The 95796-nt window shown below is 62.5% G+C and carries 68 protein-coding genes and 1 pseudogene; 34 read left to right on the forward strand and 35 right to left on the reverse strand.

Annotated elements, in window-relative coordinates:
- From ACFCU0_RS02655 to ACFCU0_RS02670, 4 genes and pseudogenes are all read right to left on the reverse strand, one after another.
- Positions 1 to 740: pseudogene (locus tag ACFCU0_RS02655) on the reverse strand (M1 family metallopeptidase); the annotation flags it as partial.
- Between the two features lie 73 nt (positions 741 to 813).
- The gene (locus ACFCU0_RS02660; RefSeq protein ID WP_434972113.1) at positions 814 to 1350 is read right to left on the reverse strand and encodes a hypothetical protein; all 537 of its coding nucleotides are present in this window, start codon (positions 1348 to 1350) and stop codon (positions 814 to 816) included.
- Between the two features lie 102 nt (positions 1351 to 1452).
- Positions 1453 to 2103 carry a hypothetical protein gene (locus ACFCU0_RS02665; RefSeq protein ID WP_434972114.1) on the reverse strand — a complete coding sequence of 217 codons (651 nt, stop codon included), beginning with the start codon at positions 2101 to 2103 and terminating at the stop codon, positions 1453 to 1455.
- 127 nt (positions 2104 to 2230) lie between these two features.
- Complete coding sequence (locus ACFCU0_RS02670; protein ID WP_434972115.1) at positions 2231 to 3913, reverse strand: S41 family peptidase; 1683 nt, start codon at positions 3911 to 3913, stop codon at positions 2231 to 2233.
- Positions 3914 to 4464: 551 nt separating this feature from the next.
- On the opposite strand from ACFCU0_RS02670, the gene ACFCU0_RS02675 reads away from it, so the two are divergent.
- Positions 4465 to 5091, forward strand: a complete 627-nt coding sequence (locus ACFCU0_RS02675) for a hypothetical protein (RefSeq protein WP_434972116.1) — start codon at positions 4465 to 4467, stop codon at positions 5089 to 5091.
- Between the two features lie 103 nt (positions 5092 to 5194).
- Positions 5195 to 6397 carry a phosphopentomutase gene (locus ACFCU0_RS02680; protein WP_434972117.1) on the forward strand — a complete coding sequence of 401 codons (1203 nt, stop codon included), beginning with the start codon at positions 5195 to 5197 and terminating at the stop codon, positions 6395 to 6397.
- 41 nt (positions 6398 to 6438) lie between these two features.
- Here ACFCU0_RS02680 and ACFCU0_RS02685 read toward each other — a convergent pair whose 3' ends face one another.
- From ACFCU0_RS02685 to folP, 3 genes are all read right to left on the reverse strand, one after another.
- The gene (locus ACFCU0_RS02685) at positions 6439 to 7116 is read right to left on the reverse strand and encodes a protein-L-isoaspartate(D-aspartate) O-methyltransferase (RefSeq protein ID WP_434972118.1); all 678 of its coding nucleotides are present in this window, start codon (positions 7114 to 7116) and stop codon (positions 6439 to 6441) included.
- 60 nt (positions 7117 to 7176) lie between these two features.
- Complete coding sequence (gene cdaA / locus ACFCU0_RS02690) at positions 7177 to 7986, reverse strand: diadenylate cyclase CdaA (RefSeq protein ID WP_434972119.1); 810 nt, start codon at positions 7984 to 7986, stop codon at positions 7177 to 7179.
- Between the two features lie 146 nt (positions 7987 to 8132).
- On the reverse strand, positions 8133 to 9029 hold the full coding sequence (folP, locus tag ACFCU0_RS02695) for a dihydropteroate synthase (protein WP_434972120.1): 897 nt from the start codon (positions 9027 to 9029) through the stop codon (positions 8133 to 8135).
- A 626-nt stretch (positions 9030 to 9655) separates the two neighbouring features.
- On the opposite strand from folP, the gene ACFCU0_RS02700 reads away from it, so the two are divergent.
- Positions 9656 to 11197 (forward strand): GH3 auxin-responsive promoter family protein, encoded by a 1542-nt coding sequence (locus tag ACFCU0_RS02700; protein ID WP_434972121.1) that lies wholly within the window; start codon positions 9656 to 9658, stop codon positions 11195 to 11197.
- A gap of 426 nt (positions 11198 to 11623) precedes the next feature.
- Complete coding sequence (locus ACFCU0_RS02705; RefSeq protein WP_434972122.1) at positions 11624 to 12463, forward strand: sigma-70 family RNA polymerase sigma factor; 840 nt, start codon at positions 11624 to 11626, stop codon at positions 12461 to 12463.
- Positions 12464 to 12664: 201 nt separating this feature from the next.
- On the opposite strand, the gene ACFCU0_RS02710 is transcribed toward ACFCU0_RS02705, so the two are convergent.
- A complete protein-coding gene (locus tag ACFCU0_RS02710) occupies positions 12665 to 13387 on the reverse strand; it encodes a tetratricopeptide repeat protein (RefSeq protein ID WP_434972123.1) in 723 nt (240 codons plus the stop codon).
- Between the two features lie 154 nt (positions 13388 to 13541).
- Between ACFCU0_RS02710 and ACFCU0_RS02715 the strand changes: the two genes are divergently transcribed.
- Positions 13542 to 14291 carry an HlyD family efflux transporter periplasmic adaptor subunit gene (locus ACFCU0_RS02715; RefSeq protein WP_434972124.1) on the forward strand — a complete coding sequence of 250 codons (750 nt, stop codon included), beginning with the start codon at positions 13542 to 13544 and terminating at the stop codon, positions 14289 to 14291.
- A gap of 46 nt (positions 14292 to 14337) precedes the next feature.
- Here the strand turns inward: ACFCU0_RS02715 and ACFCU0_RS02720 are convergent, their stop codons facing one another.
- Positions 14338 to 15783 carry an ATP-binding protein gene (locus tag ACFCU0_RS02720; protein WP_434972125.1) on the reverse strand — a complete coding sequence of 482 codons (1446 nt, stop codon included), beginning with the start codon at positions 15781 to 15783 and terminating at the stop codon, positions 14338 to 14340.
- 358 nt (positions 15784 to 16141) lie between these two features.
- Between ACFCU0_RS02720 and ACFCU0_RS02725 the strand changes: the two genes are divergently transcribed.
- The 4 genes from ACFCU0_RS02725 to ACFCU0_RS02740 all read left to right on the forward strand — a co-directional run bounded on the left by ACFCU0_RS02725 (position 16142) and on the right by ACFCU0_RS02740 (position 21123).
- The gene (locus ACFCU0_RS02725) at positions 16142 to 17545 is read left to right on the forward strand and encodes a cystathionine beta-synthase (protein ID WP_434972126.1); all 1404 of its coding nucleotides are present in this window, start codon (positions 16142 to 16144) and stop codon (positions 17543 to 17545) included.
- Positions 17546 to 17702: 157 nt separating this feature from the next.
- Positions 17703 to 18023 carry a DUF3467 domain-containing protein gene (locus tag ACFCU0_RS02730; RefSeq protein WP_434972127.1) on the forward strand — a complete coding sequence of 107 codons (321 nt, stop codon included), beginning with the start codon at positions 17703 to 17705 and terminating at the stop codon, positions 18021 to 18023.
- A gap of 152 nt (positions 18024 to 18175) precedes the next feature.
- Complete coding sequence (locus tag ACFCU0_RS02735; RefSeq protein WP_434972128.1) at positions 18176 to 20494, forward strand: M66 family metalloprotease; 2319 nt, start codon at positions 18176 to 18178, stop codon at positions 20492 to 20494.
- A 44-nt stretch (positions 20495 to 20538) separates the two neighbouring features.
- Complete coding sequence (locus ACFCU0_RS02740; protein ID WP_434972129.1) at positions 20539 to 21123, forward strand: hypothetical protein; 585 nt, start codon at positions 20539 to 20541, stop codon at positions 21121 to 21123.
- Positions 21124 to 21200: 77 nt separating this feature from the next.
- On the opposite strand, the gene ACFCU0_RS02745 is transcribed toward ACFCU0_RS02740, so the two are convergent.
- Positions 21201 to 22286 (reverse strand): LptF/LptG family permease, encoded by a 1086-nt coding sequence (locus ACFCU0_RS02745; RefSeq protein WP_434972130.1) that lies wholly within the window; start codon positions 22284 to 22286, stop codon positions 21201 to 21203.
- Positions 22287 to 22579: 293 nt separating this feature from the next.
- Here ACFCU0_RS02745 and sucC point away from each other — a divergent pair, with 293 nt between their 5' ends.
- Positions 22580 to 23758: an ADP-forming succinate--CoA ligase subunit beta gene (sucC, locus tag ACFCU0_RS02750; protein WP_434972131.1), complete on the forward strand. Its 1179-nt coding sequence runs from the start codon at positions 22580 to 22582 to the stop codon at positions 23756 to 23758.
- Positions 23759 to 23964: 206 nt separating this feature from the next.
- On the opposite strand, the gene ACFCU0_RS02755 is transcribed toward sucC, so the two are convergent.
- The 8 genes from ACFCU0_RS02755 to ACFCU0_RS02790 all read right to left on the reverse strand — a co-directional run bounded on the left by ACFCU0_RS02755 (position 23965) and on the right by ACFCU0_RS02790 (position 35566).
- A complete protein-coding gene (locus ACFCU0_RS02755; protein WP_434972132.1) occupies positions 23965 to 27060 on the reverse strand; it encodes a putative LPS assembly protein LptD in 3096 nt (1031 codons plus the stop codon).
- Positions 27061 to 27245: 185 nt separating this feature from the next.
- On the reverse strand, positions 27246 to 28220 hold the full coding sequence (locus ACFCU0_RS02760) for an ROK family protein (protein WP_434972133.1): 975 nt from the start codon (positions 28218 to 28220) through the stop codon (positions 27246 to 27248).
- 49 nt (positions 28221 to 28269) lie between these two features.
- Positions 28270 to 28569: an FtsB family cell division protein gene (locus ACFCU0_RS02765; protein ID WP_434972134.1), complete on the reverse strand. Its 300-nt coding sequence runs from the start codon at positions 28567 to 28569 to the stop codon at positions 28270 to 28272.
- A 65-nt stretch (positions 28570 to 28634) separates the two neighbouring features.
- The gene (gene eno, locus ACFCU0_RS02770) at positions 28635 to 29924 is read right to left on the reverse strand and encodes a phosphopyruvate hydratase (RefSeq protein ID WP_434972135.1); all 1290 of its coding nucleotides are present in this window, start codon (positions 29922 to 29924) and stop codon (positions 28635 to 28637) included.
- 316 nt (positions 29925 to 30240) lie between these two features.
- The gene (locus ACFCU0_RS02775; RefSeq protein ID WP_434972136.1) at positions 30241 to 31617 is read right to left on the reverse strand and encodes a tetratricopeptide repeat protein; all 1377 of its coding nucleotides are present in this window, start codon (positions 31615 to 31617) and stop codon (positions 30241 to 30243) included.
- An 86-nt stretch (positions 31618 to 31703) separates the two neighbouring features.
- Entirely contained in the window at positions 31704 to 33053 is a 1350-nt protein-coding gene (locus ACFCU0_RS02780; RefSeq protein ID WP_434972137.1) for a hypothetical protein, read from the reverse strand.
- Positions 33054 to 33137: 84 nt separating this feature from the next.
- On the reverse strand, positions 33138 to 34430 hold the full coding sequence (locus tag ACFCU0_RS02785) for a hypothetical protein (protein WP_434972138.1): 1293 nt from the start codon (positions 34428 to 34430) through the stop codon (positions 33138 to 33140).
- 368 nt (positions 34431 to 34798) lie between these two features.
- The gene (locus ACFCU0_RS02790; protein WP_434972139.1) at positions 34799 to 35566 is read right to left on the reverse strand and encodes a glycogen/starch synthase; all 768 of its coding nucleotides are present in this window, start codon (positions 35564 to 35566) and stop codon (positions 34799 to 34801) included.
- A 611-nt stretch (positions 35567 to 36177) separates the two neighbouring features.
- On the opposite strand from ACFCU0_RS02790, the gene ACFCU0_RS02795 reads away from it, so the two are divergent.
- On the forward strand, positions 36178 to 36645 hold the full coding sequence (locus ACFCU0_RS02795; RefSeq protein ID WP_434972140.1) for a thiol-disulfide oxidoreductase DCC family protein: 468 nt from the start codon (positions 36178 to 36180) through the stop codon (positions 36643 to 36645).
- Positions 36646 to 36694: 49 nt separating this feature from the next.
- Here the strand turns inward: ACFCU0_RS02795 and ACFCU0_RS02800 are convergent, their stop codons facing one another.
- On the reverse strand, positions 36695 to 40306 hold the full coding sequence (locus ACFCU0_RS02800; RefSeq protein ID WP_434972141.1) for a DUF4175 family protein: 3612 nt from the start codon (positions 40304 to 40306) through the stop codon (positions 36695 to 36697).
- A gap of 167 nt (positions 40307 to 40473) precedes the next feature.
- Between ACFCU0_RS02800 and ACFCU0_RS02805 the strand changes: the two genes are divergently transcribed.
- The 3 genes from ACFCU0_RS02805 to ACFCU0_RS02815 all read left to right on the forward strand — a co-directional run bounded on the left by ACFCU0_RS02805 (position 40474) and on the right by ACFCU0_RS02815 (position 42084).
- Positions 40474 to 40707: a hypothetical protein gene (locus ACFCU0_RS02805; protein WP_434972142.1), complete on the forward strand. Its 234-nt coding sequence runs from the start codon at positions 40474 to 40476 to the stop codon at positions 40705 to 40707.
- 189 nt (positions 40708 to 40896) lie between these two features.
- Positions 40897 to 41421, forward strand: a complete 525-nt coding sequence (locus tag ACFCU0_RS02810; protein ID WP_434972143.1) for a hypothetical protein — start codon at positions 40897 to 40899, stop codon at positions 41419 to 41421.
- Between the two features lie 210 nt (positions 41422 to 41631).
- The gene (locus ACFCU0_RS02815; protein ID WP_434972144.1) at positions 41632 to 42084 is read left to right on the forward strand and encodes a hypothetical protein; all 453 of its coding nucleotides are present in this window, start codon (positions 41632 to 41634) and stop codon (positions 42082 to 42084) included.
- Positions 42085 to 42577: 493 nt separating this feature from the next.
- Here ACFCU0_RS02815 and ACFCU0_RS02820 read toward each other — a convergent pair whose 3' ends face one another.
- The 3 genes from ACFCU0_RS02820 to pyrF form a co-directional block, all read right to left on the reverse strand.
- Entirely contained in the window at positions 42578 to 42892 is a 315-nt protein-coding gene (locus ACFCU0_RS02820; protein ID WP_434972145.1) for a putative quinol monooxygenase, read from the reverse strand.
- Between the two features lie 171 nt (positions 42893 to 43063).
- Complete coding sequence (locus tag ACFCU0_RS02825) at positions 43064 to 44509, reverse strand: DUF2851 family protein (protein WP_434972146.1); 1446 nt, start codon at positions 44507 to 44509, stop codon at positions 43064 to 43066.
- A 138-nt stretch (positions 44510 to 44647) separates the two neighbouring features.
- Positions 44648 to 45499 carry an orotidine-5'-phosphate decarboxylase gene (pyrF, locus tag ACFCU0_RS02830; protein ID WP_434972147.1) on the reverse strand — a complete coding sequence of 284 codons (852 nt, stop codon included), beginning with the start codon at positions 45497 to 45499 and terminating at the stop codon, positions 44648 to 44650.
- A 677-nt stretch (positions 45500 to 46176) separates the two neighbouring features.
- Between pyrF and ACFCU0_RS02835 the strand changes: the two genes are divergently transcribed.
- The 4 genes from ACFCU0_RS02835 to ACFCU0_RS02850 all read left to right on the forward strand — a co-directional run bounded on the left by ACFCU0_RS02835 (position 46177) and on the right by ACFCU0_RS02850 (position 54925).
- Positions 46177 to 48276 (forward strand): acyl-CoA dehydrogenase family protein, encoded by a 2100-nt coding sequence (locus ACFCU0_RS02835; protein ID WP_434972148.1) that lies wholly within the window; start codon positions 46177 to 46179, stop codon positions 48274 to 48276.
- 316 nt (positions 48277 to 48592) lie between these two features.
- Positions 48593 to 51538: a T9SS type A sorting domain-containing protein gene (locus ACFCU0_RS02840; RefSeq protein ID WP_434972149.1), complete on the forward strand. Its 2946-nt coding sequence runs from the start codon at positions 48593 to 48595 to the stop codon at positions 51536 to 51538.
- Between the two features lie 119 nt (positions 51539 to 51657).
- Positions 51658 to 51963: a hypothetical protein gene (locus ACFCU0_RS02845; protein WP_434972150.1), complete on the forward strand. Its 306-nt coding sequence runs from the start codon at positions 51658 to 51660 to the stop codon at positions 51961 to 51963.
- A gap of 187 nt (positions 51964 to 52150) precedes the next feature.
- A complete protein-coding gene (locus ACFCU0_RS02850) occupies positions 52151 to 54925 on the forward strand; it encodes a right-handed parallel beta-helix repeat-containing protein (protein WP_434972151.1) in 2775 nt (924 codons plus the stop codon).
- 103 nt (positions 54926 to 55028) lie between these two features.
- Here ACFCU0_RS02850 and serS read toward each other — a convergent pair whose 3' ends face one another.
- The 5 genes from serS to ACFCU0_RS02875 form a co-directional block, all read right to left on the reverse strand.
- On the reverse strand, positions 55029 to 56309 hold the full coding sequence (gene serS, locus ACFCU0_RS02855) for a serine--tRNA ligase (protein WP_434972152.1): 1281 nt from the start codon (positions 56307 to 56309) through the stop codon (positions 55029 to 55031).
- 126 nt (positions 56310 to 56435) lie between these two features.
- Entirely contained in the window at positions 56436 to 57362 is a 927-nt protein-coding gene (gene rfbD, locus ACFCU0_RS02860) for a dTDP-4-dehydrorhamnose reductase (protein WP_434972153.1), read from the reverse strand.
- Between the two features lie 84 nt (positions 57363 to 57446).
- A complete protein-coding gene (locus ACFCU0_RS02865) occupies positions 57447 to 57980 on the reverse strand; it encodes an RNA polymerase subunit sigma-54 (protein ID WP_434972154.1) in 534 nt (177 codons plus the stop codon).
- Positions 57980 to 58528, reverse strand: a complete 549-nt coding sequence (locus ACFCU0_RS02870; protein WP_434972155.1) for an acyl-CoA thioesterase — start codon at positions 58526 to 58528, stop codon at positions 57980 to 57982. Before ACFCU0_RS02870 ends, ACFCU0_RS02865 begins: the two co-directional genes overlap by 1 nt.
- A 102-nt stretch (positions 58529 to 58630) precedes the next feature.
- Positions 58631 to 59965, reverse strand: a complete 1335-nt coding sequence (locus tag ACFCU0_RS02875; RefSeq protein WP_434972156.1) for an asparagine synthetase B — start codon at positions 59963 to 59965, stop codon at positions 58631 to 58633.
- A 235-nt stretch (positions 59966 to 60200) separates the two neighbouring features.
- Between ACFCU0_RS02875 and ACFCU0_RS02880 the strand changes: the two genes are divergently transcribed.
- Positions 60201 to 61727: an amino acid--tRNA ligase-related protein gene (locus ACFCU0_RS02880; RefSeq protein WP_434972157.1), complete on the forward strand. Its 1527-nt coding sequence runs from the start codon at positions 60201 to 60203 to the stop codon at positions 61725 to 61727.
- Between the two features lie 411 nt (positions 61728 to 62138).
- Here the strand turns inward: ACFCU0_RS02880 and ACFCU0_RS02885 are convergent, their stop codons facing one another.
- On the reverse strand, positions 62139 to 63593 hold the full coding sequence (locus ACFCU0_RS02885) for an Ig-like domain-containing protein (RefSeq protein WP_434972158.1): 1455 nt from the start codon (positions 63591 to 63593) through the stop codon (positions 62139 to 62141).
- Positions 63594 to 63938: 345 nt separating this feature from the next.
- On the opposite strand from ACFCU0_RS02885, the gene ACFCU0_RS02890 reads away from it, so the two are divergent.
- Positions 63939 to 65153: a hypothetical protein gene (locus tag ACFCU0_RS02890; protein WP_434972159.1), complete on the forward strand. Its 1215-nt coding sequence runs from the start codon at positions 63939 to 63941 to the stop codon at positions 65151 to 65153.
- A 219-nt stretch (positions 65154 to 65372) separates the two neighbouring features.
- Positions 65373 to 66041: an SIMPL domain-containing protein gene (locus tag ACFCU0_RS02895; RefSeq protein WP_434972160.1), complete on the forward strand. Its 669-nt coding sequence runs from the start codon at positions 65373 to 65375 to the stop codon at positions 66039 to 66041.
- A 66-nt stretch (positions 66042 to 66107) separates the two neighbouring features.
- On the opposite strand, the gene ACFCU0_RS02900 is transcribed toward ACFCU0_RS02895, so the two are convergent.
- Positions 66108 to 66986 (reverse strand): alpha/beta hydrolase, encoded by an 879-nt coding sequence (locus ACFCU0_RS02900; RefSeq protein ID WP_434972161.1) that lies wholly within the window; start codon positions 66984 to 66986, stop codon positions 66108 to 66110.
- A 233-nt stretch (positions 66987 to 67219) separates the two neighbouring features.
- On the opposite strand from ACFCU0_RS02900, the gene ACFCU0_RS02905 reads away from it, so the two are divergent.
- From ACFCU0_RS02905 to ACFCU0_RS02930, 6 genes are all read left to right on the forward strand, one after another.
- The gene (locus ACFCU0_RS02905) at positions 67220 to 67885 is read left to right on the forward strand and encodes a nitroreductase family protein (protein ID WP_434972162.1); all 666 of its coding nucleotides are present in this window, start codon (positions 67220 to 67222) and stop codon (positions 67883 to 67885) included.
- A gap of 175 nt (positions 67886 to 68060) precedes the next feature.
- Complete coding sequence (locus tag ACFCU0_RS02910) at positions 68061 to 68642, forward strand: hypothetical protein (RefSeq protein WP_434972163.1); 582 nt, start codon at positions 68061 to 68063, stop codon at positions 68640 to 68642.
- 364 nt (positions 68643 to 69006) lie between these two features.
- Positions 69007 to 70974 carry a protein translocase subunit SecD gene (secD, locus tag ACFCU0_RS02915; RefSeq protein ID WP_434972164.1) on the forward strand — a complete coding sequence of 656 codons (1968 nt, stop codon included), beginning with the start codon at positions 69007 to 69009 and terminating at the stop codon, positions 70972 to 70974.
- A 146-nt stretch (positions 70975 to 71120) separates the two neighbouring features.
- Positions 71121 to 72032, forward strand: coding sequence for a protein translocase subunit SecF (gene secF / locus ACFCU0_RS02920; RefSeq protein WP_434972165.1), 912 nt, complete (start codon positions 71121 to 71123; stop codon positions 72030 to 72032).
- Positions 72033 to 72122: 90 nt separating this feature from the next.
- Positions 72123 to 73445, forward strand: a complete 1323-nt coding sequence (locus ACFCU0_RS02925; protein ID WP_434972166.1) for an adenylosuccinate synthase — start codon at positions 72123 to 72125, stop codon at positions 73443 to 73445.
- Between the two features lie 452 nt (positions 73446 to 73897).
- Positions 73898 to 75313: a sensor histidine kinase gene (locus ACFCU0_RS02930; RefSeq protein ID WP_434972167.1), complete on the forward strand. Its 1416-nt coding sequence runs from the start codon at positions 73898 to 73900 to the stop codon at positions 75311 to 75313.
- Positions 75314 to 75328: 15 nt separating this feature from the next.
- Here ACFCU0_RS02930 and ACFCU0_RS02935 read toward each other — a convergent pair whose 3' ends face one another.
- Both ACFCU0_RS02935 and ACFCU0_RS02940 read right to left on the reverse strand, forming a co-directional pair.
- Positions 75329 to 76579 (reverse strand): hypothetical protein, encoded by a 1251-nt coding sequence (locus ACFCU0_RS02935; RefSeq protein WP_434972168.1) that lies wholly within the window; start codon positions 76577 to 76579, stop codon positions 75329 to 75331.
- Between the two features lie 45 nt (positions 76580 to 76624).
- Entirely contained in the window at positions 76625 to 77482 is an 858-nt protein-coding gene (locus tag ACFCU0_RS02940; RefSeq protein WP_434972169.1) for an SAM hydrolase/SAM-dependent halogenase family protein, read from the reverse strand.
- A 314-nt stretch (positions 77483 to 77796) separates the two neighbouring features.
- Between ACFCU0_RS02940 and ACFCU0_RS02945 the strand changes: the two genes are divergently transcribed.
- Together ACFCU0_RS02945 and ACFCU0_RS02950 are read left to right on the forward strand one after the other, a co-directional pair.
- Complete coding sequence (locus ACFCU0_RS02945) at positions 77797 to 78465, forward strand: GbsR/MarR family transcriptional regulator (protein ID WP_434972170.1); 669 nt, start codon at positions 77797 to 77799, stop codon at positions 78463 to 78465.
- 62 nt (positions 78466 to 78527) lie between these two features.
- Positions 78528 to 78905 (forward strand): YraN family protein, encoded by a 378-nt coding sequence (locus tag ACFCU0_RS02950; protein WP_434972171.1) that lies wholly within the window; start codon positions 78528 to 78530, stop codon positions 78903 to 78905.
- A 115-nt stretch (positions 78906 to 79020) separates the two neighbouring features.
- Here the strand turns inward: ACFCU0_RS02950 and ACFCU0_RS02955 are convergent, their stop codons facing one another.
- The 3 genes from ACFCU0_RS02955 to ACFCU0_RS02965 all read right to left on the reverse strand — a co-directional run bounded on the left by ACFCU0_RS02955 (position 79021) and on the right by ACFCU0_RS02965 (position 82696).
- Complete coding sequence (locus ACFCU0_RS02955) at positions 79021 to 80037, reverse strand: methyltransferase domain-containing protein (RefSeq protein WP_434972172.1); 1017 nt, start codon at positions 80035 to 80037, stop codon at positions 79021 to 79023.
- Positions 80038 to 80163: 126 nt separating this feature from the next.
- Positions 80164 to 81423 (reverse strand): carboxypeptidase-like regulatory domain-containing protein, encoded by a 1260-nt coding sequence (locus ACFCU0_RS02960; RefSeq protein ID WP_434972173.1) that lies wholly within the window; start codon positions 81421 to 81423, stop codon positions 80164 to 80166.
- 88 nt (positions 81424 to 81511) lie between these two features.
- On the reverse strand, positions 81512 to 82696 hold the full coding sequence (locus tag ACFCU0_RS02965; RefSeq protein ID WP_434972174.1) for a carboxypeptidase-like regulatory domain-containing protein: 1185 nt from the start codon (positions 82694 to 82696) through the stop codon (positions 81512 to 81514).
- A 377-nt stretch (positions 82697 to 83073) separates the two neighbouring features.
- On the opposite strand from ACFCU0_RS02965, the gene ACFCU0_RS02970 reads away from it, so the two are divergent.
- From ACFCU0_RS02970 to ACFCU0_RS02980, 3 genes are all read left to right on the forward strand, one after another.
- Positions 83074 to 85452, forward strand: coding sequence for a peptidase domain-containing ABC transporter (locus ACFCU0_RS02970; RefSeq protein WP_434972175.1), 2379 nt, complete (start codon positions 83074 to 83076; stop codon positions 85450 to 85452).
- Positions 85453 to 85585: 133 nt separating this feature from the next.
- Complete coding sequence (locus tag ACFCU0_RS02975) at positions 85586 to 86926, forward strand: HlyD family secretion protein (RefSeq protein ID WP_434972176.1); 1341 nt, start codon at positions 85586 to 85588, stop codon at positions 86924 to 86926.
- A gap of 136 nt (positions 86927 to 87062) precedes the next feature.
- Complete coding sequence (locus ACFCU0_RS02980; RefSeq protein WP_434972177.1) at positions 87063 to 88565, forward strand: TolC family protein; 1503 nt, start codon at positions 87063 to 87065, stop codon at positions 88563 to 88565.
- Here ACFCU0_RS02980 and ACFCU0_RS02985 read toward each other — a convergent pair.
- Complete coding sequence (locus ACFCU0_RS02985; RefSeq protein ID WP_434972178.1) at positions 88540 to 90519, reverse strand: AMP-binding protein; 1980 nt, start codon at positions 90517 to 90519, stop codon at positions 88540 to 88542. The genes ACFCU0_RS02980 and ACFCU0_RS02985 overlap by 26 nt on opposite strands.
- A gap of 384 nt (positions 90520 to 90903) precedes the next feature.
- Here ACFCU0_RS02985 and ACFCU0_RS02990 point away from each other — a divergent pair, with 384 nt between their 5' ends.
- Positions 90904 to 93057 (forward strand): PAS domain-containing sensor histidine kinase, encoded by a 2154-nt coding sequence (locus ACFCU0_RS02990; protein WP_434972179.1) that lies wholly within the window; start codon positions 90904 to 90906, stop codon positions 93055 to 93057.
- A 393-nt stretch (positions 93058 to 93450) separates the two neighbouring features.
- Complete coding sequence (gene ftsH, locus ACFCU0_RS02995) at positions 93451 to 95409, forward strand: ATP-dependent zinc metalloprotease FtsH (protein ID WP_434972180.1); 1959 nt, start codon at positions 93451 to 93453, stop codon at positions 95407 to 95409.
- Positions 95410 to 95796 lie beyond the last annotated feature (387 nt).

A 95796-nucleotide genomic window follows, 5' to 3' on the forward strand; every position in this document is an offset into this window, starting at 1 on the left:
AGGAAGGGATCCGTCATCCAGCCGGTGACGTCATCGTAGACGGTCATCTGCGGGTACCAGTAGGCGATGAAGACGAGGTCGTCGCCGTCGTAGCCCATCCGCCCGCTCGCGCCGGCCTGCGGGATGGTAAAGCTGTATTCGATCTCGATCGTCACCGATTCGCCGGATGCAAGCGGATCCGTCGGGGCGATCAACAGGGTGGTGTTGCGAACGAGGTAGTGGGGGTCGTTGCCCTCTTGCCGCATGCCCTGTCCTTCCGACACCTCAGTGCCGTTGATGGCGACGCTGCGTAGCTGGATTCCGCCCGTAACCTCCGAAATCGTATTGCGCTCCACGCCTTCGGCATGCAGGTTCTGCGCAAGCTCAAAAAAGAGACGCGAGAGGGCGTCGGGAGAGTTATTTGTGTACTCGATGACGGCCGTCGCCTCGACGCGTTTTTCTTGCGGGAGAACCGTTGCGTCGAGGTCGTAGCGGACGTCCTGCGTCCAGTAGGCGTTGCCCGGTTCGCCCGTGCGCGTCCGGGTTCCGGCATCGACGGCGGGTGTAAACCCGTCCGCCGCGGTGAGCGGGTGCGGTAGCGGTCGGTCGGGTCGAGCGTCGACCTCAGAGGGAGCCGGTGGTGTTGGCGACGCCGCAGGGTCCTGCTGGGAGCGATCGGCCGCGTCCGGCATCGAAGCGCAGCCGGCGGTGAGGATCGTCGCGAGGAGAAGGATGGGCAGCCAGCGTAGACGGGCCGTCATAGACGCGAGACGAGTGGGTGCGTGGGGTGGCGGGTCGTGCGAGACCGGGACCGGCGATTCTCCGGCATGAGGCTTACAGTTCCGGGTAATCGATCAGGGGGGCGGGAAGATCCTCGTTCTCGCGGAGGACCGGCATGTTGGGCATGATCTGATAGGAGAGCACGTGCCAGGCCCCATCATCGTCGCGGCGAAGCAGAAGGAATTCGGAGAACGTCCCGAGGTCGTACTCGCCCTCGACGATGAACGTGATGAACGGACCTCCGTCGAATTGCTCCATGGACGGGCGAAACTGCGGGAACGGCTCGTCCCGGGATGCCGGGGCCTCGATGTACTGGCGTGCGCTGTCAAGCTCCGCGATGAATGCGTCTCGCGCCATGAGATCCGGCACCTTTCCGCGCAGACGGTCATACGCCTCTCCGAAAGCGTCGGCATCGATGAGGGAAAGAAAACTCTGGACCGTGTCGGCGGCAGCGGCCTTCGCTTCGTCCTGCTCGGCGGCGCTGTAGGCAGCCGAGGTCGTATCGGGAGCCTGCGCCGATGCGGCAGTTGGGCAAACAACGAGAGCGATCGTAACGGCCAGAATAAGGCCTGCGGAGCGGGGGCAATGCATAACGGACGTGGTAAGTCGGGGAGGGACAGTGGACGGCCTCCCCTACGAAGACATTGTCCAGAAGGTGCATTTCGACCGATCCCTGGCCTGCGTGTGCCGCTCTCAAGAAGCCGGCGGCGTCCGATGGAAGAGGACCGCCGTCAAGGCCGTTGCGAGGGGAAGCAGGAGGCCGTAGCCGGCGAGTGCGACGTTTTGAATCGGCATCCACCCGGTGAGGGGCCCGGCGCTACCGACCAGGCAGAGAAGGCCCCCGATTCGGTAGGACCAGCGCGCCCGGCGGGCCGCGGGCGAGCCCGTGCAGACGGTTGATAGGCAGATCATGGTGAGACCGATCAGCAGGTCCCACGCGACGTATTCGACGGCAAAGAGCTGCGAGGGCCAGACGAGGCGATCGTCTGCGATGGCGCCGGCACGCTGCATCTGCCGTACGGCTGTCAGCTGGACGAAGTGGACGGCGATCGTCAGAGTCGCTGCCGACCATCCCGCGCCCAGGGCGAGGAGTGCGTAGATGCGCTCTGGTGCGGCTGACCAGGCGTAGAACGCAGCTACGAGTCCGCCGAGGGCCAGGGCCGACCCGATCGTCAGTGCCTCCATGAAGGCGAGGTAGGGATCACCAATCGGATCGGTCGGGGAGGACTCGATCCATAGCCACAGCATGATGACTCCCATGTACACGATGCCGATGGCGGTCACCGCGCCCGCGCTGGCAAGACCGACTCGGCGTGCGGATGGTGTCCACGTTGGAAAGGCCACGAGTCCATCGGGATGATCGTTCGAATAAAAGCGTGTTCAAATAGAAGCGGCCGCCGGCACGGAGCCAGCAGCCGCTTGATGTTTGCAATGCCGAGACGCGGATTCTGCGTTGGAAGATCCAGCGTCGTCAGTTCTGGTTCGCAGAGGACGTCGTCGACGCGTGAAACTCCGACAACTGGTCGGCTCGATCCCAGAGCGTGAGCGCCTGCTGGAAGGTCGGATCGACCGAATTGAAGATCGGATACATGGCGCTGGAGCCGTACAGCTGTCGGGCAATATTGCCCTTCAGGTGCGTTCGCACGTACTCGCGGGCCTCATTCGCTTCGGATTGGGGAAAGACCGCTTCGGCACGGTTGACCGAATCCGGGTTCGCTGTCAACGACATTCCCTTGTCTTCAGCGAAGGTCCAGAATCTGTCGACGACGTCGTTGGGGACGGCGTAATTGGCAGCGAAGGCTTGCGGCTTCTCGCCCCAGGCTTCTCGGATGTCCGTCTCCCGCTCGGGGAACCAGTCGATAATGAACGCGAGCGTAAGACCCGATCCCGACACGAATCGTTCGATCGAGGACGTGTCCGGCTTCACGATGTAGTCCGGCAGGATCCCGCCGCCTCCGAAGACCGTCCGGCCGTGGTCTGTTTCGTAGGCCAGCGAGTCCGGGATGCTCTCCTTGTACTCGCTTGGGTTGAAGAGCGCTTTCTCGTACGAATTGAATTTCTGGTCGTAGTAGTCCTGCTTATTGCCGTCCTCATACGGCGTCTGGATGAGGCGACCGACCGGCGTATAGTAGCGGCCGACGGTCATCTGAAGCAGGCTGCCGTCATTCAACTCGAACTGCTTTTGTACGAGCGCCTTACCGAAGGTTCGCTCGCCGACCAGGAGGGCTCGGTCGTGGTCCTGAAGTGCGCCTGCCAGGATTTCGCTGGCGGAGGCCGATGCGCGGTTGATCAGCACGATCACCGGCTCCTCCTCGAACATGTCGCCGCTCGTGGCGCGGTACTGGTTGTTGATGCTCGGATCCCGTCCTTTCGTCTCGACGATCATCATGCCGCGGCTGAGCATTTCGTCCGCGATCTGGATGGCTGACTGCATCACGCCGCCAGGGTTGTTGCGGAGATCCAGGACGAGGCGCTCCATCCCCTGGCTGTTCAGGTCTTTGAGCTTCTCCATGAACTCCTCGTAGGTCGTCATCGCGAACCGGTCAATCTTGATGTAGCCGGTTCGGTCGTCGATCATGTACGAGCTGTTGATCGAGTAGAGCGGGATTTCCTCGCGACGAATCGTGTACTGGAACTGCTCGCCGACGCTCGGGCGGTAGAAGGTGACGTCCACTTCCGTTCCGACCGGTCCCTTCAGCCGTTTCTGAATTCCGGTGGAGGAGAGATCGATGGCGGAGGAGTCTTCGATTTCGACGATCCGATCGCCGGCCATCACCCCGACGCGCTCGCTCGGGCCGTCCGTGATCGGCTTCACGACGCGCGCGGTGTCATTCGTCACGTCGAACATGATACCGATCCCGCCGAAGGAGCCTTCGTAGCTCTGGCGCACTTCCGGTACTTCATCCGAGGGGATGTAGCTGGAATGGGGATCCAGCTTTTTCAACATCCCCGCGATGCCTTCCTCCGCCACGGCCTTCGACTCAACGGGGTCGACATACTGGCGATTGATGATCACGAACGCGCGCTCCAGCTTCTTCAACTGCTCGAAGGCGTCGCCGTCGGAGACGTAGGAGTTCAGCGACACGCCCAGCACGGCGCCAAGCAGGACGAGAGCAACGGCCGGGAGAATGTAATACCGGTGGATGCGCTTCATAAAATTGGAAGTGCGACCCCGGAGGGTCATTAATGGCGATAGCTTACGTCACGGTGGCCGGCCGGGCGGGACACCCGGCGTCGGTGATATGTGCAGACAGGTCCGACGACGCTACGCGTTCCGCCGTGAGCGTCATCCAACCGGGGTGACAGATGTCCACATCCACCATGTCACTGATATTTCAAACCCGACGGTTTGTTGCACGCTCCGTTCGGCGAATAGACAACGGGATTGGAACGTGACACGTCGGTTCCAACTCGTCGGATGCGGCGACGCCACCAGGTGGGAGCAACATGCCGGCTGTGCGAAGACGAGGCAATCGCGTGTCCGGTGGCACGGTGCCGGCGAAAAGCCACCCGCGCCAGTGCTGCGTTGATATCGCGTCGGACGCGTGGCTGGGTTCAGTCATTGGGGTGGGAGCGAACGATCCGACAACGGGCGGGGTACCATGCATCAAAGGCAATGCCACGAATGCGCTGATGTGTGGCCGGCCCTCGGTGCTTCGAGGGCTGGCGCGTGGCACCGCGTCTTTCGAACGACTCCCCGGAGCGATGCCCGCCGTAGCAGACGACACCGTCAAGCGATACTACTACATCTACGACAGCCGGGAGACGCGCACCGTGGTCGTCGACCGCACCACCGGGGAGGAATTCCTCTGGGAGGATGATCCGCGCGCTCCGCTGCTGGCGCATGTCGTCAGGAAGCGATCCGGCCGGGCGCTGCGGCACTTTGCCGTCTGGTGTGCCCAAGAGGTCACGCCTGAAGGAAGCGGTACCGGCGAGAGCAACCACCCTGCGCACGAGCTGACGTCGGCGACGCGACGACTGCTCCGCGTCGTTCGACACCGGCTGAACGAAGGGGACGGCGGGGCGTCGTTCGGTGATGTTCGGCGCGAGACCTCCGACGTCGTCGTTCGCGCCGCGACCATCGGGCTTGCTCAGATGGACCCGGAGGCGGCGCGGCTCCTGACCGTCCAGGCGTGCACCCATGCCTCCCCCCGGCGTGCTGCCCTCGATGCCGCGCACATGGCCGAGCGATACGCTGAGTTTGTTGCCTTTGCGGAGCGAGATGCGGGTGGTGGCACCGGCGACCGACCGGCTCCGGACGCTGCCGCGCGAGCCATGCGCCGCCGACAGATCGACGCGCTACTTGATGGCCTACTCCAGGACGGCGAGTAAATCGCAGCGGAACCCTTCGGTCGTTCGTCCCTACGCCCCGGGCCGTTTGCCGCAGGGGCATCCGGCGGCACCTTCTCGACCCACTCCTCCTCACCAGATCATTATGGCTCTTTTCGTCTCGATCGTGCTCGACGGCGTCGGGGTTGGCGCCCAGCCGGACGCTGCAGCGTACGGCGATGCCGGCAGCAATACCCTCGGACACGTCTGTGCCTCCGAACAGCCGGACCTACCGAACCTGGAGCGGTTGGGGCTCGGCAATCTGGCGCAGCTCGCGACGGTCTCGCCTGTCAGCGAGCCGAAGGCGTACGTGGGCCGCATGCGCGAGGTGTCTGCGGGGAAGGACAGCACGACCGGCCACTGGGAACTGGCCGGCCTGTGTCTCGACGAGCCGTTTCCGACGTATCCGGATGGATTCCCGGACGATGTGGTGACGGCGTTTCTGGACGCGACGGGGTGCTCCGGCGTTCTCGGAAATCGGGCCGCTTCCGGCACGCAGATCGTGCAGGAACTCGGCCTAAAGCATTGCCGGACCCGGAAGCCCATCATCTACACGTCGGCCGATAGTGTCTTTCAAATCGCGGCTCACAAGGACGTCATCCCGCTCGACGACCTCTACGAGATGTGCCGCATCGCGAGGGAAGAGGTGTGTATCGGGACGCATGCCGTGGGCCGGGTGATTGCGCGTCCGTTCGTCGGCTCGGACGGTGACTATACGCGCATCTCAGAAGAGCGGCGCGACTTTGCACGTCGGCCGCATTCGGCGCCTGTCCAGGATGTACTGCAGCACCACGGGGTGCGGACCGTCTCCGTCGGAAAGATCGCGGACCTGTTCGCCCGGACGGGGTTCGACACGTCCGTGAAGACAACCTCAAATGCCGACGGGATTCGCGCGACGATCGAGCAGATCAACGTCTACCGTGACGACCCGCAGCCGACGTTCATCTGGACGAATCTGATCGATTTCGACCAGGAGTACGGGCATCGGAATAACCCCGCTGGATTCGCCCGGGCGCTCGAGGCGTTCGACGCGGCTGTGCCCGACATCATCGCTGCGCTGCCGGGCGATGCGCATCTCGTGATCACGGCGGACCATGGGAACGATCCCACCACGAAGAGCACCGACCACAGCCGGGAGTTCGTGCCGCTTCTGTATCTGCGACCGGACCGCACCCCGGCGGCGAGCGCGTGGGATCTCGGGCTCCGCCCCTCGTTCAACGACCATGCGGCGACGATCGCGGACGTCCTCGACGTGTCGTTCGACACGAAGGGGGCCTCGTTCGCTGTGACCGAATCGGTCAGCGGGTAGACGGGAAAGAGTGAGCTGTCACGGGACGGCGGGCGTGGCGACTACGCCTTGTCCTCGTCGACGAGTGGCACGAAGCGAAAGGAGTGGAATTCTTCTCGCTCCAGGTCATGCGGCCCGGTTCCCGTCTTCCGGATGAGCGTCATGGTCTGTCCACCGGAGCTGCCCACCGGGATCACGAGGCGACCGGCGCGATGTGTATCGTCCGCTGCCCGTAGCTGTTCAATCAGCGCATCGGGAATCTCCGTAGCGCCGGCGGTGACGACGATTCCGTCGTAGGGGGCGAAGGACGGCCATCCCTTGGTGCCATCGCCGTGCTTTGTCGTGACACGATACCCGAGCTGGTCGAGCAGAGCGCGCGTTCGCTGCAGCAGGGGCTCATGCCGTTCGATGGAAAAGACACGCGCCCCGAGCTCGCACAGAACCGCCGCCTGGTACCCGCTGCCCGTCCCCACCTCGAGGATGCGGTCGTGTTCCCGCACCTCCAGAAGCTCGCTTTGATACGCCACTGTGAAAGGCTGCGAAATGGTCTGATTCAGACCGATCGGGAGCGCCTCGTCCGCGTACGCTCGCGGCTGCATGGCGTCTTCGACGAACAGGTGCCGGGGGACGGCATTAATCGCCTGCAGGACCCGCTCGTCGGCGATACCGCGTTGCCGAAGCTGATCGACCAGCTGCTGACGCTGGCGGCGAAACTTGCGTTCGTCGCGTGATTCAACCATGGAGACGGATTCGGTGGGTGGGGGCGAGGGGACAAGGGGCAGTGGGGGACGGCAGAATGGTCAGGCCGACACCCGCGTTCGGTTGCTGGCAGTGGCGGTGACGCCCGTCGACTTGACGGAGAGGGCGTTCGAAAGGTACGTGCTCAGCTCCTCGGGCGTAATGTTGGAAATGAGTGCGCCGTCGCGGGAGACGCTGATGTTGCCGGTCTCCTCGGAGACCACCACGACGAACGCATCCGTCTGCTCCGTGAGGCCGACGGCGGCCCGGTGGCGGAGGCCGAGCTGGGGGCTCAACTTCATGCTCGTGGACACCGGCAGGATGCAGCGTGCAGCCTCGATCCGGCGACCGCCGACGATCACGGCACCGTCATGCAGCGGGTTCTGTCCGTAAAAAATCGTGAGCAGGAGGTCGCGGGAGACGTCCGCACCCAGCGGTTCGCCCGTCTCAATGTAGCTTCGTAGACCCGTTGTTCGCTGAAACGCGATGAGCGCACCGGTCTGGGTAGAGGCCATCTGCTCCACCGCCGCGACGGTCTCGTGGACCACTTCGCTTTGGTCCGATGAGCTCACGAATCGGCGAACGATCGGGTTCTTTCCCAGGACCAGCAGGAGGCGACGAATCTCCGGCTGAAAGATGACAATGACCGCCAGCAGAAATACCTGATTGAAGTAGTTAAAGACCGTGCTCAGCACAGTCATGTCGAAAGCCAGCACCACGCCCTGGACGGCAAAGAGTGCAAGCAAGCCCACCGCAATTTGAACAGCGATGGTCCCCCGCATCAGCTGGTAGAGCTGATACAGGATGAACGCGACGAGTGCGATCTCGAACACGTCGCCAAACCCGATCCGGAGGATATCAAAAAGAGTCAAAAGCGGGGCTTGGGACCGTTCAAAAATAGAAGGCCGGTTATAGGTGTTGGACCGACAACCGGAAGTAGCGTTTCACGTGCCGTCGCGCTGCTCTTCAAAGGCACGACTGCAGGCGAATGATCATACGCCGCGCACGCCTCGCTCGGTCAGCTGTTAAGCGTCGCGTGCATGGCGTGGAGAAACTCGGCCGTGGGGCGGACGTCGTGGGTCCGGATGACGGTCGCGCCTCGAAGAAGTGCCACGGCCGTTGCGCCGAGCGTACCGTAGAGACGCTCGTCCGTCGGGACGGGCGACGAATCGGTACCCAGCAGCTTTCCGATGGCGGATTTCCGCGAGATCCCGGCGAGAACGGGATATCCAAGGTCCAGGAGGTGGTCGATTCGGTTCACCAGCCTCAGGTTCTCGGCGACGGATTTTCCGAACCCGAATCCAGGATCCGTCATGATGTAATCGACGCCAGCCTCCTTCGCTCGATCGATGGCCGTCCGCAACGTGTCGAACACGTCCGTTTCGAGATCCTCGTAGTCCGGTCGCTCCGTGAGGTGGCCGGGGGCGCCGGCCGAATGCATGAGGATGATTGGGGCCCCGTAGGTTGCCGCAACGTCGGCCATCTCCGGGAACTGGCGCAGGCCGGTAACATCGTTGATGATGTGGGCACCGGCATTGAGCGCGGCGTCCGCAACGGCCGGCTTGTAGGTGTCGATGGACAGAACTGCGTCGGGGAATCGCTCCGCGATGGCGCGAATCACCGGGACCACGCGGTCCATTTCCTCCTGTTCTCCGACGGGGTCCGCACCGGGACGGGTCGACTCGCCCCCGATGTCGATGATCGATGCGCCTTCCGAAAGCATCGCCGCCGTCCGCGACACCGCCGAGTCGACCGTTACAAACTGCCCGCCGTCGGAAAACGAATCCGGCGTCGTGTTCAGGATGCCCATGAGATGTGCCCCGCGGTCGGGGCCTCCAGGTCGCAGGTCGAGACGGTGACCGCGCGCGTCGATCACGAAACGCGTCGATGAATGGTCGTCCGGGGCGTGGCTCATGGCGTGGGGGCGGAGGGCGAGAAGGGACGGTCCAAGGCGGCAGCCCGGACGTCAGGATGCGGTCATCCGACTTACGGTGATGGATGCCCGGTGCCGGACGGTGGAAATCAGGTTCCTTGCGCCGTGGTGATCGCAGCGGCGTCGGATCGACGTGCACCTCGAACGAAGCACATGCCGGCGCATCATCATAATTCCGGATCGCGGTGAATCATGGTATCGGAATCGTGAGTACCGGAATCGTGACCGAGAGCGTTGCCCGGCAGGCGGTGGGATCGCGAACTTTTTAACCACGAAAGGATAAACAAGCGCGTGCTTCAACTCAGGGCATCGCAGCATTTTGGCTGAAAATTTTCGCGGATGGACTCTCCGAGTGCGTCTTTTTCGAAACGAGTCCGTTCTTCTTGCGCTTGATACAGTAGCAACTTCAATACAGTAGCGACGTCGAGTTCTCATACGCCGACCGATCCCGCCGAGTGCTTTGCTCGCCAGTGCTTTGGTAGCTATCGGCTCCCGTACCGATCGTGCCTGTACCTCCTTCCAGGCTGGCACGGGCAATGATTGCTCATAGCGGTCATGTATAAATTTAACTCGAGTCGTTTCGACGATTCTCACCTGCATCTCCATCAATGGACGACGTCCTCCGTTCCGCTCTTCGCCGTCTCGGCCCCTTGTCCCGGGTCGAATCGTTCAAACGAGAGCCGGTTGCCACGCAGCGCCGTTTGCTCCGTACCCTCCTCCGCACCGCCGCCGACACCGAATGGGGGCAGCGGTATGGCTTCCGCGAGATTTCGGAGGCCGAAGATGTTGTTTCCGCCTATCAGTCGCGCGTCCCGTTGCATGATTACGACGACATCCGGGAGGACGCCACCCGGGTTCGCCGTGGGGCCTCGGATGTGATGTGGCCGGGACGCATTTCCAACTTTGCCGTTTCCAGTGGCACGGTGAGTGACGGGAAAATCATTCCGGTGAGCGAGGAGATCATCAACAGCAACCGCGCTTTCAGTATGGGCGTCGGGTTTAACTACCTTGTGGACACGTTCAACGTGCAGCTTCTCCTCGGAAAGCATCTGACGCTTCCGGGGCGCATAGAGGAGGACGAGAACTTTCCCGGCACGCTGGTAGGAGAGATCAGCGGGCTCCTCGCCGAGAACGCGCCGGGATACTTCCGCGCCATCTTCCAGGCGGTGCCGAACGAGGTGTCCTTCATCCCGAACTGGGAGCAGAAACTTGAGAAGATTGCGGAGCGGACGTTCGATATGGACATTCGTCTGCTGGTCATGGCGCCGACCTGGGCGCTGGTGCTTTTCGACAAACTGATTGAGGTCTACAACCGGCGCACCGGTGCGTCGGCGTCGACAGTCGGCGAAGTCTGGCCGAATCTGCAGCTCTTCATCGGGGGTGGGGTCGCCCTTCGGTCCTACCGCGACCTGCTGGAAGCGCAGATCGGAATCGACATCGACTTTCTCGAGACCTACGGCGCCTCCGAAGGCTTTTTCTCCTTCCAGAACGAGCTGGACGATCCGTCCATGCTGCTACACCTGGACAACGGCGTCTTCTTCGAGTTCGTGCCTGCCGAGGAGCAGTACAGTGACAACCCGACACGGCTTACGATCGAAGACGTCGAGCCCGGTGTTCGCTACGCCCTGTATATCACCTCATGCAGCGGGCTCTGGAGCTACGACGTCGGTGACGTGATTCGCTTCACGAGCGTCGACCCCTACAAAATTCTTGTGGCGGGACGGACCAGCGAGATGCTAGATAAGTATGGAGAAGCGGTCTTCGGCGACGAGGCCCGGACGGCGATTCAGCATGCGTGCGATGAAACCGGAGCGCACGTTTCCCACTACCATGTCACCTCCCGGACGATCGAGGACGGAGACCTTCCGGGTCATCAGTGGTTGATCGAGTTTGACACCGAGCCGGCGGACCTCACCGCCTTCGAGGGCCTGCTCGACGCCCATTTACAGGACGTGAACCGCCACTACCAGATCCGCCGCGAGGCCCATGCGTTTGCCGGTCCGTCCGTGCATGTTCTTCCGGAAGGTGCGTTTTATCGCTGGCTCAAAGCCACGAAGGAAAACATCAGCGGACAGACGAAAGTGCCGCGGATGAGTGAAGAACGAGACGTGGCCGAGGAAATTTTAGACGTTCTCGGTATGAAACGTTGACTTTGGTCGGAGGATGAGCGAATATAATCCGTTTGGCCCGGAACAAGACGTTTCGCAACTCGTGGTCAGTCTGCGGTACACACAAAGGTAATTTACAGCCCTGTTACTGATTTGACGACCTGGCTATCCGGGTTGTTGATAACCGTCTCCGTCCGCGAGGCGGGCCGGCTCGCCACCGGTTCCAGTACCAGCGGGTCTGCGCGCATCCGCAAACGTCGGGACCGTGCAAGGCCTGGGGGAAGAGGAAGGACGCTCTTCCGCTGTACGCCACCCTGCTCGAACGGAGGTTGCCCCGTGCGTCCTGCACCGGATGGATGCAGTGGGCAGGCCTGGCCTTGATCTGTGTACCCGGTCGTGCGCAGCCCTCCCGCGCAGACCCCGTCCTTATCGCTTACGCTATCGTCACGACAGACCGACAGGAGCCATATGTACGTTCCGCGCGAGCAACGGATGCTGGACCAGTACCTCCAAGAGATTGGGAAAATCGATCTCCTTGAGCCGGAGGAAGAGGTCGACCTGGCCCGGCGCATCAAAGAAGGCGATGAAGAGGCGCTTCATAAGCTGTGTCGAGCCAACCTTCGTTTCGTCGTCTCCGTCGCGAAGAAGTACCAGGGACAGGGCCTTTCCCTTTCCGACCTGATCAACGAAGGTAACTACGGCCTCATCAAGGCCGCCAAGCGCTTCGACGAGACGCGCGGATTCAAATTTATCTCCTACGCCGTCTGGTGGATCCGCCAGGCGATCCTGCAGGCGCTCGCCGAGCAGAGCCGCGTCGTCCGTCTTCCGCTGAACCGGATCGGCACGATCTCCAAGATCCGGAAAGCCAGCGCCCGTCTCCAGCAGGAGCACGAGCGGAAGCCCAACATCGAAGAGCTCGCCGAAGAGCTCGAGATCGACGTCCGAAAGGTGCGCGAGGCCATGCAGCATACCTCCCGTCACCTCTCGATGGACGCCCCGTTCAACGAGGAGGACGACAACAGCCTGCTGGACGTCCTGCCGGATGAGGAGAGTGACAATCCGGATGATGAGATGATGGGCGAGTCGGTGAAAATCGACATTGAGCGCGCCCTGAGCATGTTGCACGATCGTGAGGCGGAAATCACGCGCCTCTACTTCGGGATCGGACGGGAGCACCCGCTCACCCTCGAAGAGATCGGCAAGCGGTTTGACCTCACCCGAGAGCGCGTTCGTCAGATTAAAGAGAAGGCGTTGCGCAAGCTTCGCCAGCGGCACCGGCGCGAAGATCTCCAGACACACATCGGATAACCCCGACCTGCCCCCCGACGCCCTGATCGAGATCGATACGATTGCGTATGTAGAGAAGCATCTCCCGGCGACGGCGCTCGCCCGTGCCGGGTACCGCGCCTGACCGGCGTACATACTGGTAGTTTTAGCGAAAAGGACGCCCTTCTCCGCGGATGGGCGTCCTTTTTCGTTTCCGCGCCCGGCCATCCGACGACCGCAACCTTACTCCGAGGGCTCGCGCCCTGCGTCTTCGAGTGCACGCAACTGCCAGATGGCCGACGAGTCGCCGTGGGTTGCAGCGCGTCGCAGCCAGACCATCGCAGAGTCCGGATCGCGAGCCGTTCCATATCCATCTTGATAGAGAAACGCGAGAAATGATTCGGCGGCTGCATGCTTCTGGTCTGCAGCCCGATGCGCCCACCGAAACGCCGGGCGATGAGCCCCGGCTTCGAACCGCGACATGGCCAGTCGGTACTGCGCCTCCGCCAGCCCGGCAGCGGCCGCCCGTCGCCAGTGGTCCAGCGCGGCCGTCGTGTCGCGTGTCACTCCGTACCCGCGGTAGTGCATCTCGCCAAGTGCAAGATCGGCGTCAGGATCGCCGGATCTCGCGGCCTCTGCGAGCGAGGGCGCCGCGGAAGCAAACCAGCGCCGGGCCGCTGCCGTATCCCGACCGACATAGCCGACGGGCGATCCGCCGGGGCCGGTGAACGTACCGGAACGGAGCACGGTGGCCAGCTCGTACATGGCGAACGGATGTCCGTCCCGCGCCGCCCGCCGGTACTCGAACAGCGATTCTTCGAACCGCTCCGCCGCGGCGTGTTGGCGCGCCCGTTCGTATGCCCGTTCCGGGTCGGTTTCCCCTCCGCATCCGACGAGGGCTACGAACCACAGGCCAAGCGCCAGACAGGCAGAAAGCACGGTGGAGTGGGAAGGGGCGGGCGTCATCAACAGGGAGGGAGACCGGGGAGAGCCGCTAAAGGAATCGAAAACGCCCGTCCCGTCCGGAGGATTCGGCCGTACGCATCTCGCACCAAACGCCAAGCGCCGCATGAGGGGGACGCATGATCGCAGTTCGTCGGGGTCTTCCCGCGAACAGTATTTGGAATTGCCGGACATTCCGGATACGGGAGAGGCGGGCACGCACTTCGTCACGCGGATCGTCGGAATCACGTTCGCAATCCTCGTGATACTGGCAATTGCCGCGGTGCTCGTCGGTCTCCTCGTGAAGGTCGATCTGACGGTAGAGGCCCAGGGTGTTCTCGAACCCATGGAGGTCCGATCCGTCAGGGCAACCGGGAGCGCGGATGTCGTGGACGTATCCGTCGCGACCGGGGACACCGTTGCAGAAGGGACGGTGCTGGTACAGCTCGACGGGAAGGACGGTCGCCGGTCCCTCCGTTCTCCTATGGGAGGGGTTATCCGCACGGCCAACGTCGAAGGGTTGATCGGCCGTCGCGTGCGTGCCGGAGACACACTGATCGAAGTGGCCGACGTGACCGCCTGGCGTGCCCGCCTCGCGGTCTCGGAGCGAACCGTTCAACGGGTGGAGGTCGGAGACTCCGTCCGCGTCGACGTTCTCCCGCTACGATCGGAGCGAAAGAAACTGCTTCCGGGAACCGTACGTCGGGTCGGCGTCACACCGGTCGATACGTCCACAGGGAACGTCCCCCGGGGCGCCTCGGGGGGTACGATGTATCAAGTGGACGTGCACCTCGACTCCACCGCGGTCCAAGCGGTTGGGCCGAGTCGTCTGCGAGACGGATACAGCGTGCAGGCGGACATCATCACACGCCGGGACCGCGCGTTGTCGATCGTGTGGAGCTACTTGAACGATGGTGGCGGCTCGTGAGCTCCTGTCGACGGTGACGTGTCGAAGCATGCGGCCATAGGCATCGCTACTGAACGAAGCGCTGGATGGTCGCCTGTAGTTCTTCCAGTTTAAAGGGCTTCGACAGGACGGCCTCGACTTCTTTTACGGCCTGATCCGTTTCCGTATACCCGGTCAGGAGGATGACGGGAAGGCCCGGTCGGCGGTCGTGCAGGACGCGGGCAAGCTCCGCTCCCGTCATCTCCGGCATCCCGAAATCGGTGAACACGATGTCATACGTGTTCTCCTCGATCAGTTCGAGCGCCTCGGCGCCGGAATCGGCGAGGTCCACGTCGTGCCCTTTGAGGGAGAGCAGCTGGGTCACGATCGACCGCACCATTTCTTCGTCGTCAACGACCAGTACCCGCGCGGCGTCGGCCCGGGTCTTCTCTTTCGGCTTCTTCTCGGGGAGCGATCCGCCGGACGGCGGAAAGGTAAGCCGAAACGTGGTTCCGTCCCCCGGCTCAGTGTCGACGTCGATCCGCCCTTCGTGCTCCTGCACGATGCCGTAGCTGGCGGCCAGGCCCATGCCGGTCCCTTTGTCGCCCTTCGTCGTGTAGAGCGGCTCGAAGATGTGGCGTTTCGTCTCTTCCGTCATCCCGATCCCGGTATCTTCCACCTCCACGCAGACATTGTCGGCGTCATCGGTGAACGACGCCACGCGGAGCGTTCCACCGTCCGGCATAGCCTGAACGGCGTTCAGGATCAGGTTGACGAACACCTCACGGAGTTCGGACGGGACGCCCTGGACGGGAGGTACGCCGTTTAGATGCTCCTCGATCGTGATCTCGATGCCCTGCCGGCGCGGCTCGTTGTGCCAGTACGGCTGAGTGAGCGTGATCGAGTCTTCCAGCAGCGTGGGGAGATCCAGCGTCTCGAAATGCGCCTGGGTGTCGCGGCGAATGTACCGCTGCAGCTTCTCGATGAGCGCCGCACCGTCCTCGGCCGCCTGTTCGATCGTCGACAGCGAGTCGCGAATAGAGTCGGCCGACAGCTCACTCGTCGCGCGCTCCTTCAGCAATTCGATGTGGCCGATGAGCCCGCTCAGAAGGTTGTTCAGGTCGTGCGCGACCCCCATGGTCATCCGCCCGAGGGCTTCCATTCGGTGTCGCTGCGTCTGGCTAATCATCCACGACGATGGCTCCGCCATGACCTCGCCGGACACCGTGACGGCCGCAATGGTCCCCTCATCCCCGTTCACTGGTTGTCCGTACACCGGAACGAAATGCAGCAGCACAGGCAGCGGCTCATCGCGCTCCGGGGTGGCGGCCGACACCACCTGGTTGGTCACGAGCGTCCCCGTCGCGGCTTCGAGGACCGCTGCGTTGGCAAGCTCCTCATCGCTGTCGGAGAGCTGCGCCCACGGGTCCTCCATCGTGCCAAGAACCGATTGCCACGCCGTATTGCAATGGGTCGCTTCGCCGGTGGGCGCGCACGTGGCAACGAGTAACTCGGTTTCGACAGTGGGAAGCATAGCATCCGGCAGGGGCTGAGGGAAGCGAACATGCGCTTCTTCAAAGCTACGACGCGTCGGCGAAAAATCAACCGAGTCCGGGCCCGCGACCGCCTTTTCGCAGGCGCAGATTCACACGGGCACCGAGGAGGGTTCACGCGTAATCCCCAGCCCCGCTTGTGATCGCGACATCGCGGTTTTGTATAATGCGACGTGACCGGTTCCCGTTGCGACGTCGCCCGAATCGAATGCGATGGTCGGGACCGGCAGAAACATTTGCGGCGGGTCGATGGTGCGCACAGCGTACACCTGATCGGCTAAATCGCCGGTCGACCCGCCTGCAACGGTCTTCTTCTCCGAACGGATTTCGATACGCACCATGTGGCACGATAACATTCTCGGCGCGATCGGCAACACGCCGCTCGTGCGCATCAATAACGTTGTGGGTGACCTCCCGTGCACCGTTCTGGGGAAAATGGAGTTCTTCAACCCGGGCGGCTCCGTGAAAGACCGGATCGGCGTGACCCTGATCGAACGGGCCGAACAGGAAGGCAAGATCGAACCCGGCGGAACGATTGTCGAAGGAACGAGCGGCAATACCGGCGCCGGTCTCGCCATCGCGGCGATCGCGAAGGGGTATAAGTGCATCTTTACCACGACGGACAAGCAGAGTCAAGAAAAGGTGGACGTCCTTCGTGCCCTCGGTGCCGAAGTGCTTGTGTGCCCGACGAACGTGGAGCCGGACGATCCGCGATCCTACTACTCCGTGGCGCGCCGGCTCGCAGAGGAAATCCCGAATTCCGTCTACCTGAATCAGTACGACAACAGCGCGAATCCGAAGGCCCACGTGGAAACGACCGGGCCGGAGTTGTGGAAACAGACGGAAGGCCGCATCACGCATTTCATCGCCGGGGCCGGGACCGGAGGTACGATCAGCGGCACCTCCCGCTATTTGAAGGAGCACAATGACGACGTGCAGGTGATCGGCGTCGATCCGATGGGCTCGGTCTTCCACAAGTACTTCCACGAGGGCGTCTTCGACGAGGACGAAATCTATCCTTACTTCACGGAGGGGGTCGGCGAAGACATTCTCCCCGAAAACATGGACTTCGACGCGGTCGACGATTTCGTGCAGGTTGACGACAAAACGTCGATGCAGATGACCCGTCGCCTTGCCCGGGAAGAGGGGCTTTTCATCGGTCAGTCGTGCGGCATGGCCATGGCCGGCGCGCTTCAGTGGCTGAACGATCATCGCGATGATCTTTCGGAAGACGATGTCGTCGTTGTTCTGCTCCCGGACTCCGGCTTCCGCTACCTCTCGAAGACGTACAACGACGAGTGGATGAAGAACCACGGGTTCCTCGAGTCGCGGCCCGAGGTAACCGCCGATCAGGTCGTGAGCGCCCGCAAAACGCCGCGAACGGTCATTTCGGCATCACCGGACGACACGATCGGCGCCGTTATTGAGCGCATGACGGAGCAGAGCATCTCGCAGGTGCCGGTGGTCGACGGTGACGACGTGGTCGGAAGCGTGACGGAGTCCCGGATTCTGAACCGCCTGGTGGAGAACCCGTCCGCACGCGACGAACCGGTCAGCACCATCATGGGCGAACCATTCCCCGTCGTTCCCGCCTCACTGCACCTTGATCACCTCACATCGTATCTGGAAGGGGATACCGGCGCGGTCCTGGTCGAGCGTGACGCCGGATACACGGTGGTCACCAAAAGCGATCTCATCAGCGCGCTCGCACGCATGGGGCGGAACGGCAACGGCGCCTCGTGACCCACATTTTGCCATATAGGCCGTGAGATTGCGCCGGTGCCGTTCATTCGGGCCGGCGCTTTTGCGTTGCCGTGACGGACTTTCGCAATTGGACGGGACGTTGGTTTCCTTCAAGCCGACATCACCGCAACTTTGGACCACTCGCCCACTCGTTCTGATGGAAGATTTTGGCGCTGCGCAGGACCCGCAGGAAATGAATATCGAGATCGATGAAGAGACGGCCGAAGGCACGTATGCGAATCTCGTTATGGTATCGCATACGCCCGAAGAGTTCGTCATCGACTTTATCCGCATGGTACCGGGCGTACCGAAGGCGAAGGTGAAACACCGCGTCCTCGTGACGCCCAGCCATGCCAAACGCATCCTCGCGGCGCTGGAGGAGAATGTCGAACGCTATGAGAACGCGCACGGCGAGATCGACCCACCGGACCGTCCCGATCGCCCGATGAACTTCGGCGGCGGCGTCGGAGAAGCCTGAGCGTGAACCGCTGGTCCCCGGAACCGGGGAACGAGATTTGCATGTTACCGTGGTGTGAACGTCAGATTTATCCGTTCACTCCGTAGTAGATCGCACCCCTTTTTCGAGCAGGCCGCGACGGTTGCTCGCCCTACCCCCAGCTTCGTGACAGGATGACTCGATCTAAGCAACGCGCCGGTGCCTCCGTGCGCCCGGTCTGGATAGCCGTTTTGATTCTCGGTCTTGTGACGCTCTGGAGCGGCTGCTCCGACGCTCTTCTCGCGCCCGAAGTAGAGGTCTCTCGGTTGGACCTGCAGCCGGTAGACTCGCTCGTCACGCAGGGCGACACCGTTCAGGTGAACGTGCTGGCGTACGGCGAGGACGGCAAACGTATCGACGACAAGCCGGGCTGGACGGCATCCTCCGTGGTGTACATCAGTGACAACTCGGAGGTGATGGCGATCGAGAACGGCGTGCCGGTGGCAGCCGGAGGTGGCGAGACCGTGCTCCGCGGCGCGCTGGGCGATCTTTCCGGATCGACGGCCATCCGCGTGAACCCGGCGGAACTGGACGTGACGGTCGACGCAGAGATCGTGCAGAGCGACGTCTCCTACGACGATTCGGGCAAGCTGGAGCCCTACACGCCGGCGACGGTGAGCGTCACGGTGAAGGCCGATCAGGAGAACTTTTTTCGGCCCCCGGTAGAGTTGCTGATCTACAACAGTGGGACGCTGGAGACGACGATCCGGCAGGAGGCTCCCGGACGCATTCGCACGGGTAGCGATGCAGACGATAGATCGAACCGGTGGGAGGTGGATCTACCGGGCGAGTACGTGCGGGAAGGGCTGGAGCTGGCTGTCCGACTCGACCCGGACGACAACCTGCCGGCAACGTCGTCGTCCGTCCTGTCGTTTCCGGCGGACGGCACCCGGCTGCCGGTCGACGTGCGGACGCTGCAGTTCGTCCAGGTGGAAGGCTTTCTCGTTACCCAGAGTACCCAGCGGCTCGACGGGTCGATTCCCCTGGTTGCAGAGCGTGACGGTTTACTTCGTGTTTTTCTCCGAGGCGACCCGGGAGCCAACGATGGGTCCTTCCGCCCGAGCGTGCGTGCCATCTTTTACGAAAATGGGTCCGTGATCGAGACGGTCGACATTTCGGGCACAGGCCCCATCCCGCCGTCGATCAACCGGGCCGACTTCGACGCCTCCTGGAATGGCGTCGTCCCTGGGTCGCTCCTCCGCCCCGGCGTCTCGGTGCAGCTCGTGGCCGTGCCGGAGCAGCCGGTCGCGCCCGGCGATCCGCGGATGTACCCGCGCGACGGCGACCCGGAAGCGCTGGATGTGGAGAACGTACCTCGGTTTGACATCACGCTTGTGCCCGTCGAGTACGAACCGACCGGCTCGCGCGGAAACGTGGATCCCTCGAATGCTGAACTCTTCCTCAGTGAGCTCCGACAGATGGCTCCGCTGAGCGATATCGACTGGGAGGTCCGCACACCGTTCATAACCAGCACCGCCCCGACGTCCCTCGCGAACTGGTCGTCGATCCTGTCCGACATCCGGGCGCTTCAACTCGATGACGGACGGGGACGCTACTTCTATGGCGTTCTCCCCGGGGATGTCACTCAGAACTACGGCGGCCTTGGGTACGTCCCGGGACGGGCCTCGATCGGGTACGACCGGCTTCCCTTCGGAATTGGAGTTCTTGCTCACGAACTGGGTCACAACTTCGGCCGCAGCCATAGCCCGTGCGGCAACCCCGGCAATCCGGACGCAAACTACCCGTACTCGCGGGCCGACATCGGCGTGCCCGGTTACAACGTTGAGACGGAAGAGTATTTCGCGTCCGGGACGCAGGACTTCATGAGTTACTGCAATCCGGTGTGGATCAGTGATTATTCGTACGAAGGAATTCTCGACTATCGTCGTGCGACGGAAGGCCGTCGTCTTCAGAAACAGGCGGCTGACGAAGTGCTGCTGATCCGCGGGACGCTCTCCCCGGACGCGGTCACGCTGGACGCGGCCTTCCCCATTACCGCCCGGCCCGTTCGTCCATCCGGATCGGGGCCGTACGTGCTGGAAGGACGCGATGCGCGTGGGCAGACGCTGTTTTCCACGCGCTTCGACGGGGAAACCATCTCACACCTGCCGGATGGTTACTCGAACTTTGTTTTTGCGCTGCCGACGCGTGAGATGGAGCTCAGCCGGCTCGCATCGCTACGTGTGAGTGGCAACGGCCACTCCGCCTCGCTACAGGCGACCGGCGCCGCCAAGTCCGCATCGGACCCGCAGGTATCGCTCACGCCGGACGGGTCGGGCACGCAACTGACCTGGGATGCCGACCGCTATCCTGAGGTTCTGGTTCGGGATGCCGCCAATGGTGACATCCTGACCTTCGGCCGCAGTGGACGTGCGTTCGTGCCGACGACGACGGTACTCGAGGTGACGTTCTCCGATGGCGTCTCCACCGTCCCCCGCCGCGTCCAACCGTAGATCGGTAGCGGCCCACCTTCCTTCCCCCGACGGATCGATTCTCTATGTCACAGCGACTTTTCTCTCCTGCGTTCTGGATTGTGCTACTCGCTCTGAGCGCCGGAGCGTGCTTCCCGGCTCAGGCGCAAGATGGACCCTTCTCCCTCGAATTGCAGACGGGCACCACCGTCGGGGCATATGAACAGGCCCGATCCGGACTCACCGTTCAACCGTCCCTCAGTCTTCGGCTCAATGCAGGATACGCGCTGGCGCAGCGATGGGGCGTGTACGCAGGCCTTGAGCGGAGTGCGTTCGGATGCGCGGGCGGCTTTTGCTCGGGCGGGGATGTCACGTTCACGACGTACGGCGGCGCCCTGGGACTGCAGTACGGCGATATCGGGGCGTCCGGAGCCTGGGCACGCCTGGGGGCGATCTACCAGCAGCTTGGCATCGACGCTCGCGACTACGCCTTCACCAGCGATGCGGGACTCGGCGCCGAGCTTGAAGGGGGCTACGCCTTTTCGGTGTCCCCCCGCGTCCGCATCGCGCCCGGAATTCGGTATGCCCGCTACAGCGTTGACGCCGACGACGGATCCACCAGCGCCGTCGTCGTTATCGCTACGACGGTCGGACTCCAGTATCTCTTCTAACGACGCTTCTCGATGGCAAGGCAACACAAAATGCCGGCTCCTTGGGGGCGGCATTTTGTGTTTGCGGGTGGGGCTTTCTACTTCCGGGTGCGCCAGAGGACGACCAGTGCTATGACCGCGAACGCGACGTGGGGAAGCCACGCGGCGACGGCGGGAGGCAGCGCCCCGGCGTACCCGAAGGGTTCGGCGAGCTTCTGGAGGGCGAGATACACGAACGCCGTGAAGAGCCCAATGGCGAAGCGGGTCGCCTGCCCCCCGCGCCGGCGAACGGCAGCAAGCGGGACACCGATCAGGACGACGATCAGGTTGGCAAACGGGTAGGCGTACTTCGAGTAGTAGGCGACGAGCGGTCGACCAAGGTGTCCGGCTCCGGATCGTCGAAGTGCGTCCAGGTAATCCGATGCCACCGGAATGGTCATGGCCTCGACATCGCGCTGCGTTCGAGCGAAGTCCCGCGGGTAGATCTGCAGGGTCGTGTCCGTACGGGTGGTGTCCTGTTCGCGAACCATCCCCGACGGGTCGAACCAGCGTCGCGTCACCGAATGGAGGGTCCAGGTCTCGGTCGAATCCGCCCAGATCATCCGCTCCGCGTCCACGCGGTACGCCAGGTGGTTCGACTCGTTGAAGCGCTGGATGGACACCCGATGGCCGGTATCGTCGCGCCGATCGTAGTAACCGACGCTCACGATCGTGTTGGGGCCGTTCTGCCGGTGCACCTCGCTCACGTCGACGGTGCTCGAATTCGGGTGCAGGTACTCGTTGTCATATTCGACAACCGTTTCGTTGGCTTTGGGCACGACCCAGCCGTTGAATCCGAACATGAGAACCGTGACGAGTAGGCCCACGCTTACGTACGGGACCATCAGGCGGTACAGCGATACGCCGGACGTCTGGAGCGCTGTCAGCTGCAGTTCCTGCGCCAGCTTCCCGGTGTGGTAGATGCACGACAGGAACAGGGCAAGGGGGGAGGTGAGCCGGACGATCTCCGGGATGTAGTTCGGATAGTAGACGAGAAAGACCTCTCGGACGGTGGCACCCCGATCCAGAAAGTCGTCGCTGTATTCGACCCAGTGGAGGACGATAAAAAAGACGATCAGTGCCCCGACGAAGAGGACGAAGCCTTTGATCAGGCGGGCAGCAATGTGGCGTTCAAACCGCGTCAAGAGAGTGGGCGCCGGTGAAGCAATCAGACGGGTGAGGCATTACGCAGGAGAGGCAGACGGGTTTTGCCTACGATGGGCCCGGCCCGATTGCCGCGACGTATGCGTCCACCGCAGGGAGACAGATATAGCCGGGGGGATGGGCCGCGGGTCAACCGGGTCCGTCAGACGGTCGCTTGGTGCTCGCGTGGAAACGATGGGAAGATTCCCGACTGGGCGCAGGCATGGTAGATTCTTTGTCGAGGGGCACATACTTTACTCGCCCGTTCCCTGATCACGCAACACGTCCCGCGTTCATGAAACTCCACGAATATCAAGCGAAAGACATTCTGAACGAGTACGGCGTGGCCGTCCAGCCCGGCGTCGTGGCCGAGTCGGTCGATGAAGCGGTCGCAGCTGCCAGGAACCTCGAGGAAGAGGGCGCCAGCATGTTCGTCGTGAAAGCCCAGATTCATGCGGGTGGTCGCGGGAAAGGAGGCGGTGTCAAGCTCGCCAAGTCGGTCGAAGAGGTCGAAGAGCACGCCTCCAACATTCTGGGGATGAACCTCAAGACTCACCAGACGGGTCCGGACGGACAGCTCGTCCGCAAAATTCTGGTTGTGGATGCCGTTGATATCGAGCAGGAATTCTACGTCGGCGTCACGCTTGACCGCGAGAAGAGCATGAACGTCATCATGGTCTCCAGCGAGGGCGGCGTGGAGATCGAAACGGTGGCCGAGGAAACGCCGGAGGCGATCCACAAGGCATGGATCGATCCGACGATCGGGCTCCGTCCGTTTCAGGCGCGGCGTCTCGCTTTCGCGCTCGGACTCGAGGGAGATGCCTTCAAGCAGGGCGTTCGGTTCATCATGGCGCTGTACACGGCATATGAGGAAACCGACAGCACGCTTGCGGAGATCAACCCGCTCGTTCTGACCGGCTCGGGCGACGTCATTGCGGTCGACGCGAAGATCAACATCGACGATAACGCGCTCTTCCGCCACGACGACATTGCGGATATGCGCGACATCCACGAAGAGGACCCGACCGAGGTTGAGGCCGGCGAGTACGGTCTCAGCTACATCAAGCTGGACGGAAACGTCGGATGTATGGTGAACGGCGCGGGTCTGGCCATGGCGACGATGGACATCATCAAGCTGGCAGGCGGCGAGCCGGCGAACTTCCTGGATGTCGGTGGCTCGGCCAGCGCGGAGACGGTTGAAGCCGGCTTCCGCATCATCCTCAAGGATGACAACGTGGAGGCTATTCTCGTCAACATCTTCGGCGGCATCGTCCGGTGCGACCGGGTCGCCCAGGGTGTAATCCAGGCGGCGAAGAACGTCGATATCACCGTTCCGCTGATCGTCCGCCTGCAGGGCACGAACGCGGAGGAAGGCAAAGAGCTGCTCGATGAGAGCGATATCGAAATTGAGTCGGCGGTTCTGCTGAAGGAAGCAGCGGACAAGGTCCAGTCGGCCATCGGCGTGGCGCAGTAGAAACGTACATTCGCAGCCGGGACAGTCGTCCGGTTGCCATGGATTAAGAAAGGCACCGTCCCGGGTCCGGGGCGGTGCGTTTTTTTTGTTTTCGATAGACCGTCGACAGGAAAGGAGAAGGAGGGCGGCGTGAGATGAGGTGCAGCGCCTCCACGGAGCCGCGCGGGACCGTCCGGCCCCCTTTGATCCCGGGCAAGGTGCCGTGGTTAGAAGCGTCCCGGCCCGCCGCCCGCGGCGCCTGCGGCCGACTGCCCGACGCGGGACCCGATGTCACGGAAGACGTTGCTATCGCCACCGCGGGGAATGTCGAGCCGGAGCAGGTTCGACAGCATGCCCTGGTTGACGGCCAGCCGGAAGCTGTAGTACTGCCGTCGGCCGATGGGCGACCAGCCGAGCGACAGGGACCAGCACCCCAGGTCGCGGCTGACGCTAAAGTTGGTCTGGCGCAATTTCGTCTCCACGAGGTCCAGGCTGCTGTCTACGGTGATTCGCCACTTCGGCGTTGCCGCAAATCCGCCACTGACGCGCATCGACGCTCGCCGGTCGTAATCGACGAACGGCTTGGAGAGGGAGTAGGTCAAATCCAGTTCCATATTCCAGTCCGTTTCGAACTGGGGATAACCCGTGTACGTCCGGTAGGCCGCGTACGGATCGCCGGACCGGCCGGTCGGCGTGCCGGCACGTGCTCCGGACTGGGGTCGGTTCCGGGCCATACTTCGGTTGGAGCCGCCCGACAGGCCGTCCGGCGTGAGCCGCATGCTCATGCTCAGCGTTAAGTCGGTGAAGCGAAGCGGCTTCCAGGGCGTACTGGCGGCCTCGTACTTGTCCACTACTTCGTACTGCGGCTCGGGAGACCCGGGGTTCGGGAGGCGAACGAACTCGTATGGACTCATGGTGAGTCTCGATTGAACGTTGACCAGGTCCGCGATCGTCGTCCGGGCATTGACCTGTACGTCAGCCAGATTCAGGCTATCGGCGGCGAAGTCGTAGGAGGTCGACACGTCCATGTCGAGAAACTTGACCCTGTTCTCGTCCCGTTCCCCCGTCGAGTCCACGCGCACGCGCTTCGTCTCGAACTCGTTGCCTGCACGGAATCCGAGCGACAACTGCTGATTCCCCTGGCCGACGACGCGTCCCGATCGGATGTTGTAGAGCTGCTCTCGGCCGTTGCGGTCAAGCACCGGTTCGCCATCCAGCCCCTCCAGGACGCGCGTTTGCCCCCAAAAGGGGTCGTTGAAGTTGGGTGTGTACGTCAGGCTCACGCTCGGACTGATGCGATGGAGAAGCCCCTCGAACGGTCCGGCTTTCACCGGAAAGATCCCGAACACCTCCGTACTCAGGTTTACACTCGTATTGAATCGGTGCTCGCTGTAAAAGCCCTGGACGTTGCGGGCGGCGTTAACCGTGTCAATCCGCGACTCGTCGACGTCGGGCGTTGACGGATCGTCATCCTCCACCTGTCGCTCGACCCGCTCCAGACGCTTCGTGTAGAGGTACCAGTTCGAGGTATAGCGGGCGTTGGGCGTGACATTCAGGTTGAATCGCGAGATCCGGTAGGATGCGCTGATCGGGATGCTGTGGGTCATCTCCGGGTCGAGGGGCGGCTCGTTGTTGCCGGTTGCCCGGCGATAGAGATCCGGGTTGAACAGGGCGTCATACCATTCTGCTTCTGCTGCGGTGGTATCCCCTTCCGCCAGCAGCTGCTCCTCCGATCGCGGCGTGAAGGAGTATCGGTTCTCGAACGAGAGGTCGTACTGCAGCGTCACCTTCTCGTACCACTGCGGGTCGTTTAGATTCTGCTCGTCCCGGAACGGTTTAAACTGCCCCTGGGTGAAATTTAACGAGGGCAGACCGACGGTTGCGGCGCCGGTCGAGAGCTGCTGATTCTGCTGGGCCGAAATCGAGAGGCTTCGATCGCCGCCGGGCCACTGCTTGCGATAGCGAACGGTCGAGTTGATCGTCTGGCGAACGGCATCGTTAACGTTGGTCGCGTTGTCCTGGAGGTAATCGCCCGAGGTGACGAGATTCACGTTCCCATTCAGGGAAGCGGTCGGGCTGAGGGTCTGCGAGTGCGACCAGCCGAGCCGGCCCTCCTGTCGACGCGTGGGGCTGGGGTCCTCCGGCTCCCCGATGCGCTCCCGCTGGTATTCGAGCCGAAGATTCCCGGAGTACCGATACCGTTTGGCGTATCGGAAGCGGGGCAGAATCTCAAAACTACCCTGAGACCAGATCCCGGCACGAAGCGTCAGGTCCACGTAGTCGTTCATGGCGAAATACCATCCCCAGTCGCGAAGGTAGAGTCCGCGCTCGTCCTGGCCGTACTGGGGTGGGAGGGGGCCGCTACGTCGTCCCTGCGTGTTGGGCAGAAAGCCGAACGGGAGCCATAGGGGCGTCGGCACCTCGAACAGATACATCTGGATGGGGCCGGTGTAGACCCATTCGCCGCGCACCTTCATTCGGTCCGACCGAAGGGAGTAGGACGGCGTTTCATCCGGTTCGCAGTCGCACGTCGTGTACGAACCGTCTTGCACGAACAGCGTGCTGTCCTCGTAGACCTTGACCGTCCGGCCGGTCACGAAACCACTGCGCTGCTGTGCCTGTGTCCGCGCGCTGACGACCCGTCCACGATTCGTGGCCAGGTTGAACGACAGTTCCGACCCGGTGAACGACTGTTCGTTGCCGCGTTGGAACGACGGGGGTTCCATGCGGAGACTGTCCGGGCGATCACGCTGCGGTTCCGGTCGGCCGATGACGTTGCCGATGCGCTGCCGCCGGACCGTCGCCGGCGGTGACGGAGGAGCCGCGGCCGTGTCCGGGCTGGCCTGTCGCCGACCGTAAGCTGTGACCTGATCCCGGTCAAAGTTCATCTCTACAACCCGGGCCTGCAGCGTCGCATCTTCGTACGTGATCTTGGAGTCCCCGTACAGTGTGCCGATGTCGCCGGTCTCCTCGTTGAAGGTGATGACGAGGGAGTCGCGGGAGGTAAGGGTGACCGGCTGGTTGACGCCGTCGCCCTGGCCGCTTCCGCCGGGACCACCTGTACCGGACGGCGGTGCGCCCGCCGGGCGGCCTGGACCACGACCGGACGTGTCAGCGCGGACCGCCTGACCGCCCGTTTCATCAGCCTGTTCGGTGCCTACCTGCGTCGTGTCGGCTCGTGTCGTGTCGACTCGTGTCGTGTCGGCCTGCGTGGTATCTGCCTGCACCGTATCGGCCGGAGCGCCGGTCTGAGCATGCGCCGCCGGTGCCGAGCACAGCCATACGGCGGCAGCAAGAACAGCAAGCAGTGAGCGGAGAACCATCAGGAACAGTGCGGATGCAGCGGAGAAAACCGGTTCGACGGAGATGGAGGGGGGACAGGTAGAACGCCCGTCGTGCATCATTTCGTATGCGGATCATCGCTTCACGCCACCGTGATCAACGGTTAGCAGCCGGAGCGAAACCGATCGGTCGGGCGGCGGGCGCGTGTGCGTCAGGCACCGGAGATTCAGTCACCGACGTGCGCGTCTTCCCCGGAAAAGATCATCTGTGCAGCGCCGAGCAGCCCCACTTCGTTCCCGCGATCCTCCTGTTCAATGCGGAGGCCGTCGCGGAGGGCGGTGGCGACGTAGCGCTGAAGGGACTCGCGTGCAGGCTCAAGGATGTAGTCCCCCGCGGCAGAGATGCCCCCGCCGACAACGATCACCCGGATGTCGAGGAGGTTGACGGCCGATCCGAGCGCGCACCCGAGTTTGTGACCGACCCAGGCGAAGATTTCCTGAGCGGCGTGATCGCCGTCCTCGGCTGCGTCGAAGAGCAGCTTCGGTGTGAGGTCGGCGAGATCTTCTCCCGCGAGGTCGTAGACGCGACTACCGGGGTGGTTGATGAGACGGTACCGCGCATGGCGGGTGAGGAAGTTCTGACCGGCGTAGGCTTCGATGGCACCTGCAACGCCGGAGTTTGCCACGGGACCCTCGTAGTCGATCGTCATGTGACCGATTTCTCCGGCGGCCCCGGTGCTTCCCCGGAACATGCGATTCTGGTAGATGATGGCTCCCCCGACGCCGGTACCGAGGGTAGCCATGACGAAAGAGTCGTGCGGTTGTCCGGCCCCGTGGTACGCCGATCCGAGGGCGGCAACGTTGGCGTCGTTCTCCACGATGACCGGCCGATCGCCCGCCACGTCGGAGAGGGCCTCCCGCAGGTTGACCCGCTCCCATCCGGGAAAATTCGGCGGTTGACTGACGGTGGTCCGTTCCCAGTTGATCGCACCGGGCGATCCGATGCCGATCCCCGCGACATCGCCGGGCGCGTCCTCGATGAGCGACCGCGCCGCATCGATCATTCGCCCCACAACCTGGTCGGGGCCTTCAGCGGCTTCGGTGGGATGCTGCGTGGACTGCACGACCCCCTCGTCTTCACTGACGAGGGCGGCTTTGAGGTTGGTTCCTCCGAGGTCGATGCCGACGGCGTAGGCGCTCATGCACGGGCGATGATGCGGGAGAAAGAGTATGCGTCGGGAATGCGAGTGCCTACTTGCGCTCGATGCGGTAGACGGTTTCACCCGGCCGAATCATGCCGTACTCTTCGCGGGCGATGCGCTCCACGGTTTCGTCCGAGAGCGGTTCTTCGAGTTGCTTTCGTAGGCGCTCGGTTTCCTGCATGAGCCTGGCGTTTTCCTGCGTCAGCCGCTCGTGTTCGGCATGCCATCGGTAGCGCTGCAGCAGGCTGTGGCTATCGAAAAACAGGATCCACAGCACGAGGAAGACGACGCCACCAACGATGAGCCAGCGGCGAAGGCTCGACAGCGATACGGGGAGGGAGCGTGCCATGGTGGTGCAGGGACTGCGGTAGAAGAGCCCGAAATCAGGGACGGGCCGGCGGCCGTGCCATAAAATCAGCGAGCCACGTGGAAGGCGTCAGTGCCGGGGTACCGCGCCGCAGCGCCCAGCTCTTCCTCGATGCGGAGAAGCTGGTTATACTTGGCCACGCGGTCGCTTCGGCTGGCGGAGCCGGTTTTAATCTGCCCTGTGCCTAGTGCTACGGCCAGGTCGGCAATCGTCGTGTCGGCGGTCTCTCCGGAGCGATGGCTGACCACGGCGGTGAAGTGGTGGTCATGCGCTCGTTCGATTGCTTCGATCGTCTCCGTCAGCGTGCCGATCTGGTTCGGCTTGATCAGAATGGAGTTCGCACATCCTTCGTCGATGCCGCGCTGCAGACGCGTCGTGTTGGTGACGAACAGGTCGTCCCCGACGAGTTGAACGCGGTCACCGACGGCCTCCGTGAGCTGGCGCCATCCGTCCCAGTCGTCCTCATCCATCGCGTCCTCGATGGACAGGATGGGGTAGCGGTCGACCCAGTCGGCCCAGTACTTCACCATGTCCTCGGCCGAGCGCGGGTTGTTCGGGTCGCTTTTCCAGAAAACGTACTGCCCGTCTTCGTACATCTCGGCCGTGGCCGGGTCCAGGGCGATGTAGATGTCTTCGCCTGCGGTGTATCCCGCCTCATCGATGGCTTCGAGAATGACTTCGACCGCCTCCTCGTTGGACCCGAGATTCGGAGCGAAGCCGCCCTCGTCGCCCACGGCGGTGCCGTAATTGCGCCCGTGGAGAACCGACTTGAGCGTGTGGAAGACTTCCGCCCCCATTCGGAGGGCCTCGGCGAACGTGGACCCGCCGACGGGAGCGATCATAAACTCTTGCATGTCCACGCTGTTGTCGGCGTGGCGTCCCCCGTTGATGATGTTCATGAGGGGGACGGGGAGGGTGCGTGCACCGGCGCCGCCGAGGTAACGGAAGAGCGGAAGGCCGACCGTTGCTGCGGCGGCTTTTGCGGCCGCCAGAGATACGCCCAGTGTGGCATTGGCGCCGAGGGCGGACTTGTTGTCTGTTCCGTCGATTTCGACCAGCTGTGCATCCAGGGCCATCTGGTTGAGCACCGAAATACCGGCGATTTCGGACGCGATCGTCGTGTTAACGTTGGCAACGGCGGTCAGAACGCCTTTCCCCATGTACCGGGCGTCGTCGCCATCCCGGAGTTCGACCGCTTCGTACGCCCCGGTAGAGGCCCCGCTCGGTACGGCGGCGCGACCGAGGACGCCTTCATCGGTCGTGACGTCTACTTCGACGGTCGGATTGCCGCGGCTGTCCAGAATTTGCCGTGCGGAGACGCGTTGGATCGAGGCCATGTGCGGAGCGGGGCTGACGGACGGAAGAGAATGGGTGAGTACAGCTCGTAAATACGGGATCGCCCTCTGAAAATACAAGGCGGCCGACCGCGGGTCACGCGCTGCGTCGGTGTTTTCGTCGAACGCTCGTTTTCTACCCGGCCTGGGGCCTGTTGCTGGGGATGTCGTTTAGCCTGCTGCTGCGTCCTGGGTCCGTTGGCCCGTGCGACGATACACCACGTCGATGAAACGCTGCATTCATCAAAAAAACCGGCAGACCCCGAAGGATCTGCCGGTTGGACCGGGACTTCTCCCGGTGAACCAAGGGTTCGATGCTCTATACCGGCTGCCGAACCGTGGTGGACTCGTTAATCCATGAGTAGCATCCGTAGTCGATCCGCACACTCTGGCCCACCTCCCACTCATCCACGTAGAAGATGTCCTCCTGCGTGGGCATGTAGCGGCGATACGTCTGGATGTTGTTATTGGCGGTCGAGGCCAGGTTCGAGTCAACCTGCCTGGCGCGCTCGTACATGTCGATCGCCAGCCAGTACACCGCCTTGTCCTTCCGCGTCATCTTGCTTCCGCCGCACTCTGAGACAGCAGCGACGTAGACATCGCCGATGGCCAGGTACGCGTTGCCGAAGTCCGATTTTGCGTTGATGGCCTCGCGGTAATAGCGACGGGCCTGGGCGAGGTCTCCCGTGCGACGCATCGCCGTTCCCATGTTGAAGTAGTCTTGGGCCGTGAGGTCGGCGCCCGCGTTCATCGCTTTCTCGTACGTTCCAAACGCGTCCGCGGGGCGTCCATCCTTCAACTGCATCTGCGCGATCGACCGGTACGTCTCGGCCGGCAGGTTGCCCGTTTGCAGGAGCTGCTCGGCAACCTTCGACGCTTCCTGAATGTAGCCTTCGTCCGTCAGGACGTCGAACAGCTTCTTCTGCGTTGCAGCGTCTCCCGGGTTCTGCTCAAGCTTCTTCTTCAGGAAGTCGATCTGGGCCTGCGGGTTCTTGCCGAAGATGTCTTCGCGGGCCGTGGAGAGGATTTTGGTGACATCTTCGTCGTCACCGCGTTTCGCCTGCACCTGATCCATGAAGGCAAGGGCTTCTTCCTGCTTGTTGGCCTCCGCGTAGCCCTGGATGACCTGGTTGATGAAGTATGGGTCGATGCGCTCCGGGGCGAGACTGAATGCCTTCTCGTAGTGATACGGTGCGGTTTTTAGCCCTTCAACGCCGTCCGGTACGATGTCGCCGTGAATTTGGAGGAAGCGACCCTTCTCGATCTCCCACTCGTATTTGTCGTAGGCGAGGCCGGCAGCTTCCATCTTCTCGGGCGCGGACCGCAGGATGGTCGCAGCCGTGTCGATGTAGGCACGCTGCTGGTTTTCGTCCTCCGCTCGCTCGGCCAGACCGGCATACAGTTCGACGGCCCGCTCGTAGTTGCGGTCGTCGTTCTTGGGAAAGCCGGGCGCATGATCCAGGATCCACCGAAGATCCGGACGCGCGTCGGCGAAGTTCTCGTTCTTCAGGTTCTCGTAGTAGAGGCTGTAGTGCATGGCTTTGTCCTGCTGACTCGGGCTGTTATCGCCCTGCGTCTGCGCCACAGCCGCGTTGGGTGTGAGCGCCGTCACGAGCAACGAGGCAAACAGCGCCGCGACAGCGGTTTGCAGGATCCTCACAGAAAACGAGGCCGGTTGAGTGGATTGGATGCTCATGTGTCTACTGTTATAAACAGTCGGCAACTGAATGTGTGTGCTTGGATGGACGCGCGAAGGTGAGCCTGGCGCACCCGCAAAGGGGACTATCGAAGTTTCGGCTTCTGGAACCAGCGCTCGCCAATGCTGATTGCGAGCGATCCGCCGTAAAATACGTCGCGGATGAGGTTGGACTGCGTTGCTCCTCGCGTTCCCACGTGAAACGTAAGGTCAACACGTGTGCCAGGCACTGCTGTGGGGAGGCTCAGTCCTCCTGTTGCTCCCATAACGTACACGTTCGTACCGGGATCCGATGTCGTATACTGTTGCTCCACATATGTACCGAGACGGTAACCGGTCCGGGCGAAGTAGCTTTGGAACCGGTCGTCCCCGGCAGGGATGAACTCCGAACCGGTGGACAGGCGCCAGCGGTCGTTCATCGTGCCTTCGCCGCCGATTGGGAAGCGCCCGAGGGAGGGGGCATCCGAGCCGAAGGTGGCGTCGAACGTGCTCCACGGCGCGTAGACGCCGTCTGCCACGAATTTCCAGCGTTCGCCCATATGATAGGCAACGCCGGCTTTGATCTCGTAGGGAATCGACAGGTCGCCCTTCGAGACGGCTACGGTGTCGGCGTCGAGGCTCTCATCGAGCGTCCGGACCCGATCGCCGCTCAGGTTGGCCGGCAGCGTCACGCTTGCGCCAATGCCCAGAATGTCGTTCTCCTGCAACACGTCGAAGAACGAAAATTGCGATCCCAGCGTGCTGGTGACGCCGCTGACGCGGGTCTGGACGGTGGACACGCTCGGGCTGAGCGTCGCCGCCGTAATATTGGGGAAGCGTGTCCGGATCGTGTTTTTCACGCTCCCGAAGATGACGTCCACGGTGGCGCCGACACGGACGTTGTTCGTGATTCGCCCGCCGAGCCCGCTCCGGAAGAGGTAGAGGCCGCCCCGTCCTTCGTATGCGGTTTCGTAGGACGCCTCGGTGACGTCTCCGACACCGATGTCGACGGTGCCCTGCCGAAAGACCTCGTAGTTGCTGGTGGAATACGGCTTCAGGGCGAGGCCGACGCCGAGGCGCGACGTGTAGATGGGGAAGCTAATCTGTAGCGCTTCGAGGGATCCCGCTCCGAGGACAGCCGACTCGCCGGAAGGAGACTGTGCGTTAACCACGTTGACGCGGATCGAGCCGGTTGCGCGGGTGAACACCTGGTCGGCCCAGAGCGCCGGATTCGCCGACGGGTTGTAGTTGGTCGTACGGAGCGCAAACGCACCCTGGCCGAGTGCCTCACTCTGCGGGGAGGAGAACGATTCCAGCATGCCGATGCCATAGCGGGAGTAGAAGCTGCCGTCGCCGGATGACTGCGCGGCGGCCGGTGCGGCCGTCAACGCCGCGAGCAGCACGGCGCAGACGAGCCGGGTCCAGCAGACAGAGTCGGAGGGAAGCGAAAGACGCATCGAGCGGTATCGGGAGTCGTGAGAAGACAGGTCGCGGTCGGCAGGCGGGGCAACCCGCCCGCGGCAGAGGGACGGAAGCGTGTGTTAGTTCTGCGGAACGACGGTCACCTGCAGGCGCGGTCGATTGTTTTCGTTGGTCGCGTCCGGTGTGGACAGTAGCAGGGGCGTGATCGTCGGCTCTCCTGCGTTGAGTTCCAGAACGTACTGGTCGAACAGAGGGGCTTCCTCCAGCAGTGTCCGTTCGACGATGCGGCGCATCGCGCTGTTCGGGGCGCCCAGGCCGGTACCGGTGAGGGACAGGTCGATCAGGCAGGAGGATTCGACGGTGGTCTGCAGGCCCAGGGAGCGGCACAGGCTGAGTTCGCCTGTGCTTGTTTCAGCGCGGAGGCTGTCGACGGCGCGCGCCCGGAGGAAGATGCCTTCCAGGGAGGGGCGGACGAAGTTCGCGGGTGTCGACTGCTCGAGCGCGGTGCTATCGATCGGAAGCACGAGTTCGGCTCGGTTGACCGGCACAAGCCCCAGTTCGTCGAAGGGGGGATCAGTGAAGTCGAAGTTGGTCACGAGATTTGTCCCCAGGCCGTCGAGCAGGAGTTCGGTGCCGTTGGGGGGAGCCGCCGCCGTGGTTCGCTCGATGTGCGTGAAGGACTTGGCGCCGTCGTACTCGAGCGTGTCCTGCACGTTGGCCGCGGGTTGAAAGGCGACCTGGAGGAAGCTGGACTCCCGGTCGAAGCCGGTGACCCGGTTGCCGGATTGCGTGGTCAAGACGAGGCCTTCGAAGAGGGCGTCGTAGCTGTCGCTGCCCGTACTGGTGGAGAAGAGGGTCGGTCCGTTGGCCGCGACCCAGCTGCTGGGAAGCGACACCGTCACCGTCGTGTCGGACGCGGCGACGTCGAAGGACGTGATGACGTCGCCGAACGTGATGCCGGACTCGTCAGCCGTCCAGTCTGACTGAATCTCCGTATCGGCTTCGCGAACGTCGATGGTTTGGACGCCGGAGGTGTCACCGTATCGGTACTCCGTCTGGAGGATGAGGTTGACACCGTCGATCGACTCGAAGTTGCCGACACCGTCAGGCTGGCGGAAATCGATGTGTCCGCGTGTTGCCACCGTGCCGACGAGCGGATCGTCGACCGTTCCGACGAGGATGCGATGACCGTTGGCCGGGATGCTGTCGGTACTGCTGGCGACGTGGCTGGTAACGTCTACCTCGGTAAAGGTATCGAACGTATCGGGGGAGGCTGTAACCGTCACCGGTTGGCCGCCCTCCAGCGAATCGGGCCCGATGCCAAGTCCCACGGTGGATGAGTCGTCACACGCGGAGAGGCTGAGAAGCAGTGCACCGCTGAAGAGGGCGGCGAGAAAACAACGATACGTCATGGGCAAGGCAGAATACACGGGTTCGTGCAAAGGACAATGGGGGCGGCCGCCTCTCATCCCGATCTGGGCAAGCCTTCCTGCATACAACGCGAGGTACGGACGGATTCGTATGTGCCGCGATCTGCTGTGCCGCAATCTGCGGCTATGCACGGGGGAAGGCGCATCCGCGCCCAGATCGTTCGGCAACGCGGTGAGGTGGGGCGGGGACCAGACGACCGTGCGCAGACACCCACCTCCGGGCGCAGGAGAAACAGGAACGGAGGGCCCAGACAGCCGAAAACCCCATCCGACGCGAGCGCCGATGGGGTTCGTCGGAACCACGCGTGTTAATGCGACCCGTTCGCGCGCGGTTTCACAGCGCTGAAAAGTTACGCAGGGACTTCACTCAGCATCTGCGTGTACAGATCGGCGAGCTGCTGGCCGCGATCTTCGTCCGTTTCGGTGAAGACGGAGGCTCCCTCCACGGCGCCCATGCTGGGCGGGTTGATGACGATGTCCGCAAAGCGCGTGGCCAGATCCGTGAGGGAGGCCGGCAGGTTGTCAACGTCAAGGCCGAGGGCGTCGGCGACGTCGTCGGTGACGGTGGCCTGTTCGTCAAGTTCGTCAGGCGTGAACACGACCTTCGTGTTCTCCAGCAGTTCCTGGTCGGCAAACTCTGTGGCGAGGAGGAGTGGCACGAGGCCGCTGATCCACCCGAATGCGTGAATGACCTCCGGCCCCCAGCGTAGCTTGCAGACGGTCTCGATCACGGCCCGGTTGAAGAAGGCAGCGCGGCGAGGATTGTCGTCGAACGCATCGCCGTCTTCGTCGCGATAGACGGCGTCGCGGCCGAAGTATTCTTCGTGGTCCATAAAGTAGACCTGCACCCGCGTATCGGGGATCGAAGCGACCTTCACCGTGACCTCGTCCTCCTCGTCCCCCATGGGAACGGGTGTACCTGACAGCCGGATCACTTCATGAAGGTTGTGCTTCCGCTCGCTGATTGTCCCGTAGCGAGGCATCATGAGCCGGGCGTCGTAATCGCCGACCTCCTGCAGGGCCTCCGGCAGGGAGCGCGTCAACCCGGAGATCTCGGTGATTTCGGTAAAGGGGGCAACCTCACCGGCGACAAACAGGATACGTGTGGAACGGGCCATACTGGCGTGGTTTGTTGTTGAGTAAACGTGCGCAGGGAAACGTCGGGGGCCGCGGCGAAGCGTGGGATGACGGGTAGAGCGGGCCGCGGAGGGGTCGTAGCGTCGGGAAGCGCTGACCGGTCGCATCGCAGCCCCGGGCCGAAGCAGGGAGCACGAGCGCGGTCGGATCGGATTCATCGACTTCGCCGTGACGGTGTACCGATCGACGGAAGACCGTGCGCGGAGAGAGACCGTGACACGCTGGATGCGGACGCACCGGAACCGGAACGAAGTATGAAAGAATGTAACGCTGACGGGCCTTAAATTCAATCTGTAGACGGCCTGCAGCGGCTCTATTGCGTCAATCTAAGACGAAAGCCGGCATGTAAAGCCTGGGTTCAGGTAGCTTTCAGGTTCGTTCTGGCTCCGCTCCATCGCGCGACCACAGGTTTCCGCAAGTTCGATAGGGTTCCGACACGTGCACACTCCCGACCGAGAGACAGGCACGTGACAGGACCGGGCGAGCCATCGCGGGGAAACTCGATCCAGCAACGGGAGGTTGGAGTTCCTCCGTCGGGCACGGCGTGCATGCCCAGACCCGTCCTCTACCTTCTTTCTTTCGATCACCGGTTATGGAGCTTGACGCTTCCACGCTCGAGATCAACGGCCATGCCTCCGACGGGCGCGTCGATCCTACCGTGCTAAAGAATCACGGTATCCTCCTCTTCGACGGCGTCTGCAACCTGTGCAATGGGTTCGTCAACTTCGTCATCGATAACGACAAAGCTGCCTATTTCCGGATGGCGGCGCTTCAATCGGACGAAGCCGCTCCGTACGTGGATGCGTTCGGGATCGATGCCGCCGCAATGGATAGTGTCGTTCTCATTGAAAACGGCCAGGTCTACCGGAAGTCGACCGCTGCTCTACGGGTTGCACTTCACCTGCCGGCGCCGTGGCCGCTCGCGATGGCGTTCCTGGCCGTTCCCCGCCCACTTCGCGACTACATCTATGACGTCGTTGCCACCAATCGATACCGGTGGTTCGGCCAACGCGACGCCTGCCGGATGCCTTCCCCGGACGTAGACAGGCATTTTCTGTAGGTGGGTGAGAACCGTTCGCCGGGAACGTCGGTCCAGCACACGATTCACGTCACGGGTTGTCCCGTCGCTCTTCCAGAAGCTCGAAATACCGTTTGATCAGTCGCTCGTAGTCCGGAGCGTAGCCACTATCGAGGGCACGGATTAAGTCTCGTCGTAGTTGCTCGATCTCGTCCTGTGGGGAGAGCTCGCCTGGGGACCGCCGCTCGTAGCCCTCCGGCTGTTGCCCTTCGCGGCGCTCGTCCTTGCCCTGTTGCCGCAGCGACCGTTGCGCGTTGAGAAGACGCGTCAGGATCTGCTTCTGTCGTTGCAGGGTCCGGTCGTTCTGGCGTCCTCGCTGAAGCTCTCGAATCGTTTCTTCCATCTGTTCAGCGATGCGGTCGAGGTCGCCGAGGACGTTGTCGCGCATGCCGCTCTCGCGCCCGAGGTCGTCCAGCTTTTTCTTGATCTCGGCCTGCTGCTGCGCCATCTGCTGCAGCCGCTTCTGCTGATCGACCGACAGGCGGTTCCCCTGCACGTCGTTCAGGAACTGTTGGACCTGGCGGTTCAGTTTCTGCTGCTGCCCTGACATCTGCTGCATCTGCTGGAGCATCTGCTGCATGGACTGCCCGCCACCTCCGCCCTGCGCATTCTGCATCTGCTTCAGAAGGTCGGCGAGCAGGAGCGCCAGCTCATTCAGGTGCGTCATCGCGGCTTTCTGCGTTCCGCTGGCCCGCGCGGCGTTCCGGTCGCTGAGCGCTTCCGTCGCGCTATTCATCGAACGGAGGGCCTCCCCGCTTTCCCTCTGCACGGTCCGCTTCATCTGGGGGATCTGCTGCGCGAGTTGCTGCAGAGAGTCGCTGACCGACAGCAAGCCGGACTTCAGTTGCTCCTGGTCCTGCGCATACGATCGGAGCGTCGGGCTGTCCGCGGACAGGTCGCGAACCGTAGAACGCAACGACTCCTGACGCTCCGACAGCCGCAGGGTGGCCTCGAGAGCTCCGTGGACGCCGGCAAGATTGATCTGCTGCTGTTGCCCGCTCATGCCCTGCTGCATCTGCTGCATATGACGAGACATCTGCTGCAGTTGCTGCTGCATCTTCTGCTGACCGGAACGGGCATTCTCCAGCTGGTTCTGGCGAAGCTGGCGGCTGTTCTGCTTCATCTGCTCGGGAAGCTGTTCCCGCTCCAGGCGCTGCTTCATCTGACGCATCTGCTCGTTCGGCGCCTGCGGGGACGACTTCATCTCGTCCCCGAGTTCCTGCATTTCATCCATGACCTCCTGCATACGCTCCCGCGCCCGATCCTGCTCGCGGGCCAGGTCTTCATTCGTGCCGCCGCTCGACTCTCCCGACTCGGCCGGATCGCTGTCGGACGGCCGCTCCCCCTCCGAATCCTCCTCCTGCGCCTGCTCGCCGCTTTCTGAGGCGTCCGTGTCCGATGCATCCGACTCCTGAGCATCGTGTTCATTTCCTTCTCCCCCCGTATCGCCCGATGATTCGGCGTCCGCTTTGTCCCCATCCGTATCCTCTGGTTCCTCGGAACGGTTTTGCTCCTCTTCAAGGCGTTCGGACGTTTTCTCGGCCAGCTGCTCCTCGGTTTTTCCGAGTTCGTCGAGACGCCGGGAGAGCTCCTCCATTTTTTGCGTTCGGCGCAACTGCTTGAAGAGCTCAAGCGTGCGGTCGAGGCGCTGCCGGTACTGCTCCTCGTTGAACTCGAAATCCTCCATTGCCTCCTGCATCTGGCGGAGGTCGAGATTCTGCATCGACTCCTGCATCTGCTTCAACGCATCCATCAATTCGGGCGAATTGATCTCCTCGATGACGCGCTGCAGTTCTTCGAACTTCTGGGACGTCTCGGGGCTCGTCAGATTCTCGTCCTGCATCTGGCGGGTCATGTCTTCAACCTGCTTTGCCAGATCGCTCACGCTCTTTTCGACGGACTCCTGCTGTTCGCGGAGGCGTTCGAGCTGTCGTCGGTCCTCCCAGCTCGCGTCCTGCTTGCGACGAACCTCATTACGAAGCTCGTCGAATCGTTCCTGCACGTCCTCGGCCTGGTCGCGCAGGTTGTCGAGATCCGACTCGGTCTTTTCCTGCTGCTCGTCCAGCGAACGGTATTTCTCCGCGATGGAGGCGAGGCGGAGCCGCTGGGTGGCGGTGCGACTGCTTTTTGCTCCGCCGAATGCGTCGTTGTCCCAGACCTGCGCGTAGTATTCGACCACGTCGCCGGGTACGAGGTCGAGTCCGGATTCCTGAGCCAGCAGCCAGTTATGGTCGACCACTTGATCAACCTGTCTCGGGTTGTCCAGCGGCAGGGGCATGGTCGAAAAGGACGTCTGGCCCTGTCCAAAGCGCTGCTCAGCGAGACGGTAGTGCAGCACGACCCGCGAAAAGCCAAAGTCGTCCCGGAGGCGGAGGCGAAGGGGAGCGACCAGATCCTCCTCGAGCTGGGCGTCAGGTTCTGGGGCGAGGAAGGCGACGGACGGCCGCGCATCCGGTCGCGCGGAGATCCGGTAGGAAATTGGGTCCCGGTTCTTTACGCCGGTAGCGCTGTAGAGTACCATCCGGTAGCGAGCATTCCCGGAGATCCGGAATGTGCCGCTCACGCTCTGTTCCTCGACAGCCAGAGCGGTGGTGGAGCCGTTGTCGAACACGACGGACGCGGAGTCGATGGCCGGACCGCCAACGTCGGCAGCGATCTGAACGGTGCTTCCGGGCAGTCCCGTGACATCCCCGATGTTGGGATCGAGCGATCGCGCCGGCAGTCCGGTGTAGCCGGGTGGCTGGACCTTCAGGCGGAGGCCGCGGACGAGCGGACGGGCTTCCACGTCTGCCCGGAACCACCCCGTCACGACGCGGCCGGAGACAACCCGGTAGTCGACGTCTTCTCGGACGCCGGGGACGGTGTGGCGGAAGATGCCGGCGGAATCAGCGCGAAGCACCACCGAGGAGGAGGGACCCTCGTCGGTCGGTCGAAGGTCCAAGCGTAGCTGCGCGGGCACATCCCCGGCGGCGCGAACCGAGATCGAGAGCGAATCACCGCGGACAAGGCGGACATCGCCGGGGTATACGTCCACGGTGAATGGCGCGGGACGCTGAAACGCGGTCCCGGGAGCGAGGAGACGCTCAGACGCGCCGAGGAAGGTGGATGGCGCGACCAGTAGGAACACCAGGACACCCACGATTGGCAGAGACGCCATCCGAGCGGCGCGGCGCGCTGGAGAAAAGTCCGCCGTCTGCTCAAAGGGCACGGGTTCGACGTCTTCGCCCAGGCGACGCACCGCCGCATCGACCATCGGCGCCGGTGCATCTGAAGCGCGGCCGGAGGCCAGTTGCAGGAGGTTGAGAAGGCGGTCCGACACATCTGGAAAGCGTTCCCCGATGCGGCGGGCGATGGCCTCCTCGGATGGGCCCGCCCAGAGGCCGAAAAGGATCGCAACCGGGCGAATGAGCAATGCTGCTGCTGCGCCAAGAACGATCACAGCGACGGTGCCGGATACGATTGTTCGCGGGCGCGTGTCGAGCCAGAGGCCGGCTTCGATGGCTGCCGCGACGAGCCACGCCAGAGCCGCCACCCCGACGACAATGCTTGCCGCCCAGGCCGTGCGAGCAAGCGTCATGCGCCGCAGCGTATCGTGCAGGCGGGAACGAAGTCGTTCAACGAGTCGAAGGGTTTGCTCGCTCATACGTACCGGAGCCGGGCCGCGGACGGAAAAGATCAGTTCACATGTCCGTCGTACTTTCTGCAGGGAAAGGGTGTTTCTCTCGCAAACCAGCGGATCGCATGAGCGTACGGTAAAGGTACACGTCGACCGGGTAATATCCGCACCTTCTCACTGAACGCCCCGAGATCATGCTGCTCGTAAATGTTGGCCCGCACACGATCAATGTTGAACAGGCGCTCGCCTTCGAAGATGACGGCGACACCGTCCGCATTATCTTCGCCGCGGATGGCAATGAGGACGGGCGCTATTGCATTGAACTGGAGGGGAAGCAGGCGGAGCGCATGCGCGCCTGGCTAGACCGCAACGCCGAGGGCGTTCGTGGCAATGAACGCGCCGGATTTCACATCGAAGGTGACGGGTGACCCGTGCGCCCGGAAATGCCCCGCGGCGGGTGGTGAAAAAGGACGTAAGAGTATCCCACCCCGTATGAATCAACGTGCGCGATCCGGTATACTATTTCCTACCGATAGTTTCTCGCGCGATCTCTCCTGCCGCAGGCTGCGGTCGCTGAGGACTCGACCTACTATTCCGACGCTGACGATTCGGACATCATGACCGCTCGATCTTTTCGCCTCGCACCCTTTCTGTTTCTCATTCTTGCCCTCACTGGGTGCCGCCTGTACGGTGGATACGGGACGGAAGCGGAGCTGCAGGAGCAGTTGTCCAACGTAACCAACGATTTTGCGGATAACCTGGCGCGGAGCGAAGCCGACCTACAGGTGCTTGAGCGGGCCGCCTCCAATCGCGCGGATCTGGAGCCGTTTGTGGAGCAGTTCCGCACGCTGATTGACGAGCACGAATCGCTTCTCGATCAGCACCGCTCCATAGCGGAGCGTCTGACAGATTCCGGCAATTACCGCGCCCTGCATCGGAATTACGGTGCGATCACGACAGAGCAGCGAATGATGCGGCAGCGCTACGACCGGACGATCCGCCAGATCCGTACGACGGTCAGTGGGGAATCCGCCGACGCGCAGCCGCTCCCGAACGAGAGCTTTTATTATGTCGAGCCGGTCGAATACCGCCGGATGGAGAACCGTCGCGAGGTCACGATGGAAGACGCGCTGAATCCGTAGGCGCGACGGCACCGTCTCATGGTCGCGTAGCGCCTCCAGTGCGGTCCACGAGCGGCTCTGGGGTGTCGGATCGCGTCATCGAATGAGCCGCCTGGAAAACGGATCGCCCGTGCCTGCGCACCTACTGCCGCGGGTCGGGCGTTTTTCGTTGCTCCGCCGGTATGCCTGCCCCATCAGTTCCCACTTCCCTCTGCCGTCCGTCGCTTCGCCATGGTTGCCCCCGCCGTTCGACGACCGACCGAGATCATCGCGTCCCTGGTCGCAGCGGTTCTGTTTACGGTCGTCGCCGTCACCGCGACGGGATGTCGCCAGCCCCCATCCCCGGCGTCGAACCCGGATCAGTTCGCCAGCCTGCTCCGCATGGTTGCCGCAGACGCAAGGACGGAGGGGGACTCTACGGCGCTCTACCTGCGAAACGACGAAAACGACCGCATCCGGCGCCGGATGCTTAATCTGCGTGTCGACTTTGTGCGCTATGATCGCCGAAAGGGGTTGGTCTGCATGTGGAGGGGTGGCGGCATGAGCCGGGCCCGGGGGTTCGCGCACCCGCTACCCGGCGCCCGGACGGTGCCACTCGATTCGGTCGGGGAGCGGTGCTACCGTACCGGTCCGTGCTCGGAGACGCGAATTGACAGCGTATGGACCGGGTGGGAGTGTCCGTGAGAATTGGAGGGGTGGATCGGGGATAGCGGATGGGGAATGGCGGATGGTTTTTGCATGGCGATACGGCTGTCATGAATCGTTCGGCCGTAATGTTGTAACGTAGGATCTTCTATGCCAAATCGCCGGGATGGAACGTGTCCACCAAGGTGTGGTGAGGCTGTGGCCGTGATGGATGACACCTTTTTGCGGTTTGGTGGCTTTCATCTGGAATAACGCGGCCGATTGCGGACTGTGTGTCGTTTCTCCCGGGCGACTTTTCCCGTTCCTTTTTTGGTCGGTCAAAAAAGGGGACTCCTCGGATCGGAAACGGCGAGAGACGCCTGTCGTCTGACCGGCGCGTCTAAGCGATACCCCACCTCAGTTCTTTGCCTGCTTCTTTCGCCATGGCACAAGATCATAGCGGATGGGGGGACTTGCCGAGTGTGGGAGTACGTGTTGCGCCGGCATCACGCTCTTCGCCCTATCCGACCGAATTGGCTACATCTTTCCGAAATTACTCGTCCACGGTTCGCATGGGCGTGTAGCTTTGCGCAACGGGGCGGGCTGCGAATTTGGACTTGGCTTCACGCCAGGCGTCGGCGAAGAGGTCGCTGTGGCGGTAGTCGTTGAGTGCGTCCTTGCTATCCCAGTGGCTGTAGGTTGTGCAGATGTTCGGGTAGCGCGCGTCCCGCCACAGTTCAAGGTGCAAACACCCGGGAAACGCCCGGATACGGGGCGAAACCTGGTCGAAGTGAGCGACGAAGTCGTCGACCGCTCCGGGATGGAACGTCATTCGAACGATGCGAACGAGGGGCGGACGATCGAGCATGAGGACGTGTCGTTGCGGGACGAAGGGGCCTGGGTCTTACGCTGTGGCCGTCGGCTCGGCCAGGTGGGCAAGCGTCGGGGGCATGCCGCATACCGGATGCGTTTGGCCGCGTTTCCCGTGGTGACGCCGGCGGCGGTCCGACGCGGTGGACGGGCGGGGTAGCACTGCGTCCTAGCCCGACGCATCCCGGTCCAGAAGGAACTGGCCGATCTCGCATTGCAGGCATCCCCCGCGAGTGCAGTAGTTGCCGAAGAGTTCGTGCATCCCCTGCGCCTCAGCCGCGGACCGCGGGGTCGTCCCGAGGGTGCGAAATCGTCGTGTCACGGAATCGCGCTTGGACGGCAGCTGCTCGAGTAGCACCGACGTCGGATTACCTTGGATGTGCTTGTCCATCTTTTCCCCGGATTGCGCGATGGCCCGAAGGAGCGGCACGACGGCGTTGATGATCAGCGTGTCGATCCGCGTCTGCCCGAGAGCGGGCGAGTGTCTCTTCGTGGCCGTGGACGGCCGATAGTGGGTTTCCCAGAAGACCGTGGGCACGGCCGACAGACGGTCCCGTATGGCCGGGAGGGCCCGCTGCTTTCGGGCTGCGTGTTGCAGTTGCTCGATGGGTGCCGTTCCAAAGAGCGCGTCGGGGCCGAACCAGGCCGCTGCCTGAGCGATTCGCAGGGGCGGGAGGTTGTTGGGACGCAGCCGAAAGAACGTCCACGCGGTCGTGTTCATCGACGGCACCGGGCGGTCGGCGTGAAGCCGGGCGTAACGTGCACGAAAGTCCATGACCGCGTCGGCGGTGTGCCGATCGGCTGTGAGGAGGCGGCCGGGGTCAGGGAGCAGTCCGGCCGTGCCGAGCAGGAGCGATTCCCGGTCGCGGGCGTCGCGGATAGATCTCAGCACCGAGGGTGGGACCCGCCGCGCGAGGTCGATCATGGGCTCGGAATTCTTCGCGTAGCCGAGCCCGGCGAAGAGTCGTTCCTGGAGAAGGATATCCGCCGGTGTGCCTCGTTTCAGCCGGAGCTGGAGACGGTCCGCCCGGCGCGAAAGGCGCTTCGACCCAAGCGTCTGGATCCAATCGCGTCGCAGCGGAGCGGGGACATCTGCCCACTGCGGAGCACACACAAGTTCGTCCCGGTCGCGCTGCACGAATGCGTGGACCATGCGGTGGAGCGACCGCTGAAGGCGGGGAGCGAGCACGATCTCCGGAAGCACGGAGCCGTCCGTTCGCGTCAGGCGCCCCGTGTGGAGGTCTGCATGAAGCGTAACGTGTAGGATCACGCGGTCATATCGCGGATCCCGGTGGTGGTTGTGATCGAACCAGGCCCCGGAAGTGACGTGAATCTCCACGTCTCCGAACCAGTCGACCTCCCCGATGCGGAGGTGTGCACCGGAGAAGTCGGGGCCGGCATCCGTGTTCAGGTCGCCCGGGTCTAAAATGCGGACTCTCTCGCCGTCGGTGGTTGTGAGATCCGAGCGGTTGAATCGTTGTGCATCCCAGAGGTCCTGGACGAAAGCTTCGGGTACGGATCGGCCGCCGGGCGCGGGCTCGTGGACTTCGACGGAATCGGGGGACAGGTCGGGTTCGCGGACGCGAACGAGGCGTCGGTCGGGGACGCGGCGCATGGCGGACGGGACGGACGAGGCGGATGGCGTTTCTTACAAGACCCATCGGCCATTGCTTCCATAACGCAGGGAGAGGGTGCAGCGATACCACCGACAGCATCACCGGGCACCGGTAGCTGCAGCGGCACCATCGTCGGATCAATTCGACTCGTTGGGTTCTCCGTTCAGAACATCGCGTAGACGTCGGGCAGCGCCGGCGGCGGCTGCGGCGAAGTCGTCGTCTTCCGACGCGTAGATGATGCTCCGGCTGCTGTTCACGACGACGAGGCCGTCGTCGGTGGCCCCGGCCTGCATCACGGCGGCGGGGTCGCCTCCCTGAGATCCGACGCCGGGGATGAGAAACGGAAGTGTCGGGCACGCGCTACGGAGTTCGCGAAGGGCCTCCGGCGAGGTGGCCCCGGCCACGAGTCCCGCCGTTCCGGGGTGATCGTCGTTCCACTCGGCCACCTTCCGAGCCGTTCGCAGGTAGAGCGGCTCGCCATCACAGGTGCAGGCCTCCTGGAAGTCGCCGGCGCCGGGGTTCGACGTCCGGGCAAGGACGAAGGCGCAGGTGCCTTCCGTCTCGAGGAATGGCGTGACGCTGTCGTGCCCCATGTACGGAGCCACGGTGATGGCATCGCAGTGCATGTGATTGAACACAGCGTCCGCGTAGAAGCGTGCCGAGTTTCCGATATCTCCCCGTTTTGCATCCCCGATAACGAGGCAGTCGTCCGGGATCGCCGACGCCGTCTTCTCAAGTACCTGTGCCCCGATCGGACCGAGCGCCTCGAAGAAGGCGAAGTTCAGCTTGAAGGCGCAGGCGTAATCTGCTGTCGCGTGGATGATCTCCCGGCAGAAAGAGGTTATTGACGTTGCGAGGCTGTTGCCATCCCGGAATGGGACGGGCAACCGGTCGGGGTCCGGGTCGAGTCCAACGCAAACGACGGACGCCTTCTGGCTATGAACGGTGCGAAGTCGGTCGACGAAGGATGCGGACGTGGAGTCGGGCATAAACGCAGGTGGTAAGCCGAGGGCGGCGATGACACTGGGGAGACGATGATTCCAACGTACCCGATACCGCGACGCCTATCCACCGGCATCTATGAATAAGGTCGTGGAATAGCTGGAGCCAAGGTCGTATCGTCCACGGCCGGTATTGGAGCAGCGTATGGTGGACGCGCGATGGGGGGGCAGAACTGGAACCGACCCAATTCTCACACTTTACACGACACAGCCTGTACTGGAAGCACTTCCGACGATTACATTTAATTCATGCGGAAAGTAGCGTCAAGGCCGCGCTTCCGACGGCGCATGAAATGAACGGCAGGCCCGGGTGGACGCGTTCACCCGATGGCATACCCGGATGGCGAATCTCGCGTGATGTCTTCGTTCGGGCGAGAGACGCCGACACGAAGCCTCAGTTCGTCCGTTGGATATCCGAGCATCTGACGGCTCCGACCACGCGCCGTATCGTGGCCCGAGGACGGGATTCTGCTCGTAGCATACGCCCGCGATGCCGGTATCGTCCGGCCGGGTGGATGCCAGTCACATGCACGTGTCGTTCGGCGGGGCGTCGTAACGCCTTCCAATCCAAATTGAACGCTGCATCACGTCCGTGAAGCCGGGTCATGCAAGGCCCGGATTTGACGGATCGATCACTTGCCACTCAAGAGCGCACCGAACACATTATGGCCAACAAAGGCTTAAGCAATATCAAGGGTGTCTCGAAGGCGGATCAGCAGATGATCCAGGATATCGAGACGATGATGGGTCCGGAGCCCGAAGACATGGGCTTCATGAAAAACGTCTTCTGGGGCCGCTTTCGCGAAGACCTCGTCTTTCCCTACCCGCGGGAGAGCAAGGATGAGCGCGAGAAGTGCGATGCCCTGCTCGAGGAGCTGGAAGAGTACCTCGAGAACGAGCACCCGGCGGTAGAGATCGACCAGGAGCAGTACATCCCGCAGGAGGCGATCGACCGGCTCTTCGAGATGGGCGTGATGGGGATGATTATCCCCGAGGAGTACGGCGGTCTCGGCCTTGGCGTGACGAGCTACAACCGTGTGCTGGAGATGATCGGTAGTTACTGCGCCTCGACGGCCGTGATGGTCTCGGCGCACCAGTCGATCGGCTGCAAGGCCCTCGTCATGTTCGGCGACGAGCAGCAGAAGGAAGACTACCTACCGATGGTGGCGCGCGAGAAACTCAGCGCGTTTTGCCTGTCGGAGCCCAACGTTGGCTCGGATGCGGCCGGGCAGGAGTCGTTTTCCGTCAAGACCGAGGGTGGCGACTACGTACTGAACGGCGAGAAGAAGTGGTCGACTTCCGGTGCGCTGAGCGGTCTGATGACCGTGATGTGCAAGAACATGGTAAAGAACGAAGAGACCGGCGAGCTTGAGCAGCGCGGCGTCAACGCGTTGATCGTGACGCCGGATATGGACGGCGTCGAGATCTTCGAGAACAACCGGGCGAAAACCGGAATTCGCGGGACGTGGCAGGCTCGCTTCCGCTTCAACGACGTCCGCGTGCCGAAGGAGAACTTACTGCACAATGAGGGCGGCGGCCTCAAGGTCGCGCTCAACTGCCTGAACTACGGTCGTTGTACGCTGAGCGCCGGTGTCACCGGAGCAGCGAAGGCGGCGATGAACCAGGGCATTAAGTGGGCGCAGACGCGCTACCAGTTCAAGCGCCCGATCGCCGACTTCGAGCTCGTCCAGCAGAAGATCGCACGGATGTCCTCGCTCACGTACGCGATGGACGCCATGCTCTACATGATGACGGGCATGCTCGATCGCGGCGACAAAGACATCATGGTCGAGACGGCCATCACGAAGGTCTTTTGCAGCCACTTCGGCTGGGAGGTCATTGACGACGTCATGACCGTGATGGGCGGCGAAGGCTACATGGAAGAAAACGAGCTGGAGCGCTCCTGGCGGGACAATCGCATCCACGCCATCGTCGAGGGTTCGAACGAGGTCATGCAGTCGTTCATCTTTGCGTACGGCGGCAAGCAGCTCGCCGAGCAGATGATCTCGATTCAGGATGCGCTGACGTGGGACACCGACGAGTCGATCGGGCAGAACGTCAGCCGTATGTTCAACGCCGCCACGAATCCGGCCATCATGAAAAAGGCCGTGCCGCTCGGCGCGCAGCTCTTCCTCGGGTACAAGCCGAGTGCGCCCGACATTCGCAGCATTCATCCCGCGCTGCGCGAGCAGGCGGAGCAGCTCGCGACGCTCGTTCAGAAGCACTCCCATTACGTCAAGCTTGTCAGCAAGTGGGAGCGGGAAGACATCGTCAAGCATCAGGCGCAGCAGGCGCGCGTTGCCGACAACGCGATTTACATCTTCGCTCTTACGACGTCGCTCTCCAAGATGGACGACCAGCTTCGCACGGGCGAGTACGGTCCTCGCTTCGAGCGCGACCGCGCTGCCTTCGAGTACCTGTTCGACTGGTTCGACAACAAGATCCACCAGAACTTCGGCGAGATGCGTCGGAACGCGGACGACAAGATGCGCAAGGCCGCGGAAGCTGCGCGTCGCTACAGCGACACGCTGCCGAACAAGGACTATTATATCCACGAAGGCTCCCCGCTTGGGCGCGGCGCCGGCAAGGACGTGCCAACCGAGCACATCCAGATGTTCCCGGGAGAAGGTCAGGATCCACGCGAGATCGACCGCTCGCCGGGTGAAACCGCCGAACTCGACGTCGAGGAGCTGGAGGAGAAGGCCGCCTCCGGCGACGGCGCCCCCGAGAAGCCGAAGCCGGCCGCGGAGGACGGGGTCGCGTAAGGCCGTGGGTAGGTTTGAATGTATGAAGGTGTGAATGTGTGGCTGTACTGCGCTAGCGATGCAGGACGGCTCGCTTCACGGATCTGAAACGCCCGCTTCCAGGGATGGAGGCGGGCGTTTTTTTGTCGCTTAAACTGACGGATGCGGATCCGATGTAGCGCAGAAAGACTGTTGGATTGCACACGTCGACAGGACCGCCAACTATGGTATGTCCTGACTTCCGCGCGTTTGTCGCAATGTATAGTAGAGGCTTATTCGGGAGCGATTTTGAAGCTCGCTGCCTCTCGCTATCTTCCTACTTTTAGACATGTTGTTTATGTCTCTTACCTCTACAAACTTAGGCTCTCAGTTCACCTTACAGCCGGGTGGTCGCCTCATCCCATTCGTTGTCGTGCTCGTGGCCTTCATGGCGGCGTGGTCGACCATGTCGACCCCTGCTATCGCACAGCAGACGTTTCAAGTGGACTCAAGGGGCGACGCGGGAGATGCAAATGTCGGTGACGGTTCGTGTGAAACCGCCGGTGGCGTCTGCACATTGCGCGCTGCCATAGAGGAGGCCAATGCGGACGGTGCTGATGACACGATTGAGTTCGGCAACATTCCAACGACCGGCGGCTTTGCCGTTATCTCCCCAAGTAGTGAATTTCGGGTGACTGAGACGGTGACGATCGACGGTACTACGGCGCCGAACTGGAGCAGTCCGGGTCCGCCTGTTGTCGTGTTGGACGGGAATGGTATCAGCGGTAATGTCGAAGATGGGCTTGACATTCGGACCGAAGGTGCGTCAGGAACATCGGTTTCAGCGCTTGCCGTCAACAACTTTCCCGATGACGGCATCAACGTACTTATCGATGCAGCGGACGTCACCGTCACGTATTGCTACGTCGGCATTGATGTCGATGGCACAACCGCAGCGGGGAATGGAGACAATGGTGTGGAAATCACAGCAGACAATGCCTTTATCGGTGCGCAGGTCGTCTTTAGCTCTTTTGGTTTCACGGCGGCAGGACGTAATGTCATTTCCGGAAATGGAGGTGACGGTATCTACGTGAGTGCCAGTGATGCGATCATTAGTGAGAACTACATCGGAACGACGGCCAATGGAGATGCCGCACTAGGCAACGGTCAAAATGGTGTGGAAGTAAATTCGGGCACTGGCAATGCAGTCGGATATGTGTCGTCAAGCAGTCTCAGTACGTTCTATCTCGGAAGTGTCATTTCGGGTAACTCCGGTAATGGTGTGTTTCTTTCGGGTGGTACGACCGAGGTGCTCTCAAACAACATCGGTACGTCGGCTGACGGTATGAGCGACCTCCCGAACAGCACCGGTATTGTCATTCAAAGCAACGGCAATACCATTGGGCCTGCCAGTGACACGCCGGCGCGCAATGTCGTTTCCGGCAACACGTTCAATGGCATTCGCCTGGGTAATGGCGGATCCGGTACGTCTTCGGATAACAACACGATTCAGTTTAACTACATCGGCGTGACGGGCGATGCCTCGGGCACGCTGGGCAACGGACAAGGAATCGCTGAAGCTGGCATCCGAATCGACCTTGGTTCGGACAATCTGATGACTGAAAACGTCATCGGTGGTAACACGCGTGGGGTGTACATCCGCAACGACAACAGCCTTCGCAACTTTATCCGAAGCAACTACATCGGTACCAACCGGAGCTTCGCCGACCTTGGGAACAGCAATGACGGCGTGTTTGTCAATGTCGATCCCACCGTTTCTGGCAATCCCAGCGACGAAAACGAAGTCGGTGGCGAATCTGCCGGTGATGGCAATGTCATCGGTTTTAACGGTGACGATGGTGTGCAGATTGCCGGAAATTATAACGACATCTTTCGAAATCATATCGGCACGAACCTCAACGGCGACAACCTTGGCAATGATGATGACGGGGTCTTCATCGGGGGTGCAAACGACGTGAACATCGGTCTCAGTGCCGACGACGGCAACGTCATTGGCAACAACGGCGGCGATGGCATCGAAATCGACGACGCAGACAATGTGTTTGTTGAAGGAAACTACGTCGGTACAAATGCAAACGGCGACGATCTCGGCAACACACAGGCAGGGATTTACATCGATGCGGGCAGTCAGGCCAACGGTAACGAAGTTGGCTACGATGAAGGGAATACGATTCCGGACGATCCGTCGCCCGGGAATGGTGACGGCAACGCCATTGCATTTAACAGCGGGCCAGGCGTAGCTATTAGCGGATCCGGTACACTGGTAGAGAATGTTGTCCGCGGCAACCTCGTATACAGTAATGGCCAGTTGGGCATCGATCTTGCGGATGACGGTCAGACGTCGAACGACTTTGGCGACACCGATAACGGCGTCAACAATTTGCAGAACGCGCCGGAACTGGACCAGTCACAAACGCAGTTCAACCAAAGCACCGGCGAGGTTGAGGTCCGTTATCTCGTCAATTGCAACACGACCGAGTGCAATTATGGTGGTAGCGGTCTGACGGTTGATTTCTACCTCGCGGATGGTGAGAGCAGTGGGGAAGGGAAGACCTTTCTCTACACCGATCAATATCCGTCGAGCGCGGCCACGAGCTTTCGCAACATCAGCTTCGCACCACCGAGTGGAGTGACGGTGACTCGCGACGACTTTATTGTGGGTACGGCAACGGATGCTGACGGCAATACGTCCGAGTTTACGATCACGTCCCGGCAACTTCCGGTTGAGCTGGCAGGCTTCAAGGCGCAGCCAAGTTCTGAAAACGTCGTGTTGACGTGGCGTACGCTGTCGGAGAAGAACAATGACCGCTTCATTGTCCAGCATCAGGATCCTGAATCAGAGACGTTCGCGCGCCTTGGTGAAGTGGAAGGGCAAGGGAGCACAAGCGAGACGACGCGCTACCGCTTCGCGACGGAAACGCTCGAAGCTGGAAGCCACACATTCCGACTAAAACAGGTCGATGTAGATGGATCATCGAGTCTGTCGAAGGAGGTCACGGCTCAGATCCAGATGCAGGCAGACCTGACGCTGGAAGCACCGGCGCCAAACCCGGTTCGTGACCAGATCTCCGTGTCCTTCGGCGTGCGTGAAGCCCAGCCGGTCCAGTTGTCCGTATACGACATGCTGGGTCGTAAGGTGGCCACGCTCTACAACGGAACGCCAACCGCGGGTCAGACGCAGACCGTTGAACGCTCGGTGCGTGGGCTGGCCAGCGGACGGTACTTCGTGCGGCTGGAGGGTGGCGCGAAGCCGGTGGTGCAGTCCTTCACGGTCGTTCGATAAAAACGGCGCGCACACCGAGTGTGCAGGCACAAGCATCTTGATGCCCGCGCACTCAGCACGGTGGAAACGACCGTGACATTGATCATCCAAAACAAGGGCGCCCTGCGGTCGAACGCAGGGTGCCTTTTATATTCCCCGATATTTCCCGGCTCGGTTCGAGCCGAAGGTCCCTTCGCGGAGTTCGATTCGCACCATGCAGCGCACTCTATGGTGCTCGAGCCACTAGGTGTCCGGTCCGCGGCCCCGGCGTCGGTCTCAGCCTGCTCGCGCGCGCCATTCTCCGACAGGCGGAGGAGACCGACATCCCGCGCTTTATCTGGATGGTCGATGCCGAGCGCACGCGGATGCACCGCTTCCTCAGCAGCCGGTTTGCATCCATCATCGACGCGGAGGATGCACTCCTGGAGTCGGCCAAGCAGCTCTGATTCTATCCGTAGAGGTCTTAACGGGAGGATACTGCGATTGTCTCGTGCCACACATATCATTAGCTGTATTCGTGTAGGAACTGTTTTGTCTATCCATGATGGCCGAAAGGCCCGTCCGGATGGCTCTGAGTTCCACGCTTTACGATACGAGGCTTCCCCACGGTTTTCCCACAGACGTCCCTTCGGTATGGCGCGATTCGCTACAACCACCACGATCCTCGCTTTCCTCGGCGCACTGCTCCTGTCCTTCGGCGCGACGCCGGGGCACGCGCAGTCTACGTTCTCCGTTAACTCTCTTGCCCCGATCGATGACGCGAGCATTGGGGATGGAGATTGCCGAACGCCGATGAATACATGTACCCTTCGTGCCGCGATTCAGGAGGCGAATGCAACGACCGGCACCAAGGACGTAATTGAGTTTGCTGTTCCGTCGTCCGGTACCGCAACGATCCCGGAGGACATTGAGCTCGAAATTACCGCACCGGTTATCATCGACGGGATGTCGTCGCCGGCGTACGACGGAAGCGCTCCTGCCATCATCCTCGACGGTAGCGCGGTCTCCGGCAGTTCGGAGGACGCACTCACGTTGACCAACGCGGAGGATTCGGAAATACGTGGCCTCGCGATCGTGAACTACCCCGGCACCGGCATCGCCGTCCGAAGCAGTGACGGCGTGGCCGTCCACGACTGCTTCATCGGTATTGAGCCGGACGGCACGGCGGCGGGCAACAGCGACCACGGAATCGAGGCGTATTCTGACGTTACGATCGGCTCCACAAGCGCAGGAAACGTGATCTCCGCAAACGGTGACACGGGCCTGTATCTCGTCGGCATGACGGCGCTCGTTTCGGACAACGTGATCGGCTTGGACGAGGACGGTACCTTCTCCCGTCCGAACGGACGCCATGGCGTTTCCGTGAGCGGATCCGACGCCGAGGTGACGTTGCAGTCCAATACGATCTCCGGAAACGCCGAAGATGGTGTCCGTCTTGAGGGTGGACAGCACGTACTGACGTCGAACGTGATCGGACTGAGCGCAGATCAAAGTGCCGCCCGGGCGAACGAGCGGGGCGTTGTCTTGAACAGCGGCAACAACCAGATCGGCGGCAACGACCTGTTGTTCGCAAACGTCATCGCGGGCAACACCGGGGATGGCGTCGCGATCGGCTCCAGTTCGACATCGGCGGACAACAATGTCGTTCAGTACAACTACATCGGCACGACGTCCGGCGGGGACCCGTTCGGGCAAAATATCGGTCTACGCGTGGCGAACGGCAGCGGCAATTCCGTCGATGGCAACGTCATCGGCGCGAATGCGGGCGGGCTCTCGATTGACGATGACGCGGAGAGTACCGAGGTCACGCGCAACCTGATCGGTGTGACGCCCAACGGGGACGATGTGGGAAATCGCAAAGACGGGGTCATCGTGAGCAGTCAGGCCGGATCTGCGGCGGCGGGTACGAAGATCGGCCTCGCAACGCCGGGAACAGGCAACGTGATCGCCAACACCGGCGGCGATGGCATTCGTCTGGAAGGCGACTTCACGACCGTTCAGAACAACCAGATTGGTTTAAACGGGTCCGCCGGGGCCGGCAACGATGGAAACGGCATCGTCCTGGACGGAGCATTTAACGCCACAATAGGCGTCGCCGGGTTCGGGAATGAGATCGCCCTGAATGGAGAAAATGGAATCGAGATTGTCGCGGGAGGCGATGTCATCATCCAGGGCAACTACATCGGGACAAACGCGCAGAACGGCGGTCTCGGGAACGACGGCGACGGCATTCGTATCGATGCGAAGGCAGGTCTGGAGGTGCGGGATGTCGTCATCGGCTATCCCGAGTCGGCGACGATTTCTTCAGATCCGGACCCGCTCGAAGGCGGACTTGGCAACCGGATTCGCTACAACACGTCCGATGCGGTTCGTATCACCAGTAGTGGTACGGTTGCCTACGCGACGGTCCGCGGGAATCTAATGTCGGACAACGGCGGCCTTGGAATGGATCTCGGGACGGATGGAAGGAATGCGAGTGACCCAAATGACGCGGACACAGGTCCGAACAAGTTGATCAACGCACCAGAGATTCAGGGCATGATCGGGCCGATCTTCGACACCGCGACGCGTGAGTTCTCGTTTCCCTACCTCGTAGACTGCGCTACGGCGAAATGTAACTACGATCTGACGGTCGATTTCTACCTCGCGGACAGCGATCCCTCCGGAGAGGGACGCGTGTACGTCGGCACGCAGACCTATGCCGCGACCGATGCAGGTACGACCGTCCAGGCATCGTTTACGGCCGCGTCCTGGACCTCGCCCACCCTGGACGATCATCTCGTTGCCATCGCCACGGACGGCGGCGGGAGCTCCAGCGAGTTCACGATCACACCGATCCGCCTTCCCGTAGAGCTGGCCGACTTCGGGGCTCGCGCAAACGGCGAGACGGTGCTCCTGACCTGGCGCACCTTGAGCGAAACCGGCAACCATCTTTTCCAGGTCGAGCACCGTGGGCCCGACCAGGCCGGCTTCTCTGTCATGGGCACAGTGGACGGGGCGGGTACGACGGCGGACCCGGTCGACTACCGGTTCGAGACGTCGGAATTGTCCGCGGGCATGCACCGCTTTCGCCTGCGTCAGGTCGATGTGGACGGGGATGAAACGCTCTCCGACGAAGTCACGGCACAGATCGCCCTCGCTCAGAACATCGTCTTCGGCGCGCCATCGCCGAATCCCGCGAGAGGTCAGGTGACCTTCACCATCGGGATGCAGGATCCGGGACCTGTGCGCGTTGTGATGTACGACCTTCTCGGCCGGCAGGTCGCAACGCTGTACGATGGAACGCCGACGGCGGGACAGGAGAAGGCGATCACTCGCTCCATTCCACCCGTTCCCAGCGGCCGATACTTCCTCCGACTGGAAGGCGCCTCCGTCCGGACGGTGCAACCGCTGACCGTTGTTCGGTGACCGGAGGTGTTAGGGTGGTAAGGTGTTACGGTGTTTCAGGTGTTAGAAAAGTAAGAGACGAACATAAACGGACCAGCACGGAAACACCGAACCACACGCCGTTTCACGATTCAATCGTTTCGAACCCTGTGTAGGGCTGCAGCACCTCTGGGATGAGCACATTGCCGTGCTCGTCCTGGTACTGCTCGAGAATGGCGGCGACGACGCGGGGCAGGGCGAGGCCGCTGCCGTTCAGCGTGTGGACCAGCTGCGGCTTGGCTTCGGCCTCGGGCCGATAGCGGATGGCCATTCGGCGTGCCTGGAAGTCCTCGAAATTCGAAATGGAGGACACCTCCAGCCAGCGCTCCTGGCCCGCGCTCCAGACCTCAAGGTCGTACTTCTTCGCCTGGGTGAACCCCATGTCGCCCGTGCACATCAGCAGCCGACGGTACGGCAGCCCGAGGGCGTCAAGCAGCGCTTCGGCATCCTCGCGCAACGACTCCAGGGCTCGGTAGCTATCGTCCGGCTCGACCACATGGACGAGCTCGACCTTGTCGAACTGGTGCAGCCGGTTGAGGCCCCTGACGTCGGCGCCGTGGGATCCCGCCTCGCGACGGAAGCAGGGCGTGTAGGCGCATAGTTTCACCGGGAGCTCGTCCGCTGCCAGAATTTCGTCGCGGAAAAAGTTGGTGACGGGGACCTCCGCCGTCGGGATGGGGAAGAGTTCGTCCCGCTGGATCTCGTACATCAGGTCCTCCTTATCCGGCAGCTGACCGGTGCCGCGGGCGCTGGCTTCGTTCACGAAGTGCGGCGCCTGCATCTCCCGGTAGCCGTTCTTCTGAGCGCGATCGAGGAAGAAGTTGATGAGGGCGCGTTGCAGCCGCGCCCCCTTGCCGAGGTAGAACGGAAAGCCAGCACCGGTCACCTTGGCGCCCCGCTCGAAGTCCACCAGATCATGCTGATCGGTGATCTCCCAGTGTGGCTTCGGGTCGAAGTCGAACGTCGGCTTCTCGCCAACCTCCGCGGCAACCTCGTTGTCCTCTTCCGTTGAGCCGACCGGTACGCTCCGGTGGGGCACGTTCGGGATCTCGAGCAGGAGGCGCTGCTGCTTTTCCTTGACCTCCCGAACCGTTTCTTCGAGCTCCTTCACGCGGCTCTTGAGACGACTCGTTTCCTCGATCTTTTCCTGCGCCTCGTCGTCTTTCCCCTCGCGCTTGAGCTGGCCGATCGAACGCGAGACCTTGTTCTGCTTCTCCTGCGTCTCCTGCATCTCGGTGATCGCCGCGCGCCGCTCTTCATCCACGTCCAGCAGTTGGTCGACGACGTCCGGCTCGCCCGCGCCTTTCGCCCGGATGGCCTCCTTGATGCGCTGCGGCTCTTGACGAATGCGTTCAATGTCCAGCATGTGGCAGAGACTTCGTGAGAGGGAAAGAAGAAAGCAGATGGGTCGGATCGAACACCGTAACCTACGAATCCGAGCGTACTCCGTGGTCAAAGGGTTCTCGAAAAACCGCCGGTAGGCCCCATCCCGTCACCCTGTAGCCGGGAGAACGTCCAGCTCGCGGCCCAGGGCACGCAGGCCGTCGCGCAGCGATCGGGGTGAATAGCCGAGCTCGGTTTCTCCCTTCAAAATGATGAACCCGGTTCGGAGGGGGCGCTCGATGGCATCCTCGAAGTGGTCGCTCGGCACCGGCTCGATGAGGCTGCCGTCGAGGTCGTAGACGTCGGCCACCATCTGTGCGATGTCGTAGATGGACACGAACTCGCGGCCGGACAGATGGTAGACGCCGTCCTTCTCGAAGTGGATCAGCCGCTCGATGCCGGCGGCGAGGTCGATAACGTAGGTCGGCGTTCGGTACTGGTCGTTCACGACCTGAATCGGCTCACCGCGGCGAAGGGATTCCGTCACCCAGAGGACCAGGTTGGAGCGGCTCAGTTTCCGTCCCGTGCCGTATACCAGCACCGTGCGCACAATGGCCCACGATCCGAGCCCGGAGGCCCGGACGGCATTTTCGCCCGCGAGCTTGGACCGGCCATAGTAATTGACCGGGTCCGGTCGTGCCGATTCGTCGTAGGGTCCGTCCTCACCGTCGAAGACGAAGTCGGTCGACAGGTGAACCAGCCGCGCCCCGACCTGTCGGCATTCCTGGGTCAGCGTTTCGACGGATGCCGCGTTCACGGCCCAGCACCGCTCCCGGTTCTCTGCACAATCGCTAACGCTTGAGACGGCCGCACAGTTGACCACCACATTCGGGGTGAAGTCCTGGAACGTTCGATGAACGGCGTCCCGGTCGGTCACGTCCAGGGGCGCATAGCCGCACGACGCCTTCTCGAATCGCCGGGTGTCGTCACGTGCGGTGGCCAGGACGTCGTATTCCGGGAACCGGCTCAGACGACGGACGAGGGCCTGGCCGACGAGGCCGTTGGCACCGGTAACGAGAACACGATTGTACAGCATCGGGGACGGCGCGGCGAGCGGGACAGAGCGAGGGAGGGCGAAAAGGGCAAACGAGCAGAAGGGACCGGCGTGGTCTAGAGCACGTCAGAGGTAGTATCGGAGGCCCACGCTGCCGCCGAGTCGGGGACGAACGGAGGGATGCACCTGCAGGCGGGGCATGACCTGGAGAAAGACCTCGAACCGTTCCGCGTAGAAATTGAGCCCCGCCAGACCACTCACGCCGAGCACGGAGACGGGTTCAGCGGACAGGTTCTCCGCACCTACGACCACGCCCGGGCCGGCGTAGATCCAGAGCGGGGATTGCGGGATCGGCTCTTCCCACAGGCGATGGGTAAAGAGCACGAAGCGATCATCCAGGTCCGTGTTAAACAGGACGTCATAGGCGACGCTGTCGTCACGATACAGCTTGACGGTTGCGCCGCCGGGAAGGCCGGCCTGCCCGCCGGCTCCGAAGGCGCCGACCTGTCGCTGCGCGGACGCGTTTGGAGCAGCGGTCAGGAGGAGGATCGTGAGCAAGCACAACGCCGTGAACACGGGTACAGCTCCACTGCCCCCGGCTGCCGCCGGCTGCGAGCGGCAGAACGAGGCGGATGGAATCGGTGGTCGGACGGTTGACATCAAGCGCGAGACGGCGATGCCTGAATGGCGGCACGCATGTCGTCGCGGAGGTTGGCGGCGTCCTCCAGGCCGAGGCGGCCGGCCAGCACGAGGCGAACCTCTCGCCGCTTGGCTGCGGCCGCGTACCGCTCCTCTTCCTCCTCCGTCTGCGGATCGACCGCCGGGATCTCGATCGGGTTGCTGTCATCGTCCAGCGCAACGAACGTGTAGAACGCACGGTTCGATTTCGTCCGCGTCTGCTCTTTGGGGTTCTCCGCCCATACGTTCAGTTCGACCTCCATCGACGTACGAAATGCACGGTTCACCTGGCTTTGGATCACCACCACCTCGCCGCCGCGGATGGGCGCCTGAAACTCCACGTTATCTACCGATGCCGTCACGCAGACCCGGTTTGCGTGGCGCTGAGCCGAGATGGCTGCACATTTATCCATCAGGTGCAGCAGGCGTCCACCCATCATGTTGCCCAGGCTATTCGTGTCATTGGGTAGCACGATTTCGTTGATGACGGCACGGGAATCCGCAACCGGCTTGGACGAAGGAGACGACATGGAGCGAAGGGCGGAAGGGGAGAAGATCCGGAAAGGGATGCGCATCACGACGATAGCAACCTACCGACGGTTTGGCGGAAAAGCAGCCGGACGCCGCTCACGTCAAGTCTTTTGCTTCTTTTTCTTTGCCGCGGGGAATAGGATGTTGTTCAGAATGAGCCGGTAGCCCGGTGAATGTTTGTGCAGGGCGAGGTCCGTCGGCGGGTCCCCTACAAAGTGCTGGTAATCCTCCGGGTCGTGGCCGGCGTAGAACGTAAACGTACCCTGACCCACGGTGCCGTGGAGGTAGCGCACCTGGTCCCGGTTCGGTGCCTCGGCGAGGATCACCACGTCGTCCTTGACCAGGCTCTTCTTAAAGGCCGTCGTCTGTCCGACGAATCCTTTCACCGTCGCCACGTGGTTCTGCGTCAGCATGGTCGGCACCGGATCCCACTTCGCGCTGAACTCGAACAGTGTAAAGTAGTCGAGCGACGGGTCCCTCAACTGCGGCGGGGGCGGGCCGACGTCGATGTTGGAATGTTCGTATTCGTGCGGGTTGAAGTTCGGCTGGAAGTTCTCGAACGCCAGGGTATGCGAGTAATCCAGCTTGTCCATGGCATCCGGGTCGACGGGGTCTCCGTCGTACTCGCGCGGCACGATGTCGGTGGCGTGGGCCGCGAGGGCGATGTCGAACGTGTCCGTGCCGGAGCACATCGAGAAGAGGAAACCGCCCTGCGCGACGTAGCTCCGGATGCGTTCGGCGACGGCCAGCTTCAACTCGCTCACCTTGCGAAAGCCGTGTTCTCGGGCCAGGGATTCCGCTTCCTGCTGCTGCTTGATGTACCAGGACTGGTTACGGTACCGGAGGAATTTCCCGAACTGGCCGGTAAAGTCCTCATGATGCATATGGACCCAGTCGTAGTCAGAGAGCTTGCCGTCGAGGACCTCCGCGTCGTAGATCATGTCGTGCGGGACCTCGGCGTAGGTGAGCGCGAGAAGCACGGCATCGTCCCAGGGAAGGGTGGCGTCGGGCGCGTAGACGGCGATCTTGGGCGGTTTCTCGAGTCGCACGACCGACATGTTGCTCCCGTCCGCTTCGACCGTTGCGATGACCTCCGAGGCGGCGCCGCCATCGAGCGCTTCGAATGAGACTCCTCGGACGCGGAGCTCCTGCCGTGCCGACGGGGAAGCCGGGAGCATGAACGATCCGCCACGATAGTTAAGCAGCCAATCCACGGAAATGCCCTGTTCCAGCGCCCAGAACGCCGCGCCATAGGCCTTCAGGTGATTGGTCTGCCGGTCGTCCATATGAACCAGCAGGTCCTGACCGAGGCCGGTTCGGGGCGCGACGAGGGCGGTGACGAGGAGCAGAATGGGGACGAGGATGGCGACCCCGGAGCAACGAACGCCGGATGGAGTCGCGTCGTCGGTCGTTCCAGGAGCGAAGGGGAAACGCATGTGCAGGCCGCGTTGCGCGAAGAAAGAGGGCAGGCAGGTGACGGTCATGCACAACGCCGAACGGCGAAACTCGTTCACGTGGCCTGCCGGCGCGTGCGCCGCGGAACCGGTGCAGCAGGCCCCTTCCATGCCGGAACATGATCGTCCCGTCGTGTATCACGCATGGGCTGACCGGGCGGCGAGCGCTATCCCGGTGCACCTTCACGTCTCCATCCACCCATCCATCTGTTGTTGAATGTCCCACGCGTCCGACCCGATCGACGACTTCACCCGGATCGAAGACCTGCCCGACCACGTCGGTGAGACCGTTACCCTCAAGGGCTGGCTCCACAATAAGCGGGGCTCGAAGGGACTCTATTTCCTGATCCTGCGCGACGGTTCGGGCTTCGTCCAGTGCGTGGCAGCCGAGGACAGCGTCGACGACGCGTCCTGGGAGGCGGCGGACGCTGCGAGCCAGGAGGCGGCGCTTGCCGTGACCGGGTCCGTGTCCGAAGATGATCGCGCCCCCGGGGGCTATGAAATCCAGGTGTCAGCCATCGAGACGATCGGCTCATCCGGCGACTACCCGATCACGCCGAAGGAGCACGGGATCGACTTCCTGATGAACAACCGGCACCTCTGGCTGCGTAGTGAGAGCCAGTGGGCGGTGATGCGGGTACGGAACCGTGCGATCATGGCGATCCATGAGTTTTTCCAGGACCGCGGATTCATTCAGATGGATGCTCCGGTTCTGACGGGGAACGCTGTCGAAGGCACGTCTACGCTTTTCGAACTGGATTACTTCGACGACCAGAGCGCCTACCTGACGCAGAGCGGGCAGCTGCACGGAGAGGCGATGGCAATGGCCCTCGGCAAGATCTACACGTTCGGCCCAACGTTTCGAGCGGAGAAGTCAAAGACCCGTCGTCACCTGACGGAGTTCTGGATGATCGAGCCGGAGATGGCGTTTTACGACCTGGAGATGGATATGGAATTGGCGGAGCAGTTCGTCAGCCACGTCGTCCAGACCGTTCTTCGCGACTGTGAGGCCGAACTGGAGGCGTTGGAGCGCGACACGGAGGCGCTTGAGAAGGTGCAGGCACCGTTCCCGCGCGTCAGCTACGACGAAGCCGTTGAGATCCTCCGGAGCGATGAAACGGCCGACATGATCGACGACCGGATCGCGTCGATAAAGCAGGAGAAAACGGATCTGCAAGAAGAGAAGGAGGCCAACCAGAAGGAGCGCGGGCAGGCGAAGAAGTGGCGGAAGCGGCAGATCGATCAGCGCGAAATTGAGATCAACAAGCGCATCGATGAGATCGAGGAAGCCCTTCGCAACTTGCCGGACTGGAAGGCCTCTGCTCAGAACTTCGAGTGGGGGAGCGACTTCGGGGGAAGCGACGAGACGGTGCTCACCTGGCACTTCGATCGCCCCATAATCGTGCACCGCTTCCCGGCGAAGATCAAGGCGTTCTACATGAAGCGCGACCCGGAGGATGATCGCCTGGCGCTCGGCATGGACGTGCTGGCCCCAGAGGGATACGGCGAGATCGTCGGTGGCGGAGAGCGCGCAACGGACCTCGACTTCCTGGAAGAGCAAATCGACGCGCATGGTCTTCCGCAGGAGGTCTTCGACTGGTACCTCGACCTCCGCAAGTTCGGGTCCGTCCCGCACAGCGGATTCGGGCTCGGGCTGGAGCGCACGATCGGCTGGCTCTGCGGCCGGGAGCATGTCCGGGAAACGATTCCGTTCCCCCGGACGATTGGACGTCTGCATCCGTAGGGTTCGTTGGTCGGTAGTTGATTGTGGAGGGTGGACAACCTGTTTGGCGGATGGATCGCAAAAAACAAGGTAAGAAGCTTACGCCTCCGATAGGGCCGAAGGTTTTCATTTGGCACTGGCTTAGTGAACACGCAGCGCTAGATCCAAGACGATCCAGTGTTTGGAGCGTTGCGAGGACCGACCTCGGGAGGTCCGTACCCTTGGGGGCCAAAGGCTGTCCGCCAAACAGGTTCTGATTGGATCAGGGGCGGGACAAGACGCCTGACCGCATCCGATCAGCCCGACGCACTCGATCGATATAAAAAGCGCCTCTGCCGATTGCCGGCGAGGCGCTTTTTTTGGTGCGTCACATTACATTGCGTAGCCCGGACCTGGGGCCGTGCGATCGAACCCTCTTTCGGGCATAAACTGCTACTGAACGACCGTAATCGGCTGCGTGACCTGGCGCGAGGCCGTTCGGGCCCGAATGAGGTATCGGCCCGGCGCGAGTCCGTCGGCGGAGACGTTCACCGTGTGGAGTTGCCCCGGCGCCGGTGTGCCGCGGTACAGTGTCCGAACGCGGCGGCCCAGCACATCGAACAGGTCGATCACGAGCGGCTCCGCGGTTTCCAAGCCATAGGTGACCGAACTCTGCGTGCGAACGGGATTCTGTCCCGAAAGCTCCAATGTCAGCGCCTCGTCGAGATCGATGCGCGCGGTAACCTCTGGCGAGTATTCGACGTCGCCATCTACGTCGACCTGCCGGAGCCGGAACGTGTTATCGCCTGGGTCAAGATTGTCGACAGCAAAGCGATAGGTGGTGGACTCGGTCGTCGTGTGCTGTCCTTCGACGAAGCCGATGGCGTTGAAGCCGGCACCGGACCGGTGCTCAATATAAAACCCCCGGTTGTTCGTCTCTGACAGCGTCGTCCAGCGCAGCACGATCGACCGTCCGTCTGCCGTTGCGGTGAAGGTGCCGAGTTCGACGGGGATCGCGGTGTTGAAGTCCGCGACGCCGGTGGCGCACTCCGGGTCGAAGCCGTCGTCGCAGACTTCGTACTCGAAGCTGTCGGTGCCGTCGGATGTGGGCGCGTACTCAAAGGATCCGTCGCTGTTGAAGGTCAGCGTCCCATTGCTCACGCCGCTTAGTATCGTCGCGATGAGCGGGCCGTCATCGAATCCGTCCACGATGTCCGGGTCCGAATCGTTGGAGAGCACGTTGCCCTGGACCGACTCGCCCCACGTCGTGGTGTAGGTCTCATCGGTGACCGTCGGAGCCCGGTTGCTGTAGTCGTCCGTGCCTCGATCATACACAGGGGTTTCTGTGATCGCGACATTATCGATTTTCAGCGTGCGCCCGCCGGCATTGTCGCCGTTAAACTCGATGGCGATTCGGGCTCGGTCGATCGAACCACCGACGGCATTCGTGATTTCGGACTCGGTGAACGTGTGCTGGTACGCCTGAAGCGTCGTCACCCCACTGAGGCCGACCTCATCCAGGGGGAAGTACGAATCATCTCGCGTGATAAGAACAATGCGGAGAAACGTGTTGCTGCCCGGGCTATTGGGCAAATACTCGAATTCGACGCACACGTCTCCGTCGATCGAAACGTATGGGCTGCGAACGACCCGGTTGTCTCCCGGATCGTTGCCGTTGGCACCGCTGGTACGAAAGCTCTGCTGACCGTCGATCGGGTCGGTCGACGTAATCGATGTACCAAAAATTTCCCACCCGCTGTCAGTTAGCTGGCTTCGGGTGACGTTCTCCACATCCTCACTGATGGTCACATTCGCGCACTGTGCAGCAGCAGGTGGAAGGCTGATGGGAAGGCAAAAGATGAACAGGATGGATAAAGCAATCAGGGAAACGCGGTATCTCTGTTTCATAGATCGTGCTCTCGAAAGGGGAGGGACGGAAGGGGGAAGGCTACAAGCCTCCGCAACAGGTAATACATCGCTCGGATCCGATGCAAGTGTGCGCAACATGACGGGTTTAAAGATGCCTTCATTCATGCGAACGCAGGTTTGCCTTTCATTCATCTGGTGTACTCACCGGGTGAAGGAAACCTTGCTCCTGCGGAAAACAGCTTCTGCTATCCCGGTTGCGGATCGTAACGATGTATAGCGGTGGACCGTGCTAGTCTCAGACGTCCGGATCGTGCAGCCGCCGCGCTACCGGATGCTGTTTGAGTTCCGCGTCCACACCCCCTTTCTCAATCCTCTTCTTCCGTCATGCCGCGCCGCGCCTGTGCAATCCTGCTTGCCACTTTTCTGCTGTTTCCGGTGAGCGTCTCCGTCGCTCAATCTGGAGAGTCTTTGTTTTCCAACCGTACGCTGAATTATCTCGGTCTATCAATTGTGAACGATCCCGGTCAGTATGCCATGGGGGGCGGTACGGTCGCGCTTCGGGGACGACCGGGAGCTGTCGATGTGAACCCGGCCGCCATCGGGCGGGAGGGGTTTGTTGAGTCAGGCATCGACCTCGGAGTGGATCCGTTCCTCCAGTCCGATTTTATTTTCGATCAGACCCTGATGAGCCCGTTCGTGACCGTCCGGTCCGGTCGATGGGCAGCGGGACTCCAGTTTATTCAGTTCTCCTACGGGACCTTCGAACAGAGGAGTGGGGATGGCCGGGTGCTTGAGACGATCGACAAGCGCCACCGCACGATCAAGGCGTTCGGAGCCTATGATCTGACGGACACGTGGACGGCCGGCGCCGCCATTGGTTACAGCGCGGAGGGATTTGCTCAACTGGACGTGGATGACGCGCGGAGCGTCACGCTCGACCTCGGGATCTACGGCGAGTGGGAGCGGACTCTTTCATCCGGTGGACAATGGCGTCCGAGCGTGGGTCTATCGCTGACCGACTTTGGACCGAACAGCACCATTGTTGAAGGAGGGAGCCCCTCCGGCGGCAGAATCGGCGACGTGGAAGTGGCTACCCCGACCCGCCTCCATCTCGGCGGAGCACTCGTTTACGAGTCGGGCGCGAAACCATACGGACGGCCGGCGGTGGTGCTGACCGGTCATCTCGGTTTAGCCAAAGAAATGGTGCGTCTCGAGAATTCGGGCACCGGCGGTATCGATGCTGCCAATCCATTCGCTGCACTGGTACAGTCGTGGAAGCCGGCCGATACGGAGATTTTCCTGGACGGGGACGGGGTTAGGCAAGTGACGACCGTTGGTGCGTGGGGGCAGATTGTGAAGCACGTCGGGGTTGAAGTGACGGCGCTCGACCTGGTATCGCTTCGCCTGGGCAGGAAAATCGCGGATGAGACCTTCGAGGTAAACACGACCGCAGCCGGTCTCGGCGTCGATCTGGTGTATCTTCGACTCGACTACGCAATCACGCTGACGTCGTCCGTGGATGAATGGGAAGACCTGTCCTACGTCCGTCTCACGGCGCGCCTTCCGATCGACGGGCGCTTCGACCGCCACTGGTGGTGAGCTGTCGAAGATTCATGCAGGTGCGGGACCGACCGGTACGAATTCCGGTGGGTTTGTCGTTTGAACGCACGCGTCGATACCTTCCGGTCCCGCGGGGGCAACGTTCCTCTGCGGCCGGCCTTGCGATTCTCCGAAACCATCCGTCCAGTTGCCATGCGGAATCTGTCGCTTTCCTTTCTTCCGATCCTCCTCGTCGCTCTCGCCTTACCCATGCCCACGATGGCTCAGTCCGACGCGCCCGCCTCCCAGCGAACGATCACGGTCAGTGGAGAGGGGGAGGCCTCCGCGGAGCCGGACCGGGCGAACGTTCGATTCGCCATCGTCTCGCGGGCGGAGACGGCCGAAGCGGCTCGGTCGCAGAACGCCGATGCCGCACAGAGCGCCATGAATGCCGTGCGTGCGCTCGACATCGAGGAGGGCGACATTCAGATGCAGTCCCTGACGCTCCAGCCGCAGCGTCGATACAACCGTCAGACGGGTGAGACCGAAGAGCTTGGGTACGAAGCGACGCGGCGGATCCGGGTCGAGGTTTCGGATCTCGATCGGCTGCCGGAACTAATCGCGAGTGTTGTGGAGCAGGGCGCCAATCGACTGGACGGCGTCCAGTATGATATCGAGGATCGAACGGCGATTCGGAATGAGGCCTTGCAGAAGGCGGCCGAGTCGGCCCGCGGCAAAGCCGAACTGCTGGCGTCGACCCTGGGTGCGTCGCTCGGGCCGGTCCAGCAGATCCGCGAACAGCAGTACTCAGCGCCGCAGCCCCGGATGAGTGTCTCCCTGGACGCGATGGCCGTTAAATCAAGCGAAGCGGGCGGCGAGCCGGAGGCGTTCGCTGCCGGTCGCATCACGGTCGAAGCCACCGTGCAGGTGACCTTCGAGCTTCGATAAGCCAGGTGTCGTGCTGCGATTCATGCGACGCGCGTGAGCCGGAGCCGGTGGGCACGCTGCGAGGATTTATTTCACCTGCTCTGCTGCCTTCGGGAGCCGGTGGTCGAGCCAGGTGCAGATGTCGGCGATGACGTCGTCGCGCTCCGGCTCGTTAAAGGTCTCATGGTAAAGGCCGTCGTACAGGTGTAGCGTCTTATCGTCCGACGCGGCCTGATCGTACAGGCGCCGGCTCGCCTCCGGGCTCGTCACGACGTCGGCTGTCCCGTGAAAGACGAGGAAGGGAAGTAGAAGCGTGCGAAGTTGCTTCTGGATCCGCTGGTTCGCGCGGAGGATCTCCGCCCCGGTGCGCGCCTGGATGCGGCCGTGATAGTTGAGGGGGTCCTGCTCGGCTTCGTCCACCACGTCCTGGTCCCTGGAGATGCGGCCCTCGGGAGACGTCACCACCGGAAGACGGGGCAGGACGGCTCCGACGAAGCGAGCGATTTTTCGAAGGAACGGTGCGATGTCAGGGTCGACCTCGATGGCGGGGCTGCTGAGGAGGAGTCCCGCCACGTCCCGGATCTGCCGTTCAAGCGCGAAAAGGAGCACGACGGCACCGCCCATGCTGTGCCCGAACAGGTACAGCGGGCGGTCCCCGATGCGGCGGCGAACGTGGCTGATCGCCAGATCGAGATCGTCAACGTACGCGTCGAAGGAGCGTACGAACGCCCGTGGGCCCTCCGAGCGGCCGTAGCCCCGCTGGTCATATGCGTAGACCTCAACGTGATGCTCGTTCATGGCCCGGGCCACGTGGCCGTAGCGCCCGCTATGCTCGCCGTAGCCGTGTACGAGCAGTACGGTCCCTCGGGGGGTGGGGCAGGCCCAGTGTCTGGTGACAAGATGCAACCCGTCGACCGTCATCAGGCTCTGCAGGTTATCCGGCGGGATGCGGGCGGGAACGGGCATAGGATTGCGGACGGAGGAGAAGATCGACTTTGTGTAGACGCGATCCCTATGTTCAGAAGCCGGGCCGACTTCTGCAACTGGAGCTCGCCCCGGCACCCCAGACGTCGGCACGATCGGCTGTCTTTACGTGAGAAGGCGCCGATTTCTGTAACGCGCCGTAACGCTGGGCAACGCAGATGCGAAACGATTGCCTATCCTTTTCCACTGATGCCGGTCATGCCACCGCTGCCTCCATGCCTTACACACCGGAACCGCTCGATTTCGAGACCCACACTCCGAACGAGATGCACGAGCGTGCCCGGTCCTTCTTTGAGGAAATGAATCGCCGACGCTCTGTACGGGACTTTTCCGATCGCGACGTGCCGCGGGAATTAATTGAGTACGCGATCCGGACGGCCAGCACTGCGCCGAGTGGGGCTCATCGTCAGCCGTGGACATTCGTTGCGGTGAACAACGATACGTTGAAAGGCGAGATCCGAGCAGCGGTGGAGGAGGAGGAAAAGAAAAACTACGAGGAGCGGATGACCGATGAGTGGCTGGAGGCCCTTCACCCCATCGGAACCGATTGGCAGAAACCGTTCCTCGAAACCGTTCCGTGGATCGTCGTGTGCTTTGCGCAGAACTACGGTGTGGACGCGGACGGGGAGAAGATAAAGCATTACTACGTTCAGGAGAGCGTCGGCATTGCCTGCGGGATGTTTATTACCGCGCTCCACCACATGGGCCTGGCCACACTCACGCATACGCCGGCGCCGATGCGATTTTTGGGAGACATTTTGAATCGGCCCGACAACGAGAGACCGTACATTCTCTTCCCGATTGGCTTTCCGGCGGAGGGCGTTGAAGTGCCCGACCTGTCCCGGAAGGAGCTTGACGAGATCGTACAGTGGAATCGGTAACGGCGCTCGGTCAGGCGATGCGAAGGCTCTGGCGACGTCGCGCACGTTCCCCAGGCATTTCATCTGAGCAGCTTGAGAGGAACAATCGTGATCGATACGTTATTCCTCCAACTGTTCCTGCGGGACCTGTCGTCTCGCGATGAGGGATTTGCCCTGCGACCAATCTCTGCGCTCAATGCACCACCTGCGCTCCACATGGCTTAGCCGCGTCGTCGTGACCGTTCTGGTCGCGGCGATGGTGCCGCTCCTCGCGGTGCACATGCCGGAGCAGTCGCAGCTATCGGATGAGCGCGCTGAATGGTTGCGGTCGCACCTGTCCCAGCAGCTCAGCGCGCCGGCATCCTCTGCGATTGACCGGGCACTGGACGTCGCTGCGAAGGAGGCACCGCACTCGCTCCGTGCGTATACCCATGCTTTTGCAACGACGTACGAGCAACTGGTTGCCTCCCCGGACGCTCCGGCGCTTCCGACGCTGAGTGCGCTTTTCAAAGCGACGGATGTCGAGGCCGCCACTCTCTTCTCGCACCTCCGGTACCGGGCGATGCAGGGAACGCCGCCCGCCATTTTGCCGAGGTATCAGGCTACGCCATCAGCGCCCGTACCGACGGGATCGCCGCGTGTGGCCGGCACACCACCCATCCCGGACGTCCCGCTCCGGGTAGCAGCGTCGTCCGGTTTCGCCCCGCACGACATTTCTTCTCGCACGTGGGGCCATCTTCTGCGGACGCTCTGGTCGGCTCAGCCGCTCGGTCCGTAGCACGTCCTCGTACCCGTCCCGGTACGACATCCGCGTCGGTTCTGCCCGCCGATGCATCGGCGCCGCGCGTGCAGCATCAACAGCTCGATCTCGCGCCGTCGCAGCGTGCTGTCGCTGTCCGGCCGAGCCGTCGTTGCGTGTCCGCTCGATGCCCCGCCAGCGCCGTTTCCAGCCTACGGGATAACGTGCGGCGGACCTGATAGGCAGACCGACGCCCACGCTTTCTTCCGACCCTGCCCGGGGCGGTCTCTTCCGGCTGCGTCCTTCGCGGACGCTCTGTCCGCATTCCGCATCCGGTGTGTGACCGTCCAGCCCTCGGTCGGCGCGCCCAACGCAACACCATCTTACGAATATTGCCACGCCCATGAAGGGAAACGGATTTAGAATCTTTACGACAATAGCGTTCCTCGGGCTCTGCCTGTGGTCGCTCTTTCCAAGCTTTCAATCGCTGTATTACTCCCAGAAGATGAGCGACATGTCGGCGGAGGAGCGCTCCGTCTACATGAACGATAACCGGCAGAACATCCAGCAGGCGCGGTCCGAGTCGCTGAAGCTGGGTCTGGACCTGCTCGGCGGCATGCACGTCACGCTTGAGGTGCAGACCGGTCAGCTCATCGGCCAGCTCGCCACGAATCGGGACTCCACCTTTGACGCCGCGCTGAACGACGCGATCGACCGAGCCGAGGGGGAAGAGCTTCCGGTGGTCGACGCGTTTGTCCAGGAGATGGAGGAACGTGATCCGACCATTCGCCTCTCGCGGTACTTCCGCAATGAGGACGACAACATCACGCGGCGATCCGAAAACGATGCGGTTGTAAGCTGGCTGCGCGATCAGGCGGACGAAGCCGTGACGCGTGGCATGGAGATCGTCCGGAATCGTGTGGACCGGTACGGCGTGACCGAGCCGTCCATCCAGCGAAAAGACGACCGTCAGATCGTGGTGGAACTTCCGGGGATCGACGATCCCGATCGTATCCGTGAGTTGCTCAAGGGCACCGCCCAGCTGGAATTCCGGCTGATGGCACAGCCCGATCGTCTCCAGCAGGTCGCTCAGCGGCTGATCCAGTACTACGAGCCGTCCGATAGCGCAATTGCTGCTGCGGAAGAGGCCGCTGCCGCCGACACCGCTGCCGGTGCTGCTGAAGACACCGATGGGGCCGAGGCCGGGACGGACCTCACGGGTGGAACGCAGCTCTCCGAGTCGGACACGTCCGAGCAGGGGACCTCCCTGACGGGCCCAAGCACGGAGCCGGATGCCGCCGGTCCCAGCAACCCGTTCGTTGAGGCCGTCCAGCAGTTCCTTCCGCAGGGACGCCCGACCACCCTTGCGTGGGCAACCGCGCAGGATACCGCGACGATCAACGAACTCCTGAAGCGACCGGGTGCGGCGCGCATCATCCCGGGCGATATCGAGATGCTGTGGTCCTCTGCACCGGTTGCCACCACGCAGAACGCACAGGAGATCTACAGCCTGCTCGGCGTGAAGCGCGACGCAGAGCTGACCGGGGACGTTGTCGTAGATGCGTCCGTCGAGTTTAGCCAGCAAACCAACGAGCCGAGCGTGTCGATGACCATGAACGCGGAAGGCGCGCGGGTCTGGTCCCGGATCACCGGTGCCAATGTCGGCAACCAGGTGTCGATCGTTCTCGACCGATACGTTGTCTCGCATCCGAATATCAACGAGAAGATTGCCGGGGGCCGGACGTCGATTACAGGCCTCGAATCGCGGCAGGAAGCCCAGGATATCGTGACGGTGCTGAAATCTGGCGCTCTCCCCGCGCCCGTTGACATCGTTGAGGAGCGCACGGTCGGGCCGAGTCTCGGTGAAGCCTCCATTCGCGCGGGATTCATCTCGGTCGTGGTCGGACTGCTCCTCGTGGCGCTGTTCATGATCCTGTACTACCGGACGGGCGGTGTCGTGGCTGACATCGCGCTGCTGCTGAACGTGATCCTGATTTTCGGTGTGTTGGCCGGCTTCAACGCCACATTGACGTTGCCGGGGATCGCCGGGATTGTCCTGACCATCGGTATGGCCGTGGACGCGAACGTCCTGATCTTTGACCGAATACGCGAGGAGGGGAACGCTGGCAAGACGCTCCGGGCGTCGGTTTCGTCTGGCTACGAGAAGGCCCTCAGCGCCATTCTCGATGCCAACATCACGACGTTTTTCGTCGGCGTGATTCTGTATTCCTTCGGCGTCGGGCCCATCCAGGGCTTTGCGGTGACGCTGATGGCCGGAATTCTGTCGTCGCTCTTCACGGCGATTATCGTCACGCGTCTCGTGTTCGACTACATGATTCTGGAGCGGAAGATGAAGGTCAGCTACGGCTGACACGGACGCCGTCGTACGGGCCCGGCCGGCGTTGGTCGGTTCGGGTCCCGGTCGTCTTCGGCTCATTCATCGCCTGCATCACGACTGCCGCCGTTAATCCCGCGGTCGAGAACCCGCTCCATCATGGAGCACAATCCTGATCTGACATGCGCATTTTTGAAGAAGCAAGTTATTCTTTCATCCCGAATCGCCGGGTCGGCTACATCATTTCCGGCATTCTCCTTCTTCTCAGCGTAGGCTCGCTGGTCACGCGAGGCCTGCAGATGGGCATCGACTTTCGCGGCGGGATCGAGATCGTCGTCGAGAACGTCGGTGAGCTCGAAGCGACGGACGTCCGCGCGGCGCTGGCCGCCCCGCTGGGCTCGGACCCGGAGGTGAAAACGTTTGGCGAAACCGGCCTTCTCGTCCGAACATCGACGGAGCTGGGAACGAGCGAAGCTGAGGAAATGGTGACCTCGACCATCGAGAGTCAGTTTGCCGGCGTCCAGCCCAAGATCGTGAAGACGGACAACGTCGGTCCGCGCTTCGCTGAAGAGCTGAAGCGCGGCGCTCTATACGCCGTCATGGGCGCCCTGGCGATCATTTTCCTGTACATCCTGGTGCGATTCGAGTGGAGATACAGCATGGGTGCTGTAGCCGCGCTGGTGCACGACGTGACGATCGTCCTCGGGCTGTTCTCACTCCTGGCGGGGCTGGTGCCGTTTTCGCTCCAGCTGGATCAGGCGGTGATCGCGGCCTTCCTCACCATCGTCGGTTATTCGCTGAACGATACGGTCGTTGTGTTCGACCGCGTGCGTGAGGTATCGAACATGCTAAAGACCGAGAAATTCGACGTGATCGTCAACCGGTCCATCAACAACACCCTCAGCCGAACGGTTGTGACCTCCACCACGACGCTTATCGTGGTGACCATTCTGTTTTTCTTCGGCGGAGAGGTGCTGAAAGGGTTCTCCTTTGCACTCATCGTCGGCGTCATGATCGGAACGTATTCCTCCATCTTCGTCGCCTCGCCCGTACTGGTCGAGCTGCGGCATCGGGTGGAGAAGGCCGCCGCGTAGGGCGGACCGGGGTCGCAGCCAATGGGCGGGTCCCGGCCGTGACGAGCCATGTGCGCTACCATCCTCATTTAAACGAACGACACCCAGTTTATGCCGGTCTCCATTGTAATTGGAAGCCAGTGGGGCGACGAAGGAAAAGGAAAGATCGTCGACCTCCTCAGCCAGAACGACGCCGACGTCGTCGCCCGGTACCAGGGCGGCGCCAACGCCGGTCACACCATTGTTTGGGAAAACGAGAACGGCGAGGACGAAGAGTTCGTGCTGCACCTCGTCCCGAGCGGAATCTTTCATCCGGGCGTGACCTGCGTCATCGGAAACGGCGTGGTGCTGGACCCGGAGGCGGTGATGCAGGAGATCGACAAGATCCAGGCCCTCGGCGTCGACGTGGAAGGTCGTCTAAAGATCTCCCACAATGCGCACCTGATCATGCCGTATCATAAGGCGATCGAGGCGGCGCGGGAGAAGGCGCGAACGTCCAACGACGACGATGATGCCATCGGGACGACCGGCCGCGGCATCGGGCCGTCGTACACCGATAAGTTCGCCCGAACGGGCATCCGGGTCGTCGATCTGCTGGACCGGGACGTTCTTCGGAAGAAGCTCCGCCGGTCCATTCAGGAGAAAAACCAGATTCTCCAGCACGTTCACGACGCCGAAGTGCTCGACGTCGACCAGATCGTCGAGAAGTACGTCGAGTTCGATCAGATCATCGACGAGTACGTGACGGATACGTCGGAGTACCTGAACGAGCAGCTGGCCGCAGGGAAGCACGTGCTTGCCGAGGGCGCGCAGGGATCACTGCTGGACGTCGACTTCGGGTCGTACCCGTACGTTACGTCGAGCCACCCGACCGCCGGAGGCTGCTGCACTGGACTCGGCGTGCCGCCGACTGCCGTCGATCGCGTGATCGGCATTGCAAAAGCCTACTGCACACGCGTGGGCAACGGGCCCTTCCCGACAGAACTGTTCGACGACACCGGCGAGCGACTGCGCAAGATCGGCGCGGAGTTCGGTGCCACAACCGGGCGTCCGCGACGCTGCGGCTGGCTCGATCTGGTGGCACTGCGCTACACGGCCATGATCAACGGGTTCAACGAGCTGACCGTCACGAAGCTGGACGTGCTGAGCGGTTTCGACGCGTTGAAGGTGTGCGTGGCCTACCGGTATAACGGGAAAGAGTCGCGCCGCTTCCCGAGCGAGGCGCACACCCTCGAGAAGGTCGACCCGGTATACGAAACGCTCCCGGGATGGGAGGAAGACATTACCGGCGTTCGCTCATACGCCGACCTCCCGAGCGAAGCCCAGGATTACCTCGACTTCGTCGCCGAGGAGATCGGTGTGCGCGTCAGCATGGTCTCGAACGGACCGAAGCGCCAGCAAATCATCCAGGCCCCGGAACGCAACCTCGTCTAATGCGAACGGCGACTGACGTTTCAAGCTGTTCAGTACCAAGCGCCCTTCTCGGCCCCACCGCCGACAGGGGCGTTTTTCGTTTACGGGTTCAAGGTTCAGAGTTCAACATTCTGGGTTCTGGGCTGATACGATACGGGCACGCCGTTCGAGTCCCAGGGTCAAGATCCCACTTCCCCATTCCAAATTCCCAATTCTAAATCCCGAATTCTCAAACCCACGAAATTCGGTCGAGACGGTCGGTTCGCCACGGGGTGCAACACTAAACGTCCCAACGCATCAACGTCCCAACGCATCAACGCATCAACGCCCCAACGCCCCAACGCAATCGGCAATCCCTAATCCGTAATCCCTAATCCATTCCGCCCTCGGGCGGGGCTTGACCGGATCGTCTTCGGCGTCGCAGCGTGCACGGTATCGCGGTGTTCAGACCTGCCCGACCGATCAGTACTTCTATGAAAGCCTACCGGCTCTCGGTACGACTCAAGCTCGGCCTCATCGTGTTCGCCGGAGTGATCGCTCTTGCGTCGCTCGCCTATACGCAGCGCCTCGTGGACCGGCTTCGGGATCGGGAGCAGTCGGTCATCCAGCTGTGGGCCGATGCACAGGCCCAGGTTGCACAGGCCCAGCAGCGCACGACGAATCCGTATCAGCGTGAGCTGAAGGATCTCGACGCCTATCTCCGCGCGGTCGCCGCCGGGAGGGACGGCGCTACGGGTCCACCTGCAGCCTCTGGGGGAGCGGGGACGCTGACGCCCGACGAGGCAGCCAGGCTGCGCGATGCGGTCGCATGGGCGGAAACGATGCCTCCGACGGGCGAACTCGACTTCATCCTGAACGAAATCCTCGAACCCAATCCCTTCTCGATCCCCGCGATTATCACGGACTCCCTCCGGCAGGAGCCCAAGTTCTGGCGGAACGTCGACGTGCCGGAGACGCTTTCCGGTTTGCCGGCGGAGGACTCCGCCCGGGCCGTTCGACAGCTCAAACGGATGCGTCGGAAAATGGACGCGACGTACGAGCCGATCCCGATTCGGATCGACCTCCGTGGCGTAGCGGGCGCCAACGGAGCGCAGCTTACGCAGTACGTCCACTACGACGAGTCGCCCCTCGTCACGGAGCTCCGCTGGTTTCCCTACATTCAGCTTCTCTTCGTCGGGTTGTTCATTGGCGTCGGGTACGTCGGTTTCTCATATGTCCGCCGGAGTGAGCAGAGCAATCTGTGGGTGGGGATGGCCCGCGAGGCTGCCCACCAGCTCGGAACGCCCATCTCCAGCCTGATGGGGTGGACCGAGATTCTGCGAATGCCGGACCTTGACGAGGCGCAGCGAATGGACGCTGTAGAGGAGATCGACAAGGACGTTCAGCGCCTGAACCGCGTCGCGGCCCGGTTCTCCGATATTGGCTCGATGCCGAAGCTGGAAGAGCGGGACCTGGGCCCAATCGTCGAGCAAACGGCCGACTACGTGCGCCGGCGGGCACCGCGACGCGGCCGTCGGGTGACGATCGACGTGGACATGCCGGACCCGGTTGTGGCTCGCGTGAACGAAGAACTCTTCGCCTGGGTCATCGAGAACCTCCTGAAGAACGCCCTGGATGCGATCGATGAAGACGGGCGGATCGAAGTCACCGGCTTCGACGACGGCGAGTTCATCAACATCGATGTTCGCGACACCGGGTGCGGGATCGATCGGCGGGAATGGCGCAACATTTTTCGCCCCGGGTTCAGCACCAAGAAGCGGGGATGGGGCCTCGGCCTCAGCCTGGCGCAGCGGGTCGTAGAAGAATACCACGAGGGCTCCATTCGACTCATGGAGTCCGCGCCGGGCGAAGGATCCCGCTTTCGCGTCGAGATCCCGCGAGCCGGGTAGCCGGTGGCCCGGGCGTCATTCTGCCGGTCGGATCCGATCCGACAGCGGCGCACCGCCGGACGGCGATACGGCCACGAAAATGTCGTCGCGCTGGCGCCACAACGAAAGTTGGGCCTCCCCGGACTGCCGGGTCAGGATGCTATCCGCGGTGTCGAGTCCGCGAGCGAGGTCGTTGTCCAGCGTAGCGATTCGCGAGATCCGGTCAATCAGCACGTAGCTGTAGACGTAGGTCGTGATCGTCCCCGTCCCGCTGCTGTCGGCGTAGAGAAGGGCGGGAACCGTCGTGGTATCGACGGTCAGGGCGCCGACGCTCACAACACGCGCATTACGAACCTGGGGAATCTTGACGGTGCGACCGAAGCGGTCTCGAATGGCCGCGGCGATGGAGTCCGGGTCGCTGGATCGAAGGAGCGGCTTCACGCCATCGACCCGGTCGACAGAGAACTCGACGAGCGAGGTCGGGGTCGGCTGCGGGGCTGGTCCAGACGATGGCGTCAACGAGACGGCGATCCCATAGGCTGCCCCCCCGATCACGAGCAGGATAAGAAGGGCGACGCCGGTCCGCCGGAGGTGCATGGTCAGCCGATCCTCCTGCGGCGTGCGCTGAGTAGGTGCGTCCGCCTCGTCCCCCTGCCGGCGTGCATTCTCGCGGTCGACGACCGCCGCGACGTCCGAGCGAAGCCGGGCGGGAGCGGGGTGGTACGCATCCGTGACGTAGGCCGTTAGCACCTCTTCGAGGCTGGCGTCGGGGAGCGCCGTGTCGATCAGCATTCGCTCCGGTCCAGAGAGAACGTCGCGAAGGGCGGCCCGCAGCTCACCGTAGGCTTCGTCGACGGCCGTTTCGATGTCCTCGGCGATGGTCTTCGCGATGGGCATCAGGACGTCGTCCGTGCGGGCTCCCGACGCCTTGAGGGTGAGCAGCGCCCGCTCCTGCTCGCTGCAGGCGGCCAGGGCAACGGGAAGAGCGCGTTCGGCCACCGACCGGGCGACCTCGCGACGAAAGCCGCGCGTCTCGGCGAGCGGGGGATCGTCGTTGTCGGAGCGGTCGCTGTCTTCGTCCAGGTCCGTCTCCTCGCCGGCACGGACTTCGAGAATCAACTCGACCAGCCACGCCTCCTCGTCCGCAGGTCGCTTCTCGACCGGCGTGGCGGCGGCCCGGCGGAACGTTTCGCGCATCAATCGCGGCGCCGTGGCATCTCCGACCAGCACACGGGCGATCGGGTACAGGGTGTCGATATGCTGCGTCAGCGGCAAACGGTCAGACATGCGGGACGGGGGGAGAGGGGGAGACCGAAGAGGCGAATCCGTGGATTAGCCGGCGGGCGCCTCTTTTTGAAAGACCACCTTGATCGAGTCCCCCTTTCGGATATTCAGGAGTTCTGCAGCACTTCCGGCATTGACGGCCACCTCCAGGAAGCCGGAGCTCCCGAAGAGAAGCAGCGGATCGCCCTCAGCGACGGCGCCGTAGGTCCGGTCCAGATCGCGGATGACGGCATTCCCCACGTACGCCTTCAGAGCAGGAAGGTCCGAGAGGGCAACGCTAGGCGTAGCACGGTCGGTCGGCGTCTCCTCGTCCGGGTCGATGCCCGTCCGAAGAAGGGTTTTCCGTCGAATGTTTGTGATGCAGTTGCCGAACCGGTCGACGTGCGCGACATACCCCTGCACGCTGTGACTGTCTGTGATGGGCATGGCCCACCGGAGCGGCTGCAGGTTGTCGGCGGGGCTGCCGATCGTTTCCGGGCTTCGTCCGGCATTCAGGTGCGCGGCGACCGGAGCAAAAATATCGCGTCCGTGGAACGTGGTGCTCGGCGTTTCTGCCCGCCACGCATCCGGCTCGTCGAGTTCGTAGATCGCGTCCGGCTCCTGATCGTCCAGTACGAGGGGGAACACCCCGTTGTCCGGCCCGACGAACCAGTGGTCTCCGGATCGGACCGCAACGGCGCGCCGATCGGTCCCGACGCCCGGATCGACGACGACCAGATGGACGGTTTCGGCGGGAAAGTAGGGCACCGTCGTGCGAAGAACGAAGGCGGCTTCCATTACATCCTGGGGCTCGATCTCGTGGGTCACGTCCACAAGCCGTGCCTCAGGGTGAATCGACAGCATGACGCCTTTCATGGCGGCCACGTAGCCGTCACTGGTGCCGAAATCGGTGGTGAGGGTGATCATGTGGGCACGACGGGTGCAGGAAAAAGAGCGAAGACGGGCCGGGTCCGCTGCCGTATGCCGATACGCGATTGCATACGCCCGCGCAGCCGGTTGGTCGCAGGCGGCGCCGCCTGATCATCTACGGAAGGGCCGGTGCCGGGTTCAGCAGACCCCCTCCGACGGATTCGACACCGTCAAAAGTACGAAGCAGGCGCTCGGATGCAAACGGCCAGGCGTCATCATCAGGGGAAACAAGATCCGGGGGCGCAGGAGTACGCCTACATGTACAAATGTTATGTTGCGTCCTGCTCAGCGCCCGCCGGGATCACGTCCCCATGTCCGATTCTTCTGTCACATCGCGAGAGAACTCACGGCCGGCGGAGCCCCCCCCCGCGGCGGATTCTCCCGCTCCGCCTGACGACAGCTGCGCACGTCAGGAGTACGCCACCGATCAGATTGTCGGGTTCTGGGGGGACATGGCCTCGAACTGGGGGATCAATCGGACGATGGCGCAGATCTACGCTCTTCTATACCTCAGCGGCACGCCCCAGCACACGGACGCCATTATGGACCGCCTCGACATCAGTCGCGGCAATGCCAACATGAACCTGCGGTCTCTGGTCGAATGGAATATCGTCAGCAAGACGCGGAAGACCGGTTCGCGAAAGGACTTTTACGTCGCGGAGAAAGACCTGTGGGAGGCGACGGCGCAGATTATCCGCGAGCGAGAGCGCCGCGAGATTCGCCCGGTGAAGGAGCAACTCCAGGCTTGCGCCCGTCATCTCGTTCGAGAGGGGGAAACCCTGGAGGATCGTCCGGCCGAAGAGCAGGAGATGTATGGCAGACTGCAGGACCTGATCGAACTGGTAGAGGTGTTCGAGTCGTTCTCCAAGGCGTTGCTCCCGCACGTTCGGCGGCAGAACGTGCCGGCGATTAAGCGGATGATGACCCTCGCGCTCACGATGGGAGAGATGGGCGACCCCGACGCAAACGCTCGCCGGTAGATGTATCGTGCGCTCATTTCTCACATGTCCGACGTCCCCGCTCCTTTCACAGCTCGAGATTGATGACGACAAAAGCAATCGGTGATCGCGGAGAAACCCTCGCTGCGGAGTATCTGACGGATCGAGGGTTCACAATAATGGACGCGAATTATCGATTCGAGCGGAATGAGATTGACCTCATCTGCTTCGACCCGGAGGCGAGGAAGGGGAGAGGAGAGATTGTGTTCGTCGAGGTGAAAACGCGGACCAGCCTGGAGCACGGCATGCCCGATGAGGCGGTGGATGAAGAGAAGCAGTCGAGCATCGCGAATGTCGCTCGCGCGTACCTGTACGAGCGCCAACTAGAAGGATCCCCATCCCGATTTGACGTGGTCACCGTCCTCCTCAACCAGGGCGAGACGCCCAGCATTTCCCATTTCCCGGACGCATTCACCGCATAGGCGAGTTACTGAGATGAGGGTAGGGCTCGGCCGTCTGGCCACGTGGTGACGCGTGACCCTCCGGACGCGCGCCGTGCGTGCGTACACTCGCCGGGTCCCCGCCCGTGCGGACGACTTAGCGCTTCTGCGTGACGAGCCCGTTGTGGGCTTTGATGTAGCCTGCACGCTTGATCTCGAACCCGTTTTCGTATGCGTACAGGCCGAGTTGTCGCGCGTCCATGAGCTCCCGGTAGCCGTAGTTCATCAGGTTGCCCATCGCCACGTAGAAGAGCTTGGACCGAAGTTGGCGCCGCGGCGTGGTCATGATGGCGTACCCGCCCGGCTTCAGAAAGCGGCGGTGGAAGTCGAACACGAGCGGCTTGTACTCATCGGGAAAGTGCTCGATAAGGCCGACGCTGAGTACGATGTCGAACTCTTTCCCGTAATCCAGGTCTCGGATGTCGCTCACTACGAAGTCGATGTCGAAGTCCTCCCGATGGTACACGCGGTGCGACCCCGTTGCTGGATCATCGCCGAGGAAGGGGTAGGCCTCGGGGAAATTCCCGAATCGATCCGTTTTGCAGAACTCGTCGTAGTCAACCAGGACGGCGTGTCCGCCCGGGTACATGGCGAGCAGTTGCATGGCCTCGTACCCGTCGGCCGCACCAAGAAATAAAATATTCGGGTTCTCGACATCCAGTCCTTCGAAGAGCGCACGCTTGCCCCGTGGATCCCAGACGGCGTCCTGCACCCGGTGGACGTAATTCCAGATCTTCGCCTGCATCAGGTCGCGAACGACCTCCATTGCGCCATGCACATCCGCCTCTTTGAGGTGATCCATGAGGTCCTGCCGGGCACGGACCGTCGCTTCGTCCGGGTCCTTCATGAATAGAGAGTGGAAGCGACGGTTGAAGTGCTCCCACTGCACCTCGACAGGCATGTCCTCGCCGTGGCGGTTCTCCCACTTCTCTCGCTCCGACGAATAGTTGTCGACCAGGTACGGCCGCCCGAGATCGGACCACGAAAGCGTTTTCCACTCCGTCGTTGACAGGTCTTCGAATACATCCGGCGGCGTGGTGCGGGTGTCGTATCGATAGTGCTTCGTCGTGCCGGTCTGCTCGAGCGGCATGTGAGCGGCAGTGCGGACGTCCATGGCGGAAATGGTAGGTGAGCCGTGACAGGTCTTGCACATTCTCTACGACAATCCTTCACGATTGTGCCGGGCAGGGATGCATTACCGCGGAGGCGGGCCGTGGTGAAATGTTGTGCCCTCCGGCGACTATGGAGACCGATCCGACTGGAGCTGCTCAAGGGTCGGGGGAGGAATCGGCTGGAAGCGCACATCGTCGACCGCGTCAACGCCGACCATAGCCGGTTCGTCGTCCGGCAGATAGTCCAGGGGAATGAGTTCGGCCAGACGCTCGAACGCGAAGTACTGGTAGACGGTCGCGCCGTACGGCTCCACGATCTTGCCATTCCGATCGACGCGGACCGGGGGATCGTTCAGTTTTACCTGCGAGGTCTGAAGGTCGGCCGGTCGGCGGTCCTCCCGGGACCAGTGTCGGTACTTCGGGCTCTCTGGCTCGCCGCGATAGATGACCTCGAGGCGGCCGTTGAAGTCGAGTTCGGCCACGTCGTCCGCGTTGACCGATAGGATATCTTCGCGGTCGGCTTGCAGTCGATCGGCGCGGTGAAGGCTGTGGTACATGCCTGCTCGCGGGATCCGGTAGATGGTAAACGCCTCCTGGTCCAGGCGGTCGTTCAGCAGCGCCCGGAGGAAGTGTCGGAAGGAGCCGAAATACGCCCGTCGTCGATTGGATTTCCACCGACGGGCCTCTTCTATGCTCGACGCGGTAAGCGGCGCGAACAGGGGTTCACCGTCCCAGCGGATGACACCGCCACTGGCTTCAAAGTCCTGGAGGAAATACTTGATGCGATAGCCGAGCGCCCGGTTCTCGATGATGAGCGGCGCCACGGCTTTCGCAGTGAACTTTCCCCACCATCGGGACTCAAACCGGAGCACCTCTGGATTCTGAATGGTGCACTCGTCCGCCCACTCGGACGAGCCGAGGAAGAGCCGTTCGAATCGCCGGAGTCGCTTGTACCAGTCCGGATCGCGTTCGGCCTCCACGACCACGCCCGGGCTCTCGATAACACGCGGCAGCAGGCGTAGGGCGAACGTGTACGTCGTATCGCGTCGGAGGAACAGGTCGATCGACGTCGGCTCGTAGCCCAGCATGGAGGCGTAGAGACGTTTCGCGCCTCTGTGGATACCGGTCAGTTCGAAGCGGCCATCGGCGTCGCTGGTGGTACCGCGCATCGACTGAGCGATGAAGACGTGCGCCCCCGGAAGCGGCGTCCCGGTAGAGCGATCGAGGACGACGCCGGTCAACGTGATGGCGTCCGTGCCTGATCGCGTCGAATCTGCCTGGGCGAAAGACTGTGGCACCGTCGCAGCGAGAACAGCGCAGATGGCCGCAGCCAGAAGCAGCGACCGGAGCACGCGGGGAGTCAGCAAAGGGTACAGACGATCGAGCATCGGCACGAGACCGTCTGGTGATCGGAGATTGCGTCTCTGTTAATATGCAGTGAAGGCAGAATGGTTGCTGCGTGGCATGACCGGCGGATCATTGCGGGCGATACTCCTTCGGGACCTGGTCGGCAACTCGTTCGAACGCGAAGAAACCGGATACCGTCACGCCGTAGGGGTCTACGATGTCGCCCTTGTAATCGATGGTTGCCGGCCCACGCTCGAGCCAGAACTGGGACGTCTGAAATTTCGGCGTGTTGCGCCGGATCATCCCGTCAGAGGCGTACTGATTTCGCCATGTTGTGTACGCCTCCGTTTCCGTTTCACCGAGGTAAACGACTTCGACGAAGCCGTTAAAGTCGAGCACCCGTTCGGTCGCCACCTCACCATTCTTCATGATGTCACCGACCTCGATCGGGTATCGCTGCCCACCAGAGCGCAGCGCGCCGCCCCCGAGCGGGCCGCTATCAGAGCCGAAGTCGCCGCCGGAGGCCGGGCGCATGTAAAGTTTAAACCCGTGCCGCTCTGTGTTTTCGGCCAGCATGGCGAGCGTGAGATGATGAAACGAACCGTAGAAAGCTTCGCGCCGGGCTTCCTCCCACTTCTTCCGCTCGTCGACGGACCCTTCCAGTTCGGAAAAGAGCGGCTCGCCGTTGTACCGGGTTCGCCCCGGTGTTGCGACGAATTCCTCCAGAAAGTACTCCACACGATATCCGAGGGCTCGGTTGACGATGACCAGCGGCTCGACGGAGTAGGCCTCCAGCGATCCGACGCCACCGTCAAATCGAAGGACTTCCGGGTTTTCAATCTCGGTTTCCTCTGCGTTGGGCGTTTCCCCGATGAAGAGTCGCTGGAAGCGGGCGTACCGTTCCTGCCATTTCTCGTCCCGTTCAGCTTCGACGGTCACGCCTTCGCCTTCGATCACCGCCGGCTCCAGCTCGAAGTCAACCGTGTAAATGCGGGCCTCGCGGAGGTTCAGGTTTCGCGCCGCAGACTGGTAGCCGATGCTTGAGACGTACAGCCGGTGCGCGCCGAGCGGTACGCCCTCAATACGAAACCGGCCCTGCGCATTGGTTGCCGTACCGGTCATACTTTCGGCGATGAAGACGTTCACGTCCTGAAGCGGGTCACCCGTTTCTGCGTCGGTGATGACGCCCGTCAGTACGGCGCGGCCGCGGGGTGTTTGTGGCTGCTGGGCGAGGGCGAACGGCACCTCCGCGAGGAGGAGAATACCGAGCGCCGCGACAACGGGGATGAGACAATGGATACGAAAAAGCTGCATGACGGCGCGTGTCGGGCAAGAGGGGCGACGGCGAGGGGAAGTACCAACAGGTGGCAGGCAAAGAGGCTCCATCGTAAATCGACAGCCGGCCTGGCGGGAACGTACCGGAGCGGTGGAAGCCAGTCCGGGTACGGCGACTGCGTCCATGCAACGTGCGAATCGGTCGGATTCGTACGCGGTGCCCAACGCCGATTGCAGCGACGCCGCCATTCGAGCTTAGCCCGGTTGCAGAGGCTACCGGCATCACAGGGGAGATCACGTACCCATTACGTATAAGTTCTGTGGACATATTACGGGTCTGTGACCGAACTGCTGGCTTTTACAGATCGTTGATATACGTGATATGTGCATGTCTCCAGATCGGCCTCTGATACGAAATGACGACATCCAGCCATGATTCCCACGGTGGAGAGGCGTCCGACGGTGATGCATCTTCCCGCGGGGCGGACGCGTCGTCCGGCGCGCAGGAACCGGCCGGGGCTAGCAGTGCGGCGTCGGGTGACGGCAGCGAAAACGGACGGGCTCGGTCCGTACAGCTGAGGGAACAGGCGATCGAAGCACTTGGGATCCTGGAGGAACGCGTCGAACACGACGTAAATCCCGAGCGTCTTCGCGCTTTTCTGCAGAGCCGCACGATCACGCCCGAAACGCTTTTCGAGGCGATGGCAGATTTCGGTCGGGCGAAGGGGCTCATTCTGACGCCCCGTACTGTCGCCCCGACCAATCTGCTGGACCGGGGGTCGGAGTACGACCTGTTGATGCTGCCGGATGGCAACATCGGCATCGTGGAAGGTTTTGACCCGCGCAGGGAAGAGGTCCTGACGCTGCATCTCGTCTCGCGTCGCACGCGTCGGTACTCGATTTACGACCTGGCGACGTCCCGCAACGATACGGTTTTCCTGCTCCATCTGGAAGGCATTGCCCCGCGATTCCTGGATGATGGAGAGCATGCCCCCCCGCTGTATACGGATCGCCTGGAGGAGGCGTACGACCCACACGATCGGGTTGACAATATCCGGGAGACGTTCGAAAGCCTGCTCCGGCTGCTGAGCGATGAACGAAGGGACGTCATCACCATCTCCATGTACGCGGTGATGGTCTCGCTCTTCTCGCTTGTGATTCCATTGGCCTCTCAGGGAATCATCGACGCCGTATCTCTCGGCACCTTCACGAATCAACTCGTTATCCTGTGCGGGGCGATTTCTGTCGGGCTCTTGCTGTACGGCGCCTTCACGATGCTGCAGTACTACACGGTTGATATTCTGCAGCGGCGGCTGTTCGCGGCGACCGGACTGGAGATTGCGTACCGGCTGCCGATGATGAAGCGGTCCGCGCTGGAAGGGGAGTACGGGCCGGCGCTGGTTAACCGCTTCTTCGACGTGATCACGATGCAGAAGAGCCTGGCCAAGATTCTGTTGGACGGTTTGTCGTATTCGCTCGTCGCGGTGGCAAGCCTCATGCTGCTTTTCGTGTACAGCCCGTTCTTCCTCATCATCGGGCTTCTCGCCGTCCTGTTCACGCCCGTGCTGATCTGGGGTCTCGGCCGCAACGGGTTGAAGACGAGCATCATGGAATCGAGCACGAAGTACGCCATGGCGCACTGGCTCGAAGACCTGTCTCGCTGTCACCAGAGCTTCAAGCTGAACAGCACGTCGTCCTACGTCCACGCCCGCACCGATCGTCTGGCGTCCAACTATGTGCGGCGCCGGGCCGACCACTTCCGTGTCTTCGGTCGGCAGCTCGCGAGTGCCGCCATCTTCCGCGCGATCATCGTGGGCATCGCACTCGGCATCGGTGGCTTCCTCGTCACCCGCGGCGACATCACGCTCGGCCAGTTCGTCGCGGCTGAGCTCGTCATTGTATCGCTGACCTCCGCCGGGTTCAACCTGGTCAAGCTGTTCGAGCAGGGCTACGACCTGCTCACCGCCATCAGCAAGATCCTCCACGTCACAGACAAACCGCTGGAGTCGGTCGGCGGCGAGCCCATGCCCGAGCCATCGGGGCCCGCCCACGTCCGCGTCCAGCAGCTTACGGTCACATACGAGAGTGGTCGGCGCGCGCTGGATGGCGTCTCGTTCGATATTAAGCCGGGTACGCACGTAAGCGTCCTGGGGGAAAGCGGCGCGGGGAAGACGACGCTGTCTCGATCGCTTGTGCGGCTGCACGCGCCGGATGGCGGTCGCATCACGCTCGACGGACACGACATCTCGCGCCTGAATCTGCAATCGTATCGTCAAGCCGTCCGTCTCGCCCTCTCGGCGGATGAGCTCTTCAAGGGCTCGATCGAGGATAATATCACGATGGGTCGCACCTACACGTACCCGGAGCTAGAGGAGGCCCTCCACATGGCTCATCTGGAGGAGGACGTTCTGAACCTGCCGCAGGGGCTGCAGACGCCCGTGACGTCGGCCGGCCTCGAGTTTCCCCAGGGATTTGTGCGTCGCATGATGATCGCCCGGGCCATCATCGGGCGGCCCCGTGTTCTGATCCTGGATGAAGCGTTCAACGGGATTGAGGAGCCGGTGAAGCAGAAGCTGGTCGAACGCATCTACAGCCACGAGGCGTGGACGCTCATCTCCGTCGTTGATGATGACCCGATGACGATTCAGCGTTCCGATCACGTCGTGGTGCTCGACAGCGGGCAGGTCGTGTGGGAAGGCCCGCCCGACGCGCTGTCGCGTGATCCGGGTGACTTCCTGGAGTCGCACTTCCCACAACTCGTCGCTTCCCTCCGTGAAACGGCTCCAGCCGCATGACGGGGCGTACATGTTCCGCCGAAGCCGGCCCTTACAGCCGGTTTCTACCGCGGGTATGTTCACGCATCACGCGGTATTTACATGTCGCGTGATGCGGTCTTTCCCTTTATCGTGTTTCCCTGCCCGTCTCCCCATGTCTTCGTCCAACGCCCCGAGGCCGTCGTCCTCGAGTTCCGGTCCGACCGATTCGCCGTCCATCTGGAGCTGGCGTGGTTCGCACGCCACCCCATCGGCCCGCAACGCCGGCTCTCCGGAGTCATCGGGCCAGATGCTCAACAATCTGCACTCCAGCGCGCTGCAGGCCGCCGAAACGCCGCGGCTGTTCCAGCGGGTCATGATCGGATCGGTCGCAGGACTCGTGGCACTGGCGCTGGTCCTGATGTTTGCGCCCTGGCGCCAGACAGTGGCTGGCTCGGGTCAGATCACAGCCTTTTCGCCGAACGCGCGGCCGCAATCGGTCGAATCGCAGATCCCGGCGCGGATCCGCTCCTGGCAGGTTGACGAGGGGGACGTCGTCGTCGAAGGAGATACGATCGCCACGCTTGAAGACATCAGCACCGGCTACATGGACAACTCGTTCGTCGACCGGATCGCGACAAGTCGGTCGAATGAGCTTGCCGTGCTCCGAATCGAGGTGCAGACGGCCCGCCAGAAGCAACTCCAGGCGCAGCAGAAGCTCCGGGCTGCGCGGGCGAAGTTCGACAATGCCGTTGCGGAGACGGCCACGGCTCGCGAACGCTACCGTCGCATTGAAGCGCTGTATCGGGACGGTCTCTCGTCGCTTCGCGCCTTTGAATCGGAGCAGCTTGACCTCCGGAAGGCGCGGACGGACTCGATTTCGGCCTCGGCCGACCTTGAAGCTGCCCAGCAGGATGTCGAGGCCGCGCGGTTGACGGTTCGCAGCCGGCAGAGCAACCTGGCCTCCCGGCGGGCCGATCTCGACCTGAAGCTGGAGAATGCGCAGGAGCGGCAGGCGGCCTCCGTGGTGCGCGCCCCGATCGACGGGACCATCGCCCGGATCAACCGGGCCGGCCCGGGCGAAACCGTGAAGGAGGGCGGACAGCTGGCTATGATCGTGCCGACAATCGGCGACCAGGCGGCGGAGCTCTTCGTGAACAGCGTTGACGCCGCGATCGTCGAGCCGGGCCGGCGGGTGCAACTCCAGTTCTCCGGTTTCCCGGCACTGCAGTTCTCGGGTTTCCCCGGGACGTCAATCGGCACCTTCTCCGGGACGGTTCGAATCATCGATCCGGTCGACGACGGGACGGGTCGGTACCGGCTCCTCGTCGTGCCGGACACATCCGGTTCCCGTCCGGCGTGGCCCGACGGTAGCTATCTCCGTCAGGGTTCATCGGTAACCGGCTGGGTGCTGCTCTCCAACGTATCGCTCGGATACGAAATCTGGCGCCGCATCAACGGTCTGCCTCCACAGATCCCGGTACGGACCACGGGCACGAAGAAATCGGCGAACTAAGCCCGTTGAACGATCGGATCCGCGTTGGCGCTTCGGGTCCACGGTTCTCCTCATGTCGGCATACGGATCGCGCTGTGCCGCCTGGATTCCTCTACGGCCGCCGTCCTCCGCCCTTCCCCTCGACCCTTTCATCCAGATGATCCATGTTCTGACCGCTCGACTGTTGCCACGCATCCTTGGCGCTCTGCTGTTGGGCTGTACCCTGATCGGGGTGTCCCTGTCTGCGGCGGCGCAGCCGGACCTCCAGGCGAACCCGGCGCCGATGCAGAACCCGGATTCCTCTGTTCTATCGCTCGATGACTTCCTGCGAATGGTGCTTCAGGAAAGCCCTGAGGTTCGGTCGATTCGGCTGGAAGACGATCGGGCTGCCGCTCGCGTGCTTGAGGCGCGGGGTCTGTTCGATCCGACGTTTGCGTCCGGCTATGAGTACAAAACGCAGGATGAGAACGACAAGCTGAACGTTCTCCGAAGCGGACTGAGCGTGCCCTTCAATCTGCCGTTCAGTCCGAATCTGACCATGGACTACCGGCGGGGTCTGGGGTCGAGCATCGATCCGTCGGTGGCAACATCGGCGTTCGGAGAGACACGGGTCGGGCTCGAGGTGGCGCCGCTGGTGGGATGGACGACCGGAAAGCGGGGCGTGAAGTTGGAGAAGGTACGGCTCGAGCCCCGGCGCGCGGATGCGCGGCAGTCGGTGCGGCGCAATCAGCTCTTGCTCGACGCCACGCGGGCCTACCTGACGTGGGTCGAGGCGCAGCAGGTGCTGACCGTCAACCGCGAGCTGGTCGACGTGGCGGTAGAGCGACAGACCTTTATCTCGCGCCGCGCCCGGATCGGGGAGGAGGCAGCGATTGACAGTGTGGAAGCAGAGCTGATCGTGGTCAGCCGGGAGGGAGCCGTCGCGGCGGCCACGCAGAAGGCTGAACAGGCCGCCGCAAAGCTTGCGGTCTTTCTCTGGAACCCGGACGGCTCCCCGATGGGCTTCGACTTCGCAGCGCCGGACATGCCGGTCGAGGGGGCTTCCCCCGTCCTGCGCAGGGATGTGCCCGCGGAGGCGGAAGCGATGGATCGAGCGCTTCGCCGGCGTCCGGAGTTGCAGGAGATCGACGTCAAACTTCAGCAGACCCGTATCGACGAGCGTCTGGCGCGGGTCGGCCTGCGCCCGGACTTGAAGCTGGAGGCGCAGGCGGTCTCCTATGACGACACGCCGATGGACGTGGCCGACGTCAAAGTTGGCATCAAGATCGATCAGTCCCTCTTTTTCCGCGGGGATCGAAGCGCCGTGGACGAAGCGGAGATTGAGGTGCGGCAGACCGACCTGGAGCGGCTTCTGACGGAACGCAAGATTGAAGCCGACGTCCGTTCGGCCGTGGTCGGACTCCGAGAGGCGCAGCGCCGTGCCGAAGCCGCCGAGCGCCGCGTGCAGCTGGCGAGACGTCTTCAGCGAGCCGAGGAGCGACGGTTCGATCTCGGCGAGAGCACCCTTTTTCTGTTGAACCAGCGAGAGCAGGCGTTCGCCGAGGCTCGGGTGGAGCGAATCAAAGCACGGGTTGCGGTTCGCCACGCCCGGGCGGATCTGCAGTGGGCGACGGGAGCCATCGCCGATCCGTACCTCACGACGCTTCCTGGATCGCCGTAATCGTTGACGGATCCTCGAGGCTCGACGTATCGCCGAGGTCGTCCCCGAGATACGCGTCTCGGATGAGCCGGCGCATGACCTTGGCGTTCCTCGTTTTGGGAAGTGCTTCGGTAAACAGGATGTCCCTCGGGCGAAGCGGCTTCCCAAGTTCAGAAACGACCTGTTGCATCAACTCGTCGCGTAGCACGTCATCCGCGGAAATGTCCGGGCGCAGAACGACAAAGGCCACGACCTCGCTGCCTTTCACGTCGTGTGGGACGCCGATCACGGCGCTCTCCGCGACGGCCTCGTGGGCATTCAGTAGTGCCTCCACCTCGGCCGGGCCCAGCCGTTTTCCAGCAACGTTGATCGTATCGTCGGACCGTCCCAGGATATACCACAGGTCGTCATCATCGATGGCGGCGAAGTCGCCGTGGACCCACGTCTCGTCGAAACGGCGCCAGTAAGTGTCGAGGTAGCGCTCGTCGGCCTGCCAGAAGCTTCGCGTCATCCCGATCCAGGGCTTGCGGATGACAAGTTCGCCGACCTCGCCGCGGACGGGTTCACCGGACGGATTGACGACGTCGGCGGCCATCCCGGGAACGGGTCCGGAGAACGCGCCCGGTTTCAGCGGCCGAAACAGATTCCCGCACAGGATGCCGCCCGAGATCTCGGTCCCGCCGGAGTAATTGAGGATGGGTTTCTCCCCATCCAAAACCGTCTCGAAGCACCACTGCCACGACTCCGGATCCCACGGACTGCCGGTCGACCCGACGGCGCGGAGCGACGACAGATCGTGCTTGTCGACCGGTTCGGTTCCGTGCGTTTTGAGGGCGCGGATCAGCGTGGGAGACACGCCGAGGTGCGTGACGTCGTGGTCTTCGACGATCTGCCACAAACGGTCCGGGCCGGGGTAATCCGGCGCGCCGTCGTAGAGCACCATTGTGGCGCCGATCGTCAGCGTACCGAAAACGAGCCACGGCCCCATCATCCAGCCCATGTCGCTCATCCAGTACATCGTCTCGCCCGGCTTCAGGTCCATCGCGTGGTAGATGTCCTGCGCGCCCTTAATGGGAAAGCCGCAGTGCGTGTGAACCGCTCCCTTCGGGGCACCGGTGGTGCCGCTGGTGTAGATCAGCATGACCATGTCCTCGGCCGCCGTCCGCTCAGTCTCGGCACTCCCGCTGTGTCCTGCCATGGCGTCGGCCCACCACACGTCACGCCCCGACGTCATCGGCGTGTCATCGCGCCCGAGGTGCGGGTGAACGATGACGTGCTCCACCGTCGGGCATTGCGCCAGCGCCTCGTCGGCTGTTTCCTTCAGGTGAATGGCCTTGCCGCGCCGAGTGAATCCGTCTGCCGTGAAGACGGCTTTGGCTTCGGCTCCTTTCAGACGGGTCGCAACCGCCCCGGCCCCATACCCGCTGAACAGCGGGCAGAGGACCGCGCCGATCTTTATGATCGCGAGGAAAGCGATCACGATCTCGGGCGTCATCGGCATGAACAGGCCGATGCGGTCGCCCTTCCCGAGACCCATCGCACGCAGCGCATTCGCGCACTGGCAGACCCGGTGATTCAGGGCGCCGTAGGTAAGGCTGACGGTGCTTCCATCTTCGGCTTCGTATCGCAGCGCGATACGGTCCTCCACGCTCGTCCCCTGCCATTTGTCGAGCAGGTTGTGGACAATGTTCATTTCTCCGCCGACGCACCACTCAGGAAACTCGATGCCGCGGGATAGGTCGACGATGTCGTCGTAGTCCCGGTAGAACTCGATGTTAAGATCGTCCAGGACGGCATCCCAGAACCAGGCGACATCATCCGTCGATCGCCGCTGAAGCTCGTCGTACCCATCGATGCCGTGCCGGTCCATGAACGCCTGCAGGTTTGATGCCGCCATGTCGGAGGGATCCGGTTCCCAGACGATCTCCTGTCCGAACGGAAAGGCCGGCGTGGTTGTGGAAGCGGTTTCAGACATGAACGTGGTGTGGAAGAATGAGCCATTGGTCGGGGCGGAAAGATCAACCGGGAAAGGCGGACCATCCATCCGATATGATACGTGCGAAGGTGCGACGGTAGCAAACGCCGGGCGCGGTCGTGTCGCCACCCGATGCACGAGCGGGTTCGACGGCCGTGCGGGATCAGGACATCGGCCCGGAACGGATGGTGCCACGTCTGTTACAATTCATATACTCCCTCGAACAATCACTCGCCTCGTTCCGCGTCGCTTTCGTTTCCGCCGCCGGAGCACGTGGCGGCCGAGCACGCGGCAACCCACGTTGTTCTGATCGTTGTCGGCGTGGCCTTCGGGGTTGGACCGAATCGGTCCCAGGGTGTCGCCCGCGTCCCGTCCCTTGGTTTCATGACCGACGACCATAGCATGTCCGTGGAGGATCTCCCGACGGAGGCCGTTGTCGCGTACGCACGTCTCCTGCGCCGCTCGACGGTGGACGACGGTGCTGAACACGATCGGGCGACTCTTCTCCGTGACGTGTGCTCGTTCCTCCACGATGCCACCGGAGCAGATGTCGGCATGGTGTACGCTGCTCCGGTAGATGGCGCGTGGCGTGCCGTCGGTGCACCAGACGACCTTGCCGCCGCGCTACCGGTCGCCGATGTGTCCGCGTGGCTGGAGCGAGCGGGCGCCCCGTCTCCGGGACACGTCGGGCGGTGGCATGTTCACGCCGCAACCGTCGGAGACGCAAGTCGGCCCGTTGGAGCCCTGTTGATTCCATCCGCGGAAGACATTCCCTCTGCCATGCTGCGGGCGACAATCGATCTGTGCCGGTCCGCTCTTCGTCGGCCGGCGGTTCACCCGGGCCTGGACCGCGTTGCCCGATCGCTTCGCGGGGAGCGAGACCTGCTCGCCCGCATCTTTGAGACGAGCCCCGTGGCGATCACGGTTCTCGACACCCGGGGCAATATCAAGCGGGCGAATGCCCGCGCCGAGGAGGTTCTGGGGCTGACGCCGAGTGATTTGCAGAAGCGCTCGTACGACGATCCCGGGTGGAAGCATACCACGGTCGAGGGCGATCCTCTGCCCGACGCCGCGCAGCCGTTTCGGATGGTAAAGGAGACGAACGCGCCGGTCTATGACGTTCGGCACGGCATCGAGTGGCCGAATGGTCGCCGTCGGGTTCTGTCGATCAACGGCGCCCCGCTCCAGGCGGCCGACGGGTCGTTGACGGGAGCGGTGTTCGTCGTGGAAGACGTCACGGATGAATACCAGCGTCGCCGTACCGCGCGCGAGCGGCAGTCGAAGGTGCGTGCGCTCTACGAGGCAATGAGTCGCCTCCTCCAGCTGGGGTCGTTCGAGTCCGTCGCCGACCGAATGCTGTCGCTGATCGAGGACACGATGGGATACGAAATATCGGCGATCCGGCTGCGGGTCGACGACGTTCTCCGGCCCACGAGCGTGACGCAGGGCGTCAAGAACACGATGTCCCAGCCGCGCCCGGACTACCCGGTCGACGGAGACTCGATCGTCGCTCGCGCATACCGAATCGGAGAGACGCTCGCGTTTGCGGACGTCCGCGAGGCGGGCGACCGGGTCGATCGGGGACGCGTCCGTTCGGCCGCCTATATCCCGATCGGTGTCTTCGGGACGATCTCGGTGGGCACGACCGTCCCCGGCGGCATCGATGCGTTCGACGTGCAATTGATCGAGATTCTTGCGCGGAATGCGGAGACGGTCATGCGCCGGCTGGCGGACGAGGCCGAGTTGCGAGAGGCGCGCGATGTGGCGGAGGAGGCGAGCCGGCTGAAATCGGCGATGCTCGCCAACATGAGCCACGAGGTGCGTACGCCGCTAACGTCTATTCTGGGTTTTGCCGAGGTCATCGAAAAGGAGACGACGGAGGAAAGCACGCGAATCTTTGCGCGACGGGTACGGGTCGGAAGTCTGCGACTTCGGGACACGCTGGACTCGGTCCTCCATCTGTCTCGCCTCGAGGCGGAAGCGTTGACGCCGGCGACGGAGCCGGTCGACGTTTTACAGGAGGTGAAGGACACGTGTGACGAGCTTGCGCCGCTGGCCGAAGAAAGCGGTGTCACCCTCTCACTTGACGTGCTTGCGTCCACCACTACGTGCGAGACGGACCCCTTCGCCATCCAGCGCATCCTGCGCAACGTGATCGGCAACGCCATCAAGTTTACGCCGTCGGGCGGATCCGTTGATGTCACGGTTGCCGCCGGGGAGGGGGGCTTCGTGGTCGACGTGGTCGACACCGGGATCGGCATGTCGGAGGCGTTCCAGCGACGGATGTTCGACGCCTTCACGCAGGAGTCGGAGGGCATCCGGCGCGAGCATGAGGGCAGCGGCCTCGGGCTGGCCATCGTCCGGAAGCTGCTGGACCTGATCCACGGCCAGATCGAAGTCGAGTCGACGCCCAAGTTCGGCACGCGGATGAGTATTTATCTTCCCGCCACGCTGGAGCACGCGGCCTCAGGGCCTTCCGTGCAGGTGCTGCCGGCGCGCGAATCGAGCGATAGACGAGAAGATACGGCGAACGACTGAAATCAAGGGCGGGCAGTCCGAATCGGCGTGTCGACTGGGACGGAACGTTTGTGTAACGCGCCGGGGGAAACGCATCAAATTCATCCCTTCGACAACGAATCGGCGCCGAGCGGCGATCGTGTGAGACACAATGTACGCGCACGTCGGTATGAGGGGATGATCGACTAAATTGTGCGCCGCCGACCCGTCCGGGGCCGAAGGTTTCCCGCGGTATTCTGGACGGGCGCGTGCGATCCAGCGACCGTCCATCAAAGCGGGCGCGTCGCTCCTCCACATCATCCCCACAACGCTGTACCGAACGTGGCTGATCGAGAAAACTCCGAAGCACCTTCCAACGACAAGGACCGCCCGAAGATGCCGGGTCCGCGCAACAGTGGCGGCGGACGCGGCAACATGATCATATTTATCGTGGCGGGTATCCTGCTCGCGCTGTTTGCCTACCAGCAGTTCACCGGTCCGACCGTCGGTGCCGAACGCGTAAGCTACTCCGAATTCCGCCAGGAAGTGCAGGCGGGCAACGTGGACCAGGTGACGGTTCAGGGTGAGCGCGTGGTCGGTGACCTCGTCAATGAATCCAAAACGGCGACCGCCGAAGGCGACTCCACGTCGTACGAGTCGTTCGTCACGTACCTGCCATCGTTCGGGGACGAGAAGTTGATGGACCTGCTCGAGGCGAACAACGTGAAGGTCGCCACCGAGCCGAAGTCGGACTTCCCGTGGACTCTTGTCATCATGGGGCTGCTTCCGATCCTGCTCCTCTTCGGGATCGGCTACTTCTTCCTCCGACGGATGCAGTCGCAGGGTCAGGGGCTGTTTTCCGTTCGAAAAAGCAAGGCCAAACTCTTCGACAAGGGGGAGGAGGACACCACGTTCGATGATGTCGCTGGCGCGGAGAGCGCGAAGGAGGAGATGCGCGAGATCATCCAGTTTCTCAAGAACCCGGAACGCTTCGAGCGGCTGGGCGGCAAGGTCCCGAAAGGTGTTCTGCTGGTCGGACCGCCCGGGACAGGCAAGACGCTACTCGCCCGCGCCGTCGCCGGCGAAGCGGATGCCCCGTTCTTCAGCGTGAGCGGATCGGACTTCATGGAAATGTTCGTGGGTGTCGGTGCGTCCCGCGTGCGCGACATGTTTGAGGACGCCAAGGAGAACAGCCCGGCGATCATCTTCATCGATGAGCTCGACTCTATCGGTCGGCAGCGCGGCGCCGGGCTCGGCGGCGGGCACGACGAACGAGAGCAGACGCTCAACCAGCTTCTGTCGGAGCTCGACGGGTTTGAGGAAAATCAGGGGGTCGTCGTGATGGCGGCAACCAACCGTCCGGACATCCTCGACTCTGCACTTACGCGTCCGGGGCGCTTCGACCGCCAGATCACGGTGCCGCTTCCGACGAAGCAGGCTCGGACCCAGATCCTCGAGATCCATGCCCGCAATAAGCCCATGTCGGACGAGATCGACCTGGAGGTGATCGCGGGGAGCACGCCCGGATTCAGCGGGGCCGATCTGGAAAACCTTCTCAACGAGGCCGCGCTGCTCGCAGCCCGGTTCGACCGGGAGCGCATCGAACGCGAAGACATTGAGGAGGCGCGTGACAAGGTGATCATGGGCCTGAAACGCGAGGGCATGGTCATCGACGACGACGAGAAGAAGCTTCTGGCCTATCACGAGGCCGGTCATGCCATCGTGGCAGCTGTCCTGCCGTACGCCGACCCCATTCACAAGGTCACGATCGTACCGCGCGGGCAGGCCATGGGGGTCACACAACAGATGCCCGAAAAGGAAAAATACCTCTACCGACGTGAGTATCTGCTGGACCGTCTTGCCGTCATCATGGGCGGCCGGGCCGCCGAGGAGTTGATCTTCGACACCGCCACCTCCGGTGCAGAGAACGACCTCAAACAGGTCCGCCAGATGGCGCGAAAGATGGTGCTCGACTGGGGAATGGGCGAGCAGTTTCGCCATATCGCGCTTGGCGACGATCAGGGTCGCGTTTTCCTCGGAGAAGAACTTGCCAAGGGGAAGAACTACAGTGACGACACCGCCCGTCAGGTCGATGATGAGATCCGAGCGATTTCGGAGAACGCGTTCGAGCGGGCCATCGACACGCTGCGGGAGCATCACGAGGCCTTCGACCGTCTAGCGGATCTGCTGATTGAACGAGAGGTCGTGCCGGGGTCTGATGTTCTGGATCTTGTGAACGGCGACACGGACGGGTTCGAGGACGTGTTAACCAACGGCACCCACAGTGACGCGGAGGATGGGGAGGCGCAGACGGAAAATGGTGCTTCTTCCGACGCCGAGACCGAGTCCGTGGAGTCGGAGTCTTCGTCGAATGAGTCACGGGACCAGGGTTAACCGGACGGACATTTTGAGTCATGTGCCGCACGGGGTTCATTCCCGTGCGGTACTTTTTTGTACCTGCGCAATTTTAGATGCGCCCTCGATATGGCATTCGGGTTGATCAGCGACGCGGAGGTCACGATGTTGACCTGTCGCGACGGTCGATTACGCATATAACCATACACGGTGTGTCGTCTCCGCGAGGCGCCCACGCGTTCATCCCCCCATCGTCATATCTATTGTCATGCGACTGTCTCTCCCGTTCGCATCTCAGATTGGCCGCATCGTCCCCATCATCTTCTCGCTGGTCTTTGTCGGGATCGGCCTGAGTGTGATGTTCTTTTTCCCGGCCGGGTCATCCAGTGCGAGCATGTTCGAGCAGTACATGCCGTACATCCTCGG

The sequence above is a fragment of the Longibacter sp. genome, assembly GCF_051155795.1.
Lineage (GTDB): Bacteria > Bacteroidota > Rhodothermia > Rhodothermales > Salinibacteraceae > Longibacter.

What these genes read in the sequence shown, in the direction of transcription:
- ACFCU0_RS02720 (WP_434972125.1), bottom strand. Translation starts at nt 15,783, where the DNA reads ATGCTTCCCACTGTCGAAACCGAGTTACTCGTTGCCACGTGCGCGCCC.
- ACFCU0_RS02825 (WP_434972146.1), bottom strand. Translation starts at nt 44,509, where the DNA reads ATGCGCCGCGTCCCCGACCGACGCCTCGTTCGCGTCCGCGAACCCGAC.
- ACFCU0_RS02740 (WP_434972129.1), top strand. Translation starts at nt 20,539, where the DNA reads ATGTCACAGCGACTTTTCTCTCCTGCGTTCTGGATTGTGCTACTCGCT.
- ACFCU0_RS02700 (WP_434972121.1), top strand. Translation starts at nt 9,656, where the DNA reads ATGGACGACGTCCTCCGTTCCGCTCTTCGCCGTCTCGGCCCCTTGTCC.
- secF (WP_434972165.1), top strand. Translation starts at nt 71,121, where the DNA reads ATGCGCATTTTTGAAGAAGCAAGTTATTCTTTCATCCCGAATCGCCGG.
- ftsH (WP_434972180.1), top strand. Translation starts at nt 93,451, where the DNA reads ATGATCATATTTATCGTGGCGGGTATCCTGCTCGCGCTGTTTGCCTAC.
- ACFCU0_RS02965 (WP_434972174.1), bottom strand. Translation starts at nt 82,696, where the DNA reads ATGCAGCTTTTTCGTATCCATTGTCTCATCCCCGTTGTCGCGGCGCTC.
- secD (WP_434972164.1), top strand. Translation starts at nt 69,007, where the DNA reads ATGAAGGGAAACGGATTTAGAATCTTTACGACAATAGCGTTCCTCGGG.
- folP (WP_434972120.1), bottom strand. Translation starts at nt 9,029, where the DNA reads ATGAGCCACGCCCCGGACGACCATTCATCGACGCGTTTCGTGATCGAC.
- ACFCU0_RS02815 (WP_434972144.1), top strand. Translation starts at nt 41,632, where the DNA reads ATGGTTGCCCCCGCCGTTCGACGACCGACCGAGATCATCGCGTCCCTG.
- ACFCU0_RS02670 (WP_434972115.1), bottom strand. Translation starts at nt 3,913, where the DNA reads ATGAAGCGCATCCACCGGTATTACATTCTCCCGGCCGTTGCTCTCGTC.
- ACFCU0_RS02835 (WP_434972148.1), top strand. Translation starts at nt 46,177, where the DNA reads ATGGCCAACAAAGGCTTAAGCAATATCAAGGGTGTCTCGAAGGCGGAT.
- pyrF (WP_434972147.1), bottom strand. Translation starts at nt 45,499, where the DNA reads ATGCCCGACTCCACGTCCGCATCCTTCGTCGACCGACTTCGCACCGTT.
- ACFCU0_RS02840 (WP_434972149.1), top strand. Translation starts at nt 48,593, where the DNA reads ATGTCTCTTACCTCTACAAACTTAGGCTCTCAGTTCACCTTACAGCCG.
- ACFCU0_RS02790 (WP_434972139.1), bottom strand. Translation starts at nt 35,566, where the DNA reads ATGGCCCGTTCCACACGTATCCTGTTTGTCGCCGGTGAGGTTGCCCCC.
- ACFCU0_RS02930 (WP_434972167.1), top strand. Translation starts at nt 73,898, where the DNA reads ATGAAAGCCTACCGGCTCTCGGTACGACTCAAGCTCGGCCTCATCGTG.
- ACFCU0_RS02905 (WP_434972162.1), top strand. Translation starts at nt 67,220, where the DNA reads ATGCCTTACACACCGGAACCGCTCGATTTCGAGACCCACACTCCGAAC.
- ACFCU0_RS02980 (WP_434972177.1), top strand. Translation starts at nt 87,063, where the DNA reads ATGATCCATGTTCTGACCGCTCGACTGTTGCCACGCATCCTTGGCGCT.
- ACFCU0_RS02760 (WP_434972133.1), bottom strand. Translation starts at nt 28,220, where the DNA reads ATGAGCGCCTACGCCGTCGGCATCGACCTCGGAGGAACCAACCTCAAA.
- ACFCU0_RS02890 (WP_434972159.1), top strand. Translation starts at nt 63,939, where the DNA reads ATGCCGCGCCGCGCCTGTGCAATCCTGCTTGCCACTTTTCTGCTGTTT.
- ACFCU0_RS02780 (WP_434972137.1), bottom strand. Translation starts at nt 33,053, where the DNA reads ATGCGTCTTTCGCTTCCCTCCGACTCTGTCTGCTGGACCCGGCTCGTC.
- ACFCU0_RS02685 (WP_434972118.1), bottom strand. Translation starts at nt 7,116, where the DNA reads ATGGTTGAATCACGCGACGAACGCAAGTTTCGCCGCCAGCGTCAGCAG.
- ACFCU0_RS02850 (WP_434972151.1), top strand. Translation starts at nt 52,151, where the DNA reads ATGGCGCGATTCGCTACAACCACCACGATCCTCGCTTTCCTCGGCGCA.
- ACFCU0_RS02870 (WP_434972155.1), bottom strand. Translation starts at nt 58,528, where the DNA reads ATGTCGTCTCCTTCGTCCAAGCCGGTTGCGGATTCCCGTGCCGTCATC.
- ACFCU0_RS02785 (WP_434972138.1), bottom strand. Translation starts at nt 34,430, where the DNA reads ATGACGTATCGTTGTTTTCTCGCCGCCCTCTTCAGCGGTGCACTGCTT.
- ACFCU0_RS02810 (WP_434972143.1), top strand. Translation starts at nt 40,897, where the DNA reads ATGACCGCTCGATCTTTTCGCCTCGCACCCTTTCTGTTTCTCATTCTT.
- ACFCU0_RS02960 (WP_434972173.1), bottom strand. Translation starts at nt 81,423, where the DNA reads ATGCTCGATCGTCTGTACCCTTTGCTGACTCCCCGCGTGCTCCGGTCG.
- ACFCU0_RS02820 (WP_434972145.1), bottom strand. Translation starts at nt 42,892, where the DNA reads ATGCTCGATCGTCCGCCCCTCGTTCGCATCGTTCGAATGACGTTCCAT.
- eno (WP_434972135.1), bottom strand. Translation starts at nt 29,924, where the DNA reads ATGGCCTCGATCCAACGCGTCTCCGCACGGCAAATTCTGGACAGCCGC.
- ACFCU0_RS02775 (WP_434972136.1), bottom strand. Translation starts at nt 31,617, where the DNA reads ATGAGCATCCAATCCACTCAACCGGCCTCGTTTTCTGTGAGGATCCTG.
- ACFCU0_RS02755 (WP_434972132.1), bottom strand. Translation starts at nt 27,060, where the DNA reads ATGGTTCTCCGCTCACTGCTTGCTGTTCTTGCTGCCGCCGTATGGCTG.
- ACFCU0_RS02865 (WP_434972154.1), bottom strand. Translation starts at nt 57,980, where the DNA reads ATGTCAACCGTCCGACCACCGATTCCATCCGCCTCGTTCTGCCGCTCG.
- ACFCU0_RS02925 (WP_434972166.1), top strand. Translation starts at nt 72,123, where the DNA reads ATGCCGGTCTCCATTGTAATTGGAAGCCAGTGGGGCGACGAAGGAAAA.
- ACFCU0_RS02800 (WP_434972141.1), bottom strand. Translation starts at nt 40,306, where the DNA reads ATGAGCGAGCAAACCCTTCGACTCGTTGAACGACTTCGTTCCCGCCTG.
- ACFCU0_RS02970 (WP_434972175.1), top strand. Translation starts at nt 83,074, where the DNA reads ATGACGACATCCAGCCATGATTCCCACGGTGGAGAGGCGTCCGACGGT.
- ACFCU0_RS02955 (WP_434972172.1), bottom strand. Translation starts at nt 80,037, where the DNA reads ATGGACGTCCGCACTGCCGCTCACATGCCGCTCGAGCAGACCGGCACG.
- ACFCU0_RS02660 (WP_434972113.1), bottom strand. Translation starts at nt 1,350, where the DNA reads ATGCATTGCCCCCGCTCCGCAGGCCTTATTCTGGCCGTTACGATCGCT.
- serS (WP_434972152.1), bottom strand. Translation starts at nt 56,309, where the DNA reads ATGCTGGACATTGAACGCATTCGTCAAGAGCCGCAGCGCATCAAGGAG.
- ACFCU0_RS02945 (WP_434972170.1), top strand. Translation starts at nt 77,797, where the DNA reads ATGTCCGATTCTTCTGTCACATCGCGAGAGAACTCACGGCCGGCGGAG.
- ACFCU0_RS02880 (WP_434972157.1), top strand. Translation starts at nt 60,201, where the DNA reads ATGTCCCACGCGTCCGACCCGATCGACGACTTCACCCGGATCGAAGAC.
- ACFCU0_RS02990 (WP_434972179.1), top strand. Translation starts at nt 90,904, where the DNA reads ATGACCGACGACCATAGCATGTCCGTGGAGGATCTCCCGACGGAGGCC.
- ACFCU0_RS02950 (WP_434972171.1), top strand. Translation starts at nt 78,528, where the DNA reads ATGACGACAAAAGCAATCGGTGATCGCGGAGAAACCCTCGCTGCGGAG.
- rfbD (WP_434972153.1), bottom strand. Translation starts at nt 57,362, where the DNA reads ATGCTGTACAATCGTGTTCTCGTTACCGGTGCCAACGGCCTCGTCGGC.
- ACFCU0_RS02705 (WP_434972122.1), top strand. Translation starts at nt 11,624, where the DNA reads ATGTACGTTCCGCGCGAGCAACGGATGCTGGACCAGTACCTCCAAGAG.
- ACFCU0_RS02765 (WP_434972134.1), bottom strand. Translation starts at nt 28,569, where the DNA reads ATGGCACGCTCCCTCCCCGTATCGCTGTCGAGCCTTCGCCGCTGGCTC.
- ACFCU0_RS02985 (WP_434972178.1), bottom strand. Translation starts at nt 90,519, where the DNA reads ATGTCTGAAACCGCTTCCACAACCACGCCGGCCTTTCCGTTCGGACAG.
- ACFCU0_RS02675 (WP_434972116.1), top strand. Translation starts at nt 4,465, where the DNA reads ATGCCCGCCGTAGCAGACGACACCGTCAAGCGATACTACTACATCTAC.
- ACFCU0_RS02730 (WP_434972127.1), top strand. Translation starts at nt 17,703, where the DNA reads ATGGAAGATTTTGGCGCTGCGCAGGACCCGCAGGAAATGAATATCGAG.
- ACFCU0_RS02940 (WP_434972169.1), bottom strand. Translation starts at nt 77,482, where the DNA reads ATGATCACCCTCACCACCGATTTCGGCACCAGTGACGGCTACGTGGCC.
- ACFCU0_RS02910 (WP_434972163.1), top strand. Translation starts at nt 68,061, where the DNA reads ATGCACCACCTGCGCTCCACATGGCTTAGCCGCGTCGTCGTGACCGTT.
- ACFCU0_RS02875 (WP_434972156.1), bottom strand. Translation starts at nt 59,965, where the DNA reads ATGCGTTTCCCCTTCGCTCCTGGAACGACCGACGACGCGACTCCATCC.
- ACFCU0_RS02795 (WP_434972140.1), top strand. Translation starts at nt 36,178, where the DNA reads ATGGAGCTTGACGCTTCCACGCTCGAGATCAACGGCCATGCCTCCGAC.
- ACFCU0_RS02885 (WP_434972158.1), bottom strand. Translation starts at nt 63,593, where the DNA reads ATGAAACAGAGATACCGCGTTTCCCTGATTGCTTTATCCATCCTGTTC.
- ACFCU0_RS02975 (WP_434972176.1), top strand. Translation starts at nt 85,586, where the DNA reads ATGTCTTCGTCCAACGCCCCGAGGCCGTCGTCCTCGAGTTCCGGTCCG.
- ACFCU0_RS02735 (WP_434972128.1), top strand. Translation starts at nt 18,176, where the DNA reads ATGACTCGATCTAAGCAACGCGCCGGTGCCTCCGTGCGCCCGGTCTGG.
- sucC (WP_434972131.1), top strand. Translation starts at nt 22,580, where the DNA reads ATGAAACTCCACGAATATCAAGCGAAAGACATTCTGAACGAGTACGGC.
- ACFCU0_RS02710 (WP_434972123.1), bottom strand. Translation starts at nt 13,387, where the DNA reads ATGACGCCCGCCCCTTCCCACTCCACCGTGCTTTCTGCCTGTCTGGCG.
- ACFCU0_RS02900 (WP_434972161.1), bottom strand. Translation starts at nt 66,986, where the DNA reads ATGCCCGTTCCCGCCCGCATCCCGCCGGATAACCTGCAGAGCCTGATG.
- ACFCU0_RS02895 (WP_434972160.1), top strand. Translation starts at nt 65,373, where the DNA reads ATGGCTCAGTCCGACGCGCCCGCCTCCCAGCGAACGATCACGGTCAGT.
- ACFCU0_RS02680 (WP_434972117.1), top strand. Translation starts at nt 5,195, where the DNA reads ATGGCTCTTTTCGTCTCGATCGTGCTCGACGGCGTCGGGGTTGGCGCC.
- ACFCU0_RS02935 (WP_434972168.1), bottom strand. Translation starts at nt 76,579, where the DNA reads ATGTCTGACCGTTTGCCGCTGACGCAGCATATCGACACCCTGTACCCG.
- ACFCU0_RS02725 (WP_434972126.1), top strand. Translation starts at nt 16,142, where the DNA reads ATGTGGCACGATAACATTCTCGGCGCGATCGGCAACACGCCGCTCGTG.
- ACFCU0_RS02805 (WP_434972142.1), top strand. Translation starts at nt 40,474, where the DNA reads ATGCTGCTCGTAAATGTTGGCCCGCACACGATCAATGTTGAACAGGCG.